Origin of the sequence: Streptomyces sp. ISL-96, from assembly GCF_018614035.1 — a bacterium.
Classification (GTDB): Bacteria; Actinomycetota; Actinomycetes; order Streptomycetales; family Streptomycetaceae; genus Streptomyces.
Window position 1 is genome coordinate 1 of the sequence record NZ_JAGGPA010000028.1, and the last position, 100,516, is coordinate 100,516.

94 protein-coding genes, 2 pseudogenes and 1 riboswitch are annotated in these 100,516 nt (G+C 70.7%); of the genes and pseudogenes, 59 read left to right on the forward strand and 37 right to left on the reverse strand.

The window, feature by feature from the left end; translation table 11 throughout:
- Positions 1–1,043, reverse strand: a 1,043-nt coding sequence (locus J7E96_RS20055; protein ID WP_215133031.1) for a PP2C family protein-serine/threonine phosphatase, incomplete at its 3' end; no start/stop codon positions are given.
- Positions 1,044–1,715: 672 nt separating this feature from the next.
- Here J7E96_RS20055 and J7E96_RS20060 point away from each other — a divergent pair.
- Complete coding sequence (locus J7E96_RS20060) at positions 1,716–2,693, forward strand: SDR family oxidoreductase (RefSeq protein ID WP_215133032.1); 978 nt, start codon at positions 1,716–1,718, stop codon at positions 2,691–2,693.
- A gap of 76 nt (positions 2,694–2,769) precedes the next feature.
- Here J7E96_RS20060 and J7E96_RS20065 read toward each other — a convergent pair whose 3' ends face one another.
- Both J7E96_RS20065 and J7E96_RS20070 read right to left on the reverse strand, forming a co-directional pair.
- Positions 2,770–3,105 carry a DUF2267 domain-containing protein gene (locus J7E96_RS20065; protein WP_215133114.1) on the reverse strand — a complete coding sequence of 112 codons (336 nt, stop codon included), beginning with the start codon at positions 3,103–3,105 and terminating at the stop codon, positions 2,770–2,772.
- 150 nt (positions 3,106–3,255) lie between these two features.
- Positions 3,256–3,951 carry an alpha/beta hydrolase gene (locus J7E96_RS20070; RefSeq protein WP_215133033.1) on the reverse strand — a complete coding sequence of 232 codons (696 nt, stop codon included), beginning with the start codon at positions 3,949–3,951 and terminating at the stop codon, positions 3,256–3,258.
- Positions 3,952–4,577: 626 nt separating this feature from the next.
- Between J7E96_RS20070 and J7E96_RS20075 the strand changes: the two genes are divergently transcribed.
- The 3 genes and pseudogenes from J7E96_RS20075 to J7E96_RS37530 all read left to right on the forward strand — a co-directional run.
- Positions 4,578–5,387 (forward strand): adhesin, encoded by an 810-nt coding sequence (locus J7E96_RS20075; RefSeq protein WP_308296050.1) that lies wholly within the window; start codon positions 4,578–4,580, stop codon positions 5,385–5,387.
- A gap of 207 nt (positions 5,388–5,594) precedes the next feature.
- Complete coding sequence (locus J7E96_RS20080; protein WP_215133035.1) at positions 5,595–6,917, forward strand: jacalin-like lectin; 1,323 nt, start codon at positions 5,595–5,597, stop codon at positions 6,915–6,917.
- Between the two features lie 30 nt (positions 6,918–6,947).
- Positions 6,948–7,052 (forward strand): annotated as a pseudogene (locus J7E96_RS37530) (TetR-like C-terminal domain-containing protein); the annotation flags it as partial.
- Positions 7,053–7,196: 144 nt separating this feature from the next.
- Here the strand turns inward: J7E96_RS37530 and argG are convergent.
- Positions 7,197–8,642: an argininosuccinate synthase gene (argG, locus tag J7E96_RS20085; RefSeq protein ID WP_215133036.1), complete on the reverse strand. Its 1,446-nt coding sequence runs from the start codon at positions 8,640–8,642 to the stop codon at positions 7,197–7,199.
- Between the two features lie 127 nt (positions 8,643–8,769).
- Positions 8,770–9,114, reverse strand: a complete 345-nt coding sequence (locus tag J7E96_RS20090; RefSeq protein ID WP_215133115.1) for a GYD domain-containing protein — start codon at positions 9,112–9,114, stop codon at positions 8,770–8,772.
- Positions 9,115–9,284: 170 nt separating this feature from the next.
- Between J7E96_RS20090 and J7E96_RS20095 the strand changes: the two genes are divergently transcribed.
- A complete protein-coding gene (locus J7E96_RS20095; protein ID WP_215133037.1) occupies positions 9,285–10,595 on the forward strand; it encodes a CdaR family transcriptional regulator in 1,311 nt (436 codons plus the stop codon).
- 49 nt (positions 10,596–10,644) lie between these two features.
- On the opposite strand, the gene J7E96_RS20100 is transcribed toward J7E96_RS20095, so the two are convergent.
- Both J7E96_RS20100 and J7E96_RS20105 read right to left on the reverse strand, forming a co-directional pair.
- On the reverse strand, positions 10,645–12,237 hold the full coding sequence (locus J7E96_RS20100; RefSeq protein ID WP_215133038.1) for an MFS transporter: 1,593 nt from the start codon (positions 12,235–12,237) through the stop codon (positions 10,645–10,647).
- Positions 12,238–12,315: 78 nt separating this feature from the next.
- Positions 12,316–12,789 (reverse strand): MarR family winged helix-turn-helix transcriptional regulator, encoded by a 474-nt coding sequence (locus J7E96_RS20105; RefSeq protein WP_215133039.1) that lies wholly within the window; start codon positions 12,787–12,789, stop codon positions 12,316–12,318.
- Positions 12,790–12,976: 187 nt separating this feature from the next.
- Between J7E96_RS20105 and J7E96_RS20110 the strand changes: the two genes are divergently transcribed.
- From J7E96_RS20110 to J7E96_RS20200, 19 genes are all read left to right on the forward strand, one after another.
- The gene (locus J7E96_RS20110) at positions 12,977–14,296 is read left to right on the forward strand and encodes an ATP-binding protein (RefSeq protein WP_215133040.1); all 1,320 of its coding nucleotides are present in this window, start codon (positions 12,977–12,979) and stop codon (positions 14,294–14,296) included.
- Complete coding sequence (locus J7E96_RS20115; RefSeq protein ID WP_215133041.1) at positions 14,293–14,706, forward strand: roadblock/LC7 domain-containing protein; 414 nt, start codon at positions 14,293–14,295, stop codon at positions 14,704–14,706. Before J7E96_RS20110 ends, J7E96_RS20115 begins: the two co-directional genes overlap by 4 nt.
- Entirely contained in the window at positions 14,703–15,062 is a 360-nt protein-coding gene (locus J7E96_RS20120; protein WP_215133042.1) for a DUF742 domain-containing protein, read from the forward strand. Before J7E96_RS20115 ends, J7E96_RS20120 begins: the two co-directional genes overlap by 4 nt.
- A complete protein-coding gene (locus J7E96_RS20125) occupies positions 15,040–15,636 on the forward strand; it encodes an ATP/GTP-binding protein (RefSeq protein WP_215133043.1) in 597 nt (198 codons plus the stop codon). Before J7E96_RS20120 ends, J7E96_RS20125 begins: the two co-directional genes overlap by 23 nt.
- Positions 15,636–17,048 carry a cytochrome P450 gene (locus tag J7E96_RS20130; protein WP_251070179.1) on the forward strand — a complete coding sequence of 471 codons (1,413 nt, stop codon included), beginning with the start codon at positions 15,636–15,638 and terminating at the stop codon, positions 17,046–17,048. The genes J7E96_RS20125 and J7E96_RS20130 overlap by 1 nt, the downstream gene beginning before the upstream one ends.
- Positions 17,030–18,145: a cytochrome P450 gene (locus tag J7E96_RS20135; protein WP_308296051.1), complete on the forward strand. Its 1,116-nt coding sequence runs from the start codon at positions 17,030–17,032 to the stop codon at positions 18,143–18,145. The genes J7E96_RS20130 and J7E96_RS20135 overlap by 19 nt, the downstream gene beginning before the upstream one ends.
- 310 nt (positions 18,146–18,455) lie before the next feature.
- Positions 18,456–19,313 carry a dienelactone hydrolase family protein gene (locus J7E96_RS20140; RefSeq protein WP_215133116.1) on the forward strand — a complete coding sequence of 286 codons (858 nt, stop codon included), beginning with the start codon at positions 18,456–18,458 and terminating at the stop codon, positions 19,311–19,313.
- A gap of 167 nt (positions 19,314–19,480) precedes the next feature.
- Positions 19,481–22,225 (forward strand): LuxR family transcriptional regulator, encoded by a 2,745-nt coding sequence (locus J7E96_RS20145; RefSeq protein WP_215133045.1) that lies wholly within the window; start codon positions 19,481–19,483, stop codon positions 22,223–22,225.
- A gap of 204 nt (positions 22,226–22,429) precedes the next feature.
- A complete protein-coding gene (locus J7E96_RS20150; protein WP_215133046.1) occupies positions 22,430–24,748 on the forward strand; it encodes a sensor histidine kinase in 2,319 nt (772 codons plus the stop codon).
- Positions 24,745–25,149 carry a roadblock/LC7 domain-containing protein gene (locus tag J7E96_RS20155; RefSeq protein WP_215133047.1) on the forward strand — a complete coding sequence of 135 codons (405 nt, stop codon included), beginning with the start codon at positions 24,745–24,747 and terminating at the stop codon, positions 25,147–25,149. Before J7E96_RS20150 ends, J7E96_RS20155 begins: the two co-directional genes overlap by 4 nt.
- Positions 25,149–25,511, forward strand: coding sequence for a DUF742 domain-containing protein (locus J7E96_RS20160; protein WP_214966891.1), 363 nt, complete (start codon positions 25,149–25,151; stop codon positions 25,509–25,511). Before J7E96_RS20155 ends, J7E96_RS20160 begins: the two co-directional genes overlap by 1 nt.
- Complete coding sequence (locus tag J7E96_RS20165) at positions 25,498–26,088, forward strand: ATP/GTP-binding protein (protein WP_251070180.1); 591 nt, start codon at positions 25,498–25,500, stop codon at positions 26,086–26,088. Before J7E96_RS20160 ends, J7E96_RS20165 begins: the two co-directional genes overlap by 14 nt.
- Positions 26,089–26,176: 88 nt before the next feature.
- Positions 26,177–26,962 (forward strand): amino acid ABC transporter ATP-binding protein, encoded by a 786-nt coding sequence (locus J7E96_RS20170; RefSeq protein ID WP_215133048.1) that lies wholly within the window; start codon positions 26,177–26,179, stop codon positions 26,960–26,962.
- Between the two features lie 15 nt (positions 26,963–26,977).
- Positions 26,978–27,817, forward strand: coding sequence for a glutamate ABC transporter substrate-binding protein (locus J7E96_RS20175; RefSeq protein ID WP_215133049.1), 840 nt, complete (start codon positions 26,978–26,980; stop codon positions 27,815–27,817).
- A gap of 32 nt (positions 27,818–27,849) precedes the next feature.
- Positions 27,850–28,515: an amino acid ABC transporter permease gene (locus J7E96_RS20180; protein ID WP_215133050.1), complete on the forward strand. Its 666-nt coding sequence runs from the start codon at positions 27,850–27,852 to the stop codon at positions 28,513–28,515.
- A complete protein-coding gene (locus J7E96_RS20185) occupies positions 28,512–29,420 on the forward strand; it encodes an amino acid ABC transporter permease (RefSeq protein WP_215133051.1) in 909 nt (302 codons plus the stop codon). The genes J7E96_RS20180 and J7E96_RS20185 overlap by 4 nt, the downstream gene beginning before the upstream one ends.
- Positions 29,421–29,462: 42 nt before the next feature.
- On the forward strand, positions 29,463–30,251 hold the full coding sequence (locus J7E96_RS20190) for a type 1 glutamine amidotransferase (protein WP_215133052.1): 789 nt from the start codon (positions 29,463–29,465) through the stop codon (positions 30,249–30,251).
- Positions 30,252–30,264: 13 nt separating this feature from the next.
- Positions 30,265–30,450: a DUF1737 domain-containing protein gene (locus tag J7E96_RS20195; protein ID WP_215133053.1), complete on the forward strand. Its 186-nt coding sequence runs from the start codon at positions 30,265–30,267 to the stop codon at positions 30,448–30,450.
- A gap of 78 nt (positions 30,451–30,528) precedes the next feature.
- Complete coding sequence (locus tag J7E96_RS20200) at positions 30,529–31,779, forward strand: cytochrome P450 (protein ID WP_215133054.1); 1,251 nt, start codon at positions 30,529–30,531, stop codon at positions 31,777–31,779.
- Positions 31,780–31,838: 59 nt separating this feature from the next.
- Here the strand turns inward: J7E96_RS20200 and J7E96_RS20205 are convergent, their stop codons facing one another.
- From J7E96_RS20205 to J7E96_RS20225, 5 genes are all read right to left on the reverse strand, one after another.
- Positions 31,839–32,435, reverse strand: coding sequence for a Type-2Aa cytolytic delta-endotoxin (locus tag J7E96_RS20205; RefSeq protein ID WP_215133055.1), 597 nt, complete (start codon positions 32,433–32,435; stop codon positions 31,839–31,841).
- 98 nt (positions 32,436–32,533) lie between these two features.
- Positions 32,534–35,287 (reverse strand): SpoIIE family protein phosphatase, encoded by a 2,754-nt coding sequence (locus tag J7E96_RS20210; RefSeq protein WP_215133056.1) that lies wholly within the window; start codon positions 35,285–35,287, stop codon positions 32,534–32,536.
- 59 nt (positions 35,288–35,346) lie between these two features.
- Positions 35,347–35,616 carry a DUF4873 domain-containing protein gene (locus J7E96_RS20215; RefSeq protein ID WP_215133057.1) on the reverse strand — a complete coding sequence of 90 codons (270 nt, stop codon included), beginning with the start codon at positions 35,614–35,616 and terminating at the stop codon, positions 35,347–35,349.
- A 176-nt stretch (positions 35,617–35,792) separates the two neighbouring features.
- Positions 35,793–36,557 (reverse strand): transglycosylase SLT domain-containing protein, encoded by a 765-nt coding sequence (locus tag J7E96_RS20220; RefSeq protein WP_215133058.1) that lies wholly within the window; start codon positions 36,555–36,557, stop codon positions 35,793–35,795.
- A 4-nt stretch (positions 36,558–36,561) separates the two neighbouring features.
- Positions 36,562–36,726: riboswitch (cyclic di-AMP (ydaO/yuaA leader) on the reverse strand.
- A gap of 391 nt (positions 36,727–37,117) precedes the next feature.
- On the reverse strand, positions 37,118–38,008 hold the full coding sequence (locus J7E96_RS20225; protein ID WP_215133059.1) for an SDR family oxidoreductase: 891 nt from the start codon (positions 38,006–38,008) through the stop codon (positions 37,118–37,120).
- Positions 38,009–38,281: 273 nt separating this feature from the next.
- Between J7E96_RS20225 and J7E96_RS20230 the strand changes: the two genes are divergently transcribed.
- Positions 38,282–40,441: a glycoside hydrolase family 6 protein gene (locus J7E96_RS20230; protein WP_215133060.1), complete on the forward strand. Its 2,160-nt coding sequence runs from the start codon at positions 38,282–38,284 to the stop codon at positions 40,439–40,441.
- A gap of 92 nt (positions 40,442–40,533) precedes the next feature.
- On the opposite strand, the gene J7E96_RS20235 is transcribed toward J7E96_RS20230, so the two are convergent.
- Positions 40,534–41,676: a cellulose binding domain-containing protein gene (locus tag J7E96_RS20235; RefSeq protein WP_215133061.1), complete on the reverse strand. Its 1,143-nt coding sequence runs from the start codon at positions 41,674–41,676 to the stop codon at positions 40,534–40,536.
- Positions 41,677–42,130: 454 nt separating this feature from the next.
- On the opposite strand from J7E96_RS20235, the gene J7E96_RS20240 reads away from it, so the two are divergent.
- Both J7E96_RS20240 and J7E96_RS20245 read left to right on the forward strand, forming a co-directional pair.
- On the forward strand, positions 42,131–42,847 hold the full coding sequence (locus J7E96_RS20240; RefSeq protein WP_215133062.1) for a hypothetical protein: 717 nt from the start codon (positions 42,131–42,133) through the stop codon (positions 42,845–42,847).
- Positions 42,848–42,917: 70 nt separating this feature from the next.
- Positions 42,918–43,469 (forward strand): hypothetical protein, encoded by a 552-nt coding sequence (locus J7E96_RS20245; protein ID WP_215133063.1) that lies wholly within the window; start codon positions 42,918–42,920, stop codon positions 43,467–43,469.
- On the opposite strand, the gene J7E96_RS20250 is transcribed toward J7E96_RS20245, so the two are convergent.
- Entirely contained in the window at positions 43,424–44,449 is a 1,026-nt protein-coding gene (locus J7E96_RS20250; RefSeq protein ID WP_215133064.1) for a LacI family DNA-binding transcriptional regulator, read from the reverse strand. The two genes, J7E96_RS20245 and J7E96_RS20250, sit on opposite strands and share 46 nt — an antisense overlap.
- A gap of 199 nt (positions 44,450–44,648) precedes the next feature.
- Here J7E96_RS20250 and J7E96_RS20255 point away from each other — a divergent pair, with 199 nt between their 5' ends.
- From J7E96_RS20255 to J7E96_RS20265, 3 genes are all read left to right on the forward strand, one after another.
- Positions 44,649–45,860: a glycosyltransferase gene (locus tag J7E96_RS20255; RefSeq protein ID WP_215133065.1), complete on the forward strand. Its 1,212-nt coding sequence runs from the start codon at positions 44,649–44,651 to the stop codon at positions 45,858–45,860.
- Positions 45,861–45,939: 79 nt separating this feature from the next.
- Complete coding sequence (pgm, locus tag J7E96_RS20260) at positions 45,940–47,580, forward strand: phosphoglucomutase (alpha-D-glucose-1,6-bisphosphate-dependent) (RefSeq protein ID WP_215133066.1); 1,641 nt, start codon at positions 45,940–45,942, stop codon at positions 47,578–47,580.
- A 78-nt stretch (positions 47,581–47,658) separates the two neighbouring features.
- Complete coding sequence (locus J7E96_RS20265; RefSeq protein WP_215133067.1) at positions 47,659–49,878, forward strand: NADP-dependent isocitrate dehydrogenase; 2,220 nt, start codon at positions 47,659–47,661, stop codon at positions 49,876–49,878.
- A gap of 83 nt (positions 49,879–49,961) precedes the next feature.
- On the opposite strand, the gene J7E96_RS20270 is transcribed toward J7E96_RS20265, so the two are convergent.
- Entirely contained in the window at positions 49,962–50,942 is a 981-nt protein-coding gene (locus J7E96_RS20270) for a TIGR03557 family F420-dependent LLM class oxidoreductase (RefSeq protein ID WP_215133068.1), read from the reverse strand.
- Positions 50,943–51,232: 290 nt separating this feature from the next.
- Between J7E96_RS20270 and J7E96_RS20275 the strand changes: the two genes are divergently transcribed.
- Both J7E96_RS20275 and J7E96_RS20280 read left to right on the forward strand, forming a co-directional pair.
- Positions 51,233–51,649 (forward strand): CBS domain-containing protein, encoded by a 417-nt coding sequence (locus J7E96_RS20275; RefSeq protein WP_215133069.1) that lies wholly within the window; start codon positions 51,233–51,235, stop codon positions 51,647–51,649.
- Between the two features lie 79 nt (positions 51,650–51,728).
- Positions 51,729–52,553, forward strand: coding sequence for a PhzF family phenazine biosynthesis protein (locus tag J7E96_RS20280; RefSeq protein WP_215133070.1), 825 nt, complete (start codon positions 51,729–51,731; stop codon positions 52,551–52,553).
- 79 nt (positions 52,554–52,632) lie between these two features.
- Here the strand turns inward: J7E96_RS20280 and J7E96_RS20285 are convergent, their stop codons facing one another.
- A complete protein-coding gene (locus J7E96_RS20285; RefSeq protein ID WP_215133071.1) occupies positions 52,633–53,193 on the reverse strand; it encodes a hemerythrin domain-containing protein in 561 nt (186 codons plus the stop codon).
- 127 nt (positions 53,194–53,320) lie between these two features.
- Here J7E96_RS20285 and J7E96_RS20290 point away from each other — a divergent pair, with 127 nt between their 5' ends.
- On the forward strand, positions 53,321–53,845 hold the full coding sequence (locus tag J7E96_RS20290; RefSeq protein WP_215133072.1) for a hypothetical protein: 525 nt from the start codon (positions 53,321–53,323) through the stop codon (positions 53,843–53,845).
- Between the two features lie 52 nt (positions 53,846–53,897).
- On the opposite strand, the gene J7E96_RS20295 is transcribed toward J7E96_RS20290, so the two are convergent.
- Positions 53,898–54,083 (reverse strand): DUF2795 domain-containing protein, encoded by a 186-nt coding sequence (locus J7E96_RS20295; RefSeq protein ID WP_215133073.1) that lies wholly within the window; start codon positions 54,081–54,083, stop codon positions 53,898–53,900.
- A gap of 83 nt (positions 54,084–54,166) precedes the next feature.
- A complete protein-coding gene (locus tag J7E96_RS20300) occupies positions 54,167–54,607 on the reverse strand; it encodes a DUF6098 family protein (RefSeq protein ID WP_215133074.1) in 441 nt (146 codons plus the stop codon).
- A gap of 207 nt (positions 54,608–54,814) precedes the next feature.
- Here J7E96_RS20300 and J7E96_RS20305 point away from each other — a divergent pair, with 207 nt between their 5' ends.
- The 11 genes from J7E96_RS20305 (at position 54,815) to J7E96_RS20355 (ending at position 66,855) form a co-directional block, all read left to right on the forward strand.
- The gene (locus tag J7E96_RS20305; protein WP_215133075.1) at positions 54,815–55,777 is read left to right on the forward strand and encodes an NAD-dependent epimerase/dehydratase family protein; all 963 of its coding nucleotides are present in this window, start codon (positions 54,815–54,817) and stop codon (positions 55,775–55,777) included.
- 78 nt (positions 55,778–55,855) lie between these two features.
- Positions 55,856–57,529, forward strand: coding sequence for a carbamoyltransferase C-terminal domain-containing protein (locus tag J7E96_RS20310; protein WP_215133076.1), 1,674 nt, complete (start codon positions 55,856–55,858; stop codon positions 57,527–57,529).
- The gene (locus J7E96_RS20315) at positions 57,526–58,605 is read left to right on the forward strand and encodes a glycosyltransferase family 2 protein (protein ID WP_215133077.1); all 1,080 of its coding nucleotides are present in this window, start codon (positions 57,526–57,528) and stop codon (positions 58,603–58,605) included. Before J7E96_RS20310 ends, J7E96_RS20315 begins: the two co-directional genes overlap by 4 nt.
- Positions 58,602–59,318 carry an HAD-IIIA family hydrolase gene (locus J7E96_RS20320; protein ID WP_215133078.1) on the forward strand — a complete coding sequence of 239 codons (717 nt, stop codon included), beginning with the start codon at positions 58,602–58,604 and terminating at the stop codon, positions 59,316–59,318. Before J7E96_RS20315 ends, J7E96_RS20320 begins: the two co-directional genes overlap by 4 nt.
- Complete coding sequence (locus tag J7E96_RS20325; RefSeq protein ID WP_215133079.1) at positions 59,315–60,415, forward strand: glycosyltransferase family 9 protein; 1,101 nt, start codon at positions 59,315–59,317, stop codon at positions 60,413–60,415. Before J7E96_RS20320 ends, J7E96_RS20325 begins: the two co-directional genes overlap by 4 nt.
- Entirely contained in the window at positions 60,412–61,377 is a 966-nt protein-coding gene (locus tag J7E96_RS20330; RefSeq protein ID WP_215133080.1) for a glycosyltransferase, read from the forward strand. The genes J7E96_RS20325 and J7E96_RS20330 overlap by 4 nt, the downstream gene beginning before the upstream one ends.
- On the forward strand, positions 61,374–62,648 hold the full coding sequence (locus tag J7E96_RS20335; protein WP_215133081.1) for a glycosyltransferase: 1,275 nt from the start codon (positions 61,374–61,376) through the stop codon (positions 62,646–62,648). Before J7E96_RS20330 ends, J7E96_RS20335 begins: the two co-directional genes overlap by 4 nt.
- 106 nt (positions 62,649–62,754) lie before the next feature.
- Entirely contained in the window at positions 62,755–63,393 is a 639-nt protein-coding gene (locus tag J7E96_RS20340) for an SIS domain-containing protein (protein ID WP_215133082.1), read from the forward strand.
- A complete protein-coding gene (gene rfaE2 / locus J7E96_RS20345; protein ID WP_215133083.1) occupies positions 63,390–64,793 on the forward strand; it encodes a D-glycero-beta-D-manno-heptose 1-phosphate adenylyltransferase in 1,404 nt (467 codons plus the stop codon). Before J7E96_RS20340 ends, rfaE2 begins: the two co-directional genes overlap by 4 nt.
- 59 nt (positions 64,794–64,852) lie before the next feature.
- Positions 64,853–65,938 carry a glycosyltransferase family 9 protein gene (locus J7E96_RS20350; RefSeq protein WP_215133084.1) on the forward strand — a complete coding sequence of 362 codons (1,086 nt, stop codon included), beginning with the start codon at positions 64,853–64,855 and terminating at the stop codon, positions 65,936–65,938.
- Entirely contained in the window at positions 65,935–66,855 is a 921-nt protein-coding gene (locus tag J7E96_RS20355; protein ID WP_374196701.1) for a glycosyltransferase family 2 protein, read from the forward strand. Before J7E96_RS20350 ends, J7E96_RS20355 begins: the two co-directional genes overlap by 4 nt.
- Before the next feature lie 18 nt (positions 66,856–66,873).
- Here J7E96_RS20355 and J7E96_RS20360 read toward each other — a convergent pair whose 3' ends face one another.
- A complete protein-coding gene (locus tag J7E96_RS20360; RefSeq protein ID WP_251070188.1) occupies positions 66,874–68,166 on the reverse strand; it encodes an MFS transporter in 1,293 nt (430 codons plus the stop codon).
- A gap of 602 nt (positions 68,167–68,768) precedes the next feature.
- On the opposite strand from J7E96_RS20360, the gene J7E96_RS20365 reads away from it, so the two are divergent.
- Both J7E96_RS20365 and J7E96_RS20370 read left to right on the forward strand, forming a co-directional pair.
- Positions 68,769–69,518 carry an SDR family oxidoreductase gene (locus J7E96_RS20365; protein WP_215133086.1) on the forward strand — a complete coding sequence of 250 codons (750 nt, stop codon included), beginning with the start codon at positions 68,769–68,771 and terminating at the stop codon, positions 69,516–69,518.
- A gap of 40 nt (positions 69,519–69,558) precedes the next feature.
- Positions 69,559–70,368: an SDR family oxidoreductase gene (locus tag J7E96_RS20370; protein WP_215133087.1), complete on the forward strand. Its 810-nt coding sequence runs from the start codon at positions 69,559–69,561 to the stop codon at positions 70,366–70,368.
- A 31-nt stretch (positions 70,369–70,399) separates the two neighbouring features.
- Here the strand turns inward: J7E96_RS20370 and J7E96_RS20375 are convergent, their stop codons facing one another.
- Together J7E96_RS20375 and J7E96_RS20380 are read right to left on the reverse strand one after the other, a co-directional pair.
- Entirely contained in the window at positions 70,400–70,627 is a 228-nt protein-coding gene (locus J7E96_RS20375) for a DUF6480 family protein (RefSeq protein WP_215133088.1), read from the reverse strand.
- A 47-nt stretch (positions 70,628–70,674) separates the two neighbouring features.
- Positions 70,675–71,076 (reverse strand): ChaB family protein, encoded by a 402-nt coding sequence (locus J7E96_RS20380; protein WP_215133089.1) that lies wholly within the window; start codon positions 71,074–71,076, stop codon positions 70,675–70,677.
- Between the two features lie 330 nt (positions 71,077–71,406).
- Here J7E96_RS20380 and J7E96_RS20385 point away from each other — a divergent pair, with 330 nt between their 5' ends.
- On the forward strand, positions 71,407–71,826 hold the full coding sequence (locus J7E96_RS20385) for a CBS domain-containing protein (protein ID WP_215133090.1): 420 nt from the start codon (positions 71,407–71,409) through the stop codon (positions 71,824–71,826).
- 409 nt (positions 71,827–72,235) lie between these two features.
- Here J7E96_RS20385 and J7E96_RS20390 read toward each other — a convergent pair whose 3' ends face one another.
- The 4 genes from J7E96_RS20390 to J7E96_RS20405 form a co-directional block, all read right to left on the reverse strand.
- Entirely contained in the window at positions 72,236–72,412 is a 177-nt protein-coding gene (locus J7E96_RS20390) for a hypothetical protein (RefSeq protein WP_215133091.1), read from the reverse strand.
- Positions 72,413–72,498: 86 nt separating this feature from the next.
- Entirely contained in the window at positions 72,499–74,619 is a 2,121-nt protein-coding gene (locus J7E96_RS20395) for a xanthine dehydrogenase family protein molybdopterin-binding subunit (protein WP_215133092.1), read from the reverse strand.
- 17 nt (positions 74,620–74,636) lie between these two features.
- Positions 74,637–75,623, reverse strand: coding sequence for a xanthine dehydrogenase family protein subunit M (locus J7E96_RS20400; protein ID WP_215133093.1), 987 nt, complete (start codon positions 75,621–75,623; stop codon positions 74,637–74,639).
- Complete coding sequence (locus J7E96_RS20405; RefSeq protein ID WP_215133094.1) at positions 75,620–76,162, reverse strand: 2Fe-2S iron-sulfur cluster-binding protein; 543 nt, start codon at positions 76,160–76,162, stop codon at positions 75,620–75,622. Before J7E96_RS20405 ends, J7E96_RS20400 begins: the two co-directional genes overlap by 4 nt.
- A gap of 134 nt (positions 76,163–76,296) precedes the next feature.
- Here J7E96_RS20405 and J7E96_RS20410 point away from each other — a divergent pair, with 134 nt between their 5' ends.
- The 5 genes from J7E96_RS20410 to J7E96_RS20430 all read left to right on the forward strand — a co-directional run bounded on the left by J7E96_RS20410 (position 76,297) and on the right by J7E96_RS20430 (position 79,206).
- Complete coding sequence (locus tag J7E96_RS20410) at positions 76,297–76,668, forward strand: VOC family protein (RefSeq protein ID WP_215133095.1); 372 nt, start codon at positions 76,297–76,299, stop codon at positions 76,666–76,668.
- 9 nt (positions 76,669–76,677) lie between these two features.
- Positions 76,678–76,860 carry a hypothetical protein gene (locus tag J7E96_RS20415; RefSeq protein WP_215133096.1) on the forward strand — a complete coding sequence of 61 codons (183 nt, stop codon included), beginning with the start codon at positions 76,678–76,680 and terminating at the stop codon, positions 76,858–76,860.
- Between the two features lie 108 nt (positions 76,861–76,968).
- On the forward strand, positions 76,969–77,145 hold the full coding sequence (locus tag J7E96_RS20420) for a CsbD family protein (protein WP_215133097.1): 177 nt from the start codon (positions 76,969–76,971) through the stop codon (positions 77,143–77,145).
- Between the two features lie 109 nt (positions 77,146–77,254).
- Positions 77,255–77,962, forward strand: coding sequence for an HAD family hydrolase (locus tag J7E96_RS20425; protein WP_215133098.1), 708 nt, complete (start codon positions 77,255–77,257; stop codon positions 77,960–77,962).
- A gap of 23 nt (positions 77,963–77,985) precedes the next feature.
- Positions 77,986–79,206 (forward strand): aromatic acid exporter family protein, encoded by a 1,221-nt coding sequence (locus J7E96_RS20430; protein ID WP_308296052.1) that lies wholly within the window; start codon positions 77,986–77,988, stop codon positions 79,204–79,206.
- 51 nt (positions 79,207–79,257) lie between these two features.
- Here the strand turns inward: J7E96_RS20430 and J7E96_RS20435 are convergent, their stop codons facing one another.
- Positions 79,258–79,491: a hypothetical protein gene (locus J7E96_RS20435; RefSeq protein WP_215133099.1), complete on the reverse strand. Its 234-nt coding sequence runs from the start codon at positions 79,489–79,491 to the stop codon at positions 79,258–79,260.
- Here J7E96_RS20435 and J7E96_RS38875 point away from each other — a divergent pair.
- Complete coding sequence (locus tag J7E96_RS38875; protein ID WP_374196703.1) at positions 79,468–79,731, forward strand: ATP-binding protein; 264 nt, start codon at positions 79,468–79,470, stop codon at positions 79,729–79,731. The genes J7E96_RS20435 and J7E96_RS38875 overlap by 24 nt on opposite strands.
- A 13-nt stretch (positions 79,732–79,744) precedes the next feature.
- Here J7E96_RS38875 and J7E96_RS20440 read toward each other — a convergent pair.
- The 5 genes and pseudogenes from J7E96_RS20440 to J7E96_RS20460 all read right to left on the reverse strand — a co-directional run.
- Positions 79,745–80,617 (reverse strand): annotated as a pseudogene (locus J7E96_RS20440) (SigB/SigF/SigG family RNA polymerase sigma factor); the annotation flags it as partial.
- Positions 80,618–80,715: 98 nt separating this feature from the next.
- The gene (locus J7E96_RS20445) at positions 80,716–81,753 is read right to left on the reverse strand and encodes an NAD-dependent epimerase/dehydratase family protein (RefSeq protein ID WP_215133101.1); all 1,038 of its coding nucleotides are present in this window, start codon (positions 81,751–81,753) and stop codon (positions 80,716–80,718) included.
- A 92-nt stretch (positions 81,754–81,845) separates the two neighbouring features.
- Positions 81,846–82,187, reverse strand: a complete 342-nt coding sequence (locus J7E96_RS20450) for a hypothetical protein (protein WP_215133102.1) — start codon at positions 82,185–82,187, stop codon at positions 81,846–81,848.
- Positions 82,188–82,223: 36 nt separating this feature from the next.
- Positions 82,224–83,951, reverse strand: coding sequence for a cytochrome c oxidase subunit I (gene ctaD / locus J7E96_RS20455; RefSeq protein ID WP_215133120.1), 1,728 nt, complete (start codon positions 83,949–83,951; stop codon positions 82,224–82,226).
- A gap of 151 nt (positions 83,952–84,102) precedes the next feature.
- Positions 84,103–85,089 carry a DUF6777 domain-containing protein gene (locus J7E96_RS20460; RefSeq protein ID WP_374196702.1) on the reverse strand — a complete coding sequence of 329 codons (987 nt, stop codon included), beginning with the start codon at positions 85,087–85,089 and terminating at the stop codon, positions 84,103–84,105.
- 453 nt (positions 85,090–85,542) lie between these two features.
- Here J7E96_RS20460 and J7E96_RS20465 point away from each other — a divergent pair, with 453 nt between their 5' ends.
- Entirely contained in the window at positions 85,543–86,802 is a 1,260-nt protein-coding gene (locus J7E96_RS20465; RefSeq protein WP_215133121.1) for a streptophobe family protein, read from the forward strand.
- Positions 86,803–86,821: 19 nt separating this feature from the next.
- On the opposite strand, the gene J7E96_RS20470 is transcribed toward J7E96_RS20465, so the two are convergent.
- The 4 genes from J7E96_RS20470 to J7E96_RS20485 all read right to left on the reverse strand — a co-directional run bounded on the left by J7E96_RS20470 (position 86,822) and on the right by J7E96_RS20485 (position 91,685).
- The gene (locus J7E96_RS20470) at positions 86,822–87,832 is read right to left on the reverse strand and encodes a serine/threonine-protein kinase (RefSeq protein ID WP_215133104.1); all 1,011 of its coding nucleotides are present in this window, start codon (positions 87,830–87,832) and stop codon (positions 86,822–86,824) included.
- Positions 87,832–88,734 carry a hypothetical protein gene (locus tag J7E96_RS37540; protein WP_251070183.1) on the reverse strand — a complete coding sequence of 301 codons (903 nt, stop codon included), beginning with the start codon at positions 88,732–88,734 and terminating at the stop codon, positions 87,832–87,834. The genes J7E96_RS20470 and J7E96_RS37540 overlap by 1 nt, the downstream gene beginning before the upstream one ends.
- A gap of 12 nt (positions 88,735–88,746) precedes the next feature.
- Positions 88,747–91,098 (reverse strand): FHA domain-containing protein, encoded by a 2,352-nt coding sequence (locus J7E96_RS20480; protein WP_215133105.1) that lies wholly within the window; start codon positions 91,096–91,098, stop codon positions 88,747–88,749.
- Positions 91,099–91,199: 101 nt separating this feature from the next.
- Positions 91,200–91,685, reverse strand: coding sequence for an SPW repeat protein (locus J7E96_RS20485; protein ID WP_215133106.1), 486 nt, complete (start codon positions 91,683–91,685; stop codon positions 91,200–91,202).
- Between the two features lie 120 nt (positions 91,686–91,805).
- On the opposite strand from J7E96_RS20485, the gene J7E96_RS20490 reads away from it, so the two are divergent.
- Positions 91,806–92,531, forward strand: coding sequence for a class I SAM-dependent methyltransferase (locus J7E96_RS20490; RefSeq protein WP_215133107.1), 726 nt, complete (start codon positions 91,806–91,808; stop codon positions 92,529–92,531).
- Between the two features lie 19 nt (positions 92,532–92,550).
- Here J7E96_RS20490 and J7E96_RS20495 read toward each other — a convergent pair whose 3' ends face one another.
- A complete protein-coding gene (locus J7E96_RS20495) occupies positions 92,551–92,991 on the reverse strand; it encodes a hypothetical protein (RefSeq protein WP_215133108.1) in 441 nt (146 codons plus the stop codon).
- Positions 92,992–93,415: 424 nt separating this feature from the next.
- Between J7E96_RS20495 and J7E96_RS20500 the strand changes: the two genes are divergently transcribed.
- From J7E96_RS20500 to J7E96_RS20515, 4 genes are all read left to right on the forward strand, one after another.
- Positions 93,416–93,640: a type A2 lantipeptide gene (locus J7E96_RS20500; RefSeq protein WP_215133109.1), complete on the forward strand. Its 225-nt coding sequence runs from the start codon at positions 93,416–93,418 to the stop codon at positions 93,638–93,640.
- A gap of 169 nt (positions 93,641–93,809) precedes the next feature.
- Positions 93,810–94,616, forward strand: a complete 807-nt coding sequence (locus J7E96_RS20505) for an HlyD family efflux transporter periplasmic adaptor subunit (protein WP_215133110.1) — start codon at positions 93,810–93,812, stop codon at positions 94,614–94,616.
- On the forward strand, positions 94,613–96,889 hold the full coding sequence (locus tag J7E96_RS20510; RefSeq protein ID WP_215133111.1) for an NHLP family bacteriocin export ABC transporter peptidase/permease/ATPase subunit: 2,277 nt from the start codon (positions 94,613–94,615) through the stop codon (positions 96,887–96,889). The genes J7E96_RS20505 and J7E96_RS20510 overlap by 4 nt, the downstream gene beginning before the upstream one ends.
- Positions 96,890–96,893: 4 nt before the next feature.
- The gene (locus J7E96_RS20515; protein WP_215133112.1) at positions 96,894–99,776 is read left to right on the forward strand and encodes an NHLP bacteriocin export ABC transporter permease/ATPase subunit; all 2,883 of its coding nucleotides are present in this window, start codon (positions 96,894–96,896) and stop codon (positions 99,774–99,776) included.
- Between the two features lie 10 nt (positions 99,777–99,786).
- Here J7E96_RS20515 and J7E96_RS20520 read toward each other — a convergent pair whose 3' ends face one another.
- Positions 99,787–100,482, reverse strand: a complete 696-nt coding sequence (locus tag J7E96_RS20520) for a type 1 glutamine amidotransferase domain-containing protein (RefSeq protein ID WP_215133113.1) — start codon at positions 100,480–100,482, stop codon at positions 99,787–99,789.
- Positions 100,483–100,516: the final 34 nt, after the last annotated feature.

Sequence of the window (100,516 nt, forward strand, 5' to 3'; positions counted from 1 at the left end):
CGGTCTCGGCCGAACTCGTGTCCTTTGGCGTCGCGGGCTTCGACTACGCCGTCGGTGTAGAGCAGCAGCCGGTCACCTGGCTCCAGCTGCTCCCGGCACAGGTTGACCGGAACGTCCAGATCCGTGCCCAGGGGGTGTGTGGGTGCGCAGTCCAGGTGGGTGGTCCAGCGTTTGCCGCGGATCAGTACGGGTGGGTGGTGGCCGCAGTTGATCCAGCTCAGCAGGCCGGTCTTGAGGTCGAGGTCGGCCAGAACGGCGGTGGCGTAGCGGCTCTGGCCGAACTGTTGTATCAAGGTGGCTTCGATGGCGTCGCGGGCCTCGGTGAGGCTGCGGCCCTGGCGTCGCTCGTTGCGGCAGGTGGCTATGGCGAGATTGGCGGTCAGTCCGGCGGAGGTGTCGTGGCCCATGGCGTCGAAGACGGCCAGGTGGGCGGTGTCGCCGGCCAGGGCGTAGTCGAAGGCGTCGCCGGCGGTGGCGTAGGCGGGTTCCATCACCGCGGCGATGGTCACCCGTGTGTTGGCGAACGTGCGTGGCGGCATCAGTGTCCACTGCATCTCGGCGGAGACCGACATGGGACTGACACGGGTGAGGCGGGCGTAGGAGTCGCTGTGGTGCCGTTTGGAGACCAGCAGCATGCCCACCAGCGACGCCAGGTCCTCCATGGCCGCCTGCGTCTGCTCGTCCGCCTCATCATCAGTTTCGACACGCAGCGCGCCGAGGCGTTCGGTGCCGTCGAGCACGGGCAGCCAGTGCTGCACCCGGCCTTCGGCGGGCGCGGAGTGGGACTGTCCACTGCAAAACACGCGACCGGGCAGCGTGGCGTCGATCCGCAACTCCTGGCCGCCGGCTCCAGCGTCAAGGCCCCGGCCTGTGGCCTCGCGCAGTACCACTTCCTGGATGTCGGCCACGTAGATACGGGCCCGCTGCAGCCCGGCCTCGCCGGCGTGCCGGTCTCCCATGCCCGGGAGCTCCTCGAACGCGGACAGATGGCTGGCCCGCAACAAGGCGCGCAGCATGCGGGCGCAATGCTCAAGCGAAGCCATGCCGATCACCCTGTCGGACAGGGACGGCCCGCGTCCGCCCGTCGGCCTCACAATGCGAGAGGGCCACGGGTCCTGGTGCTCGGCAGACGAAAACGAGAAGCCCAAACGAATGACACGACCAGCGTACGACTCAGTCCGTCGCCCATGCCGCACGGTCGGCAGGTCAAGAGGATCGCGCGGTGGCGTCCTCGGACGTCATGCCGGGAACGGGACGCACCTACCCGTCGGCGTCGGTGCGCACGGCGCCCGCCGTCCTCCGGCCGGTAGTGAGGACCGCGACCGCGGGTTCACCGTCGCGGCCGGCACGGCCGATTTCCTGGTAGTAGGCGTCGAGGGAACCGGGAACTGGGAACCGGCCACCACCAAGTCGGCATCGCCGGCCAGGAAGGCATCGTGCGCCCCGGAGCGCTCACCGGCCACCAGGCCAAGCCCGGCGAGCTGGACTGCCTGCGTCAGGCGGCAGGTAGCCGGGACGGAAGTCAGGGCCTCAGGAAGCCACGCACTGTGCTTCGTCGACGACGAACAGCGAGGGCGTGGACCGGGCGAGGGGCTCGACCACCTGACAGCGAGCGCCGAGCAGGGCAAGCACCCGGAGGGCTCTCGCCGAGCGGCGAAACGCGTAATCCGGTGGTTGAGTGACTCATCGGACATGGTGCGGAGAAGGGGTTCCCAATGCGAGTGCGTGATTCCGTGGTCGTGATCACCGGGGCTTCCAGCGGCATCGGTCGGGCCACCGCCGTCGCTTTCGCCCGCAAGGGGTGCTCGGTGGTGCTGGCGGCGCGGCGCGCGGAGGCGCTCGAAGCGGTCAGGCAGGAGTGCGAACGTCACCGTGGCGCTGAGGCGCTCGTCGTGCCGACCGACGTCACGGATCCCAAGGCGGTCGACGACCTCGCCCGGCGCGCGGTCCAGCGCTTCGGCCGCATCGACGTCTGGGTCAACTCCGCGGCCGTCACCGTGTTCGGACCCTTCGAAGAGGTGCCCCTGGAGGACTTCCGCAAGGTCCTGGACGTCAACGTCATGGGGTACGTGCACGGCGCCCGCGCCGCCCTCCGCGTCATGCGCGAGCAGGGCCGGGGAACGCTGATCAACGTCTCATCCATCGTGGGCGTCGTCAGCCAGCCGTACACCCACGCCTACGGCATGTCGAAATACGCCGTCCGGGCGCTGAGCGCGAGCCTGCGCCAGGAGCTGCGGCTGGGCAAGGCCGAGGGCATCCACGTGTGTACGGTGCTGCCGGCCACGATCGACACGCCTCTCTTTGAACACGCCGCGAACTACACCGGACGCAAGCCGCTGGCTATGCCGCCGGTCTACAGCCCCGAGCGCGTGGCGCGGGCCATCGTGGACCTGGTGCGCCGGCCCCGGCGGGAAGTCGTGGTCGGTCCCATGGGCCGTTCCGTGGTGCTGGAGTCGAGGATCATGCCGGGCATGGCGGAGCGGATGATGGCCCGGCAGGTGGACAAGGCCCACCTGTCCCGCAAGGAGCCCGCTCCCGCCGGGCACGGCAACCTGCACGTACCGGCGCCGGGTACCGGCGCGGCGCATGGCGGGTGGGGCGGACGCCGACGCACCGCGATGCGGCGGCTGACCGCCGTCACCGTGCTGGCATGTGCTGCGGCGGGCGTCGCACGGCGGGTCCGGCCGCATTGAGCTGAGGGAGCACGGCTCCCGGCCTTCGCAGCGCTTGTACCGCGCCACCCTCTGCCGGCACCCCGGCGCAATCCGCTCAGGCAGAGCCGGTGCTGCCTGCGAACAAGCTGCTGGCGAGTTCGTCGTCCAGGGACTGGCGGATCTTGTCGGTGAGGGAGCCTTGTGCGGCCTCGCCGACCACTTCCATGACGCAGCGCGCCTCGTGTGCGGCCCTGGGGGTGTCCTCACCGGCGCGCTGGGCGACGCGGTTGACGGCCAGTCCTGCGGGCACACGCTCGGCGAGCGTCTCCAGGGTGGCTCGTGTCGCGGTCTCGGCAGCGCCGCGACTGCCAAGGTGGGCGCGGTCTTGGACCTGTCCGACGAAGGTGTCGTGATCCCTGGCAGTCTCCTTCTCCTTCGTACGCGTGCCTATGGGCTTTCACGGTCGCTCACCGAGGGAGACGAGCGGCATAGCGGTACGGGCGTCCCTACGCATGCCGGCCGCTTGCCTTCGCGGTCGTCCACGCGCCCCAACGGGTACCCCTGAGCGGCGCCGGCTCACACATCGCATTCCGGTGCCGCCTCATGGGGTGTTCCACCATCGCAAGGCTTGTGCCACTACGTCAGCGGGCACGTCATGGCCGCCGGCGAATTCCCGGTAGGTGACCGGGTAGCCGTCGTCGCGGAGCGTACGGACGACCTCACGGCTGCACCGGTCGATCGGCAGGACCCGGTCCGCCGTGCCGTGGGAGACGAAGATCCGGGGTCGGCCATGACGGAGCAGCGGCGCCATGAACCCGGGGGAGAAGGCGAGCACCGCGCCGAAGAGATCGCCATTCGTCAGTCCCAGGGAAAGGGCGTAGGAGGCGCCGTCGGAGAAGCCGGCGATTGCCACGCCCGTCGCCTCGGCCGGGAACCTCTGGAACACATCGGCCAGCGTGGTGTCGAGCCGGACCACGTCCGGGCCGTATCCGCCGACGATCAGGTCCCAGGTGGAGCCGGAGGCCTGAGGCGCGAGGAGCAGCAGACCGTCGGCTCCCGCCTGCGGACGCAGCCATGTCAGGGCCTGTTCGGCCGATCCTCCGGCTCCGTGAAGCACCACAGCCAGCCGATACGGCGGCGGGGCCGAGGGCACGCGCAGCAGGGCCTGCCTGTCTGTCCGATACGTGCCCGGCTGCTGCGCCTTCACTTCGACGGCACGCGGACGCGCGGTGAGCCTGCCGTGGCGTGCGCTTTCTTGAATGGACCGGTGAGGAGCACCGCTTTCGGGTACCGGCATGTCGACCGCCGCCTCCCTTCTTAAGATCCTGGTCATTCGATCTCGTCGGGGCGCAGGCCGCGTCCTCCTGGTACCCGTCACCGCCCTGGGTACGCAGCCGCAGAGGGCCGTGTACTCGGCGATAGCGATAGCGATAGTGATAGCGACGACTCGTCGCCGTCAGCCAGCGCCTGCGACTCGCTCCGCAACCACAGGCGTTCGAGATCGTGCTTCGCCGCGGGCCACGGCCGCGTGTGCCAGCGCCCCTGATGGGGCGTCAGCAACGTCATCAGGCCACGAGCGAGTGGAGCAATGGGCCATGGACCAGACCAAGGTTGAATGTTGGACTAGGCCAAGTGTGGGCCTCGGACAAGGCAAGATGGCAATCTCCAATTTCCTCTCGCCGTAGCGGACTTGCTCCTGCATAGTGTGCTGCCATGGCGTGTGAACAGTGCGGCAGTGGCCGAAAAAGTCCCCTGCCGGGAATGGGCTGCCCCGACTGCGGAGCCATGTCCCTCCCGGCTTCCGGCCCCGACGGGTCATGGGTCGCACGGGAGACACTTCTGGGTCGTATATCCACCCTCTCCCGGCCACGAAGAGCCCTGCTCGTCACGGCGGTTGCGGTAACCCTTTGCTCTCTCGTCGGCGTGGGTTCGCTGCTCTCCGATGTCCCGGATGGCGCCAGGGGTAACGAAGCCGCCTTCGAGGACGACCTCCGCGGCCGCGGCGTACCGACGCGTATCAGTCCGTCGTCGCTGCCGGGCCTGAGCGCACCCCCTTCTCCCAGCCCCGCCCCGAGCCGACGGGCCACTCCCACGCCGACGGTCGAGCCCCCGCCCGCCAAGGCGCCCGTGCACGTCAAGACCCCCGCGCCGTCGAAGAAGCCCTCTCCGTCGCCCTCCGGCCTTCCGGGCTACACCGGCTGGGCGGGTCCCGGCTGCACCACCAACGTCTACCAGGAGTACGGCCGCTACCAGAGTGGCGGCGGGTACGGGGGTGGGTACGGCGGTGGCTACCGCCACGATGCCGGCTACGGCGGCGGCTGGTACGACCTGCAGTCCGGCGGCTACCGGGGCGGTACGTGCGACGGCAGGTTCACCGCCGTACCCATGTCGGGCCATCCGTACGAGGACGGCCAGGGCACGGCGATCTGGTCCTGGCCGATCGGCAAGGGGTACGACGAGTGTCACCTCGCCGTGTACGTGCCGAACAGTGGCCGCGACGGCGATGTCGCCGGCAACCCAACGGTCTACCAAGTGCTCGCCTCGGCCGCGAGCGGCCACTACCCGCAGGCCACGTTCGGCGTCCGCCAGATCGACCACCGAGGCAGCCTCGTCGCCGTGGGCAGTTACCCGGTCGAGGGTGAGTCCTTCACCGTACAGTTGCTCGACCGGGGCCAGGCAAGCTGGGGCGCACATCACGCCGCGGCCCAGATGAAGCTCAGCTGTACGACCTGAACCCTCACCCGGTCCGCAACGTCACCCCGAGACACCGCCCGCGTCGCCGCGCCGCCGCCGCGGACGCCACCGTGAAGGACCTCCCCGAGACGACTCGCCCCACCCTGCGCGGTTTTTCCAACTCGCCCTGTGGGGAGGTGAGTTTGCACGAACCCTGAGCACCGTTGATCTTCCCCCCCAGCCTCGCGTCTGGAGACACCCCCCATCATGAGAAGACTCATCGGCACCCTTGTGGCAGGCGCCCTGGCCCTCTCCGGGCTCGCCGCCGCCGGCGCGACGCCCGCGGCCGCCAACGACCCGTCCGGCGCCTTCAGCGTCCTCACGTACAACGTCGCGGGCCTTCCGCAGGGGCTGAGTTCCGGCAACCCGGCGACCAACACCCCGCTGATCTCCCCGCGTCTCGCGGCGTACGACATCGTGAACGTCCAGGAGGACTTCAACTACCACGCCGCGCTGTACGCGGGTGACGACCACCCGTACCGCACCGCGACGAGCGGCGGCGCCGGCATCGGCGACGGTCTCAATACCCTGTCCGACTACCCCTTCGAGGACTTCGAGCGGGTCGACTGGAACAACTGCACAGGTACCGACTGCCTGACCCCGAAGGGCTTCACACAGGCCCGGATCCGGCTGGCCGAGGGGGTGTTCGTAGACCTCTACAACGTCCACACGAACGCTGACGTGACGGAGGCGGCGCTGGCCGCCCGCCGCGCCAACATCGAACAGCTCTCGGAGTTCATCCGGGCGAACTCGGCGGGCAACGCGGTAATCGTCATGGGCGACACCAACACCCGCTACACACGATCCGGCGACAACATCCGCACGCTGACGTCCGAGAACGGCCTGACCGACGCGTGGGTCCAGCTCGTCCGCGGCGGTAGCGCCCCCGCTCAGGGCGGTGACGCGATCGTCTGCCCCAAGACGGCTCCGACGAACGACTGCGAGGTGGTGGACAAGATCCTCTATCGCGGCAGCAACCTGGTGAACCTCTCCGCCACCCGTTACAGCAACGAGTGGGCGTCCTTCCTCGACGCCAGGGGCGACAACCTCTCCGACCACTTCCCGCACACGGTCGACTTCTCCTGGACGCTGCCCTCGACGCTCCGGGCCGGTGACTTCTTCGGCGGCCCGCACGGCACGGCGTTCAACGACGCGGACAACCTTCCGTCCCCGCTCGCGCCCCGCACGCTGACCCTGCGCGGCGGCTCCCGCCTCGACGCGGTCGCACTCACACATGACGGCGGTACGTCGCTGACTCACGGCGGCACGGGTGGCACCGCCACGTCCCTGACCCTCGCACCGGGCGAACACCTCACCTCGGTCACGCTCACGCGCGGACAGAAGGACGGCCGGACCCGCCTCTTCTCGGCGGCCTTCACAACCGACAAGTCGCGCACCCTGAAGGCCGGTTCGGCCACGACGGACTCTGTGACCTACGCGGCCCCCTCCGGCTGGCAGATCGTCGGTTTCAGGGGCCGCGCGGGCAACGGGATCGACAAGCTGGGGGTGCTGTACGCGCCGATCGGCTGATGCTGCTGCCCAGCGCTGGCGCGGCACTTCACCGACGCCGTGAGGCTTCTGCGCTCGGCCTTCCACGGTTACTGCGGCCTCGAAGCCGCCAGCGGCTTCGGCGTCCCCTGCGACGTACAGACGTCGTGGGACCGATTGACCCGTACTGCTGCACCGCGCGATGTTCGCAGAGGTGTACGACGTCTTCCGCACGGTAACGGAAAGGCCGGCTCGACGCGTTGGCGCCGAGCCGGCCTTTCCGCTCGACGGGGCCGGGGGGTCAGTCCGAGTCGGTCCGGGTCAGTCCGTGCCGAACTCCATCGCGGCGCGGTCCAGCATCTCCTCGTCACCGGAGACCTCGCCGCGGGAGGCGATCGCCTCGGCGCCGCCCTCCGGCATGGTGCCGATCAGCCCGGTCGCGGCCGCCTGAGCGGCACCGATGGTGGGGCTGGTGGTGCCGATGAGGCCGAGCCCGGCGTACTGCTCCAGCTTCGCGCGCGAGTCGGCGATGTCGAGGTTGCGCATGGTGAGCTGGCCGATCCGGTCCACCGGGCCGAACGCGGAGTCCTCGGTGCGCTCCATGGACAGCTTGTCCGGGTGGTAGCTGAACGCCGGGCCTGTGGTGTCGAGGATCGAGTAGTCCTCGCCGCGCCGCAGCCGCAGCGTCACCTCGCCGGTGACCGCGGAGCCGACCCAGCGCTGCAGCGACTCGCGGATCATCAGCGCCTGCGGGTCGAGCCAGCGGCCCTCGTACATCAGCCGGCCCAGGCGCCGTCCCTCGTTGTGGTACTGGGCGAGGGTGTCCTCGTTGTGGATCGCGTTGACGAGACGCTCGTACGCCGTGTGGAGCAGGGCCATGCCGGGCGCCTCGTAGATGCCGCGGCTCTTGGCCTCGATGATGCGGTTCTCGATCTGGTCCGACATGCCGATGCCGTGGCGGCCGCCGATGGTGTTGGCCTCCATCACCAGCTCGACGGGGGAGGCGAACTTCTTGCCGTTGATCGTCACCGGGCGGCCCTGGTCGAAGCCGATCGTCACGTCCTCCGTGGCGATCTCGACCGAGGGGTCCCAGAACCGCACGCCCATGATCGGCTCCACGGTCTCCACGCCCGTGTCGAGGTGCTCCAGCGTCTTGGCCTCGTGGGTGGCGCCCCAGATGTTGGCGTCGGTGGAGTACGCCTTCTCTGTGCTGTCGCGGTAGGGCAGGTCATGGGCGAGAAGCCACTCCGACATTTCCTTGCGGCCGCCGAGCTCGGTCACGAAGTCGGCGTCCAGCCAGGGCTTGTAGATCCGCAGGTGCGGGTTGGCGAGCAGGCCGTACCGGTAGAACCGCTCGATGTCGTTGCCCTTGAAGGTCGAGCCGTCGCCCCAGATTTGTACGTTGTCCTCGAGCATCGCCCGGACCAGCAGTGTGCCCGTGACGGCGCGGCCGAGCGGCGTGGTGTTGAAGTAGGCGCGCCCGCCCGAGCGGATGTGGAACGCCCCGCAGGTGAGTGCGGCCAGACCCTCCTCGACCAGCGCCGCGCGACAGTCGACCAGGCGCGCGATCTCGGCACCGTAGGTCTTCGCACGGCCGGGCACCGACGCGATGTCGGGCTCGTCGTACTGGCCGATGTCGGCGGTGTACGTGCACGGGATGGCGCCCTTGTCGCGCATCCACGCGACCGCGACCGAGGTGTCGAGGCCGCCGGAGAAGGCGATGCCGACGCGCTCGCCGGCGGGAAGGGAGGTGAGGACCTTAGACATAGGAAGAGTATGCACCACCATGCATGGTCATGCAAAGGCGTGTGCCGGTCCGGTCGCAGCCGGTGGAGCGGTCCGCGGTGGACGCTCGGTGCACACCGGGTACGACGGCAAAGTCCCGGCCGGCGGCTCAGGCGTTCCCTGGCGCGGCGGTGCCCGGCGCTCGGTACTGGACTTGCTGGGCCTTGCGCAGGGCCTCCATCGTTTCGTCAACGGTCAGCAGCACCGTTGTCTCGAACGAGCTGAGTGCGCGGCCTCCCGTGATCGCCAGCGCGACCGCCGCCATGGAGACGTTGTCGGGGGCTTCCCACAGCGTGTAGCCGTCGTGCGTGCCGAAGGCGTACCAGAACCCGTGGAGCTTCCCGCCGACCGACTCGATGTACTGCTGAGCGGCCCTGCCGCGGTCCTCCGGATTGCTGATCAGCCTGCCCCAGGTCTCCGGTGTGTAGCTGAACCTCGTGAGATAGAGCGGCATCATTTCTCCCATTCGCTTCTGGGTGTCACCGCCGATGTGGCGGAATCATCACGGTTTGGCTGAGACCTCGCCCTGGGATAACCGACTGCTTAGCATGGTGGCCTCCCGAGGGTGCCGTCCATGGCGACTCGCCGTGGTGTTCTCGCACGTCCCATCCGTATGGAGGGTCCATGCACACCAATGCCGTCCCCGGCAGCGTTCGCCCGGAGCGAGCGCGCGGCCATGAGATCGCCGTCGGTGGTCCGTCGGCCGCCGGCGCCGTGGAGTCCTCTCCTCTCCAGATCCTCCACCGTGCCTGTCGGCGCCTGCTGGGACGCGGCACGGACTTCACCGACGCCGTGGTGGAGAAGATCCGCGCCGAGGTGCCGTACTACGCCGACCCGGTGCTCGCGCCGGCCGACCTGCCGCGGTCCGTGGGCACCGGCGTCCGGCACGGGCTGGAAGCCGGCCTGGATCCGGGGAACATCGTGAGCATCGAGCGGTACACCAGGGAGCTGGGCATCCGGCGCGCGGAAGAGGGCCGTCCCCTCGACGAGGTGATGCATGCCTACCGTGTCGCCGGTTCGGAGGTCTGGGGCGGGATCATCCGCGTGGTGGAGCGGGACGGGCTCGGCGACACGCGCCAGTTGGTGCACGTCGCCGAGCTGGTGTGGAAGCACAACGACCGCGACGCCGTCCTGGTCGCCGACGCCTACCGGCAGGTCGCCAAAGGCGTCGCCAGCCGGCACGGCGAACGCGTCCGCCTGATCCTCGCCGCCCTGCTGGAGAGCCGCAACGAACCCGAGTTCACCCGGGACGCGGCGGCGATCCTCGGTCTGCCGCTGGACGGACGGTTCGCGGTCGCGGTGATAGGCGCCACGCCGCCGTACGGTCGCCTGCCGGAAGCCGTTCCCGAGGTACGCGGCATCCGGATCCTGCGCCACACCCGCGGGAAGCGCGCCGTGCTCGTCGCCCACCTCGGCGACCGGCCCCTGGACGCGCTCGTGTCCGGCCTGGCCGCCGGAACCGGACTCCGCACCGGTGTCAGCCCCGTCGTCCAGGGTCTGCACAGCCTGCCCAGGGCGCGTGACATGGCCGGACTCGCACTGCGCACGTGCCGGGCCGAGGGCGAGATAGCCCGGCTCGACTCCCGCCTGCCCGACGGTCTGTTGCTCTCACGCCCAGACCTGTCCGCCGAACTGACTCTCCAGGTGCTCCAGCCCGTCTACGCCCTGGAGCCCGCCGACCGGGAAACGCTGTTCGACACCCTCGGTGTGTGGATCGAGAAGGGCGGCTCCGCCGTCCAGACGGCCCGGCACATGCTCTGCCACCGCAACACCGTGCTCAACCGGCTGCGCCGCTTCGAGCAGATCACGGGCCTTGAGCTGTCCCGGCCCCGCGATCTCGTACAACTCACCCTCGCCCTCGACGCACTGCGCCTGCTCGGGCCGGCCGCCGCACTCGGCGCCCCTGACGCTTCGCGTACTCCGCCGGCCCTTTGACGACGCGTGTGCTCGGGGGCGATTGGTGTGCCCGCTCGATGGGCGGTCCTCAGTGATCAGCACCCTCGGGGTTACGCCGACGTACGCCGACCGCCGCGAGCACCGCGCCGGCCACGCACAGCACGCCGGTGACGAGCGCGGCGGTGTGCACGCCGTTGATGAAAGCCTGGCCGCTGCCTTCGATCACCGCCGTCCTGAGCCGCGCCGGCATGTCACCGGAGACCGGTGAAACGCCCATCGCCACCGCGTCCCTGGCTTCGTGCAGCCCCCGTGCCATGGGCGCCGGCACCCCGGCTGAGGTGAGTTCGCCGGTCAGGGTCGAGCCGACCCGGCCGCTGATCAGGGACACGAGCACGGAGGTGCCGAGCGCTCCGCCGATCTGCAGCGCGGTGGCCTGGAGCCCGCCCGCCACGCCGGCGTCCTTGACGGGGGAGTTGCCCACGATGGCGTCGGAGGAGGCGGCCATGACCATGCCGACGCCGAGGCCGAGCGCGACGAAGGGGGGCCACATCGCGGCGTACGACGAATGCACGCCCCACGCGAGCATCCCGAAGGCGGCGCCGGCCTGCAGCACCATGCCCAGCGGCATGGACAGCCGCGCGCCGGACTTCTCGGTGAGCTTCGCGCCCAGGGGTGAGGCGACCACCGACGCCAGGCTGAGCGGCAGGGTACGCACGCCGGCCTCGACGGGCGTGAAACCGCGGACGTTCTGCAGGTAGAGCATGACGAAGAAGATCACGCCGAGCAGGACGAAGAAGTTGACCGCGGTGATGATCGTGCCGATGGTCAGCGCCGGGCTGCGGAACAGCCGCATCGGCAACAGCGGGTGCTCGACGCGTGTCTCGTACCAGCCGAACAGCAGCAGGACGAGGAGGCCGGCGGCGAGGGTGCCCAGGGTCGTGCCCGAACTCCAGCCCCACGTCTCGCCCTTGACCACACCGAACACCACGACGAGCAGCCCGGCTGCCAGCAGGACGACACCGGGGACGTCGAAGCGGTGGCGGTCACCGGTGGAATTCTTGCTCTGCGGCAGCACCATCGCGCTGAACACGAGCGCGACGACACCGATCGGCGCGTTGATGTAGAAGACCGACTCCCAGTTGACGTGCTCGACGAGCAGCCCGCCGACGATGGGGCCGAGCGCGGTGGACACGGACGACACCATCGCCCAGATGCCCACCGCCATGCCGAACTTCTTCGGCGGGAACACCGCGCGCAGCAGCCCGAGTGTGTTGGGCATCAGGAGAGCGCCGAAGAAGCCCTGCACGGCGCGGAAGGCGATGACGCCCTCGATCGATCCGGCCAGGCCGATGGCGACCGACGCGAGGGTGAAGCCGGCGACGCCGACCAGGTAGAACGTGCGACGGCCGAAGCGGTCACCGAGCTTCCCGCCGAGGATGAGTGCCGCGGCCAGCGCCAGCAGGTAGGAGTTGGTGACCCATTGCAGGTCGGCGGTGGACGCGTTCAGGTCCCGGCCGATCTCCGGGTTGGCGATGGCGACGACGGAGCCGTCCAGACCGACCATGAACAGGCCGAAGGCGACGGCGATGAGCGTCAGCCAGGGCTTGCCACGGCGGCCGGCCGGAGCGTCGGGCGGGCTGTGTGCGGGCAGGGGTGAGCGATCCACGACGGTGGAGGGCATGGAGGTGCCTTGCTTCCTCGTAAAGATGGGGATGTACGGCTGCGCAGCGGCTGCGGCTGCGGCTGCGCGAGTGCGCCGTCAGCCGGCGGCGGGGTGAATCTGCCGCGCCAAGCCCCGCAGAGCGCCGAGCGCCGATCCGATGGCGTCGAGATCCCCGTCGGTGAGGGTCCGCAGCGCGTCGACGACGTACCCCTCCATGAGATCCCCGACCTCGGCGAGCCGGCGGCGCGCCTCCGCCGTCAGGTGCAGATGCGCGACCCGCTTGTCCGCCGGATCCTGCCTGCGCTCAAGCAGCCCCAGGCCTGCCAGCTGGGTGACCATGGCGCTCACATTGTTCGGCTTCATCAGCAGTACGTCGGCTGCCTCCCGCACGGTGGCCCCGTCCCGCTCCCCGACGAGCCGCAGGAGCGCCAGCTGGCCCTCGGGAGGCTTGGGATACGGAAAGTCCTGGGCGACACGGCGGTCGAGCGCCCGGTGCAGCGCGGGCAGGACGGCCGACATCGCTGACGCGATGTGCCGGAGGTCCTGGTCGGACGCGCTGGAGTGGGGCATGCGGACAGCATAGGTATGGCCGGATACCTATGTCAACATACATAAGTAGCACTTGAAGCCGCCTGCCATACCTAGGATGATCAGCCGCTCCAGTGCCCGTGGTGGGCAGGGGAGTTGTGATTCCTCCGCCCCCACCGCGTCGCTGCTCCCCCCGTCCTGCTCTACCTCACCCCGTCCCTGAGGATCCATGACGCAACACATACCGGAGGCGGTGATCTGGTGCCTTGCGGCCGGTGCCCTTCCGGGCTCGGTTCTGTTGGTGCGCCAACACCGGCTCACCGCCGCGCTGCGCCGGCGTCTCACGGCGCTGGAAAGCAGCCTGCGCGCTCGTGACGCGGAGGCCGCCCACTTGGTCGAGGCCCGCCTCTCCGCGTTGGCGCAGGCCCAGCCACAGCCCGTACCCGGGCCCGGACTGCTCGATCCGCGGCTGGCCACAACCGCCTACGGGCAGAGTCTGCAGCAGGTCGAGGACCTGTTCACCACATCCGTCGGCACGGCACGGTCCCGAGCCGACCAGTCGGCGAGAGCAACGCTCAAGGCGGCGATGCGCGCACTCCAAGCCCTCGCGAACGAACAGCAGTTGTCCATCTCCGACATGCAGGACCGGCACGACAGCCCTGATGTGCTCCAGGACCTGTTGGAGATCGACCACGCGAATGCGCAGTTCGGCCGCAGGGCGCAGGCGATCGCCGTCCTCTGCGGTTCGTGGCCGGGACGGCAGCGGGTCGCCTCCCCGCTGATCGACGTCGTACGCGGCGCGACGTCGCGGATCCGCGACTACCGGCGCGTCAACGTCCACTCGCGGGTCGACATGGACGTCGTGAGCCGGGCGGTGGAGCCCGTGGTCCTCGCGGTCGCCGAACTGCTGGACAACGCGGCGCGCCACTCGCAGCCCAACACCACGGTCGAGGTCAGCGTCCAGCCCGCGCACAACGGCATCTGCGTCGTCATCGACGACGCCGGGGTCGGCATGGACGCGCGCGAGACCGAGGAGGCGGGCCGGCGCCTGTCGGGCAAGGAAGACATCGACATCAACCGGCTCGGTGACCCGCCCCAGTTCGGCTTCGCCGCCATCGGCGTGCTCGCCGCCCGGTACGGGTTCACGGTCTCCGTCGACACCCGGTCGCCCTACGGGGGAGTGCGGGCCGTGCTGTTTCTTCCCCATACGCTCCTCAATCGCGTACGCGCTCCCAAGACGGCGATCCCGCAGGCGGAGCCGGTGCACGCGCCGGTGCCCGAGCCGGTTTCCGGTCCTGCGCAGGCGTCGGTGCCCGCCCCCGCGGCCGATCGGACGTCCACCGCGGGCGGCCTCCCCAAGCGCCGCCGCCGCGCCGCCCAGGACGACGAGGCAGGCCGGCAGGCATCCGCCGCCGCGCCGCCGCCCGGCGACGGTCACACCCTGGTCCGCCCGGCCGCCGAGACCGCCTCCCGCATGGGTGCGTTCGCCCGCGGCACCCGCTTCGGGCGCGCCGCCTCTCAAGACGATGAAGGGAACCCGCAGGAATGAACGACCACATGACCAACGAACTGGGCTGGATGCTGGACGAGGTCCTCAAGGTCCCGGAAGCCCGCCACGCGATCCTGCTCTCCGCGGACGGCATGCTCCGGGCGCATTCACAGGGCATCGCGCGCGACGAAGCGGAACGGCAGGCAGCCGCGCTGTCCGGTCTCCAGTCGATCAGCCGCAGCACAGCCGAGTTCTGTGCCAAGGAGTCCTCTCCGTGGCAGCAGACACTGGTCGAGTTCGCCGACGGTTACGTCTTCCTGGTCGCCGCCGGCGCGGGCGCCTATCTGGCGGTCTCCGCCACCCAGAACGTCGACATGGAGGCGGTCACGTACGGAATGCACAAGCTGGTCGACCGGCTGGGCAAGGAGCTCACCAGTCCGCCCCGGCCAGGCGCCAGCCACCCGGCATGAGCCCGCCCGACAGGCGTGAACGGGGGCTCGTACGCCCCTATGTCGTGACGGACGGCCGCTCCCGTCCGACGCGGAACACGCTCGACCTGGTGACGCTCGTGACGGCCGCCGCCAACCGGCCACTCACCGGGCTGAGCCCGGAGAAGCGCCGCGTCATGGAGCTGTGCCGGGGCGGAGCGCTGTCGGTCGCCGAAGTGGCGGGACACCTGGCGCTGGCGATCAGCGTCACCAAGGTCCTGCTCAGCGACCTGATCGACAGCGGCCACATCACCACCAGGCCCCCCGTCCCCAGGGCCCAGCTCCCCGCCGACCAGCTTCTGCAGGAGGTGCTTGATGGACTCCGCTCCAGGCTCTGACCAGCGGTACGTCCCCGACACGGTCAGGACCGCTGTCAAGATCCTGATCGTGGGTCACTTCGCGGTCGGCAAGACCACGTTCGTCGGCACGCTGTCCGAGATCCGGCCGCTGCGTACCGAAGAGACCATGACACAGGCCAGTGAACTCACCGACGACCTGGCCGGGAGCCCGGACAAGAGCACCACGACCGTCGCCATGGACTTCGGCCGTCTCACACTCAGCGAGCAACTGGTGCTGTACCTCTTCGGAGCTCCCGGGCAGAAACGCTTCACCACGCTCTGGAAAGACATGCTGAACGGGGCTCTGGGAGCCCTCGTGCTCGCTGACACCCGGCGACTCGACCAGTCCTTCGACATCATGGGACTGCTGGAGGAGCACGGCATGCCCTACGCGGTCGCCGTCAACCAGTTCGACGACGCGCCCCTCTTCCCGGTCGCGGAAATCCGCGAAGCCCTCGACCTCCTCCCCGAAACCCCCCTCGTCACCTGCGACGCGCGGAACACCGCGTCCTCCACCGAGGCGCTGATCTCCCTCGTCGAGTACCTCCAGACCCGCACCTCCCAGGAGCACTGATGGCCACTCCCCAGCCCGCGCCGGGCACGGCACCACCACCCCCCGGCTGCCCGGCGCACGCGGGTCACATGTCGCTGTACGGACCGGAGTTCGCCGCCGACCCGTCCGCGACGTACGAACGGCTGCGCACGTACGGCTCCGTCGCACCGGTGGAGATCGCCCCCGGCGTCCACGCGTCGCTCGTCACCGGCTACGAGAGCGCCCTCGAGGTGCTGCGCAGCCCGGAGCGGTTCTCCAAGGACCCGCGCCGCTGGAAGGCGCTCGCCGACGGGACGGTGCCGGCGGACAGCCCTGTCGTACCGATGATGATGTACCGGCCCAACGCCCTTTTCACCGACGGCGACGAGCACGCCCGGCTGCGCGGCGCCATCACCGACAGCCTGAGCCGCGTGGACCCGAACGCGCTGCGCGGGTACGTCGAGGAGAGCGCCGACACCCTCATCGACCGGTTCGGCCCCAAGGGGCGGGCCGACCTTCTCAGCGAGTACGGAGCGGTCCTGCCGCTGCTCGTCTTCAACCAGCTCTTCGGCTGCCCGCCGGAGACCGGGGACAAGCTCGTCCAGGGCATGTCCGGGATCTTCGATGCCAACGCCGACTCCGAGAAGGCGAACGCGGTTCTCACCGAGGGCGTGGCCGAACTGGTCGCTCTCAAGCGGGAGCGGCCCGCAGCGGATGTGACGTCCTGGCTGATGGCCCATCCCGCGCAGCTCACCGACGAGGAAATGATGCATCAGCTCGTCGTCCTCATGGGCGCGGGCACCGAACCCCAGCAGAACCTGATCTGCAACGGGCTGCGGCTGCTGCTCTCCGACGACCGGTTCGGCGGTGACCTCGCCGGCGGCAGCATGCCCGTCGAGGACGCGCTCGACGAGGTCCTGTGGACGGACCCGCCGATGGCGAACTACGCCGTCCACTACCCGCTCCACGACCTGGAACTCGACGGAACCCCGCTGCGCGAGGGCGAGCCCGTCCTGATCAGCCTGGCCGCCGCGAACACCGACCCCGCCCTGGCCGGCGACCGGCGCGGCGGCAACCGCGCCCACCTGGCATGGAGCGCCGGTGCGCACACCTGCCCGGCGAAGAGCCCCGCCCGGCTGATCGCCGCGGTCGCCGTCGAAAAACTCCTCGACCGGCTCCCGGATGCCGAACTGGCCGTCGGGGTAGGTCGGTTGGAGTGGCGGCAGGGCCCCTTCCACCGGGCGCTGGCCGCCTTGCCTGTGCGCTTTCCCCCGATCACCGTGCCGGTCGTCACCACGGACAAGACCTCTGGAGCCCGTACATGGAACACGAACCCCGCCCCCTCGTCATCGACCCCTCCGGTGCCGACATCCACGGAGAGGGAGCCCGCATCCGGGAACGGGGGCCGGCAGCGCTGGTGGAGCTCCCTGGCCAGGTGGTGGCGTGGGCAGTAAGTGACCAGGCACTGCTCAAGGAACTGCTCACCGACCCCCGCGTGTCCAAGGACCCCCGCCGGCACTGGTCCGCGTGGATCGACGGGGAGATCACTCCGGACTGGCCGCTGTTCGCCTGGGTCGCCGTGACGAACATGTTCACCGCCTACGGAAGCGACCACAGGCGGCTGCGGAAGCTGGTCTCCACGGCCTTCTCCGCGCGCGCCACCGAGGCCCTGCGCCCGCGTATCGAGCGTATGACGGCTGATCTGCTCGACGGTCTCGCCGCAACCCCTCAGGGACAGGCGGTGGATCTGCGCGAGGAGTACTGCTATCCGATCCCCATCCAGGTGATCTGCGAGCTGTTCGGCGTCAGCGACGAAGGCACCCGCAAGGAACTGCGCCGCCTGGTGGACGGCATCTTCAACACCGCCGCCACCGCGGAGGAGGCCGCGGCCACCTTCGAGAGCATCCACACCGTGCTGTCCGACCTCGTCGCGCTCAAGCGGCAGGCCCCGGGCGACGACATGACCAGCGTCCTGATCGCCGCCCGGGAGGAGGACGGCTCGCGGCTGTCGGAGGCCGAACTGGTCGACACCCTGCTCCTGGTGATCGGCGCCGGGCACGAGACCACGGTCAACCTGCTGGACAACGCCGTCCACACCCTGCTGACCCACCCGGACCAGCTCGAACTGGTCCGGACGGGCGCGGCCTCCTGGAACGACGTGATCGAGGAGACCCTGCGCGTCGAGTCCCCGGTGGCGAGCCTGCCGCTGCGCTACGCGGTCGAGGACATCGAGACCGGGGGCGTGACCATCAAGAAGGGCGACGCGATCCTTGCCGCGTACGCCGCCGCAGGGCGCAGCCCCGCGTTCCACGGCGAGGACGCGGACCGGTTCGACGTCACCCGTGTGAACAAGGAACATCTCGCGTTCGGACACGGCGTTCACTTCTGCCTGGGAGCGCCGCTGGCCCGGCTGGAGGCCCAGATCGCCCTGCCTGCACTCTTCGAGCGCTTCCCCGACCTGGCCATGGCGGTCCCGGCGGACGATCTGCGGCCCGTGGAGTCGTTCATCTCCAACGGCCACCGCAGCCTGCCGGTCCACCTGACCGGCTGAGCAGTACGGGGGAGGGGGAGGGCCGGCACAGCGGTCCTCCCCCTCTTGTTTCGGGGCCACCGGCCGCGCGGAGGCAGGTGATTCCGCCGATGCCCGCGTGCCGGACGTACCGCGACAGTGGCACCGCCAGCGAACACGGTGGTGCCCGCCCCGGTGCGACCGGCCGCAGCCCTCGGTGACGAGTGCGCTGCCCGGCCCGGCGTGGCGGCTCCGCCACGACCGAGAGGACGACTCAGTCGTGCAGCAGTACAACAGCGAGAACAGCTCCTCCGCCCGCCGCCGCCACGCGAAGGGCCGCCTGCGGCCGCTCATGGCCGCCTTGGCGGCGCTCCTTGTCGTCGGTGGCCTCAACTCCGCCACGACCCCCACCGCCCAGGCAGCCGACAATCCGTACGAACGCGGACCCGCCCCCACCACAGCGAGCATCGAAGCGGCCCGCGGCCCCTACGCGGTCTCGGAAACCACCGTCTCCTCCCTGAGCGTCACCGGCTTCGGCGGCGGCACCGTCTACTACCCGACGTCCACCAGCGACGGCACCTTCGGCGCCGTGGCCGTCTCTCCCGGCTACACCGGTACCCAGTCCTCCATCTCCTGGCTCGGCCCGCGCCTCGCCTCCCAGGGCTTCGTCGTCTTCACCATCGACACCCTTTCCAGGTACGACCAGCCCGACAGCAGAGGCCGCCAACTCCTCGCAGCTCTCGACTACTTGACCGGCCGCAGCGCCGTACGCGGCCGGATCGACAGCAGCAGGCTCGGCGTGATGGGCCACTCGATGGGCGGCGGCGGCTCGCTGGAAGCGGCCAAGAGCCGGCCCTCCCTCCAGGCCGCCATACCGCTCACCGGCTGGAACACCGACAAGACCTGGCCGGAGATCCAGACCCCGACGCTGATCGTGGGGGCCGACGGCGACACGGTCGCGTCGGTCGGCTCGCACTCCGAGCCCTTCTACGAGAGCCTGCCGTCCTCGCTCGACAAGGCGTACCTGGAACTCAACAACGCGACGCACTTCACGCCGAACTCGTCCAACACCACCATCGCGAAGTACAGCATTTCCTGGCTCAAGAGGTTCATCGACAACGACACCCGCTACGAGCAGTTCCTCTGCCCGCTGCCGCGCCCGAGCCTGACCATCGAGGAGTACCGGGGCAACTGCCCGCACGCCTCCTGACGTTGACCGACACCGGTGCCGGCCGCGCGCCCCGCGGCCGGCACCGGCACGCGCTTTCCCCGTGTCGTGTGCGCGGGCACAGACCCGGCCCGCCAACGCTGGGCGCGCGCCCAGAGCGCACCCCGCGTACGCGGCAGTAACGTGACAGGCGTGACCGGAAGACGACCATGAGAAGTCCGCTCCGGCTGTACGGCCGACGTGGTGAACTGGAAGCCGTGGCAGCCCTGTCGGACCGGCTGCGTACCGGGCGCGGCGGTGCGCTGCTGTTCGCCGCGGAGCCCGGATTCGGCCGCACCGCCCTCCTGCGCCGGGCCGCCGGGGACTTCGAGGCCGGTCCCGTCCTGCACACCAGGGCCGTACCGGCCGAGAGCCGGCTCCCGTACAGCGGACTGCACGCGCTGCTGTGCGCCGCCGGCGATGTGCTGAGCGCCGCGCCCGCCGGTCTCCTGAGCTCCGGCCTCGGGCCCGCTGACCTGCTGGAGTTGCTGCGCGGCCGCACCGCCGGGCGGCCCCTGCTGGTCTGCGTCGACGACGCGCACCTGTGGGACGACCGGTCGCGCGCCGCCCTCGGCTTCGCCGCCCGGCGCGCGGACGCCCTGCGCGGCGTCGGACTGCTGCTGTCCGTGACCGGAGACCGGGCGCAGGACCCGGACTTCGCGGGCCTGCCCGTCGTCCACCTCGGCCCACTTCCCGAACGCGCCGCGCGGGACCTGCTGCACGAGCTGGCCGGGAAGAAGACGGAGCGTACGGATCCCGCCGTACGGGAGGCACTGCTGCACGAGGCCGAGGGCAACCCGGCCCTGCTGGAGGCACTCGTCCGGCGGCTGTCACCCGCCCAGCTCTCCGGGCACGCGCCGCCGCCCCGGCCGCTCGCCGACGGTGACACCCTGCTCCGTACGGTGGGTGACAGGCCGGCGGCCCTGCCGCCGGACACCGCGTTTGTGCTGCTGCTGGCGGCCGCCGCGCAGGAGCAGACCCCTGAAGCCGCCGGAGCGGACGCCGCCCTGGTCCTGCGCGCCGCCCGGGCCGCCGGTATCGGGCCTGAGGCGCTGGACGCGGACGAGGCGGGGGGAGTGGCGCGCAGCGACGGGGACGTGATCCGCTTCCACAGCTCGCTGTTACGACGCGCCGTTCACGCCGGTGCCACCCCGGCGCGGCGGCGCGCCGCCCACCAGCTGCTCGCCACCGTCCTCGCCGGTGACCGCTGCCGCCTCCCACGCCTGCTGCACCGCGCTCTGGCCGCCGACGGGCCCGACCCTCGTCTCGCCGCCGACCTGGCAGCGGCCGCTGACGCTCCCGACCCGTGGATACCCGGCCTGCAACGCTCCCTGGCCTTCGCCCGCGCGGCCGAGCTCACCACGACCGACGACGACGCCCGCATGTCACGCATGACCGCCGCCGCGGAACAGGCCCGGCTGGCGGGCCACCCGCACCGGGCGCGGGAGCTGCTGGCCGCCGCGCGTGCGGGGACGGTCCACAACGCCGTACGAGGCAGAGCCGAACTCGTCGCAGGCGCCCTGGCGCTGGGCGACGGCCCTGCCGGCGACGCGTACGGGGCGCTGCTGGTGGCCGCCGGCCTGCTCGGCCCGTACGACCAGGAGCGCGCTCTCGACGCCCGGCTCGGCGCGCTGGAAGCCGCGTGGGCCGCGGGTGACGTCCCGGCCTGCGTGGCCGCGCTCGACGGCGGCGACCAGGGCCGGGACGTCGCCGTACACGACTACCGGGCCGGAATGCTGGCTGCCCTCGACGCCCGGCCCGAGGCAGCACGGGCGCCACTGCGGCGGGTGCTGGAGCGCGCCGCGACCGACGACGATCCGGTGCGGCTGCTGCGTGCCGGGGCCGCCGCGCTCGTCCTCGGCGACATCGCGGCCGCCTGCGCCCTCAACGCGCGGGGCCTGGCCGTCGGCCGGGCGCGGGAACTCGTGGCCCTCGTGCCCCGCTTCCTGGAACACCTGGCCTACGCCGAGTTACGGGCCGGCCGGCATGCCAGGGCCGGAGCGCACGCGCGGGAGGGGCTGCGGGCCGCACACCGCGCCGGCCGGCGCAATTGCGTCGCCCATCAGCACGCGATCCTCGCCATGGTCGCATCGGTCGAAGGCGATGCCGCAGCCGTGGCCGGACATGTCACCGAGGCCATGGCGATCGCAGGCCCGCACGGGCTCGTCCAGGCCGCCACCCTGGCCGAATGGGCCTCGGCCCGAGCAGATCTGGGCCGTGGCCGGGCGTACGAGGCAGCTGCCCGGCTCGGCCCGCTGGTACGGGAGGGCCCGCGCCGCGGGCATTTCGCCGTCCGTATGCTGGCCGTCCCCTGCTTCGTCGAGGCCGCCGCGCTCGCCGGACAGCCCGACGACGCACACGCCCCGGTGCGGGAGTTCGCCGGCTGGGCGGCCAGGGGCGGCGATCCGCAGGCCCCCGCGCTGCTCGCCCGCTGCCGCGCGCTGCTCGCGGGCCCCGAGCAGGCCGAGTCCCTGTACGCCCACGCGCTGGCCAGGCACGAACTGGCCGACGGAGACTTCGAGTGGGCCCGCACCCAGCTGCTGTACGGGAAATGGCTGCGGCGCCGCCGCCGGCCGCGCGAGGCGAGGGGCCGCCTGAGGGACGCGCTGGTCGCCTTCGAACGCTCCGAAGCCCGTACGTGGGTCGAGCAGACGCGAGCGGAGCTGCGGGCCACCGGCGACATGGCCGGCGGCGAACCGGCGGGGGCGCTGTCCTGCCTGACGCCCCAGCAGCTTCGGATCGCGCACTGCGTCGCCGAGGGGGCGACCAACCGCGAAGTGGCGCTGCGCCTGTCCGTCAGCCCCCGGACCGTGGACCACCACCTGCGCAATGTCTTCTCCCTACTGGGTGTGCGCTCACGTGTTGAACTGTCCCGGCTGGTGGACCGTGCCGAAATCAAGGGCGCGCACCCCTAGGGGCCGACCCCCACGGTGTGTCATTCTTCGGCGCCGGATACCACGCATTGATCCCGGAGGCAATCACTCCATTTCTCGGCGTGGCTGGTTATGATCTGCATCCCCCACGTCTCAACGGAACCGGTCCGGCCATCCCCAAGCCCCCCAGTCTTGTGTCGGCACCGGTTCCTGGTCTGTCCCCGCTCTCCCCGTCCCCGAGGACTGATGTCTCCCATAGAACCCGAAGGCCAACGCAAGCTGTCGAGAAGTCGTCGTCGGCGCACCGTTCGCCTGCGCACCCTGCTCATCCTGCTCGCGGTAGTCCCCACCGTCGCGATGAGCGGACAAGTCGTCATAACCGCCGACAGGTTGCTGGACCAGTCCGAGCACCTGCGCGCCGACGTGGCGGCCGGTGAGCGGATCGGCGTACCTCTGTACAAGCTCATGGTCGAGTTGCAGGCCGAGCGGACCATGACGGCCGGGCGGTGGGCGGGCTCGTCGGTGCCCGGGAAGGAACTGCGCGACCGGCGCGGGGCAACGGACCGCGCCGCCGCCGAGTTCCGCAGGGCGGCGACGACCGGTCCCGCGAGGTCCGAGCAGGCGGAACACCACCTCGTCGAGCTGAGGGACAGCCTCGACGACCTGGACGCCTACCGTGAGCGCGCGGACGCCCGGAGCGGCAGTGCCGACCGTACGATCGGCTACTACACCGGCGTGATCAGCGAGATGATCCACGTCTACCAGGAAGAGTTCAGCCACACGCAGGATGCCGAGCTCACTCAGGAGAGCCGGCTGGTCGCCACCATGTTCTCGGCGTCGGAGCTGGTGGCGCGCGAGGAGGCGATCCTCGCGTCGGCCGGTCCCTCCAGGGTGCTGACGGCGTCGAGGTTCGCCGAATACGTCAACGCCGTCGGAGCCCACCGGTACCTGTACGACACGTCGGTCGTGCCGTACCTGACCGCCGAGGACAAAGAGGCCTACGAACAGATCACCGGCTCGGGCGCGTGGCAGGCGAAGACCCGCGTCGAGAACGTGGTGATGTCCGACCACGAGGACATCGCGTCCGGCGTGCAGTTGCCTCTGGAGGCCGCCGGCTGGCGGACGGCGCACGACAAGCTGGCCGAGCAGCTGGCCACGCTCAACGCCGACCGTTCGAGAGGCGTGCTGCTACGCGCCGACACGCAGGCGGCGGAGCTGGAGGCGGAGGTCGCCTGGCTCGTCGCGGGAAGCGGCGGGGCGCTGCTGGTCGTCGCCGGCGTCGTCGTATTCACCACGCGCTCGGTACTGCGCCGGCTGCGCGGCCTGCACGAGAGCACAGTGGCCATCGCCGAGGAGACGCTGCCGGACGTTGTGGCCCGGCTCCAGCGCGGGCAGCCGGTCGACGCCGACGCGCTGCCCAGCCCCACCGGGGCCCAGGACGAGGTCGGACGTATCAGCGACGCGTTCGCCCGCGTCGTCGCCGTGTCCGTCGACGGGCACCGGCAGCTTTCGGACGAGCGCCACGGGTTCGGCATGTTCGCCGCGGGCATCGCCTCCCGCACCGGAAACCTGGTCAGCCGTCAGCTCAGCCTCACCGAGACCCTCCAGGACACCTTCGGGCACGACGAGGCGCTCCTGGCCCAGTTGATGCGATCCGACCAGCTGACGGTGGGTATGCGACGGCAGATCGAGAACCTGCTCATCCTGGCGGGCGGCGAGATCCCGGACCCGCACACCGAACCCATGCGCGTCGCCGACCTGCTGCGGGAGGCCGCCGCCGAGGTCGAGGACTTCCGGCGGATCGAGCGGCAGGCTCTGGACGAGATCAGCGTGGAACCGCGTGTGATCAGCCAGATCAGTCACCTCCTCGCGGAGCTGCTGGACAACGCCACCCGGTTCTCCCCGCCGAAGTCCAAGGTCGTCATCCGGGCCGAGCTGGTGGCCGACGGTCTCTCGGTCGAGATCGAGGACCGCGGCCCGCGGGTGACCCCCGCGAGCTACGAGGAGATGAACCGCCGGCTGCACTCGGCTCCGCCGTACGCCGTCCTGGCACAGAACGCGCACCGGCTGGGGCTCTTCGTCGTCGGCCACCTCGCCGACCAGCTTCCGGCCACCGTCACGCTGCGCCGGTCCGTCTACGGCGGGACCTCGGCCGTGGTGGTCATCCCCGGGGAGCTGCTCGTACCGACGGAGCGGGAACCGGCGCGCGAGTCGGCACAGTCCGAGCGGGCACAACGCGACCGGGTGCGGTCCGTGCCGGTACGCCCCGACTCCGGGCCGCGCCGCCTCGACGAACGGGGGCCCGAGCCGGCGTCGGAGATGAAGACCGGGCTGCCGAGCCGTCGGCCGCAAGAGAGGCCGCAAGCGAGGCCACAGGGCTCGCGGCCGACGCTCCCCGAGCGCGTCCCGCACACCCATATCGCCGAGCAACTCCGCGAGCCGCGCGCACCACAAGCAGCGGCCGTCCAGGACGCGGCGACACCCGAAGAGGTGGCCGACGCCTGGGCGGACTACGAGCAAGGGACCCAGAAAGTGGAAGCAGAGCTCCGACAGGACCAGCCATGACGACGACATCGAACGACATGATCTACAGCATCCTGGACAACAATCTGAGCAGGATCGCCGGCATCGAGGGAGCCGTGCTCCTCTCCAACGACGGCATCAAGCTCAGCGCCTATCTGCTGGAACGTGACCAGGCGGAGCGCATAGCCGCCGCGTCCTCCGGAATCGCCGCCACGATGAAGGCGATATCCAGGGAAATCGACGGCGGCGGGGTGATCCGCCAGCTGGTCGAGATGGACGACCGCTATCTCTGCATCGTGGGGTGCGGCGCGGGCAGCACACTCATCGTCGTAACCTCCCGCAAGGCACGGCTGGGGGAGCTGGGCGGCGAGGCGGTACGGACCGCGCAGGCGCTCGGCGAGTGGCTGGGCACTCCCGAGCGCACCCAGGTACTCCCGTCGTAATGCCGGACGATCCGCAGCCGCGAGGCCGCCGGACGCGGCTGTACGCGCTGACCGACGGCCGTACAGCCGCTCCGCACACCGTCCTGACCATGGACACGACGATCACGGCGGCGGTGGCGGCGGACGCTCATGGCGGCCTGCCCAGCGAGTGGCAGGCCATCCTCGCGATGTGTCCGGCTCCGGACGGGCGGGCGGTCGCCGAGATCGCCGCCCGGATGCACATGCGCCTCACTCCGATGGCGGTCCTGCTCGGCGAACTCGTGGACCGCGGGCTGATCCACCACCGGCCGCCCCTGGAAGGCGCCGAGACCAGCAATGTCCACCTGCTCATGAGAATCAGGGACAGCCTTGCCCACCTATGACACACCTGCCCGGGAAGCGGCGCCGGTCAAGATCCTCATCGCCGGCGGCTTCGGCGTCGGCAAGACGACCCTGGTCGAGACGGTCTCCGAGATCGAGCCGCTGCGCACGGAGGAGCGGCTGACGGCCGCCGGCGTCGGCGTCGACGACCTCGACGGCATCGAGTCCAAGACGGTGACCACCGTGGCGATGGACTTCGGGCGGATCACCCTCACCGACGCCGGAGTCGTCCTTTACCTGTTCGGCACCCCGGGCCAGGAGCGCTTCTGGTTCATGTGGGACGACCTGCTGAACGGGGCCTTCGGCGCGATCGTGCTCGTCGACACCCGGCGCCTGGACCGCAGTTTCCCCGCCGTCGACTTCTTCGAGAGCCGCGGGCTGCCGTTCGTGGTCGGCGCGAACTGCTTCCACGGCGAGCAGCCGTACACCGCCGAGGAGATCGGGGCCGCACTGCATCTGCGCGACCCGAACACACCGATCCTCATGCTCGACGCCCGCTCCCGTACGGACGTCCGCGACGCGCTGCTCGCGCTCCTCGACCTGCTCATCGCCAAGGCAGGGACCACGGCTGCCGTTTAGAGGGGCTTGAAGGAACCAGAACGGCCAGACCTTCCCGCTTGGCTTTCCCGGCGTGCGCCCGACCGCGGTCGGACGGAGTATGAAGCCGATGAGCGGAGGAGCTGTGACCACCAAGGGAGACCTGACGCCGGGCAGGGACGACGCCCTCGTCGTGCTGAAGAACGTCAACAAGCACTTCGGCGCGCTGCATGTGCTCCAGGACATCGATCTGACCATCACCCGTGGCGAGGTGGTCGTCGTCATCGGGCCGTCCGGGTCCGGGAAGTCCACGCTGTGCCGCGCCATCAACCGTCTGGAGGCCATCGACTCGGGCGAGATCTTCATCGACGGCAAGCCACTGCCCGCCGAGGGACGCGAGCTGGCCAGGCTGCGGGCCGATGTGGGCATGGTCTTCCAGTCGTTCAACCTCTTCGCCCACAAGACCGTGCTGGACAACGTGACGCTGGGCCAGATCAAGGTCCGTAAGAAGGACAAGAAGGCGGCCGAGGAACGGGCCCGCGCGCTCCTCCAGCGGGTCGGCGTGACCGAGCAGGCCGACAAGTACCCCGCACAGCTCTCCGGCGGCCAGCAGCAGCGCGTGGCGATCGCCCGCGCGCTGGCGATGGAACCGAAGGTCATGCTCTTCGACGAGCCGACCTCGGCACTCGACCCCGAGATGATCAACGAGGTGCTGGAGGTCATGCAGCAGCTCGCCCGTGAGGGCATGACGATGGTCGTCGTCACGCACGAGATGGGCTTCGCCCGTTCGGCCGCCAACCGCGTGGTGTTCATGGCGGACGGCCGCATCGTGGAGGAGACGACACCCGACCAGTTCTTCACCAATCCGCGCAGCACCCGCGCCAAGGACTTCCTGTCGAAGATCCTTCACCACTGAACAGGGATGATCACCATGAAGATTCTCAAGGTCACCGCCGCGGCCGCCGCCGCGCTCGCACTGTCCCTGAGCGCCACGGCCTGCGGCTCCGACGACGGCGACGAGAGCGGTACGGGCGGCGGTGGGGACAAGCTCACCGTCGGTATCAAGTTCGATCAGCCGGGCCTCGGCCTGAAGACGCCGGACGGCAAGTACACGGGATTCGACGTCGACGTGGCGACGTACGTCGCCAAGGAGCTCGGCACCGAGCCCGGCGACATCGAGTGGAAGGAAGCCAAGAGCGCCGACCGCGAGACGCTCCTGGAGCGCGGCGATGTCGACTTCATCGCGGCCACCTACTCCATCAACGACGAACGTGAGAAGAAGGTCGACTTCGCCGGCCCCTACCTGCTCGCGCACCAGGACATCCTGGTCCGGGCGGACGACGACTCCATCAAGAAGCCCGAGGACCTGAACAACAAGAAGCTCTGCTCGGTCACCGGCTCCACCTCCGCGCAGAACGTCAAGTCGAAGCTCGCGCCGAAGGCGCAGCTCCAGGAGTACGGCGGCTATTCGGAGTGCCTGACCGGCCTGGAGAACAGGGTCATCGACGCGGTCACCACCGACGACGTGATCCTCGCCGGCTATGCCGCGCAGAAGGAGCACCAGGGCAAGTTCAAGCTGGGCGGCTTCAAGCTGAGCAACGAGAACTACGGCATCGGCGTCCAGAACGGCAGCGATCTCAAGGCCAGGATCAACACCGCCCTGGAGAAGATGGTCGATGACGGCTCCTGGGACGAGTACGTCAAGAAGAACTTCGGCCCGGCCAACTACAAGAACGAACCCGCCCCGGAGATCGGCAACATCGTCCGCTGACGCACCTCCACACACGCGGAAAGCGGGCGATCGTGTTCGACTTTCTTGAGGGTTACGATCTGCTGGGCGCCTTCTGGGTGACGGTACAGCTCACCGTCTACTCGGCCATCGGCTCCCTGATCTGGGGAACGATCCTGGCCGCCATGCGGGTGAGCCCGGTGCCGCTGATGCGCGGCTTCGGCACCTCGTACGTCAACGTGGTGCGGAACATTCCGCTGACGGTGATCATCGTCTTCACCTCGCTGGGCCTCTTCCAGACGCTCAGCGTCAGTCTCGGCGCCCAGGATTTCGAGACCATCAACTTCAGGCTTTCCGTGCTCGGCTTCATCGCCTACACCTCGGCGTTCGTCTGTGAGGCGCTGAGGTCCGGGACCAACACGGTGCCTGTCGGTCAGTCGGAGGCAGCGCGTGCCATCGGCCTGAGCTTCACGCAGGTGCTGTCGCTGATCGTCCTTCCGCAGGCCTTCCGTTCCGTGGTGGGGCCGCTCGCGAACGTACTGATCGCACTGACCAAGAACACCACGGTGGCCGCCGCGATCGGTGTGGCCGAGGCGGCCACCCTGATGCGGGAAATGATCGAGAACGAGGCGCAGCTCATCCTCATCTCCGCCATTTTCGCGCTCGGGTTCATCTGCCTCACCCTCCCGACCGGACTGATCCTCGGCTGGGTGAGCAAGAAGGTGGCGGTGAGGCGATGACGTCCGTTCTGTACGACGTTCCCGGGCCCCGCGCGAAACGGCGCAACGTCCTGTTCACGATCGTGTTCCTGGTGGCGCTCGCGGCACTGATCTGGTGGGTGCTGAAGGCCCTCGCCGACAAGAACCAGCTCGAGTGGATCAAGTGGGAGCCGTTCTTCACCGACAGCCGGGCCTGGACGACGTACATCCTGCCCGGTCTCGAGAACACGCTCATCGGCGCTTCCCTCGCCATGGTCATCGCCCTGCCCCTCGGAGCGCTCTTCGGTATCGCTCGGCTCTCCGACCACTGGTGGGTACGGGGCGCGGCCGGCACCGTGGTCGAGTTCTTCCGCGCCATCCCGGTGCTGATCCTGATGCTCTTCGCCAACGAGGCGTACTCCGAGTACACCGACATCAGCCCGGACAACCGGCCGCTGTACGCCGTGGTGACCGGCCTCGTCCTCTACAACGCCTCGGTACTCGCCGAGGTGGTGCGGGCCGGCATCCTGTCCCTGCCCAGCGGCCAGACCGACGCGGCCAAGGCGATCGGCATGCGCAAGGGCCAGACGATGCGGTACGTGCTGCTGCCGCAGTCGGTCACCGCGATGCTGCCGGCGCTCGTCAGCCAGCTGGTGGTCATCGTGAAGGACACCGCGCTCGGCGGCGCGCTGCTCGGCTTCTCCGAGCTGCTCGCATCGGTCCGCCCGATGAGCGCGAACTACGGCGCGAACACCATCGCCAGCTTCACCGTCGTCGCCGTGCTCTTCGTGCTGCTGAACTTCGCGCTGACCACCTTCGCCAGCTGGCTGGAGGGCAGGCTGCGGCGCGGCAAGAAGTCCACCGGCGCGGTGGTGGGCGTCGACGCCGTCGAGGAGCTCGCGAGACCCGGCGAACATATGGGCCCGGGCGGCCCGGACAGATCGTAAAGCTGAGCGAACGGCCCCTCACGACCGGCAACAATGGCTGCCATGGCCGAGATACCTGCCGTACTCCGGCAACGATGGGTGACGCCCGCCGGCGCTGAGCCGCCCGGGATTCTGGTCGTCGAGCACGAGGCGGAGTGTCCGCCCGGACTGTGGGGCGGGTGGCTCGCCGAAGCCGGTCTGCGGCTGCACGTCGTGCGTCCCTACCTGGGTGAGCCCCTGCCCGAGGACGTCGACCACTTCGCCGGACTCCTCGTCCTGGGCGGATCCCCGGGCCCTTGGGACGACGACCGCTTCCCGTGGCTGCCCGCCACCCGGGCCCTCCTGCGTGCGGCCTTCGAGCGCGGCACTCCCACGTTCGGCATCTGCCTCGGGGCCGAGCTGATGACCGCGGAGTTCGACGGCCGTACGGAACGCCGTGATGTGCCTCAAACCGGTGTGTACGACCTGAAGGTGCTCCCCGCGGCGGCCGAAGACCCCGTCTTCGCCGGACTGGCCGACTGCCCGCCGGCCATGCTCTGGCACCGGGAGGAAATGGCCGTCCTGCCGCCCGGCGCGGTCCTTCTCATAGGCGGCACCGACTCCCCGCACCAGGCCTTCCGCCTCGGCGATCAGGCGTGGGGAACCCAGTTCCACCCCGAGGCGACGCCAGAGATCGTCACGGGCTGGGCCCATGAGAGCGCCATGCTGCGCAAGGCCGGGGCCGAGGCGGACGAGATCGTCGCGCAGGTGACGGCGGCAGCGGCCGAGACGACCCGGACCTGGCGCCCCGTCGCCCACCGCTGGGCCGCCCTGGTCCACCAGCGCCACAGGGATCGCGTCCCGCCGTCATGAGAGGCTGGTCGCCATGAGCACACCACCGGACGGGCTCCCGGCCTATCGCGTTCTGACCGGCCCCGACGACGCGGCGTTCTGCCGACGGGTGAGCGAGGCGATCGCGCTCGGCTATCAGCTGTATGAAGGCCCCGCCGTCACCTTCGACGGCGAGCGCGTGATCGTGGCACAGGCACTGGTCTGGCCGGCGAAGCGGTAACAGCCGGGCAGACGATATTGTGCGGCCCGAGAAGTGGCTGACCACGGTGGTGCCGAGGAAGGGGGGTGGAGTTTCGCCATGGCGATATCCATGAGCAGTGTGGATCTTTTCGACGAGGCGTACGCCCTTGACCCCTTTCCGGTGTGGGACGCGCTGCGCGAGACCGCGCCCGTGCACTACGAACCGGACACGGGCCTGTGGCTGGTGAGCCGCTACGACGACGTGCGAGCGGTGTTGCTCGATACGGACACCTTCCTGCCGGACAACGCGATGGACGCGATCGGCCGCTTCTCGGTGCAGACCCTGCGCGTCCTCGCCCGGGCGAAGTTCGCCCTGCCGCCCACGCTGGCCAGCAACGGCGGCGAAAGCCACGCCGGCTACCGGCGCATCATGACCCGGCTGCTCAACGCCCAGGCCGTCACCGCCGCCGTGCCGATGGTCGAGCAGGTGGTCGGGGAGTGCCTGGACCAGGTCGGGGAACGGCTCGACACCGACGGTGTGTGCGACCTGGCCACCACGCTCGCCCAGGACGTCCCGTTGCGGGTGCTGCTGCGGCTGATCGGCCTCGAACGACAGGCCAATGACGTCGGCATCGACAACCTGGCCCGCTGGAGCGACGCCTCGCTGGAGCTCTTCTGGGGCCGCCCGGACGCCGGCCGGCAGCGCGCGCTGGCATGCGAAGCAGCCGACTTCTACTCGTGGCTGAGGGAACTGGTGACCAGGCCCGGCCCCCAGGAAGACACACTGCTCGGCGCACTGGCGGCGCACCGGCTGCCGGGTGGCGAGCCACTGGGCGTGGCCGAGACCGCGGCGGTGCTCTACTTCATGATCATCGCCGGTCAGGCCACCACCCGGCAGATGCTGAGCATCATGTACCGGCGCGCGCTGGCCGAACCCGGGCTGTGGCAGCGCTTCGCCGACGAGCCGGGCAGTGCGCAGCCGTGGACCGAGGAGGTGCTGCGCCGCGAGCCCCCGATCACCACCTGGCGCAGGGTCACCGGCCGGCCGGTCACCCTGCGCGGAGTGGACATCCCGGCGGGCGCGCCGCTGCTGCTGATGCTGGCCTCCACTGGCTCGGACCCCGAGATGTTCGAGAACCCGGAGCAGCTCTGCCCGTACCGGCCGAACCCGCGCAAGCATCTGGCCTTCGGCGTAGGGCGCCACAGGTGCTCAGGCGCCGAACTGGCCAGGATGGAGGCCGGCGTGATGATGCGGATGACCGCGTCGCGACTGCCCGGTCTGCGGCTCGCGGACACCTCATCGCCCCCGGAGATGCTGGGGCTGCTGTCCTTCCGGGCGCCGCTGCACGTTCTCGTGGAACGGGGCTGACCGTACGCCGCACGCCGCGCCTCACCCCGACGAAGGGTGAGGCACGGCGGCTTCGGTGATCAGCCGGCGGACGGCAGGTCCTGCCGCACGGTGATCGCGTTCAGCCGGATCGCGTACCGCGCGGTGTCCCCGACGGTCAGGGAACGGACCTGCTCCGGGCCGAGCGCGACCGTCACATTGGCGCAGAAGGCGATCGCGTAGACAGAGGCCTCCGTCTCCTCGTCCTGGAGGGCGAACAGCAGGTTGTAGTAGTAGCTCGTACGGTCCGGCTCCTCCCGGTAGAAGGAGAGGTGCGTGCCCTCCTGCCCGCCCAGGCCGACGAAGGCTTCGGTCAGCGCCCGCTCGACCTTGTCCCAGAACACGGGATTGGCCGTCGGGAGCGGAAGGGCCTGGCGTACAGCCTCCTTGAGGGACAGGACCATGACGCTGACGGGAGCGGTCTCCTGCAGACCCCAGCCACGGATGATCTTTACGGTCGAACAGTCCGGGATGCCGCTCGCCGCCCGGCTGATCTCACCGAAGTCGAAGTCCACGGTCGCCGGGGCGATCGCGTGCTGGAATCCGGCCTCAATGTCCCGCGCCCTGCCCATGAAGGACGACCCCACCTCGAAGACCGTCCTGAACGTTGTCTTCTCGGTGGCGATCTGGTCAGCCATCGCTGCTCCTAGCGTGTCGGAAATGATCGCGCCCGGTCGGAGAGTATGCCGTCCGTACGCTCGCCCTCCGCACGGGGCACGGTTCGTCCCCACGGCCGTCAGAGCGGGTCGACGGGCAACCAGGACAGATCGTCCAGGGACGGCTCGGCCGACGGCTGCTGACCGTCGTTCAGTGACTGCTCGATCCACATGACCTTGCCGGTCGCCGTGTACCTGGTTCCCCACCGCCCGGCGAACTGGGAGACCAGGAACAGACCGCGCCCGCCTTCGTCGGTGGTGGCGGCGCGCCGCAGGTGCGGGGCGGTGCTGCTGCCGTCGGACACCTCGCAGATCAGACCGCGCTCGTACATCAGCCGTACGTGGATCGGCTCGGAGCCGTAGCGGATGGCGTTGGTGATGAGCTCGCTCAGCATGAGTTCGGTGGTGAACCCGATGTCCCCGAGCCCCCACGTCTCCAGCTGACGGCCGCACGCGGCGCGGACGGGTGCGACGGCCGCGGGGTCGGCGGGGACGTCCCAGTCGGCGACCCGGGCACGGTCCAGCAGATGAGTGCGGGCCACCAGCAGCGCGATGTCGTCACTGCGGTGCGGCGGCAGCATCGCACTGAACACGGCCTGGCAGGTCTCCTCGGGCGTCGGGTTCGTGTCGTCGGCGAGGGTGTCGCGCAGGAGGCGCAGACCGGTGTCGATGTCGCGGTCGCGGTACTCGATGAGGCCGTCGGTGTAGAGGACGAGCCGGCTGCCCTCGGGCAGGAGCACTTCGGCGGTCTCGAAGGGCAGGCCGTGGAGGCCGAGCGGCGGGAAGACGGGGATGTCCAGGATTTCCACCGAGCCGTCGGGGCGGACCAGCGCGGGGGCGAAGTGCCCGGCCGTAGCCATGCTGCACACGCCCGAGGCCGGATCGTAAATGGCGTACAGGCAGGTGGCGCCCGTGATGCCGTCGCCGCCTTCGTCCCCCTCCTCGTCGTCGATACGGGAGACCAGCTCGTCGAGGTGGCCCAGGAGCTCGTCCGGTGACAGGTCGAGGGCGGAGAAGTTGTGGACGGCGGTGCGCAGCCGGCCCATGGTGGCGGCGGCGTGCAGGCCGTGGCCGACGACGTCGCCGACGACCAGGGCGACCCGCGCCCCCGGCAGAGGGATGACGTCGAACCAGTCGCCACCCACCCCGGCCTGCGCGGGCAGGTAGCGGTACGCGACATCCACGGCATCCTGCTCGGGCAGGACGCGGGGCAGCAGGCTGCGCTGGAGAGTTACGGCCATCGTGTGTTCACGGGTGAAGCGACGAGCGTTGTCGATGGCGACCGCGGCGCGGGCCGCCAGTTCCTCGGCGAAGGCCAGATCTTCCTCCCCGAAACGCTCAGTGGGCTCCGCGCGCCAGAAATTCGCCATGCCGAGGACGACACCACGGGCCTGCAACGGCACGGAGACCAGGGAACGGATGCCGTAGGCGAGAGCCCGGTCGGCCCCCACCGGATCCTGGGACCGCCAGCCGTGGGCCACCGTCAGATCGGCCTCCAGCACCGCATGGCCGCTTGCCAGCGCCGCTGCCATCGGCGTCGTGGGGACCACGAACCTGATCAGGTCGCCCACCGGCTGGAACGGCCGGTCCTCCTCGCGGCGGCCGCTCACAGCGGCGCGGCGCATCGCGGTGTACGCGCCTGTCGGCTCCTCGCCGTGCAGTACGGGGTCCAGCAGCTCCACCGTGGTGAAGTCCGCGAACCGGGGGACCGCCACCTCGGACAGTTCCTCGGCGGTACGCGTCACGTCCAGCGTGGTGCCGATCCGCACCCCGGCCTCGTACAGCAGCTTCAGGCGCTCCCTGGCCACCTCCGCCGCGCCGGACAGCGCGCGCAGCTCGGTGGTGTCGCGGAGCGTCGCGGCGGTGCCGGGGGGACCGCCGTACGGGGCGGTGGGGCGTGTGTTGACAGCCAGCAGGCGGTCCCCGGCCAGGTGCACCTCGTCGGTCACGGCGCGGCCCGAGGCCAGCAGCTCGGCGATGGATTCATCGAGGCCCACCTCGGTGACGTGCCGGCCCTCCGCGCCCGCGGGCAGCTCCAGGAGCCTGCGTGCCTCGTCGTTGACCAGCGTCAGCCGGCCGTCGTCCCCGACGATGAGCACCCCTTCCCGGACGGCGTGCAAAACCGCGTCGTGGTGTTCGTACATCCGGGTCATCTCGGTGGGGCCGAGGCCGTGCGTCTGCCGGCGCAGCCTCCTGCTCACGAGCACGGAGCTGCCTGTGGCGAGAACGAGTGCGGCGGTGGCCGAGGCCAGGAGCATCGGCAGCTGGCGGTCCACCGCGTCCCCGACGTTCTCGACGGTGACACCGGCGGCCACCAGGCCGACGACGGAACCGGCGCGGTCCACTACGGGCACGACGGCCCGGGCCGCGTCGTTCGGGGCGCCCGTGAAGATCTCCGTGAAGGCCGTTCCGCCCGAGGCGCGTTCGATCCCCTCGGCGCGCTCGCCGATCAGCGTCGGATCGGTGTCGACGTACCGGGTGCCGTCCGGTGCCATCACTGCCATGAAGTCCAGGCCCGACCCCCGCCGGGCCGACTCCGCGTGGGCTTGCAGAACGGCGGCCGGGTCGGGGGACCGCAGGGCCTCGACGGTGCCCGGGGCGTCCGCGAAGGCCGCCGCGGCGGCGAGCGAGCGGTTACGGGCGTCCCGCTCGCTGTCGTGGCGCGTCTGGAACGCGAGTGCGACCACCGCGGCGGTGATCAGCAGCACCGCGACCACGATCTGGAGGAAGAGGACCTGACCGGCGGCGCTGCGCACCTCCAGCCGGGAAAGCACTCCTCGTCGTGACGGGCGCGGTGACCCCACATGCCTGGATCGTCCGAGGCGTCCGCTCATGCCCCATTTTTAGCATTTAGTGACATTTCAGGGGCGGCCGTGGACGGCGACGGCTCCTTCTAGAACGGGAGCGGGCCGACCCCGGAAATCTTCAGCCGCCCGCTGCCGATGGCGGTGCGCTTCGCCAGGACAGTCGCCTCCCGGCCGTCCGGCAGCCGCAGTGTGGCGTGGTCGCCCTCCATCGCCGCGAAGAACTCTTCTGTCGCCCTGTCGGTCTGCGCGCTGCCGCCCCACTCGGCCAGCTCGGCCCGGCCTCCGCTGAGCGTGGCCACTACATCGATCTCGACATCACCGGTGATGAGGACCGCGGGCCCCTGGTAGTTACTCATGGTCCCCAGTGTGCGCCCACTGGCCGCCGCGTCCTACCACAGGGGCGAGGCGCGCTGGGTGTACGACCGGCTGTGTGCTCCAGCGGGGTGCCCTCGGGCGCCCTGCTGGAGCACACAGCCGTGACGTTCTCAATTACTCGCTACGGGAAGGGTGTTCACCCACCCCGGCGGTCGCTCTAGTACGGTCCGTTGACGTTGTCGATCGAGCCGTAGCGGTCCGCGGCGTAATTGCAGGCGGCGGTGATGTTGGCGACCGGGTCGTAGCTGTCCATCGAGGTTCCGGGGACGTGGTAGGCCGCGAAGGTCGGCTGGATGACCTGGAGGAGCCCCTTGGACGGCGTACCGGCCACGGCGTTGGAGTCCCAGTTGTTGATGGCCATCGGGTTGCCCGAGGACTCACGCATGATGTTGCGGTGGATGCCCTCGTACGTGCCGGGGATGCCGTGCTTGGCCATGACGGCCAGCGACTCCTTGATCCAGCCGTCCAGGTTGTTGGCGTACGTCGTGGTCTTCGCGACGGCGGTGCGGGTCTCGGAGCGGTCGGCCCGCTCGGTGGGGGCGGCCTTCGCGGGCGTCTTCGCCTTCGGCTTGGCCTTCGCGCCGATCGTCAGCTTGAGGCCGGGGTGAATCAGCGCCGGGTTGTCGCCGATGACCTGCCGGTTGTCCTCGTACAGCTTCTTCCAGCCACCGCTCACGGAGCGCGCGTCCGCGATCTTGAAGAGAGAGTCGCCCGAGACCACGGAGTAGGTCGTGGGGCCGGCCTTCTTCGCGGCGGCGGCGACGGCCGGTGCGGCCTTTTCGACAGCGGCGGGCTGCGCGGCGGTGGCGGAGGTCGCCCCGATCAGCGGCAGGGCGAGTGCGGCGCCACCCGTGGTCGCGGCGATGAAACCGCGAGTGAGGGATCTGGCCTTGGGACGACGGTGCTTACCCTTCGAGGGCATAACGAATTCCTCTCCGTCGCCTGCGAGGTGAGCTGTCGGGTTCGGGCTGGAGATGCCCGGTCGCATGGTCAATGCGACTTCACCCCAAGCCGTTCCGGATTCCGGATCGGCGGCTTACCTGGTTCCCCCGCTCCTGCCGTACGTGAGTGTGAGTGGGTGCGGATTCCGGACGGCGGCAGGATTCGGCGGTCCACCCGGATTGACGGTGACGGTAAGCGAGACAGGCAGGGAAGAACAAGCCCCGGATTCCGCGTCGCAATGGAGAGGACGTATCAGGACGTGGAAACTCCTGTCACTGTCCGTGGGCGGCAGGCGCAACTTTCCCTCTGTTGAAGGGAACTGAGTCGCTGGCACTACCGCATTTCGCTGCGGACGTGACTCCTGTCACGGATGACGTCGAGCGACCGACCATTCAGGCAAACCGCCCACATGGGGCATTCATGGGCGGAAACGTGCGCTATTGGTGCGGCATTGGGCGAGGGTGCGTGCGCCGGGCGCCTGAACTTCTGTTCCCCTGCGGCCATTTGAGCGCCCATCGCCCAGGCCGGACCGGACTCTGTTTACGGCAGAGGTGTGCCCCCAGTGGCGTTGACGATCTCAGCCGTGATGTAGCTCGCCTGCGGAGAAGCGAGGAACACATAGGCCGGGGCCATTTCGGCAGGCTGTGCGGGGCGGCCCAGAGGCGACTGCTTTCCGAACTTCGTGGTGTCCGGCATGGTCGCGGGAATCAGTGGCGTCCATACCGGCCCCGGAGCGACAGCGTTGACGCGGATTCCACTGGACGCCACCATTTGCGCCAGCCCCTGGGTGAAGGCGACGATGGCCGACTTGGTCATGGCGTAATCGAGCAGATGGGGGCTGGGCTTGTATGCCTGGACGGAGGTGGAGTTGATAATGCAGCCGCCCTCGGGGATGTGGGGGAGGGCCATCTTCGACAACCAGAACATGCCGTAGAGGTTGGTCTTCATGACCCGGTCGAATTGATCGGTCGTGATGGCGCCAATGCCGTCCGGCTGGGACATCTGATAGGCGGCGTTGTTCACCAGAATGTTGATGTGGCCGAATTCGGTGACCGCGCGGTCAATGAGCGCACGGCACTGTTCCTCCTCCCGGATGTCGCAGCTCACCGCGACAGCCCGGCGGCCCGCCTCCTCGACGAGGCGGGAGGTCTCGGCGGCCTCTTTCTCCTCCTGAGGAAGATGAGTGAGCAGAACATCGGCGCCCTCACGCGCGAAGGCCAGGCACACCGCCCGGCCGATCCCGGAGTCCCCGCCGGTCACCACTGCCGCGAGGCCTTTCAGCAGCCCGTTTCCCCGGTAGGAGTCCTCGCCGTGATCGGGCGGAGGGTCCATCGGGCCCGTCCAGCCGGGGTGCTCCTGTTCCTGGTCCGGAAGCTCCGGCTGCGGGTGCTTCGTGACGGGGTTTTCCGCCTCGCGGCTCTCTTCGTTCATCGCGGCCTCCTTGTTGATCGGATTTGGTCACATCTGGGTTCCCCAAAGCGCGGTGCTCGAATCCGGGAGCCGCTCCCAAGCGCGCGACGGCTGAGCCGCCGTACCGGCATCAGGCGCCAAGGGGCCTTGTCATGTGCATTGACACGCCCGCACGCCCGCTGCTTGATTGATGCCGCACCACGTTTGGGAGCGCTCCCATTCGCCCCCGAAGTCTTCTGACAGGGAGATCCGCACGTGAGTCATCACAGAAGAAGCCGAAGAGGGTTAGCGGCCATGGCCGCCGGCACCGCCACCGCCCTGCTGCTCGCCGCGGCCGGACTGCTCGGCACCACGCCGGCGGTCGCGGCCGAGGCGCACGTCGACAATCCGTTCGCGGGTGCCTCGTCGTACATCAACCCCGACTACGCGACACTGATCGACGGGTCCATCGCCAAGACCGCCGACGCCACGGTCAAGGCGAAGATGGAGAAGGTCAAGAGCTATCCCACCGCCGTCTGGCTGGACCGCATCGCCGCGATACACGGCGGCAGCGCCAACGGGGGCCGCAAGAGTCTGGCCGACCACCTCGACCTGGCGCTGGCCCAGAAGAAGCCCGGACAGCCGCTGACCGCCACGTTCGTGGTGTACGACCTGCCCGGCCGGGACTGTGCCGCCCTCGCCTCCAACGGTGAACTGCCCCTCACACAGGCGGGTCTGGACCGCTACAAGGCCGAGTACATCGACGCCATCACCAGCGTCTTCGCCAACCCGAAGTACCAGGACATCCGCATCACCACGGTGATCGAACCGGACGGCCTGCCGAACCTGGTCACCAACCTGGCGGACCCCGAGTGCGCGCAGGCCAAGAGCAGCGGAATCCAGGTCAAGGGCATCCAGTACGCCCTGGACAAGCTGCACGCCATCCCGAACGTCTACACGTACCTGGACTTCGCCCACTCCGGCTGGCTGGGCTGGGACACCAACCTGACGCAGACCACGCAGCTGTACACGGACGTCGCCAAGGGCACCGCCGCGGGTCTGAGCAGCGTTGACGGCCTGATCACCAACGTCTCCAACTACACGCCGCTGGCCGAGCCGTTCCTCACCAACCCCGACAAGACCGTCGGCGGGAGCATGGTCAAGTCGGGCAAGTACTACGAGTGGAACCCGAACTTCGACGAGTCGGACTTCACCAAGTCCGTTCACCGGGCCCTGGTCGCCCAGGGCTGGCCCGCGTCCACCGGCATGGTCGTCGACACGTCCCGCAACGGCTGGGGCGGCAGCGGGCGGCCGACCGCCGAAAGCACCAGCACCACCCTCGACACGTACGTGAGCGAGTCCAAGGCGGACCGCCGGGCCCACCGCGGGCTGTGGTGCAACCACAGCGGCGCCGGTATGGGGCACCCGCCGCAGGCGGCGCCCGCCGGCTACCCGGATTCGCATCTGGACGCGTTCCTGTGGGTCAAGCCGCCCGGCGAGTCGGACGGCGCGAGCGAGGACATCCCGAACGACGAGGGCAAGCGCGCGGACCCGATGTGTAACCCGGCATACACGGCGCCGGGCGCCGGTAACAACAAGACCGGGGCACTGCCCGAGGCGCCACTCGCGGGCCACTGGTTCCACAACCAGTTCGAGATGCTGGTGAAGAACGCCCACCCGGCCATTCCCACCGATGGCGGCGGGGACCCGGACCCGACAGATCAGCAGGCGCCGACCGCGCCCACTGCCCTGAGCAGCACGGCGAAGACGGCGAACAGTGTGTCGCTGGCGTGGAGCGCGTCGACGGACAACGTCGGGGTGACGGGTTACGACGTCTACCGGGGCACGGTGAAGGCGAACACGACGCCGGTGTCCGGTACGTCCTTCACGGACACGGGCCTGTCGCCGTCCACGGCGTACAACTACACCGTGCGGGCGCGTGACGCGGCGGGCAACGTGTCGGCGGCCTCCGTGGTGTTGAGCGTGACGACCGGGGCCGGAGGTGGTGGCGGTGATCCGTCCGGTGCGCTGAAGGTCCGGTACAAGAACAACGACGCCTCCGCCACGGACAACTCCATCCGCCCGGCTCTCCAGGTGGTCAACACCGGTTCCGCCGCGCTCGATCTGAGCAAGGTCTCGGCGCGTTACTACTTCACCCGCGACGGCGGGTCGCCCTCGGTGAGCGCGTTCTGCGACTACGCGGCCGTCGGCTGCTCGCAGGTGAAGCTGCGGGTCGTTCCGCTGACCACTCCGGTCGCGGGCGCGGACACCTACCTGGAGGTGACGTTCTCGGGTGGCTCGCTGGCGGCCGGGAAGGACACCGGTGACGTCCAGCTGAGGCTGAGCAAGTCCGACTGGTCCAACTTCAACGAGGCCAACGACTACAGCCGTACGGCGGCTACCGCGTACGCCGATGCGCCGGCCATCCCGGCATACACGGGCGGCACGCTCGCCTGGGGCGCCCCGCCGGCCTGACCGGCGAACGCTCGTCGCTCCTGACCCCTGTCCCGCCCGGCCGGCCGCCGTACCGGCCGGGCGGGACAGGCCCATTTCTGGGCGATCGTTTCCTAAACCACCGTGCACGCGGTTCCGTTGAGGCTGAACTGCGTCGGCTTGGTGAACGTTCCCGTGTACGTGCCCTGGAAGCCGAACGACTGGCTGCCGTTCGGGGCGATCTGGGCGTTGGACGAGGTGTTGCTCGCGGTCACCGCGCCGGAGGACGGGGCGATGGTGGCGTTCCAGGCATTGGTGACGCTCTGGCCGGACGGGAGCGTGAACGCCACCTTCCAGCCGTTGACGGGCGCGGAGCCGGTGTTGGCGACGGAAACATTGGCGGTGAAGCCGCCGGGCCAGACGTTCGTGGCGTACGTGACCTTGCAGGCCGCCGGCGTTCCCGGGTCACCCGGGTCACCGGGGTCGGTGCTGCCGCTGTTGATGGTGGAGGAGAAGGAGTCGACCCGCAGGCCGGCGCCGTTCTGCCACGGTTCGAACCCGGCCTGTACGCTGGTGATGTACCACGACGGCTGGGCCATCCCGCGGGCGACGGTCTGGTCGACGAAGTCCATCACGTCGAAGCTCCAGCTGGCGATCGCCGAGGGCGCTATGAACGAGATGACGTCGTTGGAGCCGTTGCTGCCGGTCCAGACGTCCCAGGTACGGCCGCCCACACTGGCCGTACCGGTCTTGGAACCGATCGGCTGGATCGGGCCCACCCGGTTGAACCAGATCATGATCTCGGTCCGGCTCACGCCGTCGGTCTTGGGGGTCGGGTCGAGCCAGATGTCGTACGACGCGTTGTAGACCGCGTTGCTGACGTAGCCGTACGAGATGCTGCTCGGCGCGCTGCTGATCGTGCTCACCTGCTTGGGCAGGTTGGTGCCGGGCGAGCAGTTCGTGTAGTGGCAGCCGTTGTAGATGGACGGGTACGACTTGGGCGCCCCGTTCGTCGGGACGGAGCCGTCGGCCCGGGTGAGCTCGAAACCGGTGGCGGTCGCGTTGACGCATTGCGTGGCGCTGGTGCCCCAGCGGTTGTTCTGCACCACGTATCGGCCCTGGATGGTGGTGGAACCGAACTGATCGCATATCAGGGTGTCGGCCTGTGCGGGCCCTGCCGTCGTCACGAGAGCGGCCAGTGACGCCAAGGCCACGAGCATCGTCATGAGCGCGGTACGGACGGACCGGGCACAGTGCGGGAGCGGTAGCGGTCTCATACTGCCCTTTCGGTGAGAAGCGTGCGGGAGGTGGGAGTGCTCCCGGTACGTAGCGGGTGGGAGCGCTCCCAGATACTGCTTCGGGCAGGACTGTAGGGATCGGCGTGGGTCACGGCAAGCGCTTTGGTACGCAAGGGAATTGGGGGCCCGTGGCTCGCGCGCGTAGCGCAGCCGCGAACACCCGGCGAGGAGTCATCAGGTCGAATTGGTTCGAGCCCCCGAAGTGGCCAGACCTGGGGTCATGCCGCTCCGGCCGTGGTGGGACGGATACGCGCCATCGGTTTTCTTGGCTGGTTCACGTCACCCCCTAGCGATTGACGGGGGCTTGTCAATTCCGCACAGTGAAGACGAGGAAGGGTCGGCGCCTCGGTCCGTATCCCCGATTGGGAGCGCTCCCGAATTCACTGCCCGGCACCTCTCCATCCGTCCCCGCCCGCACCGGAGGAAGTCCCCCATGCGCAGACCCGCGCTACAACTCACCGTGGCCGGCCTGGCCGCCCTCGCCCTGGTGATCGCCACGATCGCCGTCCAGCTGACCACTTCCCGGACGGCCACCGCCGCCGCGGGCCAGACCACGGCCGTCACCGGCGGCCCAAACAGCTTCACCCAGCAGCTGCCGACCGGCGGAGCCTCGCAGTACACCACCCCGCTCGAACGCTGCCACACCAGCCCGAGCTACCCGATCTCCGGCACCAACCCCATCCTGAACGAGCCGCTGACCACGTCCTTCACCTCGAACGTCCCGCTCACCGTCAGCGTGCGAGCCGACAGCACCACCGGGTACGGGCTGCGGGAGCTGGTCTTCACCAACCGCTCCGACAAGCCGGTCCACCTGGACTGCGGCGTCCTGATCTTCCGTGCTCCGTCCGGCTCGGACCAGCACCACTACGGTGCCTCCCAGGCGTTCGGGCACCCGCAGCAGGACTTCCTGGAGGTCAAGCGCGGCGACGGTACGTCGTTCTACATCGCGCGCCTCGGCTTCCACGACGTGTCGCTGCCCCAGCGCGGCATCGACCCCGGCCACACCTGGGTCTACAAGCTCGGCGGCCCGAACCAGGGCGCGGTGGCCCTGGAAACCACCCGTGACTCCGTCCGCTTCACCGCGGACCTGAACGTCTCTGCCAACACCGACCTGGTGAAGAAGTACGGCACCGTCCGCTACGCCAACTGACCACCCACCCCGCCCCGAGGACCGGGCCTACTCACCCGGTCCTCGGGGCCCGTGCCACGGAAGGAGTCACATGCGCGCCGACCGCGCCCCGCTGCTGCGGCTGTCCTGCGTGATCGCCGCACTGATCGCGGTGGCACTGGTCAGCCGCGCCCAGGACACCGCCGGCTCGCCGGCCTCCACCGGACAGGCGTCCGGGGCCAAAGCCACCGCCGGGCAGGCTGCCCGGTCGGCCGCGCAGACCCACCTCGGGCTGCTCTCGGGCGGCGACTGGTCGGCGGCATGGGAGGGATGGAGCAGTAGCGCCCAGCGACACGTCCCCCGGGACACCTACGTCCGTACGCACCGGATCTGCCACCCCCTGCTCGCCGTCCCGTTCCAGACGGTACGGGCGGTCCCCCTGGACCGGCGTACGGTCGACATCGGCTGGCAGGGTGGGGAAGCCTCCGGCACCCTGCGCATGGTGTCCGAGCGAGGCGTATGGCGGGTCGCGCCGACCAGGACGCAGCTGGCCCGGTACGAGAACGGACCCGACGCGGCGGTCGCCGCGCTGCGCGGCCGCGGTGAGTGCGACGCACGTCAGGCCGAGGCGCGCACCACCAGCTTCGTACGCAGGATGACGTGACGCCAGGCCGCGCTGGGTTCCTCGATGTCCTCCAGCAGTACGCGCGCCATGGCGCGGCCCATCTCCTCCACCGGCTGGCGGACGGTGGTGAGTTGCGGATCGGTGTGCTGCGCGAGCGGGGAGTCGTCGAACCCCACGACGGCCACGTCCTCCGGCACCCGGCGGCCCGCCGCGCGCAAGGTGTGCAACGCGCCCGCGGCCATGATGTCCGACGCGGCGAACACCGCGTCCAGCTCCGGACGGCGCTCCAGGAGCTCGGCCATCGCCCGGCGCCCGCTCTCCTCGGTGAAGTCGCCCTGCGCGATCAATGACGCCTCCACCTCGCCGAAGGCCTTCCGCATCTCCTCCTCGTAGCCCCGGAGCCGGCACTGCGCGACGTACATGTCCGGCGGCCCGGTCACCGTGGCGATGGCCCGCCGCCCCGTGTCCACCAGGTGGCGGACCGCCGACCGGGCCCCGCCGACGTTGTCGGAGTCGACGTACGACACCGACTCGTCGCTGGAGCGCCGGCCGCTGAGGACGGTCGGCAGTTCCAGTTCGGCGAGCATGTCGGGGAGCGGGTCGTCGCCGTGCAGCGACACCATCAGCACCCCGTCCACCCGGCCGGCGCGCGCGTACTGCACGAACCGCTGCCGTTCCTTTTCGGTACGTACCAGCGTCAGCAGCAGCTGGATGTCGGTGTCGGCCAGTCCGGCACCGACCGCGTGGACGATGTCGGAGAAGAACGGCTCCGCGAAGAAACGCCGCTCGGTCTCCGTGATCACCAGCGCCACCGCGTCGGTGCGGCTGCCGGCCAGGGCCCGGGCGGCGTGGTTGGGAACGTAGCCGAGTTCGGCTATCGCCCGTTCGACCGTCAGCCGTGTCGCGGCTTTCACCCCGGGGGCGTTATTGATGACACGGGACACCGTGCCCCGCCCGACGCCCGCGAACGCGGCGACTTCCTCTAGCGTGGGCGGGCCCATACGTCCTCTCGTCACCATCGCGCACGACCTCCAGGAGGGATATCCGGTCCTCGGAGCACCTGTTGGTACGAGGACAGGTCACATCGAATCACCGGACGCACTCCCATCCCAACCCGTTGATCACATTGATCGGTGCGTCACCGCGTCGGTGCGGCCCGCTCAAGAGGATGATTCGAGCGGGAAAATGCTGTCGAGCGGGCGAATGGTGATCTCTGGCATGCGCGTCCTGTGTACTTCGGTTCTCTCCCCATCCCACACGCGCGAGGCGCTCCGCTTCGCGCGCCTGCTGTCCGGCGCGGGTCATGAAGTGCACATCGCCACCGAGGAGTACCTGCTCGGCTTCTACCTTGACCAGGGCGTTTCCGCGACGGCATGTCTGCCGAGCCTCTTCGCTGACGCGATGACGGCCGGTCAGGAAACCCGCGATGCCGTCAGGCACCTGCAGACCGGTACCGCGTCCCGGGGATCGGCGGCGCTCGCACTGGCGGGGCCGCACATGGCGGGTCAGTTCAACGCGCTGGAGGCGGTGGCCCACGACTTCAAGCCGGATCTGCTGCTGCGTGACGCGATGGACGTCAGTGCCTGCCTCGTGGCCGAGAGACTGGGAATCCCCCAGGTGGCGATGGTGTCCGGCGCGAAGGGCTTCACCGACCCGACGGCTCTGCTGCCGCATCTCAACCGCTGGCGCTCCACCGTCGGCCTGCCGGAGCACGACGACCCGATGTCCCTGACGCCCCACGGGCACCTGGACGACCTTCCGCCGTCCTGGACCTTCGCTCCGCACCTCCCGCCCGCGCTCGCTTACCGCCGGCCCGTGATTGCCGATCCCCGTGCGAAACTCCCCAGCTGGATGGTCGGCCTCCCCATCGACCGGCCACTGGTGTACGCCGGTATCGGCTGCGCCCTGCCGCTCTTCCTGCCCTCGCCGGACGGGCATCAGCCGCTGCCGGGGCAGCTGGATCCGGCGACGGTCCTGCGGTCCATGATCGAGGGACTGTCATGGCTCGACTGCACCGCGGTGGTGTCCACCAGCGGAGTGAGCGTCGCCGGTCTCGATCCCGCCCCCCATGTGCATGTCGTCGACTCCGTACCCCAGCCGCTGCTGCTGGAAGCGGCCGACCTCTTCCTCACCCACGGCGGCTACACCAGCGTGTGGGAGTCGATCAGCACCGCGACTCCCATGGCGGTACTGCCCCGGACGGCGGACCAGCCGATGAACGCGCGGCGCGTCACCGAGCTGGGCCTCGGCAGCGAGGTCACCGATCCCACTCCGTCCGGCATCGCGTCGACGTGCCGCCGGCTGCTCGACGACGGCTCCGTACTGCGGCGAGTGAGGCAGGCCCGGCTGGCCTGCCTTGCCCTGCCGACCGTCGAAACAGCGGTGGATGACTTGGAAAGCCTGGTCAATCACCACACGGCCCCACAATGAAAGGTCCGTGTGGTACCCACTGGTGACTGACGTCGACGTCGACACTGGCACGTCACCAACGATCTGGAGGAGCGGGCAGATGACGCACGAACGAGCGGGACAGCAGGCCGGACCGGACGATCTGACCGATGTGGCCCGGCTGGTGACCGCGTACTACGCCCTGCACCCCGACGTGCGCGAGCCGGGTCAGCGCGTCGCGTTCGGAACGTCCGGGCACCGGGGAACGTCCCTGGCCACCGCCTTCAACGAGGACCACATCGCCGCGACCAGCCAGGCGATCTGCGAGTACCGGAGCGGGCAGGGCACCGACGGGCCGCTCTTCCTCGGCGCCGACACCCACGCGCTGTCCGAGCCGGCCCGGGTGACGGCGGTCGAGGTCTTCGCCGCCAACGACGTGACCGTGCTCATCGACACGGCCGACGGCTACACCCCCACCCCGGCCGTGTCGCACGCCATCCTGGCCCACAACCGCGGCCGGACCTCGGGTCTCGCCGACGGTGTGGTCGTCACCCCGTCCCACAACCCGCCCGCCGACGGCGGCTTCAAGTACAACCCGCCCAGCGGCGGCCCCGCAGGCTCGGAGGCGACCGGCTGGATCCAGGACCGCGCCAACGAGATCATCGCGAACGGCATGAAGGAAGTACGGCGGCTGCCCTACACGAGGGCCCTCGGTGCGCCCACCACCGGCCGGTACGACTTCATGGACGCCTACGTCGCCGACCTGCCGTCCGTACTCGACCTGGACGCGGTACGCGCCGCGGGCGTGCGCATCGGCGCCGATCCCCTGGGCGGGGCGTCGGTCGCGTACTGGGGCCGCATCGCCGAACAGCACCGTCTCGACCTGACCGTCGTCAATCCGCGGACCGACCCCACCTGGCGCTTCATGACGCTGGACTGGGACGGCAAGATCCGCATGGACTGCTCGTCACCGTACGCGATGGCCTCCCTGATCGAGGGCCGCGACCGCTTCCAGATCGCCACCGGCAACGACGCCGACGCCGACCGGCACGGCATCGTCACCCCCGACGCCGGCCTGATGAACCCCAACCACTACCTCGCCGCCGCCATCGGCTACCTCTACGCCCACCGCGAGCAGTGGCCCGCCGGCGCCGGAGTCGGCAAGACACTCGTATCCTCCGGGATGATCGACCGCGTCGCGGCCGACCTCGGGCGCCGACTGATCGAAGTGCCGGTGGGCTTCAAGTGGTTCGTGGACGGGCTGTCCGACGGCTCACTCGGCTTCGGCGGCGAGGAATCGGCCGGGGCCTCCTTCCTGCGCCGCGACGGTTCGGTGTGGACCACCGACAAGGACGGCATCATCCTCGCGCTGCTCGCCTCCGAGATCCTCGCGGTCACGGACAAGTCGCCCTCCGAGCACTACGCGGCGCTCACCGCCCGCTTCGGCGAGCCCGCCTACGCGCGCGTCGACGCCCCGGCGAACCGGGAGGAGAAGGCGGTCCTGGCACGCCTCTCGCCCGAGCAGGTCACGGCGGACACGCTGGCCGGGGAGCCGATCACCGCCGTACTGACCGAGGCACCCGGCAACGGCGCTCCCATCGGCGGCATCAAGGTCACCACCGAGAACGCCTGGTTCGCCGCCCGCCCGTCCGGCACCGAGGACGTCTACAAGGTGTACGCCGAGTCCTTCCTCGGCCCGGACCATCTCGCCCGCGTCCAGGAGGAGGCCAAGGCCGTCGTATCGACAGCTCTGGCGGGCTGACCGACCCCTGTCGGGAGAGGTACGGTCTAGAGATATCTTGATGTCAAGCAATGTTGCAGACGTGGAGCGGAGCACCCGGTGACTGACTCGACCATCATCTACACACACACCGACGAGGCCCCGGCCCTGGCGACGTATTCGTTCTTGCCTGTGGTCGAGGCCTACGCCTCGACGGCCGGGGTCACGGTGGAGAGCCGCGACATCTCGCTGGCGGGGCGCATCATCGCCCTCTTCCCCGAGTACCTCCAGGAGAGCCAGCGCATCGACGACGCGCTCGCCGAGCTCGGTGAGCTGGCCAAGACGCCCGGCGCGAACATCATCAAGCTTCCGAACATCTCGGCCTCGATCCCGCAGCTGAAGGCCGCGATCGCCGAGCTCCAGCAGCAGGGCTACGCGCTGCCGGACTACCCGGACGACCCGAAGACCGACGCGGACAAGGACGTCCGCGCGCGCTACGACAAGGTCAAGGGCAGCGCCGTCAACCCCGTGCTGCGCGAGGGCAATTCAGACCGCCGCGCCCCCGCTTCGGTCAAGAACTACGCCCGCAAGCACCCGCACCGCATGGGCGCCTGGTCGGCCGACTCCAAGACCAACGTCGCGCACATGGACAACGACGACTTCCGCTCCACCGAGAAGTCCGCCGTCATCTCCGAGGCGGGCTCCCTGCGCATCGAGCTCGTGGGGGACGACGGCACCACCACCGTCCTGCGCGAGTCGGTACCCGTCCTGGAGGGGGAGGTCGTCGACGCGGCCGTCATGCGCGTCGCGGCGCTGCGCGAGTTCTTCACGGCGCAGGTCGCCCGCGCCAAGGCCGAGGGCGTTCTCTTCTCCGTACACCTGAAGGCCACGATGATGAAGGTCTCCGACCCGATCATCTTCGGCCACGTGGTGCGCGCCTTCTTCCCGAAGACCTTCGCGAAGTACGGCGAGGTCCTCGCCGCCGCCGGTCTGTCCCCCAACGACGGCCTCGGCGGCATCCTCAAGGGTCTGGAGGCGCTGCCGGAGGGCGCGGCCGTCCAGGCGTCCTTCGAGGCCGAGCTGGCCGAGGGCCCGGCCCTCGCGATGGTCGACTCCGACAAGGGCATCACCAACCTGCACGTACCGAGCGACGTCATCGTCGACGCCTCCATGCCGGCCATGATCCGCACCTCCGGTCACATGTGGGGCCCGGACGGCCAGGAGGCCGACACCCTCGCGGTCCTCCCCGACAGCAGCTACGCCGGTATCTACCAGGTCGTCATCGACGACTGCCGCGCGAACGGCGCGTACGACCCGTCCACGATGGGTTCGGTGCCGAACGTCGGTCTGATGGCGCAGAAGGCCGAGGAGTACGGCAGCCACGACAAGACCTTCGAGATCGCGAAGACGGGCACGGTCCGGGTCGTCGACGCGGCCGGCAACGCCGTGCTGCAGCAGGCCGTCGGCGCGGGCGACATCTTCCGCATGTGCCAGACCAAGGACCTGCCGGTCCAGGACTGGGTCAAGCTGGCCGTCACCCGCGCCCGCGCGACCGGTGTCCCGGCCGTCTTCTGGCTCGACGAGACCCGCGCGCACGACGCGCAGCTGATCGCCAAGGTCAAGACGTACCTCGCGGAGCACGACACCGAGGGCCTTCAGATCGAGATCATGCCGCCGGTCGAGGCGACCGCCTTCTCCCTGGAGCGCATCCGCCGCGGCGAGGACACCATCTCGGTCACCGGCAACGTGCTGCGTGACTACCTCACCGACCTGTTCCCGATCCTCGAACTCGGTACGAGCGCGAAGATGCTCTCGATCGTCCCCCTCATGAACGGCGGCGGCCTGTTCGAGACCGGCGCCGGTGGCTCCGCGCCCAAGCACGTACAGCAGCTCGTCAAGGAGAACTACCTGCGCTGGGACAGCCTGGGTGAGTTCCTCGCGCTCGCGGTGAGCTTCGAGCACCTCGCGCAGACGACGGACAACGCGCGCGCCCAGGTGCTCGCCGACACCCTCGACCGTGCGACGGCGACCTTCCTGGAGGAGGACAAGTCGCCGAGCCGTCGCCTCGGTGGCATCGACAACCGCGGCAGCCACTTCTACCTGGCGCTGTACTGGGCCCAGGAGCTGGCGAAGCAGACGGAGGACGCCAAGCTCGCGGAGGCGTTCGCCGCTCTCGCCAAGACGCTGGCCGAGCAGGAGCAGACCATCGTCGGCGAGCTCATCGCGGTGCAGGGCTCGCCGGCCGACATCGGCGGCTACTACCGTCCCGACGCGGCCAAGGCTGAGGCCGTGATGCGCCCGTCGAACACCTTCAACCAGGCCATCGCGACGCTCGCCTGACGGCAGCACCTGTCCGGTTCCGCCGTACGTTCCGCCCCGGCCCCGCATCCACGCGGGCCGGGGCGGTCCCGTCTGCGGGGGAGTCAGGCGCCGGCGCCGCCCGGCTTCAACCGCGGGATACGGGAGGCGAGTTCCCGCTGGTAGAAGTCGATGAAGCCGTCGGGATCGGGGCCGGCGTTCTGCATGACCAGCCGGTCGAAGCCCGCGTCGACGAATTGCTGTGCGACCTGGACGTACCGCGCGGGGTCTGTGCCGCAGGCGAACTTTTCGAGGATGTCTTCCTCGCGCACGGTCGTGGTCGCCGCGTCGAAGTTGACCGGGTTCGGCAGCTCGCTCATGACTTTCCATCCGGTCACCGCCCAGCGCGACGTCTCCAGCGCGGCCTTCGCGGCGGTGTGCTCGTCGGGCGCCCAGGCCATCGGTACCTCCGCGTAACGCGGGCCGCTGCCGCCCGCGTCGCGGTACTGCTGGACGATCTCCGGCTTGTCCTCGGTGGCGAACAGCCCGTCACCAAGCTCCGCGGCGATCCGCGTCGATGCCGGGCCGCTCGCGGCCACCGCGATCAGCGGCAGTTCCTCCGGGAGATCGAACACGCGGGCGTCCTTGAGCCGCAGGTGCTTGCCGTCGTACGACTGGTACCCGCCGCGCCACAGCAGCCGGATGATCTCCAGCGCCTCCCTGAGCATCTCGTGCCGGGTGCTGACGGTGTCCGGGAAGCCCAGGCCGACGACGTGCTCGTTGAGCCGCTCCCCGGAGCCGACTCCGAGGACGAAGCGGCCGTCCGACACCAGGGCCAGCGTCGCCGCGGCCTGGGCGACGATCGCCGGATGGTAGCGCACCGTCGGGCACGTCACGCCGGTCGCCAGCCCGATCCGTGAGGTCTTCGCCGCGATGCTGCCCAGGACGGTCCAGGCGAACGGCGAATGGCCCTGGTGGTCGAGCCAGGGGTGGAAATGGTCGCTGATCTCGACGAAATCGAAACCCGCCCGCTCCGCCAGAACCGCCTGCCGCACCAGTTCCGCCGGGCCGAACGCCTCGGCGGCAAGCTTGTAACCGATCTGCATGTACTCCTCTTTCCTGTCTTTCCTGGTCTCTCCTCGCGCACCCAACCGTTCGTCCGCGCAGACGTACCCCTTCTGCCAGGGGCGCGCTTCGCCTTTCACCCGGTCGGCCCCCGTGGGCGGCCCGGGTGACCGGCGGCGGGCTGGAGCCGGGCAATCGGATGACGCCGGTCCGGTGACGTCGTGGCGCGTTGGCCGCTGTCCGGCGGCGGGCGTAGGAAGTGTGAGGGAGCCGGCCCGGGGTGGCGAAGCCCCGGGCGGCTCCCTTCGCCACGAGGATGGGAAGACGACACGTGACAACTGCCAGAGAGATCATGACCCCCGGCACCGAGTGCATCGGAGCGGAGGAGACGGTGCTGGTCGCGGCCCGGAAGATGACGGAGCTGGGCGTCGGCGCCCTGCCGATCTGCGGGACCGACAACAAGCTCAAGGGCATGCTGACCGACCGCGACATCGTCGTGAAGGTCCTGGGGGCCGGCAAGGACCCCGCGAAGACGACCGCGGGCGAACTCGCGCAGGGCGAGGCGGTGACGATCGGCGCCGACGACGACGCCGGCGAGATCCTGCGCACGATGACCTCGCACAAGGTCCGCCGGCTGCCCGTCATCGACGGCCACGACCTCGTCGGCATCGTGGCCCAGGCCGATGTCGCCCGGGCCCTGCCCGACCCGCAGGTGGGCGACCTTCTCGAAGCCCTTTCCACGGACTGACCACAGCGGTCGCCAGAACAGTCCACCCATCCCGGATTGGACTTGGCGGGGCCGCTATTGGCATCGCTACGGTGCGGGCATGCGCATCTACGTTGTCGACGCCTTCACCGATCGTCCGTTCGCCGGGAACCCGGCGGGTGTGTGTCTCCTGCCCGCCTGGGAGTGGCCGGACGACGGGTGGATGCAGAAGGTCGCCGCCGAACTGAACCACTCGGAGACGGCCTTCGCACTCCCGCTGTCCGATACCGCCCAAGCCGACTGGGCGATCCGCTGGTTCGCCCCGCTCGTCGAGACCAATCTGTGCGGCCATGCCACATTGGCCACCACCCACGTGCTCCGCGCCGAACGTGGACTCATCGGTACGGTCCGCTTCAGCAGCCGGGAGAGCGGCGTCCTCCTCGCCCACACCGACGAGGAAGGCAGCATCACGCTGGACTTCCCGGCCGCACCGGGCTCCGAAGTGCCCGTACCGGACGGACTGGCCGACGCGCTCGGGACCGAGCCCGAGGCCACCTTCCGCACGGGCGCGCTGGGTGACCTGCTGACCGTCCTGCCCGACGAGGACGCGGTCCGCGCAGTGACCCCCGACCTGGACGCGGTAGCCGCCCTGACCCGCCGCGAGGGGCTGCGCGGAGTCGTCATCACCGCCCCGGCCGAGGCGGGCCGGGCGTACGACTTCGTCTCGCGCTTCTTCTCGCCGGCCGAAGGGATCCTGGAGGATCCGGTCACGGGCAGCGCCCACACCGCGCTCGCCCCGTACTGGTCCGGGCGTCTCGGTCGTGACGGGCTCACCGGCCTGCAGGCCTCCGCCCGCGGTGGCCTGGTCCGTACCGCCGTGCGTGGCGACCGCGTTCACCTCACCGGGGACGCCGTCACGGTGCTGGACGCCACCCTGTACGCCTGAACGACGGGCGGCTGAACGCCACGGGCCAGGACTCCGGCCGGAGCCCCGGCCCGTGGCGGCCCCTGTGCGGTCGCCGGGACTACTCCTTGCCCCGGCCCGACAGTGCGTCGCGCATCCGGTCCACGAGTCCGGCTCCGGGGGCGAGGATCTTGTTGGCCGGCGGCTTGTCGGGCGCGGAGGGGTGCGGCCGCGTCGGCGCCATCTTCTTCGCCTGCCGGACCTTGTCACCGAGGTCGTTCAGCATCTCGGCGGAACAGGACTCGCGCAGCCGGGGGAAGAGGTTGGTCTCCTCGTCCATGATGTGCGCCCTGATCTCCGTCATCAGCTTGCCCACCAGCATGTCGAACTGCGGGTCGTCCGCCTCGCAGCTCTCCATGTCCTTCATGGTGCGCTCCGCCTCGGCGTGGTCCTCCAGCTCCCGGTCCGCGAGCGCGTCACCGTCCGGGACGTGCTCGCGGACCGCCGGGTAGAGGTACGCCTCCTCCGCGACCGAGTGGCGGACCAATTCCATGGTGACCTGGTCCGCGTACACCTTCCGCTGCCGGTCGCCGGCCGGAAGTTCCTCGATATTGGTGAACAGCTCCTCCACTTCCTGATGGTCAGTGGTCAATTCCGTGATGACGTCCGCGCCGTTTCCCATGGTTTTGCTCCTCTGTGTGGTTGATGTGGTCCAGGTCACTCTCGTCTCGTGACCCGCGCCATTTCCACGGCCGGTCCCGGGAGGTAGCGTTCCGGACTTCTCTCCCGATGAATTCGGACGGCCGGACATGCCCGCAGATCTCTCCCCGCTGATAGCGGCGACCGCTCAGTGGCTGACCCGCGCCTATCCGTCCGGCGGTGGCGTGATGGACTCCGCCCTCTGCGAGGCGCAGGCGCGGCAGGCGGTGACGGTCGCGGCCTGGCTGCGCTATCCGACGGCCATGGACGCCGGGCTGGTCTCCGTGGCGGGGCCCGGGGGCTCCGCCCGGCTCGACTGGGTCACCGGCGCCGCGGGGGCCGACGACGACCCGGACACGTACGCGTGGCGCACCTGGGTCGACGAGGTCGTGGCGAGCTGGGCGGCATGCCTGCTCAGCGCCCCCGAGCTGGCCGTAGCCGCGGTGAGCGCGCTCGCTGGATCCCGGTACGCGCAGGGTTCACCGGCGGAATTCCGGCGCCTGGTCACGCCCGGCGCGCGGGACCGGCAGGCCGCCGCACTCCTGCGGCACCCCGACCTCCTCGCGCCCGTGGCCGAACTCCACCACGACAGGCTTCTCGACCGCCTGAAGCCCGGGCCGGCGCTGACCGCCTGAAGCCCGGGCCGGTGCGGACCGGCTGAGCGAAACCGGTCCGGCTGGGTCAGGATTACTTGCCGACTTCCTTGTTGACGGCCGCCGGAGTGTCGTACTCCTTTTCCGGCAGAGCCTTGAGCGCCTCTTTGATCTCCGGGCCGGCGCCGTTCTTCTCCGCCTTCTCGAGGATTTCCTTCTTGGAGGCGGGGTAGTTCACGCCGCTGAGCGACTTCTGCATTTCGATCGGGTTCACATTCATGGGCCGATATATGCCCCGGCTCCTATGGGCGAATACCTCGCGCGGGTGCTGTCACCGCGATGGAGCAAGGCGCGGATCCTCCGCTAGGCCTTACGCCGCAGAGTGCCCCAGACGCCTTCCTGCCGGGCGACTTCGTCGGTGGCTTCCTCGATCACCCGTACGTCGATCCAGGCGACCGGCTCGACATCAGCGACCAGCGGTTCATTGTCGGGCCCGCGGCCCGTCTCCCGTCCGCGCAGCGCCCAGGGCCGCACGTCCGGTCCCTTCTCGCGCGGCAGGTGCGAGTAGTCCCGGCGGGCCACCCACACCCGCACCGGACGGTCCTCCCACCACGGCTCGACGTCCAGGGCGTTCGCGGACAGGCCCGGCATGGCGACACCCGTCAGATCGTCCTTGCTCGACACCGATTCCAGGTCGGCCGCGGGGCCGCGCGACCAGCGTACGTACAGGTGATCGTGGAGCTCGACGAGACGGGTCAGGTCGTCGAGCGTACGCAGGACAGGCAGGTCGTCCGGGGTACTCATGCCAGTACTCACTCCTCGACGCGTGCGCTTGGTCATCCACTGAGAACCGTAGGCACTCCTGTGCGCAAAGGGGAAACCGGTAACCGGACGGGCCCACGTGCCCGTCACTCTCCGTCAGTCACTCGGATGCTCTACATCACCGCGCCCGATGGCCCGCGGGGGCTGACCCTGATCGGAGGCTCAACGCTCGGGTCAGAGGAGATCGAAATGAACGCCGCTTTCTCACACGACTGGGAACACGCCGTCGTCACCGGCGGTGCGGGCTTCGTCGGTTCGCACCTGTGCACCGCGCTTCTGGACGCCGGCGCCGCCGTCACCTGCGTGGACGACTTCAGCACCGGCCGGCCCGAGAACATATCCGCGCTGCTCGACCGCCCCGGATTCACGCTCGTGCAGGCCAACGTCTCCGAGCCGTTCGACGTCGGCCGTCCGCCCGACCTCGTGCTGCACTTCGCGTCCCCGGCGTCCCCCGCCGACTACCTGCGGCTGCCCCTGCACACGATGGAGGTCGGCAGTCTCGGTACGCGCAACGCCCTGGCCCTCGCCCACGGCGCCGGAGCCCGCTTCCTGCTCGCCTCCACCTCGGAGGTGTACGGCGACCCGCAGCAGCACCCGCAGAACGAGCGGTACTGGGGCAACGTGAACCCGGTCGGGCCGCGCAGCGTGTACGACGAGGCCAAGCGCTTCGGCGAGGCGCTGACCACCGCCGACGCCGATGCCCAGGGCACCGACACCGGCATCGTGCGGCTGTTCAACACCTACGGCCCCCGGATGCGCGGCTACGACGGCCGCGCCGTACCGACGTTCATCCGCCAGGCACTCGCCGGCGAGCCGCTCACCGTCACCGGTGACGGCCTCCAGACCCGCTCGCTGTGTTACGTCGACGACACCGTGCGCGGCATCCTCGCGGCGGCGGCGCACGGCATGCGCGGCCCCGTCAACATCGGCAACCCCACCGAGATCACCATGCTCGAACTGGCGCGGCTCGTCATCGAGCTGACCGAGTCGAGCTCCGAGATCCGCTTCATCGAACGGCCGACGGACGACCCCGCCGTGCGCTGCCCGGACATCACGCTGGCCCGCGACAAGCTCGAATGGGAGCCGCGTGTGCCCGCCGAAGAAGGCCTGCAGCGCACCATCGCCTGGTATCGCGCCCACGTGGACAGCTGATCCGGCCGAACGCCCTCCTGGCCGCGCCCCCGGCGCGGCCCGGCTTCGCCCCGATTCGCCGAAAGGCCTGGGACCCCCATGCGCATCCTCGGAATCAACGCTCTCTTCCACGACCCCGCCGCCGCACTCGTCATCGACGGCCGGACCGTCGCCGCGGCGGAGGAGGAGCGGTTCTCCCGGCGCAAGCACGGCAAGCGGCCGGTGCCGTTCTCCGCCTGGGAACTGCCGGAGAAGGCCGCCGCCTGGTGCCTGAAGCGCGCGAACCTGCGCCCGCAGGACCTCGACGCGGTGGCGTACTCCTTCGACCCCGAACTCGCCAGAGCCGCCGAGGCGATGGGCCTGGACGACCCCTGGGACCACCTGCGGCTGACGTACGCCCGGCAGGCCCCCGCGTTCCTCAAGGCCGCCCTGCCGGGACTGGACCCCGGCATCGTCCGCTTCGTACCGCACCACATGGCGCATGCCGCGTCGAGCGCGTTCGCGGCCTCCGACGCCGAGACGTCTTCGGTGCTGGTGCTCGACGGGCGCGGGGAACGGGCCTCGCACCTCGCGGCGCGCCGGATCCGCAACCGGCTGGAGGCGTTCCACGCGCAGGACCTGCCGCACTCGCTGGGGCTGGTCTACGAGGAACTGACCGAGCACCTCGGATTCCTGCGCTCCTCGGACGAGTTCAAGGTCATGGCACTGGCCTCGCACGGCACGCCGCGCATGCTGCCCGAACTGCGCCGCCACGTGTACCCGACGGGGGACGGCGGATTCCACGCCACGGCCGTGCCCTGGCACGAACTGTGCGCTCCGCGCGGGCCGGACGAGCCGTGGACGCAGGACCACGCGGACGTCGCGGCCAGCGCCCAGGCCGTCCTGGAGGAGACCCTGCTGGACCTCGTGCGCTGGCTGCACGGCAAGACGCACGACAGCGTTCTCACCCTCGCCGGCGGCGTCGCGCTCAACTGCGTCGCCAACTCCCGGATCGCCCGCGAAGGCCCCTTCTCCCGCGTATGGGTACAGCCCGCAGCCGGTGACGCGGGGACCGCGCTCGGCAGCGCCCTGCTGCTCGCCGCCGACGGAGGGGACGAGCCGGAGCCCATGGCCGGCGCGGACCTCGGCCGCGACTGGTCGGACGCGGAGCTCGGCGCGTGGCTGAAGACGGCGGCCGTGCCGTTCGACCGGCCGGCGGACATCGCCGCGACCGTGGCCCGGGCGCTGGCGGACAACGCCATCGTCGCGTGGTTCCAGGGCCGTTCTGAGTACGGGCCCAGGGCGCTCGGCCACCGCTCGCTGCTGGCTCATCCCGGTCACGCGGGCAATCTGGAACGGCTCAACGACGTCAAGGGCCGCGAGCAGTTCCGGCCGGTCGCGCCGATGGTGCTGGCCGACCGGGCCCCGGAGATCTTCGACGGGCCGATGCCCAGTCCGTACATGCTGTTCGTCCACGACGTGGCCGAGGCGTGGCGCGGCCGCATCCCGGCCGTCGTGCACGTCGACGGGACCGCGCGCATCCAGACCGTGGACCCGGCGCGCGAGCCGCTGGTCGCGCGGATGCTCAGCGAATTCGAGCGGCTCACGGGCCTGCCGGTGGTCGTCAACACCAGCCTCAACACGGCGGGCCGGCCCATGGTGGACGACCCGCGCGACGCGCTGGAGTGCTTCGGTTCCTCGCCCGTCGACCTGCTGGCCATCGGCCCCTACGCGATCCGGCGCGGTGAGTTCTTCCACTCGTCGGACACGTACGACGACGGGGGGACGCGATGACACCGTACGGAGAGGAGACGACGGCCCCCGCCCCCGCTTACGCCGTGGTGATTCCGACGCTCGGACGCCGCAGCCTGAGCGCGTGCCTGCGGGCGCTGGCCCGCGCCGCCGGTCCGAGGCCGGCGCAGGTGGTCCTCGTCGACGACCGCCGCGAGCCCGGCGGGGTGCCCCTGCCGGTCGACATTCCGGAGGCTCTGCGGCCCGTCACCACCGTGGTGACCGGCCGCGCGAGGGGACCGGCGGCGGCACGCAACAGGGGGTGGCGGGAAGCCGGTCCGGTGCCGTGGGTGGTCTTCCTGGACGACGACGTCGTACCGGGCCCGACGTGGGGCGACGATCTCGCCAGGGACCTGGCGGCGACGACGTACCGGACCGCCGCGGTCACCGCGCGCATCACGGTGCCGCTGCCGGTGCACCGGCGGCCCACGGACTGGGAACGCAACACCGCCGGGCTGGCCACGGCGCGGTGGATCACCGCCGACATGGCGTACCGCCGGGACGCCCTCGAAGCCGTCGGCGGCTTCGACGAACGCTTCCGGCGAGCGTTCCGCGAGGACGCGGATCTCGCGCTGCGGGTGCTGGCGGCGGGCTGGACGGTCAGCGCCGGAAGGCGCAGCACGGTCCATCCGGTGCGGCCCGCCGACCGCATGATCTCCGTACGCCTCCAGCGGGGCAACGCCGACGACGTACTGATGAACCGGCGGCACGGCCGGGACTGGTGGAGCCGGGCGGACGCGCCGAGGGGACGACTGCCGCGTCACCTCGTGGTGACGGCCGCCGCGCTGACGGCCCTCTCCTGCGCCGTCGCCGGCCGACGGGCCGCGGCCGCGGCCTGCGCCGCCGTATGGGTGGCAGGTACGGCCGAATTCGCCTGGGCGAGGATCGCGCCGGGACCGCGAACCCGGGACGAGGTCGCGACCATGGCGCTGACCAGCGTCCTCATCCCACCGGCCGCCACCTGGCACTGGCTGCGCGGCCACGCCAAGTACCACCGGGCGCTGCCGCTCGGCCCGCACGAGGCCGCGGACCCGCCGCGCGCGCCGCGCGAGCCGGTCCAGGTACGGGTGCGGCCATGACCTGCCATCCCGCGCCCCGGCCCGCGAACGGCCCCTGGCTGTTCGACTGCCCGCCGGCCGCCCCTCCGCCCGCCCGCCGTGACGGTCTCCCACAGGACGCCCGCGCTGACGGCTTCGCGTCCGCCGGCCCGGACCTGTCGGTGTGGGCCGGGAAGGTTCCGGAGGCTGTGCTCTTCGACCGGGACGGGACGCTCGTTGTCGACGTTCCCTACAACGGCGATCCGGCGCGGGTCGAGCTCATGCCGTCGGCGCGGGAATCTGTTGCCGCCGTACGCTCCCTCGGGATTCCGGTGGGCGTGGTGAGCAATCAGTCGGGTGTGGCCCGTGGGATGTTGACGCGCAGGCAGGTCGAAGCCGTGCGGCAGCGGGTGGAGGACCTGCTCGGGCCGTTCGCGGTGTGGGCGGTCTGCCCGCACGGGCCCGACGACGGGTGCGGCTGCCGCAAGCCCGCGCCGGGGCTGGTGCTGGCCGCGTGTGAACGGCTCGGCGTGGCCGCCGCGCGCACCGTCGTCATCGGGGACATCGGTTCCGATGTGGCGGCAGCGCACGCCGCGGGCGCGCGCGGCGTGCTCGTACCGACCGCGCTCACCCGGCCCGAGGAGACCGCGGCAGCCGACGAGACGGCCGCAGATCTCCTTGAGGCGGTGCGGCGGGTGCTGCCTGCCAGCGCCCATGCCGACGCCGCCGGGCGGATGGCGGGAGGCCCGCGATGACCGCTCCCCGGACGCTCGTCGTCCGCCTCGACAGTGCCGGCGACGTACTGCTCGCCGGTCCCGCCGTACGGGCCGTCGCGGCCGGCTCCTCGCACACCGCCCTGCTGTGCGGGCCGCTCGGCGTTCAGGCGGCCGGGCTGCTGCCCGGTGTCGACGAGGTGCTGGTGTACGACGCCCCCTGGGTGGGGATCGAACCGGCGCCGGTGACGAACGAGGCCACCCGGAAGCTGCTGGAGGCGCTCGCCGCCCGCCACTTCGACCGTGCCCTGGTGCTCGTCTCGTACCACCAGAGCCCTCTTCCGGCCGCCCTGCTGCTGAAACTCGCCGGCGTGCGATGGACGGCCGCCGACAGCGAGGACTACCCCGGGTCCCTGCTCGACCTGCGGCACCACCGACTGTCCCACCGCCATGAGGCCGAGGCGGCGCTGGATCTGGCGCGGGCCGCCGGCTTCGCCCTGCCGCCCGGCGACGACGGCACCCTGCGCATCAGCCCCCCGCCCGACACCGCCCACCTGACCGGCCCCGGCCCGTACGTCGTCCTGCACCCCGGCGCCGCCGTCCCGGCCCGCGCCTGGAGCGCCGCACGCGCCGCGCGGGCCGCCGCCGCGCTCTCCGCCGAGGGGCACCGGGTCGTGGTGACCGGCGGCCGGGCCGAGAAGGACCTGACCGCCGAAGTGGCCGGAAACCACGCCCTCGACCTCGGCGGGGCCACAGACCTTCACCAACTGGCGGGTGTCCTGGCCGGAGCGCGCGTCGCGGTGGTCGGCAACACCGGGCCCGCGCACCTCGCCGCCGCGGTGGGGACACCGGTCGCGTCGCTGTTCGCGCCGGTTGTACCGGCCGAGCGCTGGGGCCCGTACGGCGTACCGCATGTGCTGCTCGGTGACCAGGCCGCGCCGTGCGCCGGGACCAGGGCGCGGCGCTGTCCGGCTCCGGGGCACCCCTGCCTCGACGGGGTCGGCGACGCGGAGGTGCTCGCCGCCGTGGCCGCGCTCGGGGGCCGTACGGGGCTCGAAGCCGGCTGCCCGGCCGTACCGGGCGGCGTATCCGCAATGGCGGAAATGGCCAAAAACGAACGAGGAGGAGCGACCGCATGAACATCCTGCTGTGGCACGTACACGGCTCCTGGACCACGGCGTTCGTCCAGGGACCCCACACCTACCTCGTTCCCGTCACCCCCGGCCGCGATCCCGACGGGCTCGGCCGGGCGCGTACCTTCACCTGGCCCGACTCCGTACGGGAGATGACGCCCGAGGAGCTGCGCGAGGCGCCGGTCGATCTCGTCGTTCTCCAGCGGCCGCACGAGCTCGAACTCGCCGAACGGTGGCTGGGCGGACGCCGGCCGGGTCGCGACGTACCCGCCGTCTATCTGGAGCACAACGCACCGGACGGCGACGTTCCGAACACCCGGCACCCGTTCGCGGACCGCGACGACCTGACGCTCGTCCACGTCACCCACTTCAACCGGTTGTTCTGGGACAACGGTTCCACCCGCACCGAGGTCATCGAGCACGGCATCGTCGACCCCGGGCACCAGTACACCGGCTGGCTCCCGCGCGCCGCCGTCGTCGTCAACGACCCGGTCCGCCGCGGCCGTTACACCGGTACGGACCTGCTGCCCGCCCTGTCCGAGTCGACGCCGCTGGACGTCTTCGGCATGCGTACGGAGGGCCTGGCCGCGCATCTCGGCATACCCGACGACCGGCTGCACGCCACCGACCTACCCCAGCGCGAACTGCACTCGGCCCTGGCCGAGCGCCGGCTGTACCTGCACCCCGTGCGCTGGACGTCACTCGGTCTGTCCCTGCTGGAGGCCATGCACCTGGGCATGCCCGTCGTGGCACTCGCCACCACCGAGGCGGTCGAGGCGATCGGGCCCGGCACCGGAACGCTGTCCACCCGGCCCGACGTACTCGCGCGGGCCGCCCGGCACTACCTGGAGGAACCGGAAGCCGCGGCCGAGGACGGCGCGCGCGGCCGCCAGGCAGCACTCGAACGGTACGGGCTCAAACGCTTCCTGAACGACTGGGAGCGCGTGATGACGGAGGTGCGCTCATGACATCCCTCGGCCCCATCAACACCGGCATCGGCACCACCCCCGGCAACCCCGCCGCCCTGTCGATCGCGCTCGTCTCCGAGCACGCGAGCCCGCTCGCCGTCCTCGGCGGAGTGGACGCGGGTGGTCAGAACGTCCATGTCGCGCGCCTTGCGGGCGCACTCGCCGACCGAGGTCACAGCGTCACCGTCTACACCCGGCGGGACTCGCGCGACCTGCCGGACCGGGTGCCACTGCGAGCGGGCGTCGAGGTGCACCATGTGCCCGCGGGTCCGCCGGAGCAGATCCCCAAGGACGAACTCCTCCCGCACATACTGGCGTTCGGCCGTTTCCTGGCCAGGGAATGGCAGATACGGCCGCCCGGGGTCGTCCACTCGCACTTCTGGATGTCGGGGCTCGCCGCGCTCCACGCGACGCGTGAACTGCGGCTCCCGCTCCTGCACACCTATCACGCGCTCGGAACGGTGAAGCGACGGCACCAGCGGCGTGCCGACACCAGCCCGCCCGCCCGGATCGGCTGCGAGCGCGAGGTGGGCCTGGGCTGCGACCGGGTGATCGCCACCTGCCGCGACGAGGTCGTCGAACTGGGCAGGATGGGCATCGCCGCCGACAAGGTCAGCGTCGTGCCGTGCGGTGTCGACACCGGTGAGTTCACGCCGTACGGGCCGGTCGCCGACCGGGACGGCACCTACCGGCACAGGCTGATCCAGCTGGGCCGCCTGGTCCCCCGCAAGGGCGCCGCCATCTCCATCGCCGCGCTGGCCGGGCTCCCCGACGCGGAACTTCTGGTGGTCGGCGGCCCGGAGCCGGGCCGGCTCGACGACGACCCAGAGGTACGCCGGCTGCGCGACATCGCCCACGAGGCCGGAGTCGCCCACCGGGTCCGCTTCCTGGGCGGCGTACCCAGTGAGGACGTGGCGCCGCTCCTGCGGACCGCCGATGTGGTGCTGTGCCCCGGCGACTACGAGCCGTTCGGCATCGTGCCGCTGGAGGCGATGGCCTGCGGCAAGCCGGTCGTCGCCAGCGGGGTGGGCGGGCAGCTCGACACCGTCGCAGACCCGGCCACGGGACGGCTGGTGCCGCCCGGCGACCCCGAGGCCCTCGCTCACGCCGTCGGCGAACTGCTCGCCGATCCCGCTGTGCGCCAGGCGTGCGGGGAAGCAGGCCGCCGCCGGGTCCTCAGCCGTTACGGCTGGGCCAGAGTCGCTGCGGCCACCGAGTCCGTGTACTGCGAGGTACTGGCCACGCAGCCCGCCGTGACGGGGGCGATCTGACGCCCGCACCCACAAAAGCGTTCCCGACCGCCCACCGCGCAGCACCGATGTCCGAAGGAGGTGCGGGTCTGGCCGTCGTCCCCCGGACGCGGTACGCCCGACCAGCATGAACGAATCCCTTGTACTCGACGCCGCGCACCGGCACTGCCAGTCACTGCAGGACGCGCTCACCGGCTTCCGTCGCGAAAGCCTCCACCGGATCGCCGCATGGGGCGCCGAGCTCGCCGCCGTACTCCCCGTAGGCGGCCGGCTGCTCGCCGCGGGCAACGGCGGCAGCGCCGCCCAGGCCCAGCACCTGACCGCCGAGCTGGTGGGACGCTACCGGCAGGAGCGCCCCGCCTACTCGGCCATCGCCCTGCACGCCGAGACCTCCAGCGTGACGGCCATAGGCAACGACTACGGGTTCGACGAGGTGTACGCCCGGCAGGTGTCCGCCCACGGCCGCCCCGGCGACATCCTGGTCCTCCTGTCGACCTCGGGCCGCAGCGCCAACCTCATCACGGCGGCGGTCACGGGCCGGGCCGCCGGACTGCGCGTATGGGCGATGACAGGACCGGGTCCCAACCCCCTGGCCGAGGGGTCCGACGAGGCACTGTGCGTCGACGCCGACACGACGGCGACCGTGCAGGAGGCCCACCTGGTCGCCGTACACCTGCTGTGCGAATGCTTCGACGCGGCGGGCGGTGCGCCCGCTCAGGACCGGACCGAGGCCCGGCCCGTCGCAGCCAACCGGAGGCTGTCATGACCGCGCGCAAGCCCCTGGTGGTCGTCGGCGACGTGCTGCTCGACGAGGACATCGAAGGCGTCTCCACCCGGCTGTCCCCGGACGCCCCCGCCCCCGTCGTCGACGTCACCGGTGACCAGAGCCACCCCGGCGGGGCCGGACTGGCCGCCGCGCTGGCCGCCCGTGGCGGGCGCGAAGTGATCCTGGTGACCGCACTCGGCGAGGACCCGGCCAGCGAAGCCGTACGCCGTGCCCTGCGCGGCCGGGTCCAGCTGGTGGAGATCCCGCTGGACGGCACCCTGCCGGTGAAGACGCGGGTACTGGCGGGAGGCCGCCCACTCGTGCGGATCGACCGCGGCGGCGGGACGCCCGGCGAACCGGACGACGCGGTGCGTGAGGCGCTGGCGCAGGCCCACGCCGTACTCGTCGCCGACTACGGGCGCCACACGGCGAGCGCCGTACGGCCGCACCTGGAGGCCGTTGCCCGCCGCACGCCACTGGTCTGGGATCCGCACCTCAAGGGCGACGACCCCGTGCCGGGGGCGCGGATCGTCACCCCGAACGGTGCGGAGGCCTGCGCGCTGAGCCCCGCCGACGGCCAGTCCCTGCGGGCCTACGCCCTGCGCGGAGGCGAGCTGGCGGAGCGCTGGCGGGCGGCGGCCGTCGCCGTGACCCTGGGGGAGCGCGGCGTCCTGCTGACCCGCCCCGGTGCCGGTACGCCGATGCTCGTCCCGGCGCCGTACCGCGCCCAGGGCGACCCGTGCGGCGCGGGCGACTGCTTCGCCGCGGCCACGGCCGCGGCGCTGGCCGACGGGCTGCTCCCGGAGGAGGCCGTACAGCGGGCCGTCGCCGAAGCCGCTGCTTTCGTGGCGGCCGGCGGCGCGGGCAACCCGGCGCTGTGGCGGACGGAGTCCGCGACCGGCCCCGAGGAGGAGGCCCCCGAGACGGACCCGTTCGCGCTCGCGGAGCGGGTCAGGGCGCGCGGCGGCACGGTGGTCGCCACCGGCGGCTGCTTCGACCTGCTGCACGCCGGTCATGTCGGGCTGCTGGAGAGCGCCCGGCGTATCGGCGACTGCCTCATCGTGTGCGTCAACTCCGACGCGTCACTCACACGCCGCAAGGGTCCCGGACGCCCGCTCAATCCGGTGGCCGACCGGCTGCGGGTCCTCGCGGCGCTCGGCAGCGTCGACGCCGTCGCGGTCTTCGAGGAGGACACACCGGCCGCGCTGCTCAGCCGGCTGCGGCCCGATGTGTGGGTGAAGGGCGGTGACTACTCCGTCGAGGACCTTCCCGAGGCGGAGGTGCTGCGCGCGTGGGGCGGCCAGGCGGTCGTACTCCCTTACCTCGTCGGCCGTTCCACCACCCTGCTGGCCCACCGGGCGGCGCAGGCCGCCGTACGGGTACGGCCGTCTTCGCCCTGAGGTGGCAGAGGTATCCGTACAGAAGCGCATGACGCGAATGAGGAGAGGCGTCCATCGACATGAGTGCCGCGAAAGGACCACAGCCGGTCACCCGGGGCCCGGAGGCCGACGCCGTGGGGGAGGGCCGGCCGCGCGTGCTCGTACTGCGGGCGCTCGGGCTCGGCGATCTGCTGACCGCGGTGCCCGCTCTGCGGGCGCTGCGGCGCGGCCTGCCCGGCTACGAGGTGGTGCTGGCGGCGCCCGGCCGGCTGGCCGCCGCCGCGGCCGCGACCGGCCTGGTGGACCGGCTGCTGCCCGCGTACGCCGCCGGGCGCGCGGTGCCGGCCGAGCTCGCCTGGGACGGTCCCGCGCCCGGCATCGCCGTGGACCTGCACGGCAACGGCCCGCCGAGCCACCTGCTGCTCCAGCGGCTGCGACCGGGGCGGATCTTCGCGTACGCGCACCCACAAACGCCCGATATCCCCGGTCCGGCATGGCGGCCCGACGAACACGAACGTGAGCGCTGGTGCCGGCTGCTCGACTGGTACGGCATCGCGGCGGACCCCGAGGACCTGCTGATCCCGCACCCCACGGTGCCCTCCCCGGCTCCGGGCGCGGTCGTGGTGCACCCCGGCGCCGACGCGGCGGCCCGCCGCTGGCCCAAGGAGAGGTTCGCGGCCGTGGCACGCGCGCTGCGCGGCTCGGGCCACGAGGTCGTGGTGACCGCCGGTGCGGGGGAGGAGCCGCTGGCACGCTACGTGGCGGCAGAGGCGGGACTGGCGCCGGGCGCGGTACTGGGCGGCGCGCACGATGTGCCGTTCGACCAGCTCGCCGCGCTCGTCGCGCACGCCCGGTGCGTCGTCGTGGGGGACACCGGGCTCGCCCACCTCGCGACGGCGCTCGGCACGCCTTCGGTCGTGCTGTTCGGCCCGGTCGCCCCGCGCCTGTGGGGACCGCCCGCCCACGCGCGGCACCGCGTGCTGTGGCATCCCGGCGGCGACGACTCACCCCGCCCCGGCGACGCCCACGGTCACGTGGCGGACGAACGGCTGCTCCGGATCACCGTCGAAGAGGTCGTCGAAGCGGTGCGCGCGCTGCCGGAGCCGAAGCCGGACCTCGGTACGCCGGATGCGAGCCGGCCGCTGGTCCCGGAGGCCTCGCGGTGAGCGCGCAGCCCGCGGACGACCCGCGTACCGGCGTCGTGGCGGACGGGCCGCCGGCGGACCAGTCGCGTACCGGCATCGTGGTGATCACCCGCAACCGGCGTACGAGCCTGCTCCGTACCCTGGACCGCCTGGCCGGGCTCCCCGAGCGGCCACCGGTCGTGGTGGTCGACAACGGCTCCACGGACGGCACCGCCGGCGCGGTGCGCGCGAAACACCCCGGCGTTCAACTGCTCACCCCCGGTCGCAACCTGGCCGCGGCCGGGCGTACGTACGGCGCCGCCGCACTCAGCACGCCGTACATCGCGTTCAGCGACGACGACTCCTGGTGGGAGCCCGGCGCCCTCGACCGGGCCGCCGACGTACTCGACACGCACCCCCGGCTGGGGCTCGTGGCCGCCACCACACTCGTGGGCCCCGAAGCGACCCCCGACCCGCTCAACGAGGCGCTGCGCAGCTCGCCGCTGGGGCAGGAACCAGACCTGCCCGGCCGTTCGGTGCTCGGCTTCCTCGCGTGCGCGGCCGTGGTGCGGCGGGCGGCCTTCCTGGAGGTGGGCGGCTTCCATCCGCTGCTGGGGGTCGGCGGTGAGGAGCAGCTGCTCGCCATCGACCTCGACACGCACGGCTGGGGGGTGGCCCACTGTCCCGGCGTCGTCGCCCGGCACGACCCGGACGTGGGACCCCGCCCCGGCCGGGTGGCCAGGATGCGGCGCAACGAGCTGCTGACCGCGTGGCTGCGGCGGCCCCTGCGACAGGCCGTCGCCCAGTCCGCGAGGCTGGCCCTGGACAGCCGTGACGATCCGCAGGCGCGGCTCGCGCTGGCCGACGCCGCCCGGCGGCTGCCCGCCGCGCTGGCCCGCCGGCGCCGGGTGCCGCCGAGGGTGGAGCGTCGTATCCGGCTGCTGGAGATGTCGTCCTGAGCCGTCAGGGGACGGGTATCAGGCGGCCGTGCTCAGGGACGGCCGCAGCTGCCCGCTCACGACAGCCGGTTCCGTACGCAGGATCACGGTCGTCGCTGTCCGGCGGCGGCGGAGCACATAGCCGGCCCCGATCGCGCCGGCGATGACCAGTCCACCGGACACGAGCGCTCCCCGCGCCCCCGCCAGCTCCATCAGGAGGCCGAGCGCCGGCGGTCCCGCGAGACCCCACGTCGTCTTGATGGTGCCCCAGACACCGAGGACGCGGCCCCGCATGTGGGCGGGCGGGTCGGTCTGGAGCACGGTCGTCCCGGCGGTGTCGGAAACCGACTCCACCACGGCCATGGGCAGGACGAGCACCAGCAGCACGGCGAGCGACGGCGAGAATCCCGCCACCACCTGGAGCAGGGCGCCGGCGGCCGCGAGCGTGCCCACGAGCCGCACCGACGGCTTGCGCAGCCGCGCGCCGAGGACCGCGCCGATGATGCCTCCGACGGCGAGGACGGTGGAGACGGTGCCGAACGCCCCGGCGCCGCCGGCGAGCGGGCCGGTGACGAGTACGGCCAGGGTGAGCCCGTAATTGCGTCCGAAGACCGCGCTGAGGCCGGTGATCCCCGCGAGGGCGACCAGCCGGGGGCGGCGCATGAAGTACAGGACGCCCTGGCGCACGGTCATGTCGTCGTCCGTGCCCCCCGCGTCTGGTGTGTCCTTCTTCCCGAGCGGGGTACGCGGCGGCTTCGGGGCCGTCTTGGCGCCCCGGACAAACTTGTGCACCGGACGGAGGAAGGGGATGACGGCGGCTACGAAGAGGAAGGACAGACCGTTGGCCGCGTACGCCGCTCCCGTGCCGAGGAAGCCCACCGTGATACCGGCCAGAGCGGCACCGGCGAGGCGGCCCGCGTTGTGGACGAGCGAGCCCACGCCGATGGCGGAGGGGACGTCTTCCGTACGGACCAGATCGTTGCCCAGCAGCGCACAGGCCGGTCCGTCCACGGTGGCGATGAGACCCGTGACGGCGGCCAGTGCCATCAGCACGGCGAGGTTCAGCTGATCCGTCGCGACCAGGACGGCCGTCACGAACGCGACGGCGCCGAGAAGCCCCTGGCTGACGGCGGCGGTGAGCTTGCGGGGCCACCGGTCGACGGCGGCGCCGCCCGCGACGCTCATCAGCAGACCGGGAGCCGCCTGGACGGACATGGACAGTCCTGTCGCGGCGGCGGACCCGGTGATCTGGAGCACGAGAAGGTTCTGGACCGTCAGCTGCATCCAGGTACCGGCGTTGGAGACGAAGTTCGCGACCGACCACCAGCGCATGCTGCGGTACTTCAGCGAACGCCACGGCGAGTGGTCGTCCGCCCCGCTCTTCGCGGGACGGCCGAAGAAGCGCAGCCGACGGGCGGGCGCGGCGGCCTCAGGGGCAGGGGCAGACGCGGGGGCGGGCGCGGGGCCCGCGGGCAAAGAAGACACAGTGAGTCACTCGGAGACGAGCCGGGGGGCTCAAGCGGCGGAACGGCGGAAGCTCGAAAACCGGCTGCTCTGCGCGGCCGCTCCACCGGATCTGGCTGGGCTGTGCCGCTCGTCGGGGGGATTCATGACGCCTGTTGGGGAGGCGGAGAGTCCTTCCGGGGCACGGCCTGGACCATCGTGGCAGACCGGTTCGGCCGCTGCTGGGAGGAGCGTCACGCGGGGGTGCCGCCATGGCCGGCAATGCCGTGGGGCGTAAGGGATCGGGCACTTCTGGTGTGCTTGCTCACAGGCCCCGGGCGCGGCCGTCCGTACCTCCGGCGGCGTGACCGCGACCACAGCCTGCGGGCGGCGGCGCGACGGCGTAATCCGGCGTGCCGGACACGGTCGCCGGGCTCACAGTGAGACACGGAGCACAAAAGGGGCAACGAGAGGCAACGGAAGGCAGCGGTATGGAAAGCGGAGTGCAGGTCGACCTTCACGGCAAGCAGGCACTGGTGACCGGCGGCGCGCGGGGGCTGGGGGCCTCGATCGCGCGGAGGCTGGCCGGCGCGGGGGCGTCCGTACTGGTGGCGGACCTGCGCAAGGACCTGGCGCGGGATCTCTGCAACGAACTGGCCGAAACGGGGCGCGGCGACGCGCGGTTCGTCGAGCTGGACGTCCGCGACGCGGCGGCGGTCGCGGAGGTCTTCAAGGACTTGGAGGCCGAAGGGCAGGCGGTGGACATCCTGGTCAACAACGCGGCCGTGGACGTCTCCAAGCCCATCGAGCACCTGTCGGCCGACGAAGTGACGCGGGTCATCACGACGAACCTGCTGGGGCCCATGTACCTGTGTCTGGAGACCTACCGCCGCATGGTCGCCCGCGGCGGCGGCCACATCGTCAACATCCTCTCCACGGCGGCGAACCGCACCTGGACGGAGGCAGGCCCCTACACGGCGGGAAAGTCAGGCCTGCGGGCGTTCACCCACACCCTCTTCAAGGAGGCGCAGCGGGACTGCCCGGGGATCGGCGTCACCGGGATCATCGCGGGCGGCATGGAGACGCCGTTCATCCTCGAACGTTTCCCCGACGCCGACGTCTCCATGCTGCAGAGCCCGGACATCGTGGCCGACACGGTGCTGTACGCCCTCTCCGTCCCGGCCGGCAGCGCGGTGTCCGAGCTGGTCGTCGTACCGCGCAAGGAGCCTTCCTGGCCCTGATCCGTCCCCACCCGCACCGCTCACGAGAAGGATCTCCTCCATGTCCAGCCCTGAGAACGGACAACCGCCAGTCGCCGTCATCACCGGCGCGGACTCGGGGATCGGGCGTGCCACGGCCGTCCGCCTCGCCGCGCAGGGCATGGACGTCGGCATCACGTTTCACACCGACCGGGAACGCGCCGAAGCGACGGCGGAAGAGGTGCGCGGGCACGGCCGCCGCGCGGCCGTCGCGGCCATGGATCTCACAGTGCTGCCCGACGCGGCCCAGGTGATCGACCGGCTGGCCGGGGAGCTCGGCCGCATCGACGTACTCATCAACAACGCCGGAACCGGCACGGCCACGCCGTTCCTCGAACTTGATCTCGCGAAGATCCGCCAGGTCGTCGACGTCGACATGATCGGCCCGTTCCTGTGCAGCCAGCGGGCGGCGCGCCGCATGATCGAGCAGGGTGACGGCGGCCGGATCGTCAATGTCACCTCGGTCCACGAGACCCAGCCCCGCGTCGGCGCCGCGCCCTACTGCGCGGCGAAGGGCGGTCTCGGACTGATGACGCAAGTAATGGCGCTGGAACTCGCCGAGTACGGCATCACGGTCAACGCTGTCGCTCCCGGTGAGGTCGCCACACCGATGACCGGCCAGGAGGACACGGACGTACGCACCGAGGTACGGCGCGGCATCCCTCTGGGGCGTCCCGGCGACGCGCGGGAAGTCGCCTCCGTCATCGCGTTCCTCGCGGGCCCGGACGCCTCGTACGTCACGGGAGCGTCGTGGGCGGTGGACGGCGGCATGCTGCGCATGGGGCCCATGGCGGGCTCCCACCTCGACGACGACTCCTGGCGCCGTCCCTGAGATCTCGGCTCTCGGCTGCCTGAACACGCGGCTACATGATCACGGCGAACGCCAGGAAGAAGGCCGCGCACAGCACCACCACTATGCCGATGGCGATCAGCGGGCCCTTCGACCAGCCACGCGGCGGCTCGACGCGGGGACCTGTGCCGGAGCTGGTACTCGCCTCGCCGGGCGGCGTCTCGCCGGGAGGCACGGTGCCGCCCGGTTCGAGGCCGGGAGTCCGGTCCGGCTCAGGATCTGGGTTGTGTGGTGTGTTCATATCGGGCAAGTGCCCGAAATCGCCCGAATCAATATCGCCCGACTCGATTACGTCCGGGCCGCGCGGGTCTTCGATCGGTTCGCCTTGCGAACGGCCTCCAGCAAATCGGCCCTCTTCATCTTCGAGCGCCCGTCGACGCCGAGCCGCTTGGCCAGGTCGTACAGGTGCTGCTTCGACGCCTGCTCGTCGACGCCCTCGCCGCTGCGCCCGCCCACCTGCCGCGGCCGCGCCGCCAGGGGGTCGGACGGGCCCTTGCGCCCCTTTTCCTTGCGCTCCCAGTGATCGCCGACCTTCTCGTACTTGTGCTTGAGCGCGCTGAAGGCCACGCGGTGGGCGCGCTCGCCTTCGCCGTACTCCTCGACGGCGGAGTCGTGCGCCTTGATCCAGGTGCGCTGTGCCTCCTTGGCGGACCGCTCCAGAGTCGACGGAAGTTCCTGCTCTCCCGGCACGGGACTCACTCCTTCTCCGAAATCGAACGAGAGAAATACGGGTGCCCTGCTGATGTCCGCAGAAACGACGACACATACGACAGACACATACGACACATGGGCGACGCATAGAGGCACGTAATGGACATCAGTCCTCCGGTTACGTCGGCCGGACGGGGGCACCCGCGAACGGGAAGGGACGTGTGACATCGACCGGACACGGTTGCCGGAGCAGCAACTGGAGCGAGTTATGAACGGTCAAGGGCAGGACAAGACGGGCCCCCTGTGGGACGACGTCCAGGACATTCTCAGCGCCTTTGGGCGCGGCACCGGGAACGGGTGAACTCCGCAATGGCACAGCAAGTTCGCGAGATCATGACAAGCGCCCCCATCACCGTGGGCGTGCTCACGGCAGTGAGCGAGGTCGCGCACCGGATGCGTGAGGAGAACATCGGCGCGGTACTGGTCGCCGAGGGCGACGAACTGCGCGGGCTGGTCACCGACCGGGATCTGGTGGTCCGCGTGCTCGCCGAAGGAAAGGACCCCGGCGAGACGACGGTGCGGGACGTCTGCAGCCCCGACCTCGTCACCGTCACACCCGACGACGAGGTCGACCGCGCCATCGAGCTGATGCGTGAACATTCGCTGCGCCGGTTGCCGGTGGTCGAAGGCAATACCGCCGTGGGCATCGTTTCCCTGGGCGACCTGGCGATCGAGCGTGACCCCGATTCGGCGCTCGGCGACGTGAGCGCCGCCGCACCCAATACGTGACCCCAGTACGTGACCGGAGTTGCCGGTCCGAGCCCCCGGATGCCACCGGGGGCTCTGGCTTGTCCGGCCGGCTCGACTCACCGCGCGTGACGGGCTCCGGATGCGGGACCGGCCCCGGCAGCGGGCCCGGCGAGGGCTTGGGCTCCGGCGGGGGGACCGGCGCGGGCGGGTCCGGTTCGGGCTGGGGCGGGGCCGGGGGCACCGGGTCGGGCCCGCCGGGTGCGGGCACGGGACCGGGCCCCGGCCCTGGCCCCGGCCCGGGACCCGGCGCGGGGGTCGGGGTGGGCGGAACGGGATCGTTCGGAGGCGTGCCCATGAGAAAACCCATCAATCTGAAGGAATCCTTCCTTCCGGCGAGTGCCCCCGGCTGTATGCGGCAAACGGGTCCCGTCCCTCGACAGGCACCGCTTCAGCGTCGGCGCCCCCTGGCCGACCACCCGGCCCCCACACCCGCCACATGCAGTGCGAGCAGGGCGAGCCCGACGAGCATGAGGCTCGTCGGTCCGAAGATTGCTTCCGTCGACGTCTCGGTCGCGTGGATGATGAAGGCGATGATGAACACCACCGCCGCCGCGAATGCCAGCATGTGCTTCTCCTGCCACTTGACGGCGAGCCACTCTTAGTTCCGGTGGCTGCGCGCCGCTGACAGCCTTCTTCCCCGCGGTCTGCCGGTCATTCCCCGCCGGCCGGGGCTGACAGATGCGGCAGCAGCTTGTCCGGCGTCAGGGGCAGCTCCCGCAGCCGTACTCCCAAGGCATGGTGGACGGCGTTGCCGATGGCCGCCGCCGTGCCGACGATGCCGATCTCACCAATGCCCTTGCTGCCCATCGGGTTCAAGTGCGGATCGTCCTCGTCCACCCAGTGCGCCTCGATCGGCGGCACGTCCGCGCACGAAGGCACGTGGTACGAGGCCAGATCGTGTTCCGCGAAGTCCCCGAAGGCCAGGTCCATGGTGCTTTCCTCCGTCAGCGCCATGCCGATTCCCATGGTCATCCCGCCGATGAACTGCGAGCGTGCGGTACGGGGATTGAGGATGCGGCCGGCGGCGTAGACGCCGAGGAGGCGGCGTACGCGGACCTCGCCCGTCACCGTGTCGACCTGAACCTCCGCGAAGTGGGCGCCGAACGCGTGCCGCGCGTACGGAGATTCCTCCGCCTCCGCCACCTCCTGCTCGGTGCTCTCCGCCGCGGTGACCCCCTCGGCCGGCAGGCCGCCGGGACGATCCCGCAGGCGCTCGGCCAGGAGCACGCACGCCTTGTGTACGGACCAGCCCCACGACGCCGTCCCCGACGAACCGCCCGCGAGCGGAGCCACCGGCAGGTCGCTGCTGCCGATCTCGACCCGCACCGACTCCAGGGGCGCGCCCAGCACATCCGCGGCGATCTGCGCGAGCACGGTCCTGGCCCCGGTGCCGATGTCCGTGGCGTTGACCCGGATCAGGTACGTGCCGTCGGCGGCGGCGTGCGCGGTGGCGGTGGACGGGCTGACGAGTACGGGATAGGTGGCCGCCGCGACCCCGGTGCCGAGCAGCAGGTCACCCTCGCGGCGGATGCCGGGCCGCGGGTCGCGCCGCTCCCAGCCGAAGCGCCGCGCTCCCTCCCGCAGGCACTCGGCCAGATGCCGGCTGCTGAACGGCCTGCCGCTGTCGGGTTCGGTGTCCGGTTCGTTGCGCAGCCGCAGTTCCACCGGGTCCACCCCGGCGGCGACGGCGAGTTCGTCCATGGCCGACTCCAGGGCGTACATCCCGGACGCCTCGCCCGGAGCACGCATCCACGACGGAGACGGCACGTCCAGCGCGGCCACCCGGTGGCTCGTGCGGCTGTGGGGCGAGGTGTACATGACGCGGGCCGGAACCGCCGCCTGCTCCACGAACTCCTTGACCGTCGACGTCTGTGTGACGACTTCGTGGGCGAGCGCGGTGATGACCCCGTCGGCGCCGGCGCCCAGCCGCACGCGCTGCACGGTGGGCGCGCGGTGGCCGACGACCGCCGCGAGCTGGCGGCGGGGGAGTGCCAGCTTGACCGGGCGCCCGGTGTGCCGCGCGGCCATGGCGGCCAGCACCACCTGCGGGCGGGGGGTGCCCTTGGAACCGAACCCGCCGCCGACCTGCTCGGAGACGACGGTGACCTGCCGCTTCTCCAGCCCGAAGACCTGGACCAGGGCGTCCCGTACCTTGCCGGAGCCCTGACTGGAGTCGTGCACCGTCAGATGACCGTCGTCCCACCGGGCGGTGGAGGCGTGCGGCTCCATGGGGTGGTTGTGCAGCGCGCTCATGGTGTACGTCGCGTCGATCCGGACGGCGGCCGCCGGATAGGCCGTGTCGAAGTCGCCGCGTTCCCGGACGGCGGGGACCTCGCTGTTCGCCTCCTCCGGTGTGTAGAGGCCGGGGTGGCTCGTGGTCAGCCGTACGTCGTGCTCCTCGGCCGCGTACTCGACGCGCAGCGCCTCGGCGGCGGCACTGGCGTGCTCCAGGGTGTCGGCGACCACCAGCGCGACGTACCAGCCGCGGTGCGGGACGCGGGCGTTCTGCAGCACCGCGAGGATCGGGTCGTCCGGCTCCTTGAGGCGGGGCGCGTTCTCGTGGCTGAGGACGGCGAGCACGCCGGGCAGGGCCAGCACTTCGTCGGCGTGCACGGCGGTGACCCGGCCGCGCGCGACGGTGGCGGGCACGGGCCAGGCGTACGCGCAGCCCGGCGGGGTGTGCTCGGCCGCGTAGCGGGCGGCGCCGGTGACCTTGTCGCGGGCCTCTGTGCGGACGGCCGGTGTGCCCAGCGGGGTCTGTGCATGCGTCATGACGGGTCGTCACGTCCTCAGGTACGGGAAGCGAGCTCGGCCAGCACGCTGATGGCGAGGTTCCGGGCGAGCGGCACTTTGAAGCCGTTGTCGCGCAGCGGCTCGGCCGCGGCGAGTTCGGCGTCGGCCGCCCGGGCGTACGTCTCCTCGGTGGCGGGCGCCCCGCGCAGCACCTCTTCGGCGGCGCGGGCACGCCAGGGCCGGTGCGCGAGCCCGCCGAAGGCGAGGGCGGCGTCCCGGACGACGCCTCCCTCGACCCGCAGAACGGCGGCGACGGAGGCGAGAGCGAAGGCGTACGAGGCGCGGTCGCGCGCCTTGCGGTAGGCGCACTGGGTCCCGGGCACGACGGGAGGCAGGCTCACGCCGGTGATCAGTTCGCCCGTACGGATGACGGTGTCCTGATCGGGACGATCGCCGGGCAGCCGGTGGAAGTCCGTGACGGCGAGGGTGCGTGCGCCCTGCGGCCCGCGCAGGTGGACGGCGGCGTCGAGGGCGGCCAGCGCGACGGCCATGTCGGAGGGGCTCGTGGCGACGCAGTGCGCGGAGTGGCCGAGCACCGCGAGATCGCGGTGGACGCCCTCGCGGGCGGGGCATCCGGTGCCGGGTGCCCGCTTGTTACAGGGCTTGGAGGTGTCCTGGAAGTACGGGCAGCGGGTGCGCTGGAGCAGGTTTCCGCCGGTCGTCGCCGTGTTGCGCAGTTGCGGGGAGGCGCCGGAGAGCAGGGCCTGCGACAGGGCGGCGTAGCGCGTACGCACGGTCGGATGGGCGGCCAGATCGCTGTTGCGTACGGTCGCGCCGATGTGCAGCCCGCCTTCGGGCGTCTCGTCGATACCGTCCAGCGGCAGGCGGCTGACGTCGATGAGGAGGTCCGGGGCCGCGACCCCGAGCTTCATCAGGTCGACCAGGTTGGTGCCGCCGCCGAGGTACTGCGCGCCGGGATGGCCGGCGAAGGCGCCGACCGCATCCTCGGCGCTCTCGGCGCGGAAGTACGCGAACGGCTTCACGGCGCCGCCTCCCCGATCGCGGCCACGATGTTCGGATAGGCGCCGCAGCGGCAGATGTTGCCGCTCATGCGTTCGCGGATCTCGTCCGGGGTGAGGGCGGCGGGAGCGCCGGGGGAGTGCCGGTGGGAGGTGACGTACGAGGGGTGCCCTTCGGCGGCCTCGGCCAGCATTCCCACGGCCGAACAGATCTGGCCCGGCGTGCAGTAACCGCATTGCAGGGCGTCCCGCGCGACGAACGCCTCCTGGACCGGATGAAGCCGCTCGCCGTCGGCCAGACCTTCGACAGTGGTGATGCGCGCGCCGTTGTGGGCGGCGGCGAGCAGCAGGCAGCTGTTGGCACGCCGGCCGTCGACGATCACGGTGCACGCACCGCACTGGCCGTGGTCGCACCCCTTTTTCGCGCCGGTCAGGTCCAGGTGCTCGCGAAGGGCGTCCAGGACGGTGGTGCGGTGGTCGAGCGACAGGCTGTGGGGAGTGCCGTTGATGTGCAGGGTGAGGACAGAGCTGAGCGCGTTCTCCTGCTGGCTGGTGGGCTCCACTCCGTCGCGCCTTTCAGGTTCGAAGGTGTCGCTGCGTACCTCTTCCTATCAAACTGTCGCGCCTTGCGCGGCTCGGTTCAGCTGGTCCTGGCGGGGTACTGGGGTGGGACGCAAACTCAAGCAAGGAGGTCGGCATGGCCATCGCGAAGTACTGCCTCGTGGCCGTGGACTGTCCGGATCCGCAGGCACTCGCCGGTTTCTACGCCGCGGTGCTGGGCGGCGACGTGAAGAACGACAACGAGGACTGGTACGAGCTGTACGTACCCGGCGGGGCGCGTATCGCCTTCCAGCGTGCGCCGGGTTTCCGGCCGCCGGACTGGCCACGGGCCGACGAGAACTCGCAGCAGATGCATCTGGACTTCGATGTACCGGACATCGAGACGGCCGAGGCGCAGGTGCTCGCTCTTGGCGCCACCCCGCTCGACGTGGACGACGCGGGCGGGCGGCGCGGCTTTCGCGTGTACGCCGATCCGGCCGGCCACCCCTTCTGCCTCTGCCGCGCCTAGGGAGGACCCATGAACGACCAGCGGACGCAAGACCCGGAAGAGACCGGCAAGCCCGTACCGAGGGACCTGCCCGATCAGCAGGCGCTGGACGGCGAGGACCCGGCGGACGAGGCCGGCACCCGCACCCGCGACGGACGCGAGCACGCGAGCGACGCCGAGCAGGGGTCGGTCCCGGACGAGCCGTCCGGCTGAAGGGGTGGGACGTAACTGGGCATTCCTCGGATTGCAGGCAGGCGGTGACCGACGCAAGGTGGATGAGCCAAGTCCAGTCACGTCTGATCTCTGTGGAAGGAACACCTCGTGAGCAAGGCAAAGGCGAAGGCGAAGCAGGTCAAGGGCAGGATGAAGGAAGCCGCGGGCAAGGCCGCCGACGACAGCCAGATGCAGGCGGAAGGCCGCGGTGAGCAGTTGAGGGGCAAGGCTCAGGAAACGGTCGAGAGGACCAGCGAGCGGGTCAAGAAGTCGCCCAAGAAGTGACCCAGGTGCTGAACAGGTGCTGACAACGGGCCGCGCCGCTCCGGCTGCGCGGCCCGTTCGGTTTGCTGGGCTCTGCTGGGGCGTTTGCCGGCAAGGGAGGAACGGCGACATGGACCGCGCGGCCGTCTTCGATGTCGACGGAACGCTCGTCGACACCAACCATCTGCATGTGACGTCCTGGTGGGAGGCGTTCCGCCAGGCCGGGCACGACGTCGTGATGCACGACATCCACCGGGCCGTCGGCCTGCCGGGGCACGACCTCATCGCCCATCTGCTCGGAGACGGACGCGATACGAGCCAGGACGACACCATCAACGCCGCGCACAAGACCCTGTACGCCACCTACTCCGACCGGCTGCCCGCCCTGCCGCAGGCCGGCCGGCTGCTGCGGACCCTCGCCGGGCAGGGCTGGAGCGTCATCCTCGCCACCTCGGCGAGCGGCGTGGAACTCGACGCCCTGCGCCGTGCCATCGACGCCGATGACGCCATCACCGCCACCGCGAGCGCCGAGGACGTCGGCGAGGGAAAGCCGGCTCCCGAGCCGGTTCAGCGGGCACTGGAGCTGGCCGGGGTGTCCGCTGACCGCGCGGTGTTCGTCGGCGACACGGTGTGGGACATGGAGGCCGCCACCCGGGCGGGCGTACTGAGTGTGGCGCTGCGCTGCGGGGGCATCCCGCAGCGCGACCTTGAGGACGCGGGCGCCGCAGCCGTCTACCAGGACCCCGCGGATCTGCTCCAACAGCTCGAAGACAGCCCGGTCGCCCTGCTGAAGACACGGTTGGACGGCGCCCGTCCGGGAACGCGTGCGCCGTCGTAGGTAGCCGGTCGGCGGAGGCGCAAGTGGCAGACAGCGAGAGTGAGCAGCAGTCGCGTACCCGTGGCACCGCGTTTGGCCGTATGTGGCAGTGGCTGTCCTGGGAGGCGTCGGCGATCGGGCGCTCCGCCCGCCGCGCGATCGCGAGTCCCGGCCCCGAGCGCGACGTAGTCACGCAGTCCCTGAAGGCGGCGGGCGCCGCGGCCGCGGCCTGGGCGCTGACCGGCTGGTGGTGGCAGGCGCCGATGGCCCTGATGGCCCCCTGGACGGCGGTCGTACTCGTACAGAGCACTGTCTACCGCTCGCTGCGGTCCGGGGTGCAGCAGCTCATCGTCATCGCACTGGGCACCGTGCTGGCGGCGGGAGCGGCCAATCTGACGGGAAACACCATGACGGCGATGCTCCTGGTGCTGCCCGTCACCGTCCTGCTCGGCAACTACACGCGCTTCGGTGAGCACGGCCTGTACGCGCCGACCACCGCGCTCTTCGTGCTGGCATACGGGTCGCACTCGGGCCTCGACGTCCTGCACCGGCTCTTCGAGTCGGCCATCGGCGCGGTCATCGGGATCGCGGTGAACGCCCTGATCCTTCCGCCGGTCCACCTGCGCAGCGTCCGGGAGTCCCTGCGCAGGCTGCCTGCGGAAAGCGCGGAACTCCTGCACACCATTGCCGACGGCCTGCGGGAGGGGTACGGGCGACAGCAGGCGGAAGCCTGGCACGACCGGGCGCGGCGGGTCACGGCCATCCTCGGGGACCTGCGCGACGCGCGGCTGTGGACCCGCGAGAGCTACCGCCTGAACCCGGGCAGCCGGTTGCGCCGTACCGGCCCCGCACTGCCCCCGACCGAGTGGGACCAGGCCTGGGAACGGATCGCCGACCCGCTCGTGGCCCTCACACGCAACCTCGCCAGTACGGTCAGTGAGACACCCACGCTGAGGCCGCTGCCCGATCCGGTCCTGGCGCACCTGTCGGACCTCCTGCGGGCGGCGGGCGATGTGTGTGCGGCCGACCGGGCCGTCCTCGAAGGGCGGGGGGCGAGTGCGCGGAAGGAACGCGCGATCGCGCTGGAGTCCGCCTGGGCCGCGCACGGGCGGTTGAAGCGGCAACTGCTGAAGCAGGACAGCGAGACGGCCACGTCGCTGGGGGGCCTGGTCGCGGAGTCCCAGCAACTCCTTTACGAGCTCGCACCGGTGGACGGCGACGTCCGCGCACACGGCGACGGGGGCAGCGGGCAAAACCGGGGGTAAACCCAGACTTTTGGGGCACCCGGTGGCCAAAGGCTCAAAGACTCGAAGACCTCAACCACGATCAGGGGGTGCGTCATGGTCCTGAGTGACGTCCTCCAGTCGCGGGGCCAGACGCGTCGCCTGACCCTGCGCGGCACCGAGGGCGTTGTGGGTCGCTGCCGCGACTTCAGCCGGGAGGCGCTGGCCGACTGGCAGTGGATTCCCGCCGGCAGCGAAGAGGAGCGGGCGGTCGTCGACGATGTGCTTCTGCTGGTGTCCGAGATGGTCACCAATGCCTGTCTGCATGCCGGAGGGCCACAGGAGTTCGTACTGAACTGCACAGCCGACCGGCTGCGCATCGAGGTCACCGACGGCAGCCCCGTGCATCCGAAGCCCCGGCCGTCGGACGTGGCCGTGCCCGGCGGGCATGGCCTGATCGTGCTGCGGCGCCTCGCGCGGAGCTGGGGCTCGCTGCCTCGGGGTGGCGGCAAGACGGTGTGGGTGGAGGTGGCGGCGCCACGTGGCCCGGCGCGGCGGGGGGCGTAGCGGGCCCGCCGTCGTCCTCCGCGAGAAGCGCGTCACGCAGTGTCGTCAGGATGCGGGTGAGCAGCCGGGACACCTGCATCTGCGAGATTCCCATCCGCTCGCCGATCTCCCGCTGGGTCAGCTCCTCCACGAACCGCATGGTGAGGATCATCCGGTCCCGTTCGGGCAGTGTGGTCATCAGCGGCTTCAGCGCCACAACACACTCGACGGTGTCGTACGCACGGACCTCCTGGCCCAGGCAGCACTGCGCGAAGCCGACAGGAGCGTCCTCGAAGACCGCGTCGAGGGACCGGGCGTTGTAGCCGTTCGCCGCCCGCCGGCCTTCCCGGACCTCGCCCTCGTCCACGCCCAGGTGGGCGGCCAGCTCGGCGGCTGTGGGATCCCGGCCCAGCCCTTGCTCCAGGATGTCGGACGCCCGCGCGATGTCGATCCGGAGCTCCTGGAGGCGGCGCGGCACCCGGACGTCCCAGCTGTTGTCGCGGAAGAAGCGCTTGATCTCGCCCTCGATGGTCGGCAGCGCGAAGGAGGGGAACTCCACCGCGCGCCCGACGTCGAAGCGGTTGATGGCCTTGATCAGCCCGATGGTGCCCACCTGGACGATGTCTTCCATGGGCTGGTTCCGGTTGCGGAACCGCGACGCGGCGTACTTCACCAGGCTGAGGTTGATCTCGACCAGGGTGTTGCGGACGAACGCGTACTCCGGTGTCCCCTCCTTCAGTGCCGCCAGGCGCTCGAACAAGGAGTCGGAGAGGGTGCGCGCGTCCTGCGTGCCGAGAGTGTGCGGATCCGGGATGTCCGGAAGACCGGCCAGCCCGGAGGGCCGGGAGCCGGATGCGGTGGAGTCGGAGTCGGATTCGGGTTCACGGGTACGCAGGCGGCTGGACATGAGGCTCCTTCGACGCGCTGGGGGAACCGTCGTGCGAGCGTCCTGCCGATATCTTACCCAAATGGGCGTTTTAGTGCTCTTCGTCCTCGAGCTGTCCTCTAGCTCGCTTTGCGGCCCGCGAGCGGCGCCGTCTCTTCGCCGCTCCCCTTGCGTACGCCGTCCAGGAACTCCCGGATCGCGTCGGTGGACGTACGCAGCGGCTGCCAGTCGAGCTCCCGGCGCGCCCGGGACGAGTCGAGGACGGGCAGGCGCAGCACCGCGTCGAACAGGTGCGGCGACGCGGGCGCGAGGTGCGCACTCCAGGCCGCCGCCAGCGCGGCGCGGACCACTCCCGTGGGCACCCGCACCACCTTGGCCTCCAGCAGTTCCCCCAGTACCCGCGCGTCGACGACCGGGTCGGCGGCCAGGTTGAACGCTCCGCTCACTTCGCGCACTACGGCCTGCCGGTAGGCCTCGGCGGCGTCGTCGGTGTGCAGCGCCTGGAGGACGAGTCCCTTCAGATCGGGGACCCAGGGCAGCAGGTCCGGCCGCACCAAGGGCCCCGGAAGGAAACGTCCGGCGAAGATGCGCCGCTGCTCGCTCGCCGACGTCTCCTTGAACAGGAACGCGGGACGCATGCGTACGACGCGGACGTGCGGGTGCTCGTACTCGTAGGTGTCCAGCACTCGTTCGAGATAGGCCTTCTCGCGACAGTACGCGGCGTCCGGCCAGCCGTGGGTGGGCCAGGACTCGTCGACGCCCGGGGCCTCCTTCGGCCCGGGCGAGTACGCGCCGACCGACGAGGCGTGCACCAGAGCGGGCACTCCGGCGACCGCGACCGCCTTGAAGACCCTGATGGACCCGAGGACGTTCGTCTGCCAGGTGACGACCGGGTCGTGGGTCGGCTGGAAGCGCCAGGCGAGATGGACCACGGCGTCAGCGCCGGCGAAGTGACCGGCGAGCCCGTCACCGTTGTCGTCCTCGCCCAGGTCCACGGCGGCCCACTCGGTACGCGGAAGCGTCAGCTCGGGGACCCTGCGCGCCAGGCCCAGGACCGAGCCGACCTGTGGGTCGTCCGCGAGTGCGCGCACCACGCTGGTGCCGACATTCCCGGTGGCTCCTGTGACGACCACCCGCAGCCCTGTTGTCTCGTTCATGAGGCACTCCGTGATGTTGCTCGTCGTTGCCGTGCTCCGGACCAGGCGGACCTCCTTCGGGTCCCCAGAACAGATCGGGTGAAACGGGGCGACTACCGCAGGAGCAAGGTCACGGCGGCGCACGCCCCGCTCGCCGCACCGGCGCACACGACGGACACGGCCACGCAGCGCGTCTTGAGCTGTCGGTAGCGCTCCGCGTACTCGGCGCGCAGCGTGGTGGCGCGGGCCGCGATGCGAACCAGCGTGGCGCGCGAGGCGGCCAGACGCTCGGCCGTGTAGACCCGTTCGACATCCTCGCGCTGCGCGGTGGTCAGCCACGGCAACTGCTCGGTGAAGCGGCCGGCATGGCGGCGCGCTTCCGCCACCTCGGCACTCCACAGCAGGTAGCCCTCCAGTTGGGCCAGACCGCGGTCGCTCTCCATTTCGGGCTCCACGCTTCCCGCTCCTCCCTTCGTCCCCCGGACGGCGTCCTAACGCTGTCTGTCTCCCGGCGCCACTGTCGCGGAAGCGTCGGGGCGGTTGTGAGCCTGGTCGATGGCGGCGATCACGGGGTGGTGCAGGTCGAATGCCGGGGATTCGGAACGGATCCGGGGGAGCGTGACGAAGTTGTGGCGAGGCGGCGGGCAGGAGGTCGCCCACTCCAGCGAACGGCCGTAGCCCCAGGGGTCGTCGACCTTGACCGGCTCGCCGTACTTCGCCGTCTTCCAGACGTTGTAGAAGAACGGCAGCAGCGACATGCCCAGCAGGAACGAGCTGAGCGAGGAGACGGTGTTGAGAGCGGTGAAGCCGTCGGCGGCGAGGTAGTCCGCGTAACGGCGCGGCATGCCCTCGGCGCCGAGCCAGTGCTGCACCAGGAACGTGCCGTGGAAGCCCACGAACAGTGTCCAGAAGGTGATCTTGCCCAGCCGTTCGTCCAGCATCTTTCCGGTGAACTTCGGCCACCAGAAGTGGAATCCGGCGAACATCGCGAAGACCACGGTGCCGAACACGACGTAATGGAAGTGCGCGACGACGAAGTACGAGTCGGTCACATGGAAGTCCAGCGGCGGCGACGCCAGGATGATGCCGGTCAGACCGCCGAAGAGGAACGTGACGAGGAAGCCGGTGGCCCAGAGCATGGGCGTCTCGAAGCTGAGCGAGCCCTTCCACATGGTGCCGATCCAGTTGAAGAACTTCACCCCGGTCGGCACCGCGATCAGGAACGTCATGAACGAGAAGAACGGCAACAGCACCGCGCCCGTCGGGAACATGTGGTGCGCCCACACGGTCGCGGAGAGGCCGGCGATCGCGATGGTCGCGCCCACCAGGCCGATGTAACCGAAGATCGGCTTGCGGCTGAAGACCGGGATGATCTCGGTGACGATGCCGAAGAACGGCAGCGCGATGATGTACACCTCGGGATGGCCGAAGAACCAGAAGAGGTGCTGCCACAGGAGCGATCCGCCGACGGCCGGGTCGAAGATGTGCGCTCCGAACTTGCGGTCCGCCTCCAGCGCGAGGAGAGCCGCGGCCAGCACCGGGAACGCGAGCAGGACCAGCACACCGGTCAGCAGGATGTTCCAGGTGAAGATCGGCATCCGGAACATCGTCATGCCGGGTGCGCGCATGCAGATGATCGTGGTGATGAAGTTGACCGAACCGAGGATCGTGCCGAAGCCGGAGAAGGCCAGACCCATGATCCACAGGTCGGCGCCGACGCCCGGCGAATGAACCGAGTCGTTCAAAGGGGAGTACGCGAACCAACCGAAGTCCGGCGTGCCGTCCGGGGTGAGCAGGCCGCCCACCGCGATGGTCGAGCCGATGAGGTACAGCCAGTACGCGAACATGTTCAGCCGCGGGAAGGCCACATCGGGCGCGCCGATCTGCAGCGGCATGATCCAGTTCGCGAATCCGGCGAACAGCGGCGTCGCGAACATCAGCAGCATGATCGTGCCGTGCATCGTGAACGCCTGGTTGAACTGCTCGTTCGAGATGATCTGCGTGCCGGGACGGGCGAGTTCGGCGCGCATCAGGAGCGCCATGACCCCGCCGATGACGAAGAACATGAACGACGTGATCAGGTACAGCGAACCGATCGTCTTGTGGTCGGTGGTGGTCAGCCACTTGATGACGACGCTGCCCCGCCGGTGGGGGTGGACCGGAAGCTCGTCCTCGTAGCTCTCTTCCGGCTCCGGACCGGCCGGTCCTGCGGTGTCCATCGTCGTCATTACGACGTTCCTCCGGTCGACAATCGCGTGCGGCGGCCCGTCGGCCTCCTGCCCGGGAGCCAATCAGGCGCGCGGCGCGGATGCGCGACCGGCGGCTGGCACGTCGTCGATTTCACCCGTAGGGCCCCGGGCGTCGAAACCGTCAGGCGGGACCGGGCAGGGCGGAGCCGGTGGCACCGGAGGCCGGAGAGACGGGACCCGGCGGCTCGGGCGCCGGAGAATCCGGCGCGGGCGACTCGGGGGCCGGAGAATCCGGCGCGGGCGACTCGGGGGCGGGGGACTCGGGGGCCGGCTCGGAGGTAGGCGGTTCGGGCGAAGGCGGCTCATCCGTCGGCGGCTCCGTCGCGGGGGACTCGGTCGACGGTGACGACTTGTCCGGGGAAGGCGATGGGGAATCCGTCTCCTTGGTGGGCGGCGGAGTCGTCTCGTCCTTGTTGCCCGTGTCGCCCGCGTCGCGGGCGAACCACTCCTCCTTCTCCGGGTCGAACAGGACGAACTCGTCCACCGGCTTCGGCGCGGGCTGCACTGTCACGACGTTCGTGGGCCGGTACGCGGGCCACGGGTTGCCCACCCGCTTGGCCGTGCCCTCGATGCGGACCGGCGGGAGCAGCGGATTGCCGCACGCGCAGCGCACCCGGGGCACGCCGCGGGCGTCCACGAGAACGGCCGTGCCTGACTGCAGTACGGCCTGATAGGGCGTGGCAGCGCCGTTCCGGTAGCCGTGGTTGGTGACCCGGGTGTCCATCCGCAGCTGCACGGGAGTCAGCGACCGCAGATACGCGGGTACGCCGGTGGGCTCGATGTCCAGTACGGACGCGAACGCCTTGTTCTTGTCCTGCTGCGAGGTGAGTGCGGAGATCTGCTTCTCCACGTTGCAGCTGGCGACGTTCCGGGTCCCCCCGTACAGGCCGGGCTCGGACCCCTCCACCGCCCGGGTGACGTTGGTCTGTGTCGGCGATACGGTCGGCCGCACGCTCGGCGGTGGGGTCGGCGGCTGCGACGTCGCGGTCTGGTGCGCCGTCGACTCGGTGTACGGATCGGGCCCCGACGAGCCCGCGGTCTCCAGGAACACCTCTCCGCCCGCGACCGATCCGCTGTCGGGGCGTGTCAGTACGACGGTGACCACCACCGCGGCCACCAGAAGGGCGGCGATGGCGGCGACCCGGGGTACCGACCGCCACCAGGGACGGCCCGGGCCCTCGGGCCCGCCCGTACCGCCCGTACCGCCGGGACCACCCGGACCGCCGCCGCTCGGGGGGCCGGAGGGTGATTCGGGCGGGGGCGGCGGACTCGGTTCACCCGGTTGACCCGGCTGACCAGGGCGAGAGGGGCCCGAGAGCGGGCCGGAGGGGGGTCCTGTGGGGCGGCCGGACGGCGGCGGTTGGGCACTCACGGGCATTCTTCCCAACGTAGGGATTGGTCCCAGTTCGTAGTCTTCTTACCACTCTGAGTGCCTATTTTGTTCCTTGTACCCGTACGGCCCGCAAGCCGGCGCAGTCGGCCCTCCCCGGCGGCGGACCGCCCGTCCCGTGCTTAGCGTGGCAGCGTGAGCCAGCAGGAGATCAGCTACCAAAAGGGCGCGATGCGCGCCGCACACCTCTGGCGTGACGCCCTTGTGGCGGCGCTCGCCGGCCTGGCGGCCATGGCCGTCATGGCGACCCTCGGCCTGTGGGCCGCGGGCGCGACCGACCTGCCGGATGGCGGCTTCCCGCGCGTCGTCGCGGCCGTCGTCGTGATGGCGGTCGGCGGATCGGTCGACATCTCCGGAGGCGCCGGGGCGATCGCGGAGACGAGAGCCGACCTCTCGGCGCTGCCCCTCTCGGTGACCCTCGCAGGAGCCCTGGTGACCGCCACCGGCTTCCTGCGGCCGCTGCGGCACCGGGCCGTCGCCAGTACCCGTGAACTCGCCGGACGAGCCGCCCGGTTGGCGGTCCTGTGGGCCATCGGGCTCGTCCTTGTCTCGCTGCTCGCGCGGCACACGTTCCGGATCCCGCTGGGGGATCCGACGGACGGCCTCCTCGACGACTTGCTGGACGACGCCGCACCCGAGGTCGGGTTCCGGACCGACATCCCCCTCACCCTCGTGTTCGGACTGCTGTGGCTGGCGGGCCTCCTCATCCTGGCCCTCCTCGTGTCGCGCCGGGCCCCGCTCCCCGCCCGCCTGGTGCGCTACCAGGAGCCTGTACGCCCGGCCGCCTTCGCCATGGTGGCGCTGCTGCTCGCGTACGTCGCCCTGGCACTGGTCATCGCGCTCGTCGTCGTGGTGACGCACGGCCACCGCGCCGAGACGTTCGCCGTGATCCTTCTCGGACTGCCGAACCTCGCCTGGCTCGCCCTCACGGTGGGCATGGGCGCGTCCTGGGAGGGGAAGGTGGAGGGGCCCTTCGGGCTGCCGATGCCGCGCGTACTGGACGAGGTACTCCGTACGCGGGACATCTCCACCCTCAATCTCGGTACGCTCACCGAGCACGACGGACGGGCCTGGTGGCTGCTGGTCGCCGCCGCGGTCCTGGTGACGGCCGCCGCGTTCCTCATGGCGGTCCGCTCACCCGCACGGGTGCGGGCCTGGCAGCACGCCGTACACATGGCCGTCGGCCTCACCCTGACGGTGCTGATGATCTGTCTGGTCGCCAGGCTCTCGGCGCACTACGGCCTGTCACTGCTGGGCATCGGAGACTTCCTGGACCTCGGCAGCGCCCTCGGGGGAGAGGTCTCGCTGCGGCCGCGACTGTGGACGGCGCTCGGACTCGCGGTGCTGTGGGGACTGCTCACGGGCTTCCTGGGCAGCGCGCTCGCCGCCCGCGTGCACCGGCGGGGCGAGGTCGCGCCCAAGGCCCCCTGACAGCCCCTGCGCCCCCCGCTTACCGGACGTACCCGCGGAAGACCGGCAGCGCCCAACGGGGCGGCGCGGGCGGCATTCCGGGCGTGGCGGACCAGCCGTCGACGTGCGGGTCCGCGTGTGGCGGCGGACGGCCCTGCGGCCCGATGGCGGCCGCCGCCGCGGCGCGCAGCGCGGCCACGAACTGCAGGCAGGAGCCGTACCGGTCGTCCGGGCTCTTGGCGAGCGCCTTAGCCAGTACGTCGTCGACCGCGGCCGGGAGGTCGGGGCGCAGCCCGGTCAGGGGCGGCGGCGGGTCGAACTGGTGGGCCCACAGCAGCGCCATGTCGTCGTCGCGCTGGAAGGGCGGCGTCCCGGCCATGGTTTCGTGTACGACGCAGGCGAGACTGTAGACGTCGCATCTGCCGTCCACCGGGCGTCCGGAAATCTGCTCCGGCGCGACGTAGTCGAGCGTGCCGACGAACTGGCCGACGGTGGTGAAGCCGGTCAGCGACAGCGACTTCTTCGTCAGGCCGAAGTCCGTGAGGTACACGTGCTCCGGGTGGTCGCTGTCCGTACCCTCCGCGACCAGGATGTTGCCGGGTTTGACGTCCCGGTGCACGAGGTCGTGGTCGTGGGCGGCGTCGAGCGCGGACGCCACCTGCGCGGCGATCCGGGTCGCGGTCGCCAGCGGCAGCGGGCCCTGCCGGTCGAGGAGGTGGCGCAGGTCCTGACCGGCGACGAAGCGCATGGCGATGTAGAGAACACCGTCGGTCTCACCGGCCTCGAACACCGGCACGATGTGCGGATGGTCGATCGCGGCGGCCACCCGCGACTCGTGGGTGAACCGCCGGCGGAAGGTGTCGTTGCGCGCGAGTTCGGGCGCGAGCAGTTTGAGGGCGACCGTACGGTCCAGGCGCAGGTCTTTGGCGCGGTAGACCACGGCCATGCCGCCGCGGCCGATCTCGCTCTCCACGAGGTAACCGGCGATCTGGCTGCCGAGCAGCTCGGACGGCCTTCCGGCCATGCCGGATTCGCGCGGGGCGCGTGCCATTACCCGTCACCGGGCCGGGTGGGCGGATGCGGTGCGGCGCGGTCGCCGGGCTCGACAACCCGCGTCGGCTCGCCGCCACGGGCACCGTCGCCGCGGACCTCGTCGGAACGCGCCGCCCCATCACCCACGACCCGCGTGGGTTCCGGTGGTGCGGGGGCGCCGCTGCGGGGCGGTCCGTCTGGGTCGGTGCCGACGACCCGCGTGGGCTCGGGTGGTGCGGGGGCGCCGCTGCGGGGCGGCCCATTGGGGTCGGCGTCGACGACGCGCGTGGGTTCCGGTGGGGGCGGCCGGGAGGCGTCCGGGGCGGCGGGGGTGACCACTTGGGTGGGGTCCGGAGCCGCCACCGTGGGCTCCGGCGGGGCGGTGGGGGGCCGGTCGGCCACCTGGGTGGGTTCGCGGGGCGGGGCGTTGCTGTTGCCCGGGGTCGACGAGGTCGCGTACGTGATGAGGTGCGTGCCGTCGCAGTACACCCAGCGCTCGTGCTCCGCGTCGTACAGCCACACCGACTCGCCCTCGACCACCAGCCCCACCCGCAGCCCCCGCGTGCGGCGGCGGAAGCCCTCGCCGTCCGTGCGGCCCGCCGTCAGGTCCTCCGCCGCCCGCCGGTACTGACTCAGGGACTCCTCCACGCGGGCCAGGAGTGGCCGTGGGTCCGCCGTACGGGCGCCTGGTTGTCCGGCGACCGGAGGCTCCTGCGGTACGGACACGAGCAGCCGGCCGTCGACCCACGCCGACCAGCCGTTGGCGCAGAGGATCTGCCCCCAGTCGCCGCGCCGGCTGATCAGCTGGACCGGAAGCAGCGGATCGAGCGGTTCGGTGGGCCGGGACATGTCCGGCGCCTCCCAGGCGGGCAGCCCGCTCTGGGGGACCACATGCGTGGGACGGAAGTCGGGAGTCGTCATGGCGCTCCGTTCCTACTTCCGCATGATGGCGGGCTCGTGCCGCCGCAGCAGTTTCGCGACGGCGTACCCGAAGACGGCCGAGAGCACCACCAGCATCCCCAGGTTGAGCAGCCACACGCCCGCGGAGTGTGCGAACAGCGGGTCCGCCGTCAGGTCGCCCGGAACGATCCTGCCCAGTTCGACGGTCCCGGCCATCGCTGCCAGCGCCCACCGCGACGGGATGAGCCACGCCAGCTGCTCGACCCCGGCGACCCCGTCCAGCTTCAGCAGCGCGCCGCAGAACACGACCTGGACGATGGCGAGGAGGACGAGCAGCGGCATCGTGACCTCCTCCTTGCGCACCAGCGCGGACACGAGGAGACCGAGCATCATCGCGGTGAACGACAGCATCGCCACGGCCACGGTGATTTCGGCCAGCGGCGGCATGAGCACCCCTTCGCCGCCCGGTGCGTTCAGGTCCACGCCGACCAGCGCCACCAGGGTCAGGACGACGGCCTGGAGGACCGTGATGGTGCCCAGGACCACCACCTTGGACATCAGGTACGCCGATCTGGAGAGCCCGACCGCACGCTCCCGCTGGTAGATCACCCGTTCCTTGACCAGCTCACGCACCGCGTTGGCGGCGCCGGTCAGCACACCGCCCACACACAGGATGAGCAGGGCGTTCATCGCGGTTTCCTGCGTCAGTCTGGAGCCGGCGAGGGCGCGGGCCATCGCGCCCATGACGAACGGCAGGGCGATCATGATCGCCAGGAAGGTCCGGTCGGCGCTCAGCGAGGCCGCGTACCGCCGCACCAGCGTCCTCAGCTGCGCACCCCAGCTCCGGGTCCGCGGTGGCGGCGGCGTGACGACCTCCGGCGCCGAGGCCTGCGGCAGGAGCGGCTGCGCGGTGGCGTTCGCGACGTACTGCCGGTGGAAGGGCGAGCTGAGGTACTGCCCCGCCCAGTCGCGTTCGCGGTCGTTCTCGAAGGCCTCGAACGCCTCCGGCCACTGCTCGAACCCGAAGAAGGCGAGCGCGTCCTCGGGCGGCCCGTAGTAGGCGGTCTTCCCGCCGGGCGCCAGCATCAGCAGCCGGTCGCACACATCCAGGCTCAGCACGCTGTGCGTGACGACGATGACCGTACGGCCGTCGTCGGCGAGGCCGCGCAGCATGTGCATGACGGAGCGGTCCATGCCGGGGTCGAGCCCGGAGGTCGGCTCGTCGAGGAAGAGCAGCGACGGCTTCGTCATCAGCTCCAGGGCCACGCTGACCCGCTTGCGCTGGCCGCCGGACAGGCTGTGGATCGGCTGTGAGGCGCGCTGTTCAAGGCCCAGCTCGCGGATGACCTCGGTGACCCGCTCCCGCCGTTCGCTCTTCGCGGTGTCCTCGGGGAAGCGCAGCTCGGCGGCGTAGCCCAGGGCCCGGCGCACGGTCAGCTGCGCGTGCAGGATGTCGTCCTGCGGTACGAGACCGATGCGCTGGCGCAGCTCGGCGTAGTCCCGGTACAGGTCACGGCCGTCGTACAGGACCGTGCCGTGGTCGGCGGGCCGCAGCCCGGTCAGCGCGTTCAGCAGGGTCGACTTGCCCGCTCCGCTCGGCCCCACGACCGCGAGCAGGCACTTCTCGCCGACGGGGAAGGACACATGGTCGAGGAGCGTCTTGCGGCCCTTGTCGACCGAGACCGTCAGGTCCTGTACGTCGAGCGAGACCTCGCCCGTGTCGACGAACTCCTGGAGTGTGTCGCCGACCAGGCAGAACGCGGAGTGTCCGATGCCGACGATGTCACCGGGGGAGACCCGGGCGACAGTGACGGGCTGGCCGTTGAGGAAGGTCCCGTTGTGACTGCCGAGGTCGGCGATCTCGTACGTACCGTCGGGATGAGCCCGCAGCTCGGCGTGTCTGCGCGAGACGATCAGGTCGTCGACGACGAGGTCGTTGTCGGCGGCTCGGCCGATGCGTACGGTCCGGGCCGGCAGCGGCCGTACGGTGGTCGGCTGCCGGAAGGTGCCGGTGGCCGACGGCATCGAGACGGCGGACGGGCGCTCGGGCGCGGAGGGCGGGGGCTCGCGTCCCAGGAGAACCGCGCGGGGCCCGTCGGCGGGGCTTCCGAAGCGGATGACGCTGCCGGGGCCTACATCCCACTCGTGGATCCGTCTGCCTTCGGCGTACGTGCCGTTGGTGCTGTGCTCGTCCTCCAGCGTCCAGTGGTCCGCCTCGGGGCGCAGCACCGCGTGATGCCACGACACGCGGGCGTCGTCGATGACTATGTCACTCGTAGGGTCGCGCCCGACGTGGTAGTCCCGGCTCGGGCTGATCAGCGTGGAGCCCGCCTCAGTTTCGAGGACGAGCTCGGGCGGAGTCGGCGCGACAGGCGACTTTCCCATGTTCGAATTCTATCTTTTCGTCCTGATTTCTGCCCGCCAGACGGGCTGGGCCCCGGCCGTGTACCGGCCGGGGCCCAGGGGTGGGTTCGGGCTGCGGAGCATCAGCCCATCGGGCCGGCGTCCGCGGACCGACGGCCACGGCCGCGACCACGGGCGGCGTCGGCTCGGTCGGAGACACCGGCGTTCATGGCTGCCATGGCCAGGCCGAGTAGCAGTGCCACGCCTCCGACGATCACATTGTTGACGATGCTGCGAGTGGTGTCGACATTGCCTGACACGACCCATGGAGCGACGATCGTCCATGCGCCGATGGCGGTGGCGGCCCATGCCATGGCGTGAGTCCGCTCGTACGCCGAGCCGAACCCGCCCATACACAGGGCGTAGGCAACACCGGTGATCAGGTTGCAGACGGCCAGGGTGGTGAGGCCGTTGAACCCGACGATCCACGGAGACGCCGCGAGGAACACACCCGTCAGGATGGCGAGTGTCTCGATCGCCTGGGCGCGGGGAGTGGTGGTCGCCCGCTCGAACCGGGAACGCATCTCGGCGACGTCGGGGTGTTGCTCAATGCTGGGATGAGTGGTCATGACCGGCTGCCTCCCATAGAAGCCTTTATCCTGCCTTTACCCCCACATATAACGCTCAATCGGCCATTCCGGTCAACGGGTCGGCGAGGTGGGATCGGGGCTCTGGCTACGCTGGGGTCCGTGTTCACCTCCCAGGGACCCACCTTCCGCGAACTGACCGTGCAGGCTCTCTCCTCCATCGAGCGGGGCTATGACCTGCTGGCCCCGAAGTTCGACCACACCCCCTTCCGCACCTCCGACCGGTTCCTGGACGCGGTCGCCGGCGCTCTGGCCCCGCTCGGCCCCTTCGACGCGGGGCTCGACGTCTGCTGCGGCACGGGGGCGGGGACGCGCATGCTGCGCCCGCTGTGCCGGGAGCGCGTCACCGGGGCCGACTTCAGTGCCGGGATGCTGGCCGCCGCCCGGGAAGCGTCCGACGACGGCGAAACGCCCGCTGTGGAGTGGGTGCGGGCCGACGCACGCGCCCTGCCCTTCCGTCAGGAATTCGATCTGGCGGTGAGCTTCGGGGCGTTCGGGCATTTTCTGCCCGCCGAGCGGCCCGTGCTGTTCGCCGGAGTCCACCGGGCGCTGCGGCCCGGCGGGCTCTTCGCCTTCCCCATCGGCGCGCCGCAGCGCATCGGTTCGCGGCCGTACTGGACGCTGCTCGGCTTCGACGCCGTCATGCGCGTACGCAACGCGCTGTGGCGGCCGCGATTCGTCATGTACTACCGGACGTTCCCGCTGAGTGGCGTGCGGGACGACCTGATCAGGGCCGGATTCACGGTGCGGCTGCAGCCCCTGGAGGAGTTCGGCCGCCGCGGCGACGGAAGCCCCAACTGCCGCCTGGTAGTGGCCCGGAAGGCGTGAGTGGCCAGGGGCCGGCAGCTCAGTAGCCCTTGGGTGGCCGGCTCGGGTCGGCCTGCTGGACCCGCTCCGCGAAGTTCGACCCGGACCGGTTGACGCCGTACCGCGCGCGTACGTAATTGATCGTGGCGCACATGCAGGCCACCACGTCGTAGGGCGTGGTGGCCGTGCCCTCCTGGTGGTACTCGGCGAAGGTCGGCGGGATGCACTGCGTGGCGCCGCGCGAGCAGTTCTGCGGGTGCCCGTCGGCCATGACCGGGCCGTGCGCGTTGGAATCTGTGGTGTTCACCCGCCAGCGCGGGTGGTTGGACGCGGACTCGCGCAGCGCGATCGTGACCAGCGCGGGCACGCCGTACTCCGGGTCCATGCCGGTCAGTTCACAGGCCCGCTGCGCGTACGTACGCATGGCGGACTCGCCGGATTCGTCGTCAGGATCCTGATAGGTGACTTCAGACAGCTCCATGCCGGTTTCCTACCCATGTCGCTGATGACCTAGACGGACCACATATGGCGAAGTGGCTTTGTGTAATGACTGTGTTACACCAGCGAATCTACACATCGAATACGCACGCGGCACACCATCTCCCAACAGGTCCGCCGGTTCTGACCTGCGGATACGCCCCTCTGAACGGGAATGTCCTATTCGGTGTCACCGCAGCCGCCGGGCGCTCGCCATTCACGTCGGGCGATCCCGTGAAGATGCTGTCACCAAGTCATGAACGGACGTGCACGCCACGGTAATTCCGCGCAGTGATGAGCAGGGCCGGGCAATGACTTGATTGGCTGTCCAACGCGCATACGTGCTTTGATCCTTCGCACTGGAGGCCTATCCGTCAGGGGCGGTCCCCGGTTATTTCGAAATATCCACGCGAAGGGAAACTCGCAACATGAACTTCTCCCAGGTAGCGACCCAGGAAATCTCCGACAACGACCTGGACAACGTGTCCGGCGGCCTCCTCGGCGGCGTGGTCGGCAACGCCACCGGCGTCCTGAACTCCGTCGTCCCCGTCTCGGGCATCGCGGGCTCCGCCATCGGCACCGTCGAGGGCGCCACCGGCCTCAACACGGGCGCCGTCACCGGCCTCGCCACCGCCACGGTCGCCGGCGTCTGATCCCTCCTGTGCCGGTGAGCGGCACGGGACATCAGCAGTGACTTACGGCCCGTCGGCCACCCCTCCTTGCCGACAGGCCCGGTCGTACGCCCCCGGATCCACCCAGGGTCCGGGGCGTACGGCCGTCCGGAAATACCTGACAGCCCATTGCAGTTGAGGGAAGAGTGTCGTGCAGTTTCGCCAACAGGCGCTTTCCAAGCTGCAATCGCCCGAAGAAATCGATCTGCCGGTGCGATTCGCCCGGCCGCAGGGCCTGCTTGTTCTGATCGTCACGATCATCGTCATGGCCGCCTCGGCCGTCTGGGCCGTGGCCGGCACCGTGTCGTCCACACTCGGCGCCCCCGGAATCCTCACCCACGCCCAGGGCAGTTACGTCCTGCAGAGCCCCGTCGCCGGCCAGGTCACCGCCGTACTCGCCCAGGAAGGCGAGCGCGTTGCCGCCAACGCCCCCCTCCTCAAGGTCCGTACCGCGCAGGGGGACGCCGTCGTACGCACGATCGCCGCGGGCCGGCTGACGACGCTCGTCGCCGCCATCGGCTCCGTCGTGACCACCGGGGCGGATGTGGCGGCAGTGGAACGGGTGCAGAACGCGGACGACCCCCTGATGGCGACGCTGTACGTACCGGCCGAGCGCGGGTCCACGGTGCCCGTCGGCGCCAAGGTGGACCTGACCGTCCAGTCCGTCGCGACGCAGCAGTACGGCGTACTGCGCGGCCGGGTCAAGTCCGTCGGCAGGACCGCCCAGACCCAGCAGCGCATCACCGCCTATCTCGGCAGCAGCCAGCTCGGCGAGGAGTTCTCGAAGCAGGGCCAGCCCGTGTCCGTACTCGTCGAGCTGGACCGCTCGGACGCCTCCAAGTCCGGCTACTCCTGGTCCACGTCGGGCGGGCCGCCGTACGCCGTCGAGTCCATGACCCTCGCCTCCGGCGCCATCCACCTCGCCGAGCAGCATCCGATCGATTGGCTGCTTCCGTGACCGCACCGAACAATTCCGCGGCCCCGCCGCAGCAGCAGTTGCCGCCGGCGGGCCGCCGCAGGCACCGCCCCGAGGCTCCGGCGGGCGGGCGCCGCCGTGCGAAGCCCGTACAGGTCAAGAAGCGCAAGGCCGTCCGTACGCCCACGGTCCTCCAGATGGAGGCGGTGGAGTGCGGCGCCGCCGCGCTGGCCATGGTCCTCGCCCACTACGGCCGCCATGTGCCCCTCGAAGAGCTCCGCATCGCCTGCGGGGTCTCGCGCGACGGCTCGCGGGCCAGCAACCTGCTCAAGGCGGCCCGTAGTTACGGTCTGCAGGCCAAGGGCATGCAGATGGAGGCGACGGCGCTCGCCGAGGTCCAGGCGCCCGCCATTCTCTTCTGGGAGTTCAACCACTACGTCGTCTATGACGGCATGGGACGCCGCTTCGGGCGCAGGGGCTTCCACATCAACGACCCCGACAAGGGCCGCCGTTTCGTGCCGACGGAAGACTTCGACACCAGCTTCACCGGAGTCGTCCTCGTCTTCGAACCCTCCGCATCCTTCCGCCGCGGCGGCCGCAAACCGGGCGTCATGAGCGCCGTCCCCGCACGCATGCGCGGGACCACCGGCACGCTGCTCGCCGCGCTGCTCGCCAGCCTGCTGCTGGTCGCCGTCGGCGCGACGGTGCCCGCGCTGAGCCGTACGTACATCGACATGTTCCTCATCGGCCAGCAGACATCCATGCTGGGGCCGCTCTTCGCGTCGATGGCCGCGATGGTGGCGCTCACCGCCGTGCTGACCGGTCTGCAACAGGCGAACCTGCTGCGCGGCCGCATCATCTCCTCCACGCTCAGCAGCGCCCGGTTCCTTCGCCACCTGCTGCGACTGCCCGTCACCTTCTTCGCGCAGCGCAGCCCGGCCGACCTCGTCCAGCGCCTCCAGTCCAACGACGCGGTGGCCGAGACGCTGGCGCGCGACCTCGCGGCGGCGGGGGTCGACGGGGTGGTCGTGATCCTCTACGCCTTCCTGATGTGGTCGTACGACCCCCAGCTGACGTTCGTCGGAGTGATCGTCGCGCTGCTCAATGTGGTCGCGATGCGCATCGTCATCCGGCTGCGGGCCACACACACGCAGAAGCTGCGCGCGGACAGCGCCCGGCTGACCAACACGTCGTACACCGGCCTTCAGCTGATCGAGACGATGAAGGCCACGGGCGGCGAGAACGGGTTCTTCCGCCGCTGGGCGGGCCAGCACGCGACCACGCTCGACGTGCAGCAGCGGCTCGGCGTACCGAGCGCGTTCCTGGCCGTTGTCGCGCCCACGCTCGCGACGCTCAACAGCGCGCTCATCCTGTGGATCGGCGGACTGCGGGCCGTGGAGGGGCACATCTCGATCGGTCTGCTCGTCGCCTTCCAGGCGCTCGTGGCGCGCTTCACCGCGCCCATCAGCCGCCTCAACGGCGTCGCGGGCCGTATCCAGGACTTCGCCGCCGATGTCGCCAGGCTCAAGGACGTCGAGAGCTTCCCGGTCGATGTCCTGTACTCGCGGCGCGAGCCGGACGAGTCCACGCGCAGGCTCAAGGGCCATGTGACGCTCGAAGAGATCACCTTCGGCTACAGCCCGCTCGACAAGCCGCTGCTCACCGGCTTCTCGCTGGCCGTCGGACCCGGCCAGCAGGTGGCCCTCGTCGGCGGGTCGGGCAGCGGCAAGTCGACCGTGTCGCGGCTGATCTCAGGGCTTTACACCCCCTGGGAGGGGACGATCCGTATCGACGGACAGCGCCTGGAGGACATCTCCCGCAGCGCGCTGGCCGCCTCGGTCTCCTTCGTCGACCAGGACATCTTCCTCTTCGAGGGCACGGTCCGGGACAACGTGGCGCTGTGGGACCCCTCGATACCGGACGAGGCCGTCGTCGCCGCCCTCCAGGACGCCGCCCTGTACGACGTGATCGCGCGGCGCCCCGACGGCATCCACAGCCGCGTAGAACAGGACGGCCGCAACTTCTCCGGCGGCCAGCGGCAGCGGCTGGAGATCGCCCGCGCGCTGGTCAGGCGGCCGAGCGTCCTCGTACTCGACGAGGTGACGAGCGCACTCGACGCCGAGACCGAGCGGATCATCATCGACAATCTGCGGCGGCGCGGCTGCGCGTGCGTCGTCATCGCCCACCGGCTGAGCACGGTGCGCGACAGCGACGAGATCGTCGTACTCGACCACGGCACGGTCGTCGAACGCGGCCGCCACGAAGAGCTGGTCGCCGCCGGCGGAGCGTACGCCGAGCTGGTCAAGGAGCACTGACACCATGTCGTCCGTACACCCGACCCCACACCCGCCCCCCGTCGAGGCGGGTCACGCACAACTCGACGCGGTGACCTACGCGCTGGGCGGTCTCGGCGCGCCCGTCGACTGCGCCGGTCTGCGCAGCCTGGCGCTGGAGGGGCCGCAGGTGCTGTGGCTCGTCGTGGGCGGGGCCCTGGACCTGTTCGCCGTCGACGCCGTCCAGCAGGGCCACTGGCACTTCCTCGGCCGCCTCGAAGCGGGAGCGCTGCTGCTCGGCCCGGTCGAAGGCCCCCAGCACACGCTGGTCGGCAGGCCGTCGCAGGACTGCCTGCTGCGGCGGATCCCGCTGCGCGAGCTCTACCGGCAGCCCGAGTACGCCCATGGCTACGCCGATCCCTACGCCGATCCGTACGCCGACACCCATGCCGGATACGAGAGCCCGCTCGACCACGCCTTCGCGCTCGGCATCGGGCGCAGCCTCGGCGTGCTGTTCCAGGCCCCGCTGGACGGCCGTCCCGACATCGACGGCCCGGTGACCGACGACGACATCCTGTGGATGCCGGTGTCTCCCGGCAGCGTGCAGTACGGCGCCTCCTACAGCGCGGATGCCGTGGGCGACCTGCTGATCGAAACCGCGATGTGGCAGCAGCTGGTGAACCAGCAGTACCGCCTGCTGTCCGCCGTCGACCACTGGATCGAAGACCTCGAACGCGCCCACGAGGACCGTACGGCCGCCGGCATCAAGGCGGGCGCGGCCGTCCGCGCGCGGGCCGACGAGGCGCTGGTCGCCTCCATCGGCCGCCCGGACCGGTCCGGGCGCGCGGCGGCGGGCACGCACCGCGCCACCGACGACGCCACCTTCGCCGTCTGCCGCCGGGTCGCGGAGGCGGCCGGGATCACCCTCACCGAGCCCCCGAAGGGCGGCGCGGTCAACGACCGCGTCACGCCCGTCGACCGCATCGCCCTGGTCTCCCGCGTCCGTACCCGCCCGGTGCGGCTCGACGGGCGGTGGTGGCGGGCGAACTCCGGCCCCCTGGTCGGCCACCGCGCCAAATCGGGCGCGCCCGTCGCGCTGCTGTGGCGGCGCGGTCGGTACGAGGCGGTGAACCCGGCCTCGGGCGTGCGGATCCGTATCGGCAAGGACAACGCGGACGACTTCGAGCCGCGCGCGGTCATGTTCTACCGGCCCCTTCCCGAGCGGCCCCTGACCCTGTGGGGCCTGCTGCGCTTCAGCCTCCGCGACACCCGCCCGGACGTGCGGAACCTGCTCCTCAGCGGTCTGGTGACGGTCGGCCTCGGCGGTCTCGTACCGATCGCCACCGGCCAGGTGCTCGGCGTGTACGTACCGAACGCCGAGACGAGCCTCATCGTCCAGGTCTCCGCGGCCGTCATGATCACCAGCATCGTCACCGCGTCCTTCATGCTGCTGCAGAACCTCACCATCCTCCGCATGGAAGGCCGCATCGAGGCCGGCCTCCAGCCCGCCGTCTGGGACCGGCTGCTGCGACTGCCGACGAAATTCTTCACCGAGCGGTCCACCGGCGAACTCGCCAGCGCGGCCATGGGCATCAGCGCCATCCGCAGGGTGCTGTCCGGGCTCGGCCCGGTGGCCGTACAGGCGAGCACGGTCGGTGCGATGAACGTGGTTCTGCTGTTCTGGTTCAGCGTGCCGCTGGCCCTGGCCGCGATCGCCATGCTCGTAGTCATCGGCGGCGTGTTCCTGGGGATGGGCCTGTGGCAGGTGCGCTGGCAGCGCAAGCTCGTCGAGCTCGGCAACAAGCTCAACAACCAGGCGTTCCAGACCCTGCGCGGACTGCCCAAACTGCGGGTCGCGGCCGCCGAGAGTTTCGCGTACGCCGCCTGGGCCCGCGAGTTCGCCCGCTCGCGCGAACTTCAGCAGCGCGCCGGCCGCATCAAGAACCTGACCACGGTCCTCGACGCCATCTATCTGCCGTTGTGCTCGCTCATCATGTTCATGCTGCTCGCGGGGCCGGCTCGCGGCAGCATGTCGGCCGGAGCGTTCCTGACCTTCAGCACGGCCGTCACCATGCTGCTGACGTCCGTCACCCAGCTGAGTGGCGCGCTCATCTCCGTCGCCGCCGTCCTGCCGATGTTCGAACAGATCAAGCCGGTCCTGGACGAGGCACCGGAGGTACGAGGCACCAGCGCGCAGCCCGGCACCCTGTCCGGCGGCATCGAAGCCAGGAAGCTGTCGTTCCGCTACACCGACGACGGCCCGCTGGTGCTCGACGACGTGTCGCTCGAAGTGCGCCCCGGCGAATTCGTGGCGATCGTCGGACCCAGCGGCTGCGGCAAGTCGACCCTGCTGCGGCTGCTCATCGGCTTCGACAAGCCGGTCTCGGGCAGCGTGCTGTACGACGGCCAGGACCTGGCGGCGCTGGACCAGTCGGCCGTACGCCGTCAGTGCGGTGTCGTCCTCCAGAACGCGCAGCCGCTGACGGGATCGATCCTGGACTGCATCAGCGGTGCCGAGGTCTTCTCCCAGGAAGAGGTGTGGGAGGCCGCCGAGATGGCCGGCCTGGCCGAGGACATCCGGCGCATGCCGATGGGGCTGCACACGATGATCGCCGGCGGCGGCGCGATCTCGGGCGGGCAGCGCCAGCGCCTGATGATCGCTCAGGCTCTGGTACGCCGCCCCCGTATCCTCTTCTTCGACGAGGCGACCAGCGCGCTCGACAACGAGACGCAGCGCATCGTCATGGCCAGCACCCGCAGGCTGAGCGCCGGCCGCCTGGTCATCGCCCACCGGCTGTCCACGGTCATGGACGCCGACCGGGTGATCGTCATGGCGGACGGCAGGATCGTCGAACAGGGACCGCCCGCGCAGCTGCTCGCCGACACGGGCGGCCGGCTGCACGAACTCGTTCGGCGCCAGCTGGCGTGAGGCCGGCCGCTCAGTACAGCGCCTTTAGCATCTCCTCGGCCAGCGGGCCGGCCGAGGCCGGATTCTGGCCGGTGTACAGATTGCGGTCGACGACCACGTGCGGCGACCACGGCTCGCCCTCGCGGAAGTCGGCGCCGAGCTCCACGAGGCGGTCCTGGAGCAGCCACTTCGCCTTGTCCGCGAGGCCCGCCTGGCTCTCCTCGGCGTTGGTGAAGCCGGTCAGCCGGTAGCCCGCGAAGGGGGAGCCGCCGACGGCGTTCCCCGTGGCCAGCAGGGCGGCGGGCGCGTGGCACACCACACCCAGCGCCTTGCCCGACGCGAGAGCGGCGGTCAGCACCCTGGCGGATGCGGCGCTGACCGCCAGGTCCTCCATCGGGCCGTGGCCGCCGGGGTAGAAAACGGCGTCGTAGTCGGCCGGATCCACTTCCTCCAGCTTCAGCGGCTGCTGAAGCTGGGTGAACGACGCCAGGGCCCTCACGACCCGGTCGGCACCCTCCGGGCCGCCGTTGACCTCCGGGGCGAGGCTGGCCCGGTCCACGTTCGGCACGACGCCGCCGGGCGTGGCGACCACGACCTCGTGGCCCGCGCCGGTGAACGCCTCATAGGGGGCCACGACCTCCTCGGCCCAGAAGCCGGTGGGGTGGGCGGTGCCGTCGGCCAGGGTCCAGTGGTCGGCGCCGGTCACTACGAACAGGATGTTCGACATTGAGCTCTCCCAAAGTTAGGGCTTGCAGAGAATT

Excerpts from the sequence above, each read along its gene's own strand:
- J7E96_RS37540 (WP_251070183.1), bottom strand. The coding sequence starts at position 88,734 with ATGACGACTCCCGACTTCCGTCCCACGCATGTGGTCCCCCAGAGCGGG.
- J7E96_RS20465 (WP_215133121.1), top strand. The coding sequence starts at position 85,543 with ATGCGCGCCGCACACCTCTGGCGTGACGCCCTTGTGGCGGCGCTCGCC.
- J7E96_RS20120 (WP_215133042.1), top strand. The coding sequence starts at position 14,703 with ATGAGCCCGCCCGACAGGCGTGAACGGGGGCTCGTACGCCCCTATGTC.
- J7E96_RS20240 (WP_215133062.1), top strand. The coding sequence starts at position 42,131 with ATGCGCAGACCCGCGCTACAACTCACCGTGGCCGGCCTGGCCGCCCTC.
- J7E96_RS20370 (WP_215133087.1), top strand. The coding sequence starts at position 69,559 with ATGTCCAGCCCTGAGAACGGACAACCGCCAGTCGCCGTCATCACCGGC.
- J7E96_RS20145 (WP_215133045.1), top strand. The coding sequence starts at position 19,481 with ATGAGAAGTCCGCTCCGGCTGTACGGCCGACGTGGTGAACTGGAAGCC.
- J7E96_RS20110 (WP_215133040.1), top strand. The coding sequence starts at position 12,977 with ATGACGCAACACATACCGGAGGCGGTGATCTGGTGCCTTGCGGCCGGT.
- J7E96_RS20360 (WP_251070188.1), bottom strand. The coding sequence starts at position 68,166 with ATGCGCTGGTGGTCGGTCGCGAACTTCGTCTCCAACGCCGGTACCTGG.
- J7E96_RS20155 (WP_215133047.1), top strand. The coding sequence starts at position 24,745 with ATGACGACGACATCGAACGACATGATCTACAGCATCCTGGACAACAAT.
- J7E96_RS20500 (WP_215133109.1), top strand. The coding sequence starts at position 93,416 with ATGAACTTCTCCCAGGTAGCGACCCAGGAAATCTCCGACAACGACCTG.
- J7E96_RS20060 (WP_215133032.1), top strand. The coding sequence starts at position 1,716 with ATGCGAGTGCGTGATTCCGTGGTCGTGATCACCGGGGCTTCCAGCGGC.
- J7E96_RS20300 (WP_215133074.1), bottom strand. The coding sequence starts at position 54,607 with ATGAGTACCCCGGACGACCTGCCTGTCCTGCGTACGCTCGACGACCTG.
- J7E96_RS20220 (WP_215133058.1), bottom strand. The coding sequence starts at position 36,557 with ATGCCCTCGAAGGGTAAGCACCGTCGTCCCAAGGCCAGATCCCTCACT.
- J7E96_RS20340 (WP_215133082.1), top strand. The coding sequence starts at position 62,755 with ATGAACGAATCCCTTGTACTCGACGCCGCGCACCGGCACTGCCAGTCA.
- J7E96_RS20270 (WP_215133068.1), bottom strand. The coding sequence starts at position 50,942 with ATGCAGATCGGTTACAAGCTTGCCGCCGAGGCGTTCGGCCCGGCGGAA.
- J7E96_RS20390 (WP_215133091.1), bottom strand. The coding sequence starts at position 72,412 with ATGCTGGCATTCGCGGCGGCGGTGGTGTTCATCATCGCCTTCATCATC.
- J7E96_RS20435 (WP_215133099.1), bottom strand. The coding sequence starts at position 79,491 with ATGCAGACAGGCATTGGTGACCATCTCGGACACCAGCAGAAGCACATC.
- J7E96_RS20280 (WP_215133070.1), top strand. The coding sequence starts at position 51,729 with ATGCGCATCTACGTTGTCGACGCCTTCACCGATCGTCCGTTCGCCGGG.
- J7E96_RS20115 (WP_215133041.1), top strand. The coding sequence starts at position 14,293 with ATGAACGACCACATGACCAACGAACTGGGCTGGATGCTGGACGAGGTC.
- pgm (WP_215133066.1), top strand. The coding sequence starts at position 45,940 with ATGACGCACGAACGAGCGGGACAGCAGGCCGGACCGGACGATCTGACC.
- J7E96_RS20310 (WP_215133076.1), top strand. The coding sequence starts at position 55,856 with ATGCGCATCCTCGGAATCAACGCTCTCTTCCACGACCCCGCCGCCGCA.
- J7E96_RS20185 (WP_215133051.1), top strand. The coding sequence starts at position 28,512 with ATGACGTCCGTTCTGTACGACGTTCCCGGGCCCCGCGCGAAACGGCGC.
- ctaD (WP_215133120.1), bottom strand. The coding sequence starts at position 83,951 with ATGGACACCGCAGGACCGGCCGGTCCGGAGCCGGAAGAGAGCTACGAG.
- J7E96_RS20150 (WP_215133046.1), top strand. The coding sequence starts at position 22,430 with ATGTCTCCCATAGAACCCGAAGGCCAACGCAAGCTGTCGAGAAGTCGT.
- J7E96_RS20200 (WP_215133054.1), top strand. The coding sequence starts at position 30,529 with ATGGCGATATCCATGAGCAGTGTGGATCTTTTCGACGAGGCGTACGCC.
- J7E96_RS20330 (WP_215133080.1), top strand. The coding sequence starts at position 60,412 with ATGAACATCCTGCTGTGGCACGTACACGGCTCCTGGACCACGGCGTTC.
- J7E96_RS20175 (WP_215133049.1), top strand. The coding sequence starts at position 26,978 with ATGAAGATTCTCAAGGTCACCGCCGCGGCCGCCGCCGCGCTCGCACTG.
- J7E96_RS20385 (WP_215133090.1), top strand. The coding sequence starts at position 71,407 with ATGGCACAGCAAGTTCGCGAGATCATGACAAGCGCCCCCATCACCGTG.
- J7E96_RS20320 (WP_215133078.1), top strand. The coding sequence starts at position 58,602 with ATGACCTGCCATCCCGCGCCCCGGCCCGCGAACGGCCCCTGGCTGTTC.
- J7E96_RS20290 (WP_215133072.1), top strand. The coding sequence starts at position 53,321 with ATGCCCGCAGATCTCTCCCCGCTGATAGCGGCGACCGCTCAGTGGCTG.
- J7E96_RS20335 (WP_215133081.1), top strand. The coding sequence starts at position 61,374 with ATGACATCCCTCGGCCCCATCAACACCGGCATCGGCACCACCCCCGGC.
- J7E96_RS20285 (WP_215133071.1), bottom strand. The coding sequence starts at position 53,193 with ATGGGAAACGGCGCGGACGTCATCACGGAATTGACCACTGACCATCAG.
- J7E96_RS20140 (WP_215133116.1), top strand. The coding sequence starts at position 18,456 with ATGGCCGCCTTGGCGGCGCTCCTTGTCGTCGGTGGCCTCAACTCCGCC.
- J7E96_RS20415 (WP_215133096.1), top strand. The coding sequence starts at position 76,678 with ATGAACGACCAGCGGACGCAAGACCCGGAAGAGACCGGCAAGCCCGTA.
- J7E96_RS20480 (WP_215133105.1), bottom strand. The coding sequence starts at position 91,098 with ATGGGAAAGTCGCCTGTCGCGCCGACTCCGCCCGAGCTCGTCCTCGAA.
- J7E96_RS20245 (WP_215133063.1), top strand. The coding sequence starts at position 42,918 with ATGCGCGCCGACCGCGCCCCGCTGCTGCGGCTGTCCTGCGTGATCGCC.
- J7E96_RS20170 (WP_215133048.1), top strand. The coding sequence starts at position 26,177 with ATGAGCGGAGGAGCTGTGACCACCAAGGGAGACCTGACGCCGGGCAGG.
- rfaE2 (WP_215133083.1), top strand. The coding sequence starts at position 63,390 with ATGACCGCGCGCAAGCCCCTGGTGGTCGTCGGCGACGTGCTGCTCGAC.
- J7E96_RS20470 (WP_215133104.1), bottom strand. The coding sequence starts at position 87,832 with ATGGCACGCGCCCCGCGCGAATCCGGCATGGCCGGAAGGCCGTCCGAG.
- J7E96_RS20520 (WP_215133113.1), bottom strand. The coding sequence starts at position 100,482 with ATGTCGAACATCCTGTTCGTAGTGACCGGCGCCGACCACTGGACCCTG.
- J7E96_RS20130 (WP_251070179.1), top strand. The coding sequence starts at position 15,636 with ATGGCCACTCCCCAGCCCGCGCCGGGCACGGCACCACCACCCCCCGGC.
- J7E96_RS20095 (WP_215133037.1), top strand. The coding sequence starts at position 9,285 with ATGCACACCAATGCCGTCCCCGGCAGCGTTCGCCCGGAGCGAGCGCGC.
- J7E96_RS20125 (WP_215133043.1), top strand. The coding sequence starts at position 15,040 with ATGGACTCCGCTCCAGGCTCTGACCAGCGGTACGTCCCCGACACGGTC.
- J7E96_RS20445 (WP_215133101.1), bottom strand. The coding sequence starts at position 81,753 with ATGAACGAGACAACAGGGCTGCGGGTGGTCGTCACAGGAGCCACCGGG.
- J7E96_RS20205 (WP_215133055.1), bottom strand. The coding sequence starts at position 32,435 with ATGGCTGACCAGATCGCCACCGAGAAGACAACGTTCAGGACGGTCTTC.
- J7E96_RS20215 (WP_215133057.1), bottom strand. The coding sequence starts at position 35,616 with ATGAGTAACTACCAGGGGCCCGCGGTCCTCATCACCGGTGATGTCGAG.
- J7E96_RS20255 (WP_215133065.1), top strand. The coding sequence starts at position 44,649 with ATGCGCGTCCTGTGTACTTCGGTTCTCTCCCCATCCCACACGCGCGAG.
- J7E96_RS20375 (WP_215133088.1), bottom strand. The coding sequence starts at position 70,627 with ATGAACACACCACACAACCCAGATCCTGAGCCGGACCGGACTCCCGGC.
- J7E96_RS20410 (WP_215133095.1), top strand. The coding sequence starts at position 76,297 with ATGGCCATCGCGAAGTACTGCCTCGTGGCCGTGGACTGTCCGGATCCG.
- J7E96_RS20105 (WP_215133039.1), bottom strand. The coding sequence starts at position 12,789 with ATGCCCCACTCCAGCGCGTCCGACCAGGACCTCCGGCACATCGCGTCA.
- J7E96_RS20325 (WP_215133079.1), top strand. The coding sequence starts at position 59,315 with ATGACCGCTCCCCGGACGCTCGTCGTCCGCCTCGACAGTGCCGGCGAC.
- J7E96_RS20425 (WP_215133098.1), top strand. The coding sequence starts at position 77,255 with ATGGACCGCGCGGCCGTCTTCGATGTCGACGGAACGCTCGTCGACACC.
- J7E96_RS20495 (WP_215133108.1), bottom strand. The coding sequence starts at position 92,991 with ATGGAGCTGTCTGAAGTCACCTATCAGGATCCTGACGACGAATCCGGC.
- J7E96_RS38875 (WP_374196703.1), top strand. The coding sequence starts at position 79,468 with ATGGTCACCAATGCCTGTCTGCATGCCGGAGGGCCACAGGAGTTCGTA.
- J7E96_RS20160 (WP_214966891.1), top strand. The coding sequence starts at position 25,149 with ATGCCGGACGATCCGCAGCCGCGAGGCCGCCGGACGCGGCTGTACGCG.
- argG (WP_215133036.1), bottom strand. The coding sequence starts at position 8,642 with ATGTCTAAGGTCCTCACCTCCCTTCCCGCCGGCGAGCGCGTCGGCATC.
- J7E96_RS20080 (WP_215133035.1), top strand. The coding sequence starts at position 5,595 with ATGAGAAGACTCATCGGCACCCTTGTGGCAGGCGCCCTGGCCCTCTCC.
- J7E96_RS20070 (WP_215133033.1), bottom strand. The coding sequence starts at position 3,951 with ATGCCGGTACCCGAAAGCGGTGCTCCTCACCGGTCCATTCAAGAAAGC.
- J7E96_RS20315 (WP_215133077.1), top strand. The coding sequence starts at position 57,526 with ATGACACCGTACGGAGAGGAGACGACGGCCCCCGCCCCCGCTTACGCC.
- J7E96_RS20295 (WP_215133073.1), bottom strand. The coding sequence starts at position 54,083 with ATGAATGTGAACCCGATCGAAATGCAGAAGTCGCTCAGCGGCGTGAAC.
- J7E96_RS20100 (WP_215133038.1), bottom strand. The coding sequence starts at position 12,237 with ATGCCCTCCACCGTCGTGGATCGCTCACCCCTGCCCGCACACAGCCCG.
- J7E96_RS20210 (WP_215133056.1), bottom strand. The coding sequence starts at position 35,287 with ATGAGCGGACGCCTCGGACGATCCAGGCATGTGGGGTCACCGCGCCCG.
- J7E96_RS20195 (WP_215133053.1), top strand. The coding sequence starts at position 30,265 with ATGAGCACACCACCGGACGGGCTCCCGGCCTATCGCGTTCTGACCGGC.
- J7E96_RS20365 (WP_215133086.1), top strand. The coding sequence starts at position 68,769 with ATGGAAAGCGGAGTGCAGGTCGACCTTCACGGCAAGCAGGCACTGGTG.
- J7E96_RS20225 (WP_215133059.1), bottom strand. The coding sequence starts at position 38,008 with ATGAACGAAGAGAGCCGCGAGGCGGAAAACCCCGTCACGAAGCACCCG.
- J7E96_RS20395 (WP_215133092.1), bottom strand. The coding sequence starts at position 74,619 with ATGACGCATGCACAGACCCCGCTGGGCACACCGGCCGTCCGCACAGAG.
- J7E96_RS20250 (WP_215133064.1), bottom strand. The coding sequence starts at position 44,449 with ATGGTGACGAGAGGACGTATGGGCCCGCCCACGCTAGAGGAAGTCGCC.
- J7E96_RS20515 (WP_215133112.1), top strand. The coding sequence starts at position 96,894 with ATGTCGTCCGTACACCCGACCCCACACCCGCCCCCCGTCGAGGCGGGT.
- J7E96_RS20190 (WP_215133052.1), top strand. The coding sequence starts at position 29,463 with ATGGCCGAGATACCTGCCGTACTCCGGCAACGATGGGTGACGCCCGCC.
- J7E96_RS20235 (WP_215133061.1), bottom strand. The coding sequence starts at position 41,676 with ATGAGACCGCTACCGCTCCCGCACTGTGCCCGGTCCGTCCGTACCGCG.
- J7E96_RS20230 (WP_215133060.1), top strand. The coding sequence starts at position 38,282 with ATGGCCGCCGGCACCGCCACCGCCCTGCTGCTCGCCGCGGCCGGACTG.
- J7E96_RS20305 (WP_215133075.1), top strand. The coding sequence starts at position 54,815 with ATGAACGCCGCTTTCTCACACGACTGGGAACACGCCGTCGTCACCGGC.
- J7E96_RS20485 (WP_215133106.1), bottom strand. The coding sequence starts at position 91,685 with ATGACCACTCATCCCAGCATTGAGCAACACCCCGACGTCGCCGAGATG.
- J7E96_RS20090 (WP_215133115.1), bottom strand. The coding sequence starts at position 9,114 with ATGCCGCTCTATCTCACGAGGTTCAGCTACACACCGGAGACCTGGGGC.
- J7E96_RS20350 (WP_215133084.1), top strand. The coding sequence starts at position 64,853 with ATGAGTGCCGCGAAAGGACCACAGCCGGTCACCCGGGGCCCGGAGGCC.